The organism is Acetobacter fallax (genome assembly GCF_011516735.1).
Classification (GTDB): domain Bacteria; phylum Pseudomonadota; class Alphaproteobacteria; order Acetobacterales; family Acetobacteraceae; genus Acetobacter; species Acetobacter fallax.
Genome location: NZ_WOSX01000012.1, coordinates 1 through 91159, shown reverse-complemented (window position 1 = coordinate 91159; position 91159 = coordinate 1). Strand labels below are relative to the sequence as shown.

The following is a 91159-nucleotide window of genomic DNA, read 5'->3' as shown; positions in this document are numbered from 1 at the left end:
CCACGTCCGGCTCCGCACCATGACCCTGCCTGATCGGTTCATCGATCATAATTCGCAGTTCGAGCAATATAACGTCGCAGAACTCAACGCCCCGCACATCGTCCATACCGCACTCAACGCAATCGGTGTCAGTGAGGGAATGATGGAAAGCGTTTCTTCGAGAATGGCATCAGGAATAAAATAATGATCAAGACCCGCCGCCCGCTCTCGTCCGCACTATTCGCCAGTGCGGCGCTGGCCCTGTTTACGGTCGCCCTTCCTGCCCCGGCATATGCTCAGGCCACGAATGCCGTGACAGCGCCGGTAGCAGCTCTGGACCAGGCCCTGGATGGGATCCAGCAATCGGGCGCCGGCTCCTTTGAAGCAAGGGCTAAGGCTCTTGGGCCTGTTGTTGATCAGGTTTATGACCTTGAAACAGTGTTGCGCTCCTCTATCGGAGCTGCCCGCTACATGCAGCTTTCAACAGATGACAAGCAGAAACTTCTGCAGGCATTCCGCGAGTATACAGTGGCACGCTATCTCTCCAGCTTTAAAAAGGGCTCCGGAGCGAAATTCACCCTGAGGCCCGAAATCCGTAATTCGCCAACGGGTGGCAACAAGATCGTGACGACTTATATCGGATCAGCCGACAATATGCCCGGTACCGAAATCGATTACATTCTTCATCCGGATGGCGGAACGTGGAAAGTTGTGGACGTACTTCTGCAGGGACATATCAGCCAGGCCGCAGACCAGCGGTCGGATTTCGGCTCAACGCTTTCCTCGGGTGGCGTCAACGGTCTGATCGCTGTACTGAATAAGAAAGTTAAAATTTTCTCCGAGGACTAAGACCTCATGCACCGGCCGTCCCGTTCTACGCTTTGCTTTTCGTCTCGCACAGGACGGAGAACGTGACGGCCATGGCTGCATGTCGAATCTGATGCTTCCTTTTTTTCCGTTCTCAGCGCTGATCTGCAGTGCGATCGGTGTCGCTGGCTGCGTTCAGGCTGCACTTGGGACGCTTCTTGTTGCGCGATTCTGTGCCCGGCAGAGGAAATCTCAGCCGACGCAGGGGCTGCCTCCGGTTACAATTCTCAAGCCGCTCCATGGTGATGAACCCTTACTGGAAGAGGCGCTTGAGAGCTTCTGCACTCTGAGCTATCCGGAATTTCAGATTGTTTTCGGTGTTCAGCGAGCCAATGATCCGGCCATAGCAATCGTTGAAAGATTGCGGCACCGTCATCCGGCGGTTGAAATGACTCTGGTCGTCAATGGCGCCATGCATGGAGAAAACCGTAAGGTCAGCAATCTGATCAATATGCTTCCACATGCGAAACATGAAATTCTTGTCGTTTCCGATTCCGATATCCATGTTGGTCCGGATTATCTCCGTCAGGTAGTCATTAGCCTCAGGAAGCCCGGAACCGGCCTGGTGACGACGCTGTATGCTGGCCTCCCTGCCACAAACAGTCTTCCTCGCCTGTTATCCGCCTGTCAGATCAATCATAACTTCCTGCCAGGTGTACTGCTGTCCCGTTACCTTGGACGGCAGGACTGCCTGGGCGCGACCATGGCGCTTACAAAGGCCACACTTGAAGAAGTCGGCGGCTTCGAAGCACTTGTTCCACACGTAGCGGATGACGCCGTTCTCGGGCGGCTGGTCCGTGCCCGCGAAGACAATATTGGAATCGCAGGTTGCATGACCTGGACCACGATTGGCGAGAAAACATTCTCCGATCTTCTCAGCCATGAATTGCGCTGGGGACGTACAGTGCGGGCACTTGCCCCCGGCGGATATCTTGCCTCCTCGATTCAGCTCCCTCTTTTCTGGCTTGCGCTTGCCATATTATTCCAGCCTCATGCTGACTGGCCGCTCACGGTTTTTCTTTTCGGGTGGCTCTTCCGGGCGATTTGCGCCTTCGCCATGGATCGCACCGTCGGCCAGCGATCACTGTTTCCTCTTCTTCTCCTGCCTTTCCGTGACTGGCTTTCGGCTGCAATTATGCTGGGAAGCATGACAGGAACCCGTGTGGACTGGCGAGGCCACACTATGCATGTCACACCACACGTAACGCCTCCGGCGTCCACCGCTCCGATTGTGACACCACTTTCTCCCGGTGAACGACGATAGATCGGGTCCGCCAGTCAGCAAGCTCTGCTGCAAATGGGCTGTCTGCTATTGAAACACGGCTATTGCAACGCGATCCTGAGAGCGATACCCGTCTGAAACTTTTTTTTGCTCCGGTTCTGCCTGGTAAGGATTTCACGCCATGATGAAGACCCTGTTTCTGCAGCCGCCCACATTTGATGGCTTCGACGGCGGCGCAGGCTCACGCTACCAGGCGAAACGCGAGATCAAGTCCTTCTGGTATCCGACATGGCTGGCGCAGCCGGCGGCCCTCGTCGAAGGCAGCCGTCTTATCGACGCCCCTCCGGCTGGCCTCACGATGGAGCCCGTGCTCGCAGACGCCAGGAATCGCGACCTCGTCGTGATCCACACCTCAACCCCGTCCTTCGCAAAGGACGTTGAGGTCGCGCAGATGCTCAAAGACGTGAACCCGAATCTGAAGATCGGCTTCGTCGGCGCGAAGGTCGCAGTCCAGCCGGAAGAAAGCCTCCTGAAAGGGGCTCCGGTTGATTTCGTTGCCCGCAACGAATTTGATTTCACGATTAAGGAAATTGCCGAAGGTCGGGATTTCAAGGATGTCGACGGCATATCGTGGCGCAACAGCGAAGGCGTCATTGTCAATAACCGCGACCGCGCCATGATCGAAAACATGGACAGTCTCCCGTTCGTGACGGAAGTTTACAAGCGCGACCTGCGGATCGAAGACTACTTCATCGGCTACCTGATGCACCCGTATATCTCGATCTATACGGGCCGCGGCTGCAAATCGCGCTGCACGTTCTGCCTGTGGCCGCAGACCGTCGGCGGACACCATTACCGCACACGTAGCCCACAGCATGTTGCTGCTGAGATCCGACTTGCACGCCAGTATTTTCCACAGGTCAAAGAATTCTTCTTCGACGATGATACATTCACCGATGACCTGCCTCGCGCCGAGGCTATCGCAAAAGAACTCGGCAAAATGGGAATCACCTGGTCCTGCAACGCCAAAGCCAATGTCCCCCGTGACACTCTTAAAGTCCTGAAGGATAACGGCCTGCGCCTGCTACTTGTCGGCTACGAAAGCGGCAATCAGCAGATTCTGCACAACATCAAAAAAGGCATGCGCGTCGAAGTTGCCCGCGAATTCACGAAAAACTGCCACGAGCTTGGCATTAAAATTCACGGCACCTTTATCGTCGGCCTGCCCGGCGAGACGAAAGAGACGATTCAGGAAACCATCAAATTCGCTACCGAAATCAACCCGCATACCATGCAGGTTTCCCTGGCCGCGCCTTACCCAGGAACGGCGCTGCATAAGCAGGCTCTGGAAAATGGCTGGTTCGATGCAGACCACGCGGAGTTGATCGACGAGAACGGTGTGCAGATGGCTCCGCTGCATTACCCGCATCTGTCGCACACTGAAATCTTCAACAGTGTTGATGAATTCTACAAGAAATTTTACTTCCGCGCGCCTAAGATCGCCTCCATCGTCAGCGAAATGGTCCGCAGCCCCCAGATGATGAAGCGCCGTTTGCGTGAAGGCGTGGAATTCTTTCACTTCCTGCGTGACCGCAACGCGGCATAAGAACCGATTGTCTGGTCTATGAAGCGTGCAATCGTCTCGGCTGATGATTTTGGTCTCTCGGTTGAGGTCAATGAGGCGATCGAAATCGCGCATCGCGACGGGGTTTTGTCCACAGCGAGCCTGATGGTTGCCGGTCCGGCTGTGGACGATGCCATCGAACGGTCAAAGCGGCTTCCTGACCTGCGGGTCGGCCTGCACCTTGTGGTTATAGAAGGACCTGCTGTTTTACCTCCTTCGCAAATACCTCTTCTTGTTTCCGAAGACGGTCAGTTTCCGTCCGATCAGCTGAAACTTGGTATCGAGTATTTTTTTCGCCCTGCTGTCCGGCGGCAGCTCGCGGCGGAAATTGAGGCGCAGCTGAATGCTTTTGCAGCTACCGGACTGACGCTTGATCACGCCAATGCGCATAAGCACATGCATTTGCACCCGACAGTTGGGAAAATGCTGATCGAAACGGGAAAACGTTTCGGGTTGCGGGCGGTTCGCGTGCCGCTGGAACCACCCGAGCCGCTTTACGCAGCGGGGACATATACTGATACGCTCGGCGACGCCGCACTGAGACGCTGGACAGCTGTGCTTCGACACCAGGCTCACGAAGCAGGCATGGTGACAAATGACTGGTGTTTTGGCATAGCATGGAGCGGACATATGACCGCCGGCCGGGTCGCGGCACTTGCCGCTCATCTGCCGGAAGGTGTGTCTGAGATCTATTTTCACCCTGCAACTGCAAAAAACGCTCTGCTGCAACGGCTGATGCCGACATATGAACACGAAGCAGAACTCGCAGCACTTTGCAGCCCGGGTTTTCGAGCCGGATTTAAGCACTCGTCGACAAAGCTTATTGGATGGAATGACGTCCGTTAGTCAGATCGGGCGCCGTCTGGCTGCCATACGCTCATAGGCTGCTGAAAATCGTTCGGCCACATCTGCCTCCACGTTCCACGGCAACGAGACGCGGATTGCATGTCCGGACAGTTCTCCAAACCCCATTGCTTCCAGGACGTGTGACGAAGCAGCCTTGCCGGATGAGCAGGCCGCGCCGGCAGAGACACAAAACCCATCAAGGTCAAGCGCTATAAGCTGCGCTTCGCCTTTCATCCAGGGCAGTATAAGACAGGTGGTATTGGCAAGGCGGGGAGCACTCGTACCACTTAGTATAGCCCCGGACTGAAGTGCGGCCATCTCGATAGCGTCCCGTAACGGGCTCAGATCGCGAGGGCTGGCAAGAGCGGCGTCAAGGGCGGCAGCCATTCCCATGATAGCAGGCAGGGCCGGAGTGCCGCCGCGCCGGCCGCGTTCCTGCCCCCCTCCGGCCAGCATCGGAGAAAGTGGAACAGGCGCCTGATCTGCGAGGAGCAGGGCTCCGGCACCCTTGGGACCACCAAATTTATGACCTGACACAGCGATACTATCGGCACCAAGAGCCAGAATATCGACAGGCACTCTGCCTGCGGCCTGCACCGCATCGACATGCAGCTTAGCCCCGGCTTTCCGGCACAACCGGGAAATTTCCCGGATGGGGTTGATTACCCCGGTCTCGTTATTAGCAAGCATCACACAAACAAGTGTGGCCTGTGATGATGACACAAGCTGCGTTTCCAGGGCTTCGCAGTCAATTATGCCATTCTCAGAGACAGGGATAATGCCAGTCCGGGCGCCTTCTTCAGGTGCACGGCGGACTGCGTCATGTTCGGTTGCCCCTATGAGAATCCGTCGGCCCTGCCCAATTCCCCTTACAGCAAGAACGTTCGCCTCGGTCCCCCCGGAAGTGAACACACAGTTTTCTACTGATCCTCCCATATGCTTCGAGACGGTGCGCCGCGCCTGATCAAGCAATGCCCGGGCTACCCGGCCGGCTTTGTGAGATGAACTCGGATTGCCGGTTGTTCGCATTGCGTCCATGACGGCAGCAAGACTCTCGGGACGGACCGGCTCCGTCGCGTTCGCGTCACAATAAATCATCCTGGCGTCACTGATCCGGATATCAACCACGTGCCTGATCCCGTGAAGATACTGTAATTCAGACGGTTGTACGATTTCTGTGGCAATACCCACGCTCACGCAGCTATATGTGGCTTCAGAGACACGATTCGATGGAAATCGTCAGTGTCTCGCTGACTGCAGGCAACCGGTGCGTCTGCGTCTCGCCTTTGCGACGGGAGAGCATATTAATGACCGGGCACACGGTTGAGTCAATCGACTCCGACGTCGACTTACACCCGACAGATTCGGGTGAATACATGATACGGTGAAATTTTCCTCTTCCGCCGCTCGTTACGTATTTTCCGCGAATACGAAGCAGATGGAGCGATTCACCCTGCGTCTGATGCAATGCACCTTTTCCGTAGGTGCGAAGCGGTTATTTCCATACACTCATACCAATCGGATATAATACGCGTCTCCACTTAGTCCGACAATGCTCCTTTGTGATCAATTTTCACATCGGTCGTCGGCTTCGGTCTCTTCGGAGATATTTTTCGATCCCGGACGGAATGGCAAGGCATTGCTCCCGATCCGGATGACATTTCAAACAGGTGCCCGTCATGCCCAGGGACGGAAGCCAGAAAATGCGGAAGCCTAATGCCAGAGGTTATGTTCGCCGGCCCGGATGGCCGCCTTGAAGGACGCTACCATCACTCAAGCGAGCCCAACGCGCCTCTCGCGCTGGTGCTTCATCCGCATCCGCTGCATGGCGGCACGATGAACAATCGCATCACGTACGCGATGTATCGGTCATTTGAGAAAATGGGTTTCTCGGTGATGCGCTACAATTCGCGTGGCGTCGGACGTTCACAGGGTCGCTATGATGGTGGCATTGGAGAAATTTCCGATGCGGCGGCCGCACTGGACTGGATGCAGGCGGTCAACCCGAATGCCGGGGCTTTGTGGATTGCCGGTTATTCTTTCGGGGCTTTCGTGGGCATGCAGCTTCTGATGCGCCGTCCTGAGATCACCGGCTGGATCAGCGTTGCACCGCCGGCTGCGCATTACGATTTTGGTTTCCTCGCACCCTGCCCCTGTGGCGGTCTGATGATTGCCGGAGGCAAGGACGACCTCGCACCGGAGCCTGCAATCCACAAGCTTGTGGACAAGCTCAACACACAGAAAAACGTGCAGGTCGATTACCGTATCTTCCCCGAGGCAGACCATATTTTCGCCAAACAGGCGGACCAGGTTGTTGAGGCACTGGAAGATCACGTCACAACAAAAATGGTGCGACGCACTATGGCGCTCGCAGCTGACTGAAGCTCTGATCAGGGGCCGGTCCTTTCAGGGGGACCGGCTTTTTTATGTCCTGCGGACCGGCTGGATTGTGATCCCGCCAGAGACCGGGTACGGAACGCCTGTCGTTCCCGGGAATGACAGCGGCAAACCTTTTACACTCCTTATCGCCAGAAATCCGAAACACTGAGCCTCCATGGCATCGCCATCCCAGCCATGACGTTCCGCGGATTCGACAGGCGCATTCAGACGTTCCGCAAGTACCCTCATAAGAACAGGGTTATGACGTCCTCCACCGCAGACTATCCATCGGCCAGGCTTCTCCGGAAGGCTAAGACTGGCAACGGACGCAGCAGTAAAAGCAGTCAGAGTCGCAGCGCCGTCTTCGACGGACAGTCCTGCGAGGGCATCGAGAGCGGCATGAAAATGTTGCCGATCCAGCGATTTGGGAGCAGCTTGTGTAAAAAACGGGTCGTCCAGCAGACCATTCAGGACCGGCACATCGATTACACCGGCTTTAGCCAGCTGTCCGTCAATGTCGCAGGGTATTCCGGTATGACGCAACACCCAGTCATCGATCAGAGCATTTCCCGGTCCGGTATCACAGGCGAGAATGGAACCGGATGCACCGATAAATGTCACGTTGCCGACGCCCCCCAGGTTGAGCAGTGCAACCGGCCGCGCGACATCAGCGGCGAGCGCCACATGATAAACCGGAACCAGCGGTGCACCCTGTCCTCCTGCAGCGACATCGGCGGACCGAAAATCATAGACAACAGGTGTTTCCGTCTTCTCCGCCAGCAACGCCGCGTCGCCAATCTGCCATGTCCTGCCATGAGTCGGATCGTGAAGAATGGTCTGACCGTGAAATCCAATGATATCCAGCCGACTCTCCGGACGCACTACTTCGACTTTTTCTCTCAACGCCTGCACTGCCTCAGCGTGTCGTAGCGTGAGTGCCTGGACTGCATCCAGCAAATCGGGATCGCTGGCGAAGAGCGTCGGCGCGCGATCAAGAAGAGCCCGAAGGCGTTTACGCAACTCCGGGGAATAAGGAAGCGTCAGAGAGGGCCCCTGCCACCCGATACGTTCACCGTCAGTTTCAATCCATGCGGCATCCACGCCATCCAGCGATGTGCCACTCATCAATCCGATAACAGACTGCATCCGGTTCCTCCCCGCCTCTGCTTCATGGTAGAGCATCGCCGTGCCAGACGAACAGGATCTCTCCGTGATGACTCAGCAGACCGACAGCCGGCCAGCCGGTACTTTCCGTAGCGATTTCATGCGCGAAGCAGAAGCAAGAGGCTTCATATTTCAGTGCACTGATGCAGAAGCACTTGATACCGCGATGCTTGCCGGGCCTGTCACGGGCTATATTGGCTTCGATCCCACAGCAGACAGCCTTCACGTTGGCTCAGCAACCCAGATTATGCTTCTGCGGCTTTTGCAGAAACACGGCCACCGTCCCGTGGCTCTGCTTGGCGGCGGCACGGCAAAGATCGGTGATCCGTCCTTTCGTGAAGAAGCCCGCTTGCTGATGAGTGAGGAAACAATTGGCAACAATATCGCCGGGATCGAACGCAGCCTGCGACAGATGATGACGTTTGGAGATGGACCATCAGATGCGATTCTCGCCAATAACGCAGACTGGCTCGACAAGCTGTCCTACATTGAACTTCTGCGTGAAGTCGGCGTGCATTTCTCGATCAACAGAATGCTGGCTTTCGACTCTGTCCGCTCGCGACTGGAACGTGAGCAGGGTCTCACATTTCTTGAGTTTAACTACTCCATTCTCCAGTCATATGATTTCCGTGAACTGAATCGTCGTTATGGTGTCACGCTGCAGATGGGTGGCTCGGATCAGTGGGGCAATATTGTCTCGGGAATCGACCTTGTTCGCCGCACGGACAGCAAGCATGTTTTCGGACTGACGGCCCCTTTGCTTACGACAGCATCCGGCACCAAAATGGGTAAAAGTGCGAAAGGGGCGGTATGGCTGTCCGCTGACAAGCTGCCGGTCTTCGAATACTGGCAGTTCTGGCGTAATACAGAAGATGCCGATGTCGGACGCTTCCTCAAATTGTTCACGGATCTGCCAGTCGAAGAATGTGACCGCCTTGGTGCACTTGAAGGCGCGGAGATCAACGAAGCCAAAAAGACACTGGCGACAGAAGCAACCGCGTTGTGTCATGGCCGTGCAGCGGCGGAGGATGCGGCTGAAACTGCCCGGCGTGTTTTTGAGGCCGGGCAGAGTGCTGCTTCGCTGCCAGCAAAAATCCTGCCTCGTGACATGCTGGAAGCGGGCATCCCGGCTTTTCGGCTCTTTGTTGAGGCGGGGCTGGTTGCCAGCAACGGTGAAGCACGCCGCCTGATCCGGGGCGGTGGCGCACGGGTTAATGACGTACCCGTGGGAGATGAAAGCCAGATTGTTTCAATGGCAGACGCCAGAGAGGGTGCCATTAAGCTCTCATCCGGCCGGAAGCATCATCTGCTTGTGCGACCAGAAAACTGAGAGTGGCTGGTCCGATTTTCATTTATGGAGCGAAAGCTCAGGGGCTCCGCCCCTGAGCTGATAAAGACTGACAATCTGCAAAAACTGAAAAATGAGAGCCCGGAGTGCTACGCTTTCACAGGCTCGGGAATGATTTTGGACGCACCTCACTTCCAGCAGGACTGCCCGAAACTCCGGTCGGAAAGATCCGCTATCAGCCCTGGTAAGAAGCAATTTCGATCAGATTGTGATCCGGGTCGTGACAATAGACGGACGTAATCGGTCCCAACGCTCCAAGACGGGCTACGGGCCCCTGAACAACCCCAACGCCACATTCACGCAAATGCTCAATCACATCTGCGCTTACCACCGCTGTGATAAAGCAAAGATCACTTGAGCCACAGGTCGCAAACTCAGCTGTTTCCCAGCCGTCTTTACCTTCAGGGCGGAGATTCAATTTCTGACCACCGAATTTCAGCGCCGTGCGATTATGGCGCCCATATTCCTCCATCTCCATGCCCAGCACACGCTGGTACCATGACGCAGAGACTTCAACATCACGAACTGTCAGCACCACATGATCGAGCCGATCAACAGTGAAACGCATGAGAGCAGCACCTTCCAGGACCGAGCAAGCACAGGCCCTGTTTACGACCCGTGCCATCATGCGTCTATGGGGCCTTGTACCGGGAGAAAATCAACCCCCCGGACAAGTTTTCCCAAATACAGGTTCAGGTCAGCCCGGCGTAAAAGTCATTCCCTTTGTCATCAATGACAATGAACGCAGGAAAGTCCTCGACCTCAATTTTCCAGACTGCTTCCATACCGAGTTCCGGGTATTCGAGAACCTCGACCTTACGGATGCAGTCTTTGGCAAGACGCGCCGCCGGACCACCGACAGAGCCCAGGTAAAAGCCCCCATAGGTCTGGCAGGCATCTTTCACCGCTTTGGAACGATTCCCTTTTGCCAGCATGACATAGGAACCACCTGCTTTCTGGAACTCGGCAACATAGGAATCCATCCGCCCCGCCGTGGTTGGGCCGAAAGAGCCAGTCGGCATACCGGCGGGAGTTTTAGCGGGTCCTGCGTAGTAGACCGGGTGATCTTTGAGGTACTGAGGCAATCCCTCCCCGCGTTCCAGCCGCTCCCTGAATTTTGCATGAGCGATATCGCGGGCCACCACCATCGTACCTGTCAGCGACAGACGCGTTTTGACAGGATATTTTGACAGTTCGCGCCGGATTTCATCCATCGGACGATTGAGATCGATTTTGATTTCCTCGCCGCCAAGGTGCTCATCCGTTGTCTCGGGGAGGAAACGCGCAGGGTCACGTTCAAGCTGCTCAAGGAACACACCTTCAGCTGAGATATAGGCCTTTGCCTGACGATCGGCGGAGCACGACACGCCAATACCTACCGGAAAAGAAGCGCCATGCCGTGGCAGGCGGATCACCCTCACGTCGTGGCAGAAATATTTCCCGCCAAACTGAGCGCCGATACCGAGTTTTTGGGTGAGTTTCAGGACCTCGGCTTCCAGTTCCCGGTCCCGGAACGCCTGCGCCTGTTCGTTCCCCTGCGTGGGAAGTGAATCATAATAATGCGTAGAAGCCATCTTGACGGTCTTCAGCGTCTGCTCAGCGGACATGCCACCCAGCACGATGGCGAGATGATAAGGCGGACAGGCTGAGGTACCGAGGCTGCGGAGTTTACCTTCCAGCCATTTCAGCAGATTTTCCTTACTGGAAATCAGAGCCCGTGTTTCCTGAAACAGGAATGTCTTGTTCGCGGAGCCGCCGCCCTTGGCGACAAACAGCATATCATACTGTTCAGGATGATAGTCGCCGGGATTGGCTGCGACATCGACCTGCACGGGCAGATTGGTCCCGGTATTTTTTTCTTCAAAAGTCGTAAGGGGCGCCATCTGCGAATAGCGCAGCGCGGTCGTTGTGTAGGTTTTGTAGACGCCTTGTGAGAAGGCTGCCTCGTCATTTCCATCGACCCAGACGCGCTGACCTTTTTTGCCAACCACGATGGCCGTTCCTGTGTCCTGGCACATTGGCAGGGCACCGCCAGCGGCGATGCAGGCATTTTTCAGCAGATCGAGAGCGACGAATTTATCGTTATCTGAAGCTTCGGGATCTTTCAGGATTCTGGCCAGGGAGGCCAGATGAGCAGGACGCAGTAAATGCGCCACATCGTTAAACGCTTCTGCTGCCAGGGCGGCCAGCGTTTCCGGCTCAATATGCAACACCGTCTTCTCGCCAACAGCCGATGTGCTGACCCCACCGACGCTCAGCTTACGATAGGGAGTGTCGTCTGTGCCCAGTTGAAAGAGCGGCGCATACGCGAACTCTCTGATCGCGGGAGCACTCCCGGCAGATTTTGTCTCACGGGCCTTTGACATGGGCTCCTTTGATGCAGGGGCTTTCGGAGCAGCGGTCTCAACAGTCATGTTCTCGGTCTCCCGGACGGACAGTCCGTCTGGCGTGACTTTGCGTCAGCGCGGATTCGGGCCCTTTTTACGAAACGCATCGAGACTCACGACCGCGGCGTCGGACGGCGGGGACTCCTGTTCTGCCTCCTCCTGAGGAGTCGGGACAGGAGTCTCCTCAGCCTCGATTTCCCCGGGCTCATCAGCTGTGCTGAACCGCATGGAAAGCTGAATATGCGGATCAGCGAAACCGGTGACGGCTGCCACCGGAATCGTGAGTATCGAACCGACCCCACCGAAAGAAAGGCCGACCGAGATGAGCTGCCTGGTTCTGTCTACATTCAGATCCCAGAACTGATGCTGCACCACGATCGTCATCTCATGCGGGTACTGTGCGCGGAGGCGGGCCGGAATCTCCACACCAGGCCAGTCGGTGCGGAAAGACAGATAGAAATGATGGCCGCCGGCAAGTCCTTCCACGCTCACATGTTCGAGTGCTCGCAACATAACGTCGCGATAAGCGTCTTCCATCCATGACTCATAAGGAAGGAGACTCTCAGGAAGCTCACCGTCAAATTCGCCACCATCATGATCGTCAGCCATAGCAAAACCCCCGTCTTCTGCCTGCTTTCTAAGACTGGCACCCGGATTTTGTTCAGGCACCACAGCCTCCCCGCTGCATCTTCCGAGAGGGATGCTGCAAAGGAAGAACGAACGCAAGCTGCGTCCGATTGCATTATGTCACAGAAGGGTGAGAATGGGGAAAAGAGTGGGAGGGCTTCTGTTGCCCGGTGCCCTCCCGAACCGCGCTTATCGCTTATGCAGCGACAGCGAGCACCTCAGAGTTATCATTGGCACTTGTGATTTAGCCCGATGACGGTGGTACAATGCCGGGCAAAAGGAAAGGTTTTACCACGCGTGTCGAGCCTGTTTCGTCCCCATATCTCCTGACCGTGAAGTCTGAAGAAAACTGGTGGAGACGCCGGGTACCGCCCCCGGGTCCACAACGCTTATTCTACATTCCGTTTATCGCCATAGCCAAGAGACCGAAGCCCCTCCTGCATTGACACATATAGGTGTTCAGACCGTCTGGCGCAAGAGAGATTGAAGACACGCCAGGAGCAGTGTTCGGGGCTCAGTTACTCCCTTGTCACGTCCGAAGACCAGGCCGGCTCTGATATAATGGAATTCAGGTCACAACGTTATGATTTTATTATGTAATAGCTTCGAAAGGATGCAGATGAAGCATTCTCCTCTCCGGCATGGAATTGCCGTCGCTACGGCTGTTATAATTTTCAGTTCAGTTCACCGGAATGAAGCCGGAGCGACACCTGAAGCCAGCACGCACGCCGGCCGCCCTGCTGCTTCGGGCAGTGCCGCACAGGCAGCAACAAGACTGCGTGATGACGTCGGGGTCACACGTTTCACGGCAGCCGGTTTCCGCCCCGGCACTGTGCGACACATGGTGATGTTTCAGCTCCGTCCTGAGGTTACTGCGGCGGAACGCGAGGAAGTCATTAACGGCTTCCGGGATCTGGCAAAGCTTTCAAAGCGGCCGGATGGCACGCTGGTTGTCCAGTCGCTGGATATCGGGGTTCAGGACAGTGGCGAAGGGACTGATCTGGAACTTGAGCTGGGCTTTCTTGTTACCTTCCGTTCTCAGGGCGACAGGAACTTCTATGTCGGGCGACCAGTCGTGAATGATCCGACATTCTTCGACCCGGCGCACGAGCGCTATAAACAGCGCATCGCGCCCTTTCTGAAACAGGTTGTTGTGTTTGATTTTCCGGTTGAGGCATCTGCTCCGGGAAAGTGACACACGGTCATCCTCCGGCTCTTCTCTTATGCCCGCGTCATCTGGTAGAGGCGGGATCAGGTGGCGCGCCTGGTCCTGATATTCTCCGGGGCTGTCGCTTCGCTTTGTGCCGAATCTGATCGAAAGCCCCGGACCCAGCCATGCCCCTGACAGACGCCCAGAAAGCAGAAATCGAAGCCCATGCGCAGGACTCCGCACCGACGCGACGCCCGACGGTGCCAGCACTCGAAGATATGCTGTTCAGGGCATTTCCGGTTCTGGACCATGGCTTTGTTCGGGTTATCGACTACATGGGTGACGATTCCGCGATCGTGCAGGCCGCCCGCGTCTCTTATGGACGCGGCACGCGCAAGGTGTCTGAAGATGCGGGACTTATCCGGTACCTGATGCGGCATCGTCACTCAACGCCGTTCGAGATGTGCGAAATCAAATTCCATATCAAGCTGCCTATCTTCATTGCACGGCAATGGATTCGGCATCGTACTGCTAATGTAAACGAGTACTCCGCACGCTACTCCATCCTCGACAAAGAGTTTTATCTTCCCGCTCCCGACCATATGGCCATCCAGAGCGCGAGCAATCGTCAGGGCCGGGGAGAAGTGCTGGATCCGGCAACAGCCCATAATGTTCTGAATCTGCTGCGCGATGACGCGGTCCGGACTTACAACACATATGAATCGCTGCTCGACACCGAAAACGGTCCGGGCCTGGCACGTGAACTGGCCCGGATGAACCTGACGCTGAACACCTACACCCAGTGGTACTGGAAGGTGGATCTGCATAATCTCATGCATTTTCTGTCACTGCGGATTGACCCGCATGCACAGTACGAGATTCGGGCCTATGCTGAAACAATGCTTGAGATCCTGCGCGCCTGGGTTCCCGTCACGGCTAAAGCCTTTACGGAATACCGGGTCGGCGCGGTTACCTTCTCTGCCACAATGCTTTCCGTGTTGCGCAAAATGCTCGGAGGTGAAGTTGTGACGCAGGCCGAATCCGGCCTCTCCCGGCGCGAATGGGACGAGTTTCAGGCTACACTTCATGAATGATCAGGACTCAATTTTCAGTGCGGCGCGGGGAAACGCGCCAGTCTCGCCACCACAGAGATTGCCGACCTTTACCCCTTTCGTCGTGCTGGCCGGAATTCTCGTTGTGGTCTGGGCGTTTCTCGCCTTTGTATTGCCAGCTCCGCACCACGATACACCAGCTCGTACCATCATGCAGAAGCTGGTATTCGGCTCATAATTCGGTCATCTCAACAGCAGCGAGACTTAAGAAGCAGTCGCTTAAAACAGGTTTCCGGTAAAAGCTTTCACAGCGGCCGGGGCGGCGGGGGCCATGCGAGCAGAAGGTGGTGATCAGTCGTACGCAACGCCGGATTCACTGCCGGATCACTGGCCATTACCTGCTGCCAGCGCCCGACGAGCCGGGCTGTTTCGCTGCAATGCTGCCAGAGCCGGTCGACACTGACATCCCTTCCGCGTGTTGCACCATCAAGATGAGTCAGTACCGCATGCGGGGTCCACACAACCCGCCAGCCAGCGTTGACAACACGCAGGCACAGATCAATGTCGTTGCACGTGACACGAAATGACGCGTCCAGACCTCCGACACGGTTATAGACGTCTCGCCGGATCAGCAGGCAGGCACCCGTAACTGCGAGCAGATCCCGCTGCCAGGCCAGCTGTCCGAGATAGCCTGGATCTTCGGGTGAAGCGCCGCGCAGGATGTGGGTTACTCCGTCTTCGGACAGGACGACGCCCCCATGTTGCAGGGAGGTATCGGGATAAAGCAGCTTTGCGCCAACGATACCGACATTCGGCCGCATGATCTGCCGCACCATCTCCTCCAGCCACTCCGGATGAAGAATTTCGATATCGTCATTAAGCAGCAGGACAAGATCACTGCGCACCGTTCGAATGGCTTCGTTATTCAGCCGGGACCAGTTAAACGGAAAATCGAAGTGACGGATCGTGACACGCGTATCTGTTTCGAGTTGCCTGAACAGATGCAGCGTCTCTTCACCGATACTGCCGTTATCGACGATGACCACATCCAGTGCGTGATAGTCGGTTTGCTCCAGAAGTCCTGTCACGCATTTACTGAGAAGATCCGGTCTGTCTCGCGTTGGAATAATCACTGAGACGGTTGGGTAACGCGCAGGCAAAGGGTAGAGGACACGCGGCCATAACGGACCAGGATCTGACGTGTCTGATCGATCAGACACACAGGCATTCAGTTTTGCTTCAGTCAGACGGAGATCTGGCCGGTGATGAGCCAGATGTGATGCAGCAATGTAGTGCTCAGGAGGATGCTGGACGGCAGCGCTGGCTCGTTTTGCCATAAAGGATAGATCATCGGGTCCGCGCCTCCGATGAAACAGAAGATCCGCAAGATGCTGTATCCGTTCTGACGTCAGTCCCTCCGCAATGGTGAGTTTCAATGCGTAATGAGACATGCTCCCTGAGACGGCCTGCTGGCCGCTTTTGCCGGCATGACGTGTTGCCGCAGCGAAGCCGCCGATCTCTTCGATCCTTTTGCGGGAAAAAACGGCAAGCTGACCTACCGTGTCACCAGCGAGCAGTTGATCGTCACTCCATCCAGGCTTGAGTCTTGCATCGCGATACCAGCCGCCCTCCCCCATCACGTCTTCGTCTGTGTAAAGAAGAGCCGTGTCAGGCGCTGCTGCGAGCGCACGAGCTATACGGAACAATGCGTCCTGTGCCAGTTCGTCGCCAGGATTCAGGAATGCCACGTAAGGTTCCCGGCTCGCCGCATATACCGTTGCCTGCAAGCTTTCTCCTTTCCCCACCTTACAGAAATGGATCTTCTGCGATGTCTCGTTATACCGATCCATGATCTGCATAACCTGAGATGATAAATCAGTACCAGCTATATAGGCTGACCAGCCATCATAGCTCTGCTCCGTGAGTGACCGGATCGTCTCTTCAAGAAGATCCGGGCGCACACAGGATACTTCGATCAGCAACGCAATCCCCGGCCAGTCAGCCTGACCTGAGATGCCACATGGAAGTGCGACCTGACGTTCCGCCCTGGAAAATATGTCATACCAGCGAGCCCAGAGCCCGTAGGCGAGATTATCATCAGGTGATGCGCCGGCGGGATAAAACATATCGAACGGATCGAAATCCCGGAGCAGATCAGCTGCCAGTATCAGCGCCGCTGCCCGGTCCCGGGTCGTCTTGAGAGCAGCGTACTCCACACTTGTCGGCCCGCGACCCGTGGCATTGTAAACCATCGCATGAAGAAACGTGTCGGAGCACCCTGTGCCGGCGCCATGTAATTTCCGAAACTCTGGCAGAGCGATAACAGCATCTGCCACAGCGTTCCGAATAAACGATCGCCCGAAAGATTCGCCCGAAAGTCTCTGACTCAGCGCCTTGAAGCGGTTCAGTTCGACAGAATCCGGAGACCTTCCCAATCCCGTCCGAAAAATTCGCAGAATGAAGATCATATCCATGACGGGAAGCGAACTCATTCGGCGACCTGTTTTATGAGACATCAGGATGTCGTTCCATCACGCGAAACCAGCAGACACACAAAACCATCCGACCAGATTTCGTTGGTACCGATGCCCCGAAAGCCGCATGCACGCAACTTTCAGGGTAAACTGCCGGGTTGACGGAGAGGAATTCCTGGTGGTGGATGCTCTGACGTCTGGCTCCCTCGCCATACCCCCCAATGACCATCCGCAACAGGACTCAATGGCGCGTTCTTCTTCAACTACCATGCCGACCTATACGATATGGGTCGATGTCGATGATCTGTTCCACTATGCTCTCACAAATCCGCGGCCCAGCGGGATTCAGAGACTTGTCTACGAAATCCTGAGGGTTATTGAAGGACGTGCTGCCCTGCGCGCCGATGCGCCGCAGATCCGGTTCGTCCGCCAGGGCGTTGATGATTCGCCGCTTTCAGAAGTGACATTCGCCGAGATCTCCGCCCTTTTCGGAAAGTTATCCGGGACGCACCAGACACCGGCCCGATCGTCGCGAACAGCGTCGTCCAGACACGAAACGTTACCCCGCACATCGGGACGGCTGCGCCACACCATCAATGCGGCACGGCAATTTATAACATCCCATCTGGAGTCCTGCAGCGAATCTGAGCGCTCTGCGATACAGCGACTGCGGCACAGTACAATCCGCAAACTTGAGAGCATGCCAGTCGATATTTCCGGTCCCCTGCTTGCCGCTGGTGTCTCGCAGATTCGCGTCCTGCGATTATTGCGCCGTTACTGGAGAGAGCGCAGGACAGCCCCCTTACAGAAAGAATACCTGGCACAGGCGAAAACGAAAACAGATCTGCCTGTTCGGACCTTCCTGCCTGACGAGTCCCCCCTAGCCGGGACAGATTTTTTACCACGTGATATTTTTCTCATATTGGGAGCAGCGTGGTCCGACCCGCATTTTGGCGAACGTCTCCGTGTCATCCGTGAACGTCACGGTCTGCGCCCGGTCGTACTGCTGTATGATCTGATTCCGGCGCGCCGACCGGAGTGGTGCGCGCATTCTCTGGTCAGGGATTTTCGTCACTGGCTCGACACCACGCTTCCGCAATGCAGTCATATGCTGGCTATCAGCAAAGCGACAGCGCAGGATGTCGTCCGTTACGCCGGTGAGGAAGGCCTGCATCTGTCCGGACCTGTCCGGGCCATCCCGCTCGGAACCGGCTTCGGTCTTGCTTCAGAAGAAACACCCTCTCAGGCCGATCAATCTATGCCGCCTCCGGGCCTGCCCAGACCAGGAACCTACGTCTTATTTGTCTCGACGTTGGAAGCGCGCAAAAATCACGCTCTGCTGTTCCGTGTCTGGCGGCGTCTGATCCGTGATCTCGGGCGTGAGAATGTGCCGACGCTGATTTTTGCCGGACGTGTTGGCTGGCTTGTTGCGGATCTGATGCAGCAGTTAGACAACACTGACTGGCTTGATGGCAAAATCCGGCTTCTTCGGGATCCGACAGATACTGAACTGCACCAGCTCTACCGTGGCTGCCTGTTCACTGTCTTCCCGTCTCTGTTTGAAGGCTGGGGCCTTCCGGTCACGGAGAGTCTCATGCTCGGACGACCTTGCGTCGCCTCAGATACGACCTCCGTGCCGGAAGCAGGAGGCGTCTTTGCCCGTTATTTCAGTCCTGAAAGCACCACCGATGCGACAGCCGTGATTCGTGAAATCATCACGTCCCCTGATGCGCTGGCAGCCTGGCGTCAGAAAGTTGAAACGGAGTTCCCGCGTGTGCCGTGGGCGGCTTCTGCAGACGCTATTCTGGACGCGTGCGCTGAAGCCCATGCGCCACGACATGGCCTGACCAGAGCGGCTGGCGGAGAGTTTGTATCATGAGCCGGACGCTCTGGATCGATATCAGCGATCTGCTGCACTATCTCGCGCATCACAACCGTCCAAGTGGTATCCAGCGCGTTGTGTTCGAACTGGGACGCGCGCTCGTCACGCTGGCTCCATCACAGGTGCGCTTCGTACAACGCACAGGTGGCCCGAGCGACTTCGAAACTGTGGACTGGTCTTATCTTCAGGCTCTATTCACGACTGTTACGAGTGTTTCATCAGGTCCGCGACAGGCTATATCTGAGTCTGCCCCGGCCTCGAAAAAGCAGATCGACACATTCATTCAGCCTCCCGAGACGGAAACAACGCTTCCGGCCGCGTTGCGAACACAGATAAACGTGCTGCGTCAGCTCGCGACTATGCCGCGCGAGATCATTCGTTACGGGCTTCAGAGAGCAGAAATTCAGCGTTCAGCACGCATCCGGCGTCAGACGATGGCTGCAAAAGCGAACAGACCTGTCATGCCGGACCGACGTATCAGGCTCGCTGATGCTGCAAAAGCGGGCGATGTTTTCTTCGTGCCAGGTTCACCATGGCATCACGCTGATTACGTCCGGACAGTGCGCTGGCTGCGTGATGACCTGCGAATAGCTTTCGGCCTCCTGATCCATGACCTTATTCCCGTGCGTCATCCGGAATGGTGTGACAGGGGCGTCATCACAACCTTTACACAATGGCATCGTTCGATTCTGCCGCTTGCGGATCATGTTTTTGTCACCAGCCGGTCCGTCGTCAGCGATGTCGAAGCCTATGCCGCGGAAGAGGGGATCGTCTTCGATAACCCCGTTACGCCTGTCGGCATGGGCTCTACATTCGGAGTTGGCACATCCGCAATCACTGAAGAAGCAACATACGCTCTCTCAGATGAAGGAGGCATCGTCAGCACACTTCCTGCAGCCGGAAACTATGTGCTGTTTGTCTCTACGATAGAGGCACGGAAAAACCACAGTCTGCTATTCCGCGTCTGGCGCCGTCTTCTTGAAGAACGTCCGGCTGACCAGGTGCCGACGCTGGTTTTCGCCGGGCGGGCAGGCTGGCTTGTATCTGATCTCATGCAGCAATTAGAAAATGCTGACTGGCTCGGCGGAAAAATCAGGATGATTTCCAATCCTACAGACGGCGAACTTGCGGCGCTTTATCGTGGTTGCCTTTTCACGCTGTTTCCCTCTCTGTTTGAGGGCTGGGGACTTCCTGTAACGGAAAGCCTTGCTTTCGGTCGTCCGTGTATCGCGTCAAATGCTACATCTATTCCGGAAGCAGGAGGCGCACTCGCGAAATATTTTGACCCGGAAGATCTGGACGATGCATTACGCGTCATCGGCGCTACGATTGATGATCCGAAAGGTCTGGATGAGTGGCAAAAAAGGGTGGCCGCTGAATACAAACCGGCGTCCTGGGAGGAACCAGGCAGACGTATTCTGACTGGATATGATCTGTAAGAATGGCTTTCAGAGTGCCTCTCCCGGGAGCAGACCGCTTTGATGGAATCCTGCTCTGGCTTCGCGACTGGTGCCTTCCCGATTAGTCAGCTTCGCGGGGCCGTCCTGTCGCGAGACTCTTTTCCCCGCCCGGCACCGAAAATCGGTACAGCCAGAAGTGAGCAAGGTAAGGTGACCTGCTAAACTCTATGAAGAAAATCATGGATAATCTCCATCATATTCGCAGCTCGCGTCATCATGGGCGACAGGTAAAATCAGTTCCAGGCACCCTCAGCTATCCAGCGCGGCAGATGCCGTCGCAAAGCCAGGCGCAAGCGGCAGTAGCGGCGCGAGCGTTGACTGCCAGGCGTGATACAAATCCGCCTTACCTGCGTAAACGACTTCCGAACTACGGTTATTCTGATCAAGTTCCTGGCGCCAGCCACCAAGTTCACGATCGATCATATACATATCGACATAATCCCAGAGCGTACGATACCATTTTTCGTAGCGGACATTGCCCGTACGCTTAAGCAGGGCAGCCGCAGCCGTCAGCGCCTCCGCCTGACACCAGTGTGGTCTCACATGCACAACCGGGTTCAATGAAAAATCGACAGTGTAAAGAACACCTGGCGCACCATCCCGCTCCCATCCGGCACGCATCCCCATTTCGAAAAGCCCGACCGAATCTTCAAAGAGCCATGATGGTGCTTCACCCTCATTACGCAGGAAAGCGGCCTCAAGCTTGAGCAGGAGATGAGACCATTCAAGAAAATGACCTGGGGTCATCCCGTACGGTCGCAGGTCATCTGTCGGTTTATCTTTATTAAAGTCGCGTAGCAGTATCCAGTTACGATCAAAGTGCTCCGGAACTGCATAGTCCATCGCTTTTGCGTAAGTGTGCATAAAACGTTCAGTGATACGGAGAGCCCTTTGACGCCACACCGGATTTCCGGTGACATCAGCTACCGCCATGCACGCTTCGACGGAGTGCATATTGGCATTTGCGCCACGATAATTCTCTTCATCGGACCAGTCCCGTGCAAAGCTTTCACGGAAAACGCCTTCTTCCTCACTCCAGAAGCGCCTTTCCCAGACAGAGAGCGCTTCATCGAGTAATTGCTGTGCACCCTCGACACGCGCCACAACCGCTGACGACGCAGCAAGAGAAATAAAAGCATGGAGGTAGGCCTGCTTGCGCCCGTCGTTGCTTTTCCCAGGGGCGGTGAACCATCCACCATACTCGGCATCGCGCAATGGACCGAGGAGAGAGGTGACTCCATGTCTGGCCAGGGGCAAACATCCCGGAAAGCCACGGTTGCCCGCGACGGCGTACACATGCGTCATCCGGGCGGTCAGGATTGTATCGACATCGCTACCCGGCGTCGGATGACCGCGATTGTCCAGCGCCACAAACCCTTTTTCCATACGAGAAGGTTTAGAGAAGTCCAGCAGGCGCACACCTTGTTCGTGCAGCCATTTGCGATGAGAGCTGGCACGGATCCAGCTTGACCGTGGCAACATCAGCGAAGGAAGCGGCTCAGCCATTGATGATCATGCCGCCATTTACATGGATGGTCTGACCGGTAACGTAAGACGCGTCCTCGCTTGCCAGATAGACATAAGCGGGACCGAGTTCGCAGGGATCACCGCAACGGCCCATCGGGGTATTCTTGCCGAGATCAGCGACGGCCTTCGGGCTAACCGGCCCCCAGCTTGCGGGCTGCAAAGGGGTCCAGACTGGCCCCGGGGCCACAGCATTGACCCTGATGCCTTTTTCAACGAGCTGAAGCGCCAGGGCCCGGGTAAAGCCCATTTCTGCACCTTTAGTCGTCGTGTACGCCACAAGTTCCTTATTGCCGGCAAACGCATTGATTGATGAAGTATTGATGATCGCGCTGCCCCTGCCAAGATGTGGCAGAGCGGCCCGCGTCAGATAGAAATAGCCGTTGATATTGGTGTCCATGTGACGCTGCCATTCTGCGTCAGAAATCTTCGTGAGATCATCACTGACATACTGGATGCCAGCGTTATTCACGAGAGTATCGAGACCACCAAAAGCTTTTACAGTCTGCCTGACGGCATCATCGCAAACGCTGCTCAAAGCGACATCGCCAGCAATGGCCAGGCCTTTCCGACCTTCAGCTTCGATCAGGCGAATAGTTTCCTGTGCGTCATCATGTTCCTCAAGATAGAGGATGGCCACATCAGCCCCTTCACGAGCAAAATGCAGCGCCGCTGACCGGCCGATGCCACTGTCTCCGCCACTGATCAGTGCCTTACGCCCGGCGAGTTTACTGCTGCCACGATAACCCGGTCGGATGTGTTCCGCAGGAGGGTTCAACAGCGCTTCAATACCCGGCTGGTGATCCTGAGACTGTGGTGGGATATGTGCTGGCATCGGTTTCTCCCGGAGTTATCGGCGCCAGACGATACCTTGTCCGCAATCTGTCCGGCGCCGTGTTACTTCAGAACGAACACCGGAAAACACCGATTGTTCCCCATCTCCTGGATCAAAGCAGACCGGCGATATCAGAAACCCATATCTTTCCATGGATTAGCGAGAGGGCGCGCTCCGTAATGTGAAATGACTTCTGAAGCGGCGACCGAAGCGAGACGACCGCATTCCTCCAGTGTCCGCCCGGAGGTCAGCCCGGCCAGGAAGCCGGCTGCGTAGGCATCACCCGCGCCTGTCGTATCAACGACCTGTGTCGGCACAGGGGTTACCGCGATGCGTTCACTGCCCCGGATAATAACACTCCCTTTCTCCGAACGCGTCAGCGCTGCGAATTTCGTGTCTTCAGCTACGTGCCGTGCCGCTGTTTCGAAATTCTCGGTCTGGTAGAGAGCACAGATCTCGTTTTCATTGGCGAACAGGATGTCGATATGGCCACGGACGAGATCGAGAAATGCTTCGCGATGGCGACCGACGCAGAACGGATCGGACAAGCTGAGAGCCACCTGGCGGCCGGCGGCATGCGCCAGCGAAGCGGCTCGTCGGAATGCTTCCTGCGCATGAGGCGGATCGAAAAGATACCCTTCAAGATAGACAATCGATGAAGCAGCAATAACATCCGGCAGCACATCATCCGGCGTGAATTCCGTGCAGGCTCCAAGATAGGTATTCATTGTGCGCTGTCCATCAGGCGTCACAAGCACAATGCAGCAGGCCGTTGCCAGATTGGCATTCACTCGTCCATCCAGGGGACTTGATGGAAAGATGATCCCGCAATCGCGAATATCCTGGGCAAAAGCCTGTCCGGCATTGTCGCCTGCGACTTTACCAAGATAAGCAACCCGCGCTCCGAACTGTGCCGCGACAGCACAGGTGTTAGCCGCAGATCCTCCGCCGGTCTCCCCCTCGACCTGTACCTGTCCGCGCAAAGCTTTCGCCCGACCAGCATCAACCAGTGTCATACTGCCTGGCACCATGCCCTGTTTTACCAGAAAGCCGGGTTCGACCTTTGCCAGGATATCAGTGATCGCATTACCGATCCCGCAGAGGTCGTAGAGGGTGTTCATCGCATTTTCCTGCCCGTAAAACTCATCTTCCCTCTATCCGTTATCGCTGTGCCACGTCCATGCCACAATGATGTGGACATAGAACTCATTATGGTAACGGATCCGAAAGAATCCCTCGCTGAAATGCACACGATCTCTTGCCGCGCCGGTTACGATGCGTATAACCGTGCTTTAAATCCGGTGGCCGCGAAGACGTGCGCCCAGCTCCGAAGCACCTCCTGTACTCCGGAGCCCTACCAAACCCGGTCGCAACGCGCGGCCAGACAGAGTGACGGGGTTTTTCTTGCTGTTCAAGAGACACAAACCTGACGCCTCCAGGACCGCGCAGAACGGTCGGCCTGTTTCTGCGCCTGGTGCGACATCAGCGCCCAAGCCGACCGGCCCGGCGCCAGCGCAGAAGCCCGCCGTTCCGGCAGGTGGGCATGGAGCAATTTTTCCAGCCGGCAATCTGCCCGCAGGATCCGCCGCAAAACAACCCGGCACAACTGACACCTCCTCATCTGCAAAGGATTCCACAACGATGGGTCGCGCTCCTTTCCCTGCCACTCCTGGCACTCCTGGCACGCCAGGTGGCCCGACTCCTCCCAGCGCCGCGCAGGGCGTTTCGCCAGGTCAGCGTCCGTCAATGATGAACCGGGGCGATGACCGCCGCACACTCGTTGTCGGACGTGGCATCAGCGTGCAGGGCTCCGTTCAGGATGCCGAGCGGCTTGTTGTGGAAGGCACAGTGGAGTCCAGCATGATCAACGCCAAGGAGCTGTCTGTTGCACCAGGCGGACTTTTCCGTGGTGGTGTGGAGGTCGAGGACGCGGAGATTGCCGGTACGGTTGATGGCACTCTTACAGTGCGTGGCAGCCTGCTGGTTGCATCGACAGGTCGCCTTCTGGGTAAGGCGACCTGCAAGCGCCTTCGCGTCGAGGACGGTGGCCAGATCAGCGGCCAGCTGGAAATGCTGACTGATGCGGCAAAAGATGCGCCAGCCCCGGAAGCAGGAAACGCTGCCTGATTTTGAGATTACCGGGAAAGCTGCACACTTTCCCGGCCTGACAGGCAGAACAGAAAAGCATCTGGCCTTTGTTCTTTCCCGAGGCAACGATGCAGGCTCGGGTGCAGTCAGGTATTCCGGTGTAAGAAAAAGGGGATGGCGTTTTAAACGCCATCCCCTTTTTAATGTCGACAATTTACTAAACCGCTGACGGTTCAGGCCACGTTATCCCGGCGATCACGAAGCTTCACGTAAGCCAGTGCCGCGTGCTCCGCACAATACGGTTTACCGGGAAGCGGAGTTGCCCCGCAAAAATGAAATTCAGGCGTCCCTGGATCGCCCAGTGGCCAGCAACAACTCGGACCACGCCGACGCGGTTCCAGACCACTTGAAATGCTACGGAATGCAGAGCGGGAAGCGGCTGGTTTATTTACTGGCGCCGTTTTGGTGCTCCGCTGATCGTCACTGGTCGCCACAGGTTTTGGCCGCAGCGCAGGAGCGGGTTTTTCCTCGTGCGCTATTGTTCCGGGAACTACAGCGACCTCAGTATGTGATGAGGCTTCGACGACGGATTCCGTCTTTGCAACTTTCTCCACAACCATCACAGGCGCATCAGTTACGACAACAACACCAGCACTTCCGGTTTCCACAACATCAGGCGCCCTGATATCTGTGGTCTTAGCGATCCGGGGTGAGGCATCGACTTCAGGCTGAGCCGGCGCACCGGCTTTTGCCACGCGTTGTGGCGCCACCTTACCCTCTTCGGATGTACCTGCGTCTGAGGTGGTTTTTGCCGCAGACGCTTTTGCGGCACCCTGCCGTCTTATTGGAGACGGTCGTGCCGGAAGGCTCAGACGATGCGCCTTACCGACAACAGCATTCTTAGTAATGCCAATCTGCCGTCCGATCTCAGCCGTCGACAATCCCTCCTGCCATAATGCCTTCAGGCGGGCTATTGTCTCGTCTGTCCACTCCATAAAACGGGCCTCCCAGCAGCGGAATGGTCCATGCCCTTCCGAATTCATCGCTACAGATAGGGACTTCTTTCGCGAGTCTCAAGAAAGCCTGGCCAGAAAAGTGGGGACAAACGCGGGATAACCCTCTGGATAACGCCGGGAAAACCTGTCAACAAAAAATACAGGTTTTAGTCACCAGTGCGAATAAGCCGCACACGACCGCCCTCTACACCCAGCGACAATTTCCCTTCGTACAGGGCAAGAGCCTCTGAACCAAAGACCTCGCGCCTCCAGCCTGTCAGGAGAGGCCCCTGCGGATCCGGCAGGAGAGCGAATGCATCAAGATCGTCAGATGATGCGACGAGTTTCGGAGCAACATCGTTCTTCTCACATTGATGCGTCAGAAGCACTTTCAACAGCGCAACCAGAGCTTGCGGTGGCCGGGGGCCGTCATGACCCTTTCCTCGTGCCGGCCGGGGAAGTTCGGATTCAGGGAGCTCACATGCAGCGGCTACGGACGCCAGGAGACCGGCTCCCATTCGGCCCTCAGCGAACCCGCGGGCAACACCACGCACGCGGGCCAGAGCTTCCGCTGTCCTTGGCACGGTCGCGGCAATTTCGAGAAGGCTTTCGTCTTTGAGCATGCGCTGACGAGGAACGTTGGCCGTCTGAGCTTCAGTTTCACGCCAGGCAGTGATCTGTTTCAGTATCCCCAGCATACGACGGTTACCGGTTCTTGCTTTTAACTTCTCCCACTGTTTCAGTGGGTCTGCGGTCAGCCCCGAAGGGTCAGCAAGAGCTTCCTGCTCTGCTGCCACCCAGCTCGTGCGCTTCTCCTTTTCAAGCTGCTCCACAAGCGCCTGATATACGATACGAAGATGCGTTACGTCCGCAGCGGCATAAGTCAGCTGAGCAGCGGAAAGGGGTCTTACCGACCAGTCAGTAAAACGGTGACTTTTATCAATTGATGCGCCGGTCAGTGCGCCGACAAGATTATCGTAACCGACCTGGTCACCATATCCGGCAACCATGGCTGCAATCTGCGTATCAAAGATTGGCACTGGCACCCGACCGAAAAGATACAGAAAAATCTCGAGATCCTGGCGCGCAGCATGAAAGACCTTTATGGTCGTTTCATCATCAAATAATGTCGCAAGTGGTGCAAGATCGAGCCCAGGTGCCAGCGGGTCGATCAGCACGACCTCTTCTGCCCCGGCAATCTGCACGAGGCAAAGCTCCGGCCAGTATGTTCGCTCTCGCATAAACTCTGTATCCACAGCCACGAATGGCTCTGAACGGAGGCGATCTGTGGTCTCGGCAAGATCATCGGTTTCGGTGACGAGACGCGGTTCTGGAAAGCTGTGTTTTTGGGGCCTTGGCATAGTTCTCACATACACAGCGAAACCGAAAAGCGGAAGCTCTCCCCGCTTGACGTCCGACATACCTCAATGACAGATGCGCACACCAATGCACGGAACATATCCATGACACAGCATGATGATGGCACGGCTGCTCTGACGCAGCTTGGTCGCGCAACCACTATGCCTGCCTCGCCGGAAGAGGCACACCTTGAGCGTGTTCCGGCGCCTCACAAAGGCCGCTTCTATGTCGTTCGGTTTACGGCACCCGAATTTACATCTCTTTGCCCGGTAACCGGACAGCCGGATTTTGCTCATCTGGTGATCGACTATATTCCCCGTGACTGGATCGTAGAGAGCAAATCACTGAAGCTGTATCTTACCAGCTTTCGTAATCATGGTGCTTTCCATGAGGACTGCTCTGTGACGATCGCCGAGACACTCGTCACGCTCCTGGACCCGGAATGGCTGCGGATCGGGGCTTACTGGTATCCACGCGGAGGCATGCCGATTGACGTTTTCTGGCAGACAGGGGCGCCTCCGGAGGGGGTCTGGATTCCGTCTCAGGATGTACCCGGATATCGCGGACGCGGCTGAGATTGTGAAGCTACACCGAGTTTCCGAGTGACATGAAAATAACTGCGTTGCCTGACACCCATCCGGATTCACGCAACAAAAAACCGGGCAAGCTTGCAGGCTAACCCGGTTTTTCGATTGATATTAGTCCGAATGAGGCGAGCTTAGTTGCCTGCACCCGCATCAATCTCAGCACGAACTGACTGGATCTTCGACATAAGACCCTCCAGCCGCGCGACATCGGATTTATCTGCGGCATCCCATGCTTCAGTCAATGCTTCGAGACGGGCGGTTGCTGCATCAATAGAGATTTGTGTCACCGGAACAGCTTCGTCCGCGAGAATCGTGCAACGGGTCGGAGTCATGTCGGCAAACCCGCCGCCTACAAAATACTGGTCCGTCACTGTGTCACCATCGTAAAGGGACACAGTTCCACCCCGGAGCAAAAGCATCATAGGCGCGTGCTCGGGCATGGCGGCAATATCACCTTCCTCACCTGGCATCACGACCATGTCTACGTCGCGGGACACCAGAACCTTCTCGGGGCTGATGATTTCGACCTTAATCGGCATTCTAACGGTCCCTTCCGACGTCGGCTAAATTACGCCGATTCTTTCATCTTCTCTGCCTTCGCGACAGCTTCCTCGATCGAGCCGACCATGTAGAACGCACCTTCCGGCAGATCATCATACTCACCGGCAACGATGGCCTTGAAGGAGCGAACCGTGTCTTCGAGAGAAACCAGCTTACCCGGCGCACCCGTGAAAACCTCGGCAACATGGAACGGCTGAGACAGGAAGCGCTGGATACGACGGGCGCGCGCCACAAGCTGCTTGTCGTCTTCTGACAGCTCATCCATCCCGAGAATGGCGATGATATCCTGCAGAGACTTATATGTCTGGAGGATACGTTGCACATCGCGTGCCACTTTGTAATGTTCTTCGCCAACGATCTTCGGATCAAGCGAACGCGACGTTGAGTCCAGTGGGTCGACTGCCGGGTAGATACCCATTTCCGCGATCGAACGGTTGAGAACTGTCGTCGCATCAAGATGGGCGAAAGTCGCGGCAGGTGCCGGATCGGTGAGATCGTCAGCAGGGACATAGACGGCCTGCACGGACGTGATCGAGCCCTTCTTCGTCGAGGTGATGCGCTCCTGAAGAGCCCCCATCTCGGTAGCAAGAGTCGGCTGATAGCCCACGGCAGACGGGATACGTCCGAGAAGCGCTGACACTTCCGAGCCAGCCTGCGTGAAGCGGAAGATATTGTCGACGAAGAACAGGACGTCCTGCCCTTCTTCATCGCGGAAATACTCGGCCTGCGTCAGACCGGACAGCGCTACACGGGCACGGGCTCCCGGGGGCTCGTTCATCTGACCGAACACCAGGGCCACTTTGGAACCCTCGGTCGAGCCGTCTTCGGCGACCTTAATCACACCGGCATCCTGCATTTCGTAATACAGGTCATTACCTTCGCGCGTACGTTCGCCAACTCCGGCGAAAACAGACACACCACCGTGCGCTTTAGCGATGTTGTTGATCAGTTCCTGAATGATAACAGTCTTACCGACACCGGCACCACCGAACAGTCCGATCTTTCCACCCTTCAGGTATGGGCACAGCAGGTCGACGACCTTAATGCCGGTAACAAGGATTTCGGATGCGGCGGCCTGTTCCTCGAAGGAAGGAGCTTCCCGATGGATCGGCGCACGACGCGCCGTGCGGATCGGGCCTTTCTCGTCGATGGCATCACCGATCACATTCATGATGCGGCCGAGAACCTCGGGACCAACGGGGACAGAAATCTGCGCACCGGTATCGACGACTTCCTCGCCGCGAACGAGACCGTCGGTCGTGTCCATGGCAATGCAGCGCACTTCGTGCTCACCGATTTCCTGTGCAACTTCAAGCACAAGAGTGGAATTGCCGAGTTTCACGTGCAACGCACCGAGAATTTTCGGAAGTGTGCCTTCAAACTGCACGTCAACGACGGCGCCCCGGATCTGGGTGATCCGGCCAACGTTGTTCGAGGAACCCGAGGCTGAAGTCTGGGCCGGGGTCTGGGTGATGGTATCCGACATGGGATCAGCTCCTGCGGGCAAAACGGTCTGGACGGGTCGGGAACGGGACGAAAGCGGGATTAAACCGCCTGCGCACCCGAGATGATCTCGATAAGGTCATTGGTAATTTTGGCCTGACGGGTCCGGTTATATTTCTGCGTCAACCGGTCGATTGCCTTGCCGGCGTTTCGGGTTGCGTTATCCATAGCGGTCATACGCGCACCCTGCTCGCCAGCAGCCGATTCAAGCAGCGCCGCATAAATCTGCACCTGCAGATTTCTCGGCAACAACCGTTCAAGCAGAGTTTGCTCATCCGGCTCAAATTCATACTGCGCGGCGTTCGGATCAGATGCTGCTTCCGCAGCATCAAGTCCCAGCGGGATCAGCTGCAACGGCGTCGGCACCTGCGACATGACATTCTGGAAACGGTTATAGACTACCGTACAGACATCAAATTCGCCGTTTTCAAGCAGTTTCGTGATCTTCGCACCAAGATCACTGGCAGCCGAGAATGGAACTCCCCTGCCACCGACACCGATCACGTGATCTACGATAAGACCGGCATAATCACGGGACAAAAAGTCGAAGCCTTTACGACCGACCGGAAGCAGTTTGACGGTTTTACCCTCGGCCTGCAGCCTGCGGATCGTCAGCCGCGTCGTACGGTTGATGTTCGAATTGAAGCCGCCCGCGAGACCGCGATCGCTGGTGATTGGAATAAGAAGATGGACACGGTCTTCACCGCTTCCGGCCAGCAGCTTCGGCGCACCATCCTCACCCGACATCGCACCGGCCAGCTCACCCAGCATACGACGCATTGCTACGGCATACGGGCGGGCAGATTCAGCGTGCAGCTGAGCGCGACGGAGTTTTGCCGCCGCGACCATTTTCATCGCGCTTGTAATCTTCCGCGTCGATTTGACGCTTCCGATGCTGGCGCGGAGTTCCTTCAGGGAGGCCATGAACGATACTCGCGATCAGACGACGAAACGGCGATTGAAGTCAGTCAGGAATTCACCGATTCTGGTTTCAAGATCCTTGGTGATCTGCCGCTCTGTCCGCAGCCCCTGAATGAGATCCTTCGCGGGACCACGCAGCTCACCAAGCAATTTGTTTTCCCACGGGACAACCTGATCAACGGCAATACCGTCGATGTAACCACGGGTGCCGGCAAACAGGACAATCACCTGCTCTTCAACTGCCAGAGGCGAGGATTCGGGCTGTTTGAGCAGTTCGACAAGACGCGCCCCACGAGCCAGCTGTTTCTGCGTCGCCGGATCGAGATCCGAGGCAAACTGCGAGAAGGCAGCCATTTCACGGTACTGGGCCAGTTCGAGTTTAATTTTACCGGCAACCTGTTTCATCGATTTGATCTGCGCGGCCGATCCGACGCGGGACACGGAACCACCGACGTTCACGGCAGGACGGATGCCACGGTAAAACAGATCGGTCTCAAGGAAGATCTGACCATCGGTGATGGAGATGACGTTAGTCGGGATGTAAGCCGCGACGTCACCTGCCTGGGTCTCAATAACAGGCAGGGCTGTCAGTGAGCCGGCGCCGTTCTTGTCGGACATCTTCGCTGCGCGTTCCAGCAGGCGGGAATGCAGATAGAAAACGTCACCCGGATACGCCTCGCGTGCCGGCGGACGACGCAGCAACAGAGACATCTGGCGATAAGCCACAGCCTGCTTCGACAGGTCATCGTAGCAGATCAGGGCATGCATGCCGTTGTCACGGAAATATTCACCCATTGAACAGGCGGAATACGGCGCGAGATACTGCATCGGAGCCGGATCGGAAGCCGTTGCGGCGACGACTATGGAGTAAGCCATCGCACCACGCTCTTCGAGTGTGCGCACCAACTGGGCAACAGTGGACCGCTTCTGCCCGATGGCGACATAGATGCAGTACAGCGACTTCTTGTCGTCACCGAGCGCATTCACATCTTTCTGGGCAAGAATGGTATCGAGCAGAATGGCGGTCTTACCAGTCTGACGGTCACCGATCACCAGCTCACGCTGACCGCGGCCGACAGGAACCAGCGCGTCAATCGCCTTAATGCCGGTCTGCATCGGCTCACTGACCGACTGGCGCGGCATAATGCCTGGCGCCTTGATTTCGGCCGGTTTGAGCGTGACGTCTGTGAGCGGACCCTTGCCGTCGATCGGGTTACCGAGACCATCGACGACGCGACCGAGAAGACCCTTACCAACAGGAACCTCAACGACCGCACCGGAGCGGTTTACGGTATCACCTTCACGGATTTCCGTGTCGGAACCGAAGATAACGATACCGACGTTATCGTTTTCGAGGTTCAGCGCCATGCCTTTCTGGCCGGCGGCCGGGAAATCGACAAGCTCACCGGCCATGACGTTCTGAAGGCCATAGACACGGGCAATACCGTCTCCGACCGACAGGACCGTACCGGTCTCGGCAATTTCAGATGCCGTATCGAACGAAGCGATCTGCTGCTTGAGGATATCCGAAATCTCGGCGGGACGAATTTCCATCACGCGGCTCCCTTCATGGCATAATGCAGGCGGACAAGGCGGGACTGCAGGCTGCTGTCAAACAGGCGCGGACCAACGCGAACCACGAGACCACCGAGGATCTCCGGGTCTACGCGCTCCTGAAGATTGACACGCGAATAGCCTGCTTCGGCGAGCTTACCCTGTAGCTGAGCACGCTGCGCCGTGGTCAGCGCTTCAGCGCTGACCACTTCAGCGGTCATTTCACCACGCCGGGCAGCAGCCACGGCGGCAAAAGCCGCGAGAATTTCACGTAGACGGGACAGACGACGATTATCTGCAATCACGCCGACAAAGCTGGTAACGGTTTGCCCGAAGCCCTGCTGCGTCAGAATAGCGAGAATGGCTTTCCGGGAGTCCCTGATATCGAGCCGGGCATCACCAAGCACGAACCGCAGTTCCTGACTTTCATCGATCAGACGCGCAAGAGCATCAGTCTCAGACAAAACGTCATCAAGCTGCTGGCGATCGGCGGCAAGCTCGTACAGCGCAGTCGCATATCGCCCCGCAAGACCGCCGGCCCCAACAGGGGATTGAGGTGCGGAACGGGTACTCGTTACGGCAGTGGCCACGTTTGGCTCTTCCCCTTCTGCGTTCCCCAGGCGCGCCAGCAGACGTGATGCCGGGGTGGGCTATACCGGACCCGAGCACACGCCCGGTCGCAATTTGTTATTGGCGCGGCCTCTAGCATGGAGACCCGGACCACGCAACAGAGCAGACCCGGGCTTTTTGGGACATACCCGTCAGATTCTGTCCGGCGAGAAACATCCGGCGAGAAACTCTGCCGCACAGGATTTCACATTCGGGCATCCGGCAAAACTTTGTCAGAAAAGCCGGATGCAACACGGGCCGCAGATTCCTGAGCACGGCGACCTGTCGCGATAACGCCACACATGCTCACGGCGACTCCGAGAAAGACAGACATCCAGAACACGGGATGAACTGTGGCGAGAAAATCGTCAGTGAAATTATGCACGCCGGCATGGCCATTCCGCACGCTTCCGGCCACCGCGACACCGAGTGAAGCGCCGATCTGCCTGCTGGTCGAAGCAATGGCCGCCGCCAGCCCTGCCCGCTTGCGGGGCATGCCGGAAACGGCAGCATTGGTGATTGGCGCGTTGCACAGGCCGAATCCGGCCCCTACCAGCAGATAGGCGAGGGTCAGTTGCCACTCTGGCATACCCGCGGTGAGACCCGTCATCAGGAGAGATCCCAGCGCCAGCCCGATTCCGGACAGCATAAGCGGCAGCCGTGCGCCGCGGGCAGCGACAAGCCGGCCGGACAGCGGAGCCGCGACCATGACGGCGATGGCCAGCGGCATCAGTCTCAGACCTGCCTGGCGAGGCAGCAGCCCCCTGACGTCCTGCAGATAAATGGTGTTGAGAAACAGGAGCGAGGAAAAGATGGCAAAACACAGCACAGCCAGAACGGTTGCGAGCGCAAAGGGGATCGAACGGAAAAGCCGCAGATCGAGCATTGGATTCGCACGGAAGAGTTCAACAAGGATAAATCCTCCCGCCGCGACGAAAGAGAGCGCGAGCAGACTCACCGTCCAGGCACCGCCCCATCCGGCATCCGGCCCTTCAATAAGGGCCGCCACAAGACAGGCGGAGGCCGCGCCTGCCAGGAACTGAGCCGGAAAATCGAGCGGCGGCCTGACTGATGCCCGCGATTCGGGAACGAAGCGCAGCGTCATAATCAGAGCGACAAGACCGATCGGCAGATTGATCCAGAAGACAAAGCGCCACCCGATCCAGTCACTTACAAATCCGCCGACTATTGGACCGAGTGCAAGAGCAGCTCCCGACATCATACCCCAGATTCCGATTGCACGGGCTCGTTCGCGAGGGTCGAGGAAGGTATTGGCGATAATCGACAAAGCGACCGGATTCATCATGGCGCCACCCACGCCCTGAAAGACGCGCGCCAAGATCATCTGAGTTGTGGATGTGGCGAATCCGCAAAATGCAGAACCAAGACAGAACGTCACGACACCGGTGAGGAACACGCGCCGACGCCCGATACGATCCGCAACTGAACCCGCCAGCATGAGAAAGGCCGCCACCACCAGAGTATAGGCGTCCACGATCCACTGCAGACCGGAGATACCGGCACCGAATGCGTGACGAATCGAAGGCAGGACGACGTTGACGATCGTCACGTCCATCGTCACGAGCAGGAGACTGAGGCAGCAGGATGCGAGAATGAGCCAGCGTCGATCACGCGTTACGAGGCCATTCATGATGTCAGCCGTTCCGGTCGGGGCGAACCGGACCAGCGGCTTTTTTATGAGGAGTCACCTCTGAACCGGCGTCAGAGACAAACCACTACGGACCGCGACCCGCTTACAGCCAGAAAAATCAGGAGAGAAACTGGAGCGGGCGAAGGGAATCGAACCCTCCTAAGAAGCTTGGAAGGCTACTGCATTACCACTATGCTACGCCCGCGTCCCGGTCGGCTTATACTACATCTCACGCAAATGAGGCAAGCCATCGGGTTCGTGAAAAAATACGGCCTGTTTACTATGCCGAAAATGCCGGAAAACGTTGACTCGCAGGGTTACATGGGATCAGGCGGAAGCAAAGTTTGCGCCTCCCCCTCTTGACTTTGGACGTGCAACATATTCTTTTCCGCGGCCTGCGCCCGGTTCGCGCGGTGAACAGATGAAGCGGCTTTCGCTGCTTCAGATGGTCTCCGCAGGGCGGTTCTGCAGGGGTGTAGCTCAATTGGCTAGAGCGCCGGTCTCCAAAACCGGAGGTTGTGGGTTCGAGACCCTCCACCCCTGCCAAACCCGCCTGGTCAGACATCCGGTGGGAAGCATCTCCCTTCGGTCTGATCCCCGCTTCGGGTGAGAGTGTAGCAACCGGACCGGCAGTCGCTGGCTTCGGACGAATCAGGCTGATAGCACATGCGGGTGATGAACCGGACGTGCCAAGGCTGCGTGAGAAGGGTTGTAAGTGTCTGTCAGTCCGGTGAAATTTCTGCGTGACGTGGAGGCTGAAGCGCGGCGCGTTACCTGGCCGTCCCGGAGAGCGACGCTGGTGACGACAGGCGCGGTGCTCGCGATGGCTACGCTCGCTTCTATTTTCTTTTTCGTCGTCGACCAGGTTATCGGCCTCGGCGTTCGTGAACTTTTCGGACTGGGAGGTTAGAAGACCGGCATGGCCAAGCGTTGGTACGTCGTGCACGTCTATTCGGGTTTCGAGAAGAAGATCGCGAGCCACATCATGGAGCAGGCGGCCCAGAAAGGGCTTGCCGATCACATTGATCAGGTGCTCGTCCCGTCTGAGGACGTTGTTGAAGTTCGTCGTGGTCAGAAGATCAGCTCCGAGCGGAAGTTCTTTCCTGGCTATGTGCTGGTCAAGATGGATCTGACGGATGAGAGCTGGCATCTGGTCAAGGACACACCAAAAGTAACTGGCTTTCTTGGCTCGAAGACGCGACCAAGCCCGATCCCTGAGGCTGAAGCTGAACGGATCATGAAGCAGGCTCAGGAAGGCGTCGAACGTCCGCGTTCGTCTGTTACTTTCGAAGTCGGTGAGCAGGTTCGTGTGGCTGATGGTCCGTTCACATCGTTCAATGGTGTGGTGGAAGAGGTTGACGAAGATAAAAATCGCCTCAAGGTCAGTGTTTCGATCTTTGGCCGCTCGACCCCGGTGGATCTGGAATACAGCCAGGTCGAGAAGCTCTGACGCTGTCGATCCGTTCCTGACGGCACGCACTGGCATGCCGGAAGAGAGGCTGACTTAAAAAAACCCGCCCCGATCGTGCTGATCCGGGCGGGTTTTTTATGATGGCGACGGAATGGCGGTCTGTTGCAGATCACCATTCCATGAAGACATCAGATGAGGGACTGCGACTTGCTCAGGACGGCATTGCACAGCTTCTTGCGAACACCTTCCTTCAGCGATGCCAGCGAAAGCTGATTACCGTTGCCAACCTGAAGGAGACCCTGCTGACCGGCGGTGTAAGACGTGTCGCTTGTGACATTCGACTTGCCGGTAAGTGAGTTCAGTGTGGAAGTGGCTGTTGAACCGCTGACGATGTTGTTCTGGACGCAGTAGCTCAGAATACCGGTTACGTTACCGGTGCTGGCGGAAGACAGCGAGGGCAGGCCCACAGAGCCCAGAAGCCCGGACGTGCCTGATGTGGTCGTTCCGCCAAGTCCTGTCTGTCCAAGCGCGCCCTGGAGCGCGCCCTGTTCCGCGCCCTTCGCGAGACCGCCAAACGACTGGGCATGTGCGACTGACGCGCCGGTCAGTGCCAGGCCGCCGGCAAGTGCGAGGGCGCAAAAACGACGAACGATCATGGGAATCCCCTTTTTAACTGACTGATCCGGCGGAGTTGCCTCCGGCCTGATCTCCGCGCTCCTATGAGCGCGCAATACGGCAGGAAGGCGGCATCAATCAGCCACTTTTGCCACGGCCGACCGGGCTTTCGTGACATATGGCAACACAGATGCCCTCACTCCTGACCCGCAATCGGGTGCCATGCTCTTCCGTCTCGTGCAAGAAGTTCGTCCGCACCGCCGGGTCCCGCTGACCCGGCTTCATACAATTCCGGTGCGGTTTTCCCCTCACGCCAGCCAGCGAGAACAGGTTCAACGGCTGACCACGCTGTTTCGATATTATCGGCACGCTGGAACAGCGTCGCATCCCCGCAAAGGCAGTCGTAAAGCAGGGTTTCGTAACCGACATTTGGTTCACGGACGAAGAAATCAGGATAGCGAAATCGTGACTGCACATCGACGAGCCGCATTTCGGGGCCGGGCTTTTTGGCGCCGAAGCAGATCGTCACGCCCTGAACGGGCTGGACATTCAGAATCACGCGGTTGGGCGGAGGAGAATGAGCGTGAGCAGAGGGAAACAGCGTGAGGGGCGGAACACGGAATTCGACCACGATTTCGGCCAGCCGGTTTGACATGGCTTTGCCGGTCCGGATGTAGAACGGGACGCCGGCCCATCGCCAGTTCTGCACTTCCAGCTTCATTGCGACGTAGGTTTCCGTGTCGCTGTCGGCCGCGACGCCGGGACTGTCCCGATAGGCAGTAACCGGTTTGCCTTTAACGGTTCCTGCTGCGTACTGACCGCGCACCACATCTTCCGGCTTAATCGGCAGGATCGACTCAAACAGGGTCTGTTTTGAGGTTCTGACTTTCTCCGGCGCGAAACTGGCGGGAGGCTCCATGGCGATCATGGCCAGGAGCTGGAACAGGTGATTGGGCACCATATCCCGCAAAGCGCCCGTCGCTTCGTAAAAAGCGGCGCGGGATTCGACCGTAACCGTCTCTGCCGCCGTGATCTGGATGTTGTCGATGTAATCACGGTGCCAGATCGGTTCGAAGATCACGTTGCCGAACCGCATGGCGAGGATATTCTGGACGGTTTCCTTGCCCAGGAAGTGATCGACGCGGAAGATCTGCTCTTCTTTCAGGACCGCGAGAATATGGCTGTTGAGATCTTTCGCGGATTGCAGATCCGTCCCGAAGGGTTTTTCGATCACGACGCGGCGGAACATGCCGTCAGGTTCTTCAGTCAGCCCGGCTTTTCCCAGCGCTTCGATGGCCGGGGCGAAAAAGCGGGCCGGGACAGCGAGATAGAAAACGACATTTCCGTCAATGTCACTGCCGATATCGCGCAGCGCAGCCGGATCGGTGAAATCCGCGCGAACGTAACTCAGGCGCTCTGCGAGCCAGGTCCATACGGTTTCATCGATCTTCGGGGTGTAGAATTCAGCGGTGGGGTCCTTTGTGAAGTTCTCCATCATCCCGGTGAGACCGGCACGCCATCCATCGGTGGTGTCTTCCGCGCGGTCGATGCCGATGACCCTGAAACGATCGGGCAGCAGGCCTGAAACCTTCAGATCATAAAGAGCCGGAACCAGCAGGCGTTTTGTCAGATCTCCATGTGCTCCGAAGATCACGAGTGTGCAGTCGGGCGCGGATCTGACGCCGGAGGGGGCGACCGGCTGATCAGTCTGAGCGAAGGTTGAAATTCTCGCACGGGGCATCAGGTACCCTTCCTTCATCGTCGACGGGTGTCCGGCCGGCTGTGAGCAAAGGAGCGCGGACGATCGGGGCGCCCGGATAAACCTTTCACGCTCCCCCGTCTTGCTCTAGGTGTCACGTCGCCATTCTGCGTGGAACGTGGAGAGATAGGGGAACAGGGATGGGTTATCGGGTAGCGGTCGTCGGCGCGACGGGAGCGGTCGGACGTGAGATACTTAAGACGCTCCACGAACGGGAGTTCCCTGTTGACGAGATCGTGGCTCTGGCCTCGCCGCGTTCGACGGGTCGCGAGGTGTCGTTTGGCGACCGGACGCTGAAGGTCGCGAACCTGGAGACATTCGATTTCACTGGCTGGGATGTTGGCCTGTTTTCACCGGGAGGCGCGGTTTCGGCTGTTCACGCGCCCCGTGCGGCCAAGGCCGACTGCATGGTGATCGACAACACGTCACATTTCCGTATGGACCCGGATGTTCCTCTGGTTGTGCCTGAGGTGAACCCGGATGACGTCAAGAAGGCGAAACGGCGGATCATTGCGAATCCGAACTGCTCGACGATTCAGATGGTTGTGGCCCTGAAGCCGCTGCACGATCTGTTCACGATTAAACGTGTCGTTGTGTCCACCTACCAGGCGGTTGCCGGCGCGGGGAAGGACGGCATGGACGAGCTGTTTTCGCAGACCAAGGGCAGTTTTGTCGGTGATCCGCCGACGATCGAGCAGTTTCAGAAACAGATCGCCTTCAACTGTATTCCGCAGATTGACCGCTTCATGGATGATGGTTTCACGAAAGAAGAGTGGAAGATGGCCGTGGAGACACGGAAGATTCTCGACCCTGAGATTGCCGTGCTTGCGACCTGCGTGCGTGTGCCGGTCTTTGTGGGGCATTCTGAATCTGTTTCTGTTGAATTTGAGGAGCCTGTGGATCTGGAGCGCGCGCGCGAGGCGCTGCGTGAGGGAGAAGGCGTAGTACTGGTCGATCAGCGCCACGACGGGGGGTATGTCACGCCCATTGAATGCGTCGGGGAAGATGCGACCTATGTTTCGCGTCTGCGCATTGACCCGACGGTTCCGAACGGACTCGCTTTCTGGTGCGTCTCGGACAACCTGCGGAAGGGTGCGGCGCTGAACGCTGTGCAGATCGCGGAACTCACGATTGCGTTTGATATGCTGGGCAAGAGGCGCTGATCCCTTTTCGGTGATCGACGGGCAGAGCAGAACCGGTATGCACCGGCAGTCTGCTCTGCCGTTTTTCGCTCCGGCGTTCTCTCTGAATAGATAGCAGGGGTTTTATACGATTCGGTGGCTATGAGGCTGCCTCCGGGGGTAATCCGCGGACCCGGCGACCGGCTTGCGGGCGCAGACAACTGCGGAAATTATCAAATAAAACGTGAGCCTACCTCTCGGTCTCGTGTTTCTCTGTCGAATTGACCCTCGCACCCCTGCGGCGTAGGACCGATTCCTGACTGGCGCCGGCTTCTTGCGGCGTTTTTTCTACACAGAGACGGCGAGGCGACGATGCAGGATGTCCGGGAAGCGCTCTATGTCGGGAGCCGAAGTGACGGCACATTAATCCGACGACCCATGTCACCGCATCTTCAGGTTTATAAGATGCGCCTGTCGATGTTTCTTTCGATATCGAACCGTATTACCGGCGTGGCGGCAACCGCAGGATCGGCACTGGGAGTTGCCTGGCTTGCGGCTCTGGCAAAGGGGCCGAAATCCTTTGCTTCGGCACGCAGGATAACAGCTCATCCACTCGGGCAGCTTATTCTCGCCGGGTGGATCTTCTCTCTGGTCTGGCACACTGTTGGCGGTCTGCGTCACTTTATCTGGGATGCCGGCCAGCGTGACGACAAGAAATCCGTGAACGAAGACGGTCCGGTTGCTGTCGGCGTGATTGCCGGTGTCGGCGTGACGCTGGCCGTGGCTCTGCTGGGCGTCTCCTGCTGTCGTGCACACGGTCGTGCGAAGTTGAGGAAGGCCTCCTGAGATGAATGCACCGGTTTCACCGCGTCACGATGTGATGCGTTCCCAGCTCGGCCGCGCACGCGGTCTTGGCTCGGGTCACTCAGGCACTGGCCACTGGATTGCGGAGCGGGTGTCGGCGGCGACGCTGCTGCCGCTCTCCGGCTGGTTTGTCGTGCAGATGTTCCGCCTGGGCGGTGCCGACTATGAGGACGTCGCGAAATGGGGTGGCAAACCTCTGAACGCGACGATGCTCTCGGCTCTCGTCATCTCGAGCTTTTACCATGCTGAAGTCGGCCTTCAGGTAATTGTGGATGACTATGTGCATGGCAAGGCTCACGTCCCGGCCAAATTTGGGGTGCGGTTTGTTACCGGCCTGCTCGGGCTTCTGGGTGTGGTCGCCGTGCTGAAGCTTGCGCTCGGCAGGCCGGCTTCGAAAGCCTGATTGCTATTCCTCCGGCTCCGGCATGGCCCGCGGGCGATGCCGGAGCCGTTTTTCGCTGAAGTATGACAGGTCGCAAGACAACGGGAGCGCCGTCAAAATGAATGCTATTTCCTCTCCATCTCGGGGAGCCTACCGCATCGTCGATCACGCCTATGACGTGGTGGTTGTCGGCGCTGGTGGCTCGGGTCTCCGCGCTACACTCGGTATGGGTGCCGCTGGTTTGTCCACGGCCTGTATCACCAAGGTCTTCCCCACACGCAGTCACACCGTGGCCGCTCAGGGTGGCATTGGAGCCTCGCTGGGCAACATGGCTGAAGATAACTGGCGCTGGCACATGTACGACACCGTAAAGGGGTCGGACTGGCTGGGTGACCAGGATGCCATTGAATATATGTGCCGCGAGGCGGTGCCTTCCGTTTACGAGCTTGAGCACTTTGGTGTGCCATTCTCCCGCACGGAAGACGGCAAGATCTATCAGCGCCCGTTCGGCGGCCATATGAGCGACTTCGGCAAGGCGCCGGTGCCGCGTGCCTGTGCTGCCGCTGACCGCACGGGCCATGCGATTCTGCACACGCTGTATCAGCAGTGCCTGAAGCACAACGTCGAGTTTTTCGTTGAGTATTTCGCGCTTGACCTGATCATGGACGAGAGCGGCGAATGTCGTGGTGTCATGGCCTGGTGTCAGGATGATGGTACGATCCACCGCTTCAATGCGAAGATGGTTGTGCTGGCGACGGGTGGCTATGGCCGCGCCTACCAGTCCTGCACCTCGGCACATACCTGCACCGGCGACGGTGGTGGCATGGCGATGCGGGCCGGGATTCCGACGCAGGATATGGAATTCGTACAGTTCCATCCGACCGGCATTTATCCGGCGGGCTGTCTGCTGACAGAAGGCTGCCGTGGTGAGGGTGGTTATCTGACCAACTCCGAGGGCGAGCGCTTCATGGAGCGTTATGCGCCGACGGCTAAGGATCTGGCATCCCGTGACGTTGTGTCACGCGCCATGACCGTTGAGATGCGGGAAGGGCGGGGCTGTGGTCCGAAGAAGGACCACATGATGATGCATCTGGAGCATCTGGGCTCTGACCTGCTTCATGAGCGTCTGCCGGGCATCATCGAGACCTCGCGTGTGTTCGCGGGTATTGATGTGACGAAGGAGCCGGTGCCGGTTCTGCCGACGGTGCATTACAACATGGGCGGCATTCCGACGAACATTCACGGTGAGGTTGTCCGTCCGACGGAAGACAATGTGGATGCTGTCGTTCCGGGTCTGATGGCTGTTGGCGAAGCGGCGTGCGTGTCGGTTCATGGTGCGAACCGTCTGGGCACGAATTCGCTGCTGGATCTGATCGTGTTCGGTCGTGCTGCTGCAAGACGCGCGGCTGAAATTGTTAAACCGACCGATTTTGCGAAGCCGCTGCCGGCTGGTGCGGGTGAGCAGGCTCTGGATCGTCTTGACCGGGTTCGCAATGCGAAAGGAGGCACGCGGGTTTCCGAACTGCGTGACCGTTTGCAGCGCGATATGCAGATGCATGCTGCGGTGTTCCGCACCGAAGAGAGCCTGAAGGAAGGCTGTGACAAGATCCGCGAGATCTGGACGGCGAAGGGCGACATGTCGGTGGCCGACCGGTCGCTGATCTGGAACAGCGATCTGATGGAAGCGCTGGAGTTCGATAATCTCCTCGCTAACGCGACTGTCACGCTTGAGAGCGGCCTGGTTCGTCATGAGAGCCGTGGTGCTCATGCCCGTGATGATTTCCCGGATCGCGATGACAAGGACTGGATGAAGCACAGTGTGTCCTGGCTGGACGACAAGGGCGGCACGAAGCTGAGTTATCGCCCTGTGCACATGAAGACGCTGACTGACGACGTTCAGGTCTTCCCGCCGAAGAAGCGTGTTTACTGATCTGCCGTGATGAACGGACGAATTAAGGGAGGCTAAGATGGTCGAACTGAGACTTCCGCGGAACAGCACGGTGGGTAAGGGACAGTTTTTCCCTGCGCCGGCCGGTGCGAAGACTGTGCGGACTTTCAAAATCTATCGCTGGACGCCGGATGATGACAAAAATCCGGTGATGGATGCTTATGAGGTCGATCTGGATGCGATCGGTCCGATGGTTCTGGATGCGTTGATTCACATCAAGAACGACATTGATCCGACGCTGACGTTCCGCCGGTCCTGTCGCGAGGGTATCTGCGGCTCCTGCGCGATGAACATTGATGGCGAAAACACGCTGGCGTGTCTGAAGCCGATCAAAAGCATGGAGGGGGACATCATGATCAATCCCCTTCCCCACATGCCGATTGTCAAGGATCTGGTTTCCAATCTTGACGGGGCCTATGCGCAGCTTCGCGCTATTGACCCGTGGATCCAGGCTGACAGCCCGCCGCCGCCGGACGGGGAGCGTCGTCAGTCCATTGAGGAGCGGGCGAAGCTGGATGGCATGTGGGAGTGCATTCTGTGCTTCTGCTGCACGACATCCTGCCCGTCTTACTGGTGGAATGGCGACCGGTATCTTGGTCCGGCTGTTCTGCTGGCGGCTTATCGCTGGATTGCGGATAGCCGTGACGAGCATACGGGCGACCGGCTTGATTCACTTGAAGATACCTTCAAGCTTTATGCCTGCCGTACGATCATGAACTGCACGCAGACCTGTCCGAAGGGTCTGAACCCGGCGAAGGCGATCGGACGGATCAAGGAGCTTCAGGTCGAACGGAAGCTCTGAGCGGAGTTTTGATTCTGAGGTTTCGGGCGCCGGGAGGGAAACCTTCCGGCGCTTTTTTTTGTGTCTGGTGTCATGGGTCTTCTTTCTGTCCGGGCCGCAGCAGACGTGTCTCCGGTTTGTGGGGCGAGGGGTTTTTCTTTTTGCAGGGGTATTGGTTTGTTTTGGGGACGGGATGGCTGAGAGGGGTGATTCCGTAAGGTTATGGACATTTTTGGTTCGGGATCGGAATGGCTGCGGGGACGGGTTGCAAGTGGGTTGTGCGTTTTAGCGGACGTTATTGAGAGGATTTTTTCTTTGACAGCCGTCTGTGTGGACAGGGTGGGATTCCTGGCTCAGTCGGAGGCACTGTGCCCGGGCACGCGCTCCGGCGAAGATGAGCCGATGCCGGACCATCGGCGTCGTCGGGTGTTTCGGCAACAGAGGGCTTGCGGGTCTGCGTGGTTCAGACACGGGACCAGCCAGCGTTGAGGCGGACACACAGGAAGAGAGTGCCGGGGGGGCTCTGCCCAGACCACGCCAAAGGTCGCAGACCTTTGGAAAGGCTCTGTTGTCGTTAAGTGTTGATCAGTGATTTTTCAAAGGGTTAGAAAAAGATCGGGCTCTGCCCGAACCCGGAAGGGGTCGCGGACCCCTTCACCCCAATCTGTTGATAAATAAGCATATTTCCAAAGGTCTGTGACCTTTGGTGGGTTCCAGGGCAAAGCCCTGAGAAGGTGCCTGCACCTAATGACAACAGAGCTTTTGGAAACCAGCTTATCCGGAGGGTCTGGCCCTTCACCTGTGTGAGACTGGCCGGTGCAGGACCGGGAGGAGCAAGACGGGCAGGGCTCTGCCCTGGAACCCGGCAAAGGCTCGCCTTTGCAAACCGTTTTATGATCAGCAGGCTGGGGTGCAGGGGCCTGCGGTCCCTGCCGGGTCCGGGCTGAGCCCGGCTTCTTTATGACGGTCAATCTTTTATATGGGTTGGTATTAAGCCCCCCGGAATCCCGCTCAAAGGCTTCCCGGTCACAGTTGCGGCGGTAATCCCATCCATTCGTGACTGCTCTGCGTTTTATTCATCTGCGAGAGCATGGCACAACAGCACAACGTAGCGCCTGCGACCCAAAAAAAGCAGAATACGCCACCAGACTGCCCATAACGTTATATTCCGACATCAGAACAAATGGCAGGTTCACGTGAAATTATCACAGTTCAAAGTTCTGACATTCGATTGCTACGGCACGCTGATCGACTGGGAGAGCGGTATCATTAACGCACTTCGTCCCCTGACGGATCGCGTGAGTCGCCCTCTGTCGCGGGACGAGATTCTGCAGGCCCACGCGCGCTATGAATCACGTCAGCAAAAATGGACGCCGGGACGTCCATACCCTGCGATTCTTGCCAGTGTTTATCGGCGTCTGGCTGAAGAATGGGGAGTGGCATGCGGGGTTTCGGAGGCAGAGAATTACGGGGCGTCTGTGCCATCATGGCCCGCGTTTCCGGACTCTGCTGAAGCGCTGGCCTATTTGAAGCAGCATTTCAAACTCGTTATTCTCTCGAATGTGGATTTCCGGTCTTTTTCCGGCAGCAATACACGATTGCAGGTAGAATTCGACGGTATTTATACTGCGGAAGACATTGGTTCTTATAAGCCATCTCCGCGTAATTTCGAATACATGCTGGAGTATCTGGCGGATCTTGGGCTGGAGAAGGATGATATCCTTCATACTGCCGAGAGCCTTTTTCATGATCATACGCCTGCCAATGCGTTTGGTCTTGCATCCTGCTGGATTTATCGCCGTCATGCCCAGCAGGGTTTCGGCGCGACGATGGATCCGGGGGCGATGCCGCGTATTGATTTTCAGTTCACGTCGATGGCGGAACTTGCCGAGGCGCATAAACGGGAATGTGCTGAGGGTCTCTGATCTTTCGTCAGTTATGCCAGACTACGAAGACGCTGATCTCTCCGGGATCCGTCGATGCCCGGTCCCGGCGGGGAACAGCAACCTGAACCCCGACCTGTTTTTATAAGCTGGTTTGCAAAGGCGAGTCTTTGCCGGTTTCCAGGGCGGAGCCTGCCAGTCTCACACAGGCCAGACTGCCAGACCTTCCGGTCTGATCTCTGAACTGTCTGTCCGCCGGTCTGGTTTTTCGTGGTCCGTTTTCAGGTGTTACATCCGTTATCCGGGAGTTTGGCCTGTGCGATCTGTCTGTATTACGATATTTGTTCTTACCTGTTCTTTCGCTGTTTCTGCTCAGGCCGCAGTGGCCGATGCTCCGGCGATGCGCCTGGATGCACGGGAACAGATTCCTCCCTCGCTGATCGGAGCGTGGAAGCTCTCGGCAGGGGAGTCACGCTTTCCGGAAGGGAAAGCGCCACGCATGCAGTATCGCATTTTCGACTATACGGAGCAGGGTATGCTTCTTGTCGATTATCTGACGATGACAGCGAACGGCACTCTGACGTCCGGCAACTGGACATCTGCCTTCGACGGCAGTTTCCGGCCTGAATATATGCGGCCTTACGGCGCGACACCGTTTGCGATGGTGCGGCTTGTGAAGGCAGACGATCACACGATGGATCTCGTTGCGATGAAGAACGGAGTGGTGTTTGAGACCGGGCGCCTCGTGATTGCGCCGGACGGGAAGACGCTGACTTTTACTTACCAGGCGGGTGGAAAAACCAGTGTTGCAGTCTATCATCCGTGGGATCTGATCCATTGAGCGGCGGGGCTTCAGACCGCAGGCACTCTGTGCTGAGCGGAGAGGATCGCGACCTTGGCATGGGGCGATCGATAAAGCGGCGCGATTTCATCCAGGGCATTGCCGCGGGGGGCGCGGCCCTGGCGATGGCACCAGGGGCATGGGCTCAGGAAACTTCTTCTCCGGAGCGGGATGTTTCCGGTAATTATCCGCCGCTGCGTACCGGGATGCGCGGGATGCATCCGGGGGCGTTTGAGGCGGCTCATGCCCTGCGGGACGGGGCAACTCAGCCGGTAGCGGTCAGCACGGGCGAGACTTACGACCTCGTCGTGGTTGGAGCGGGTCTGAGCGGGCTTTCCGCAGCGTGGTATTATCGGCAGGCGGCCGGGCCATCGGCGCGGATTCTGATCCTCGACAATCACGATGATTTTGGCGGCCATGCGAAACGCAACGAGTTTGTCTTTAACGGTCGCAAGCTGGTAGCGACAGGCGGCTCGGCCTATATGGTGGCGCCCCGGAGCTGGACGCGCGATGCGATCGGGCTGATTGATGCTCTTGGGATAGACTGGCGCGGAGGAAAACAGAGGAGCGGCGGCGCGGCGAAGGCGGCTGGTCTTCGTCCCGGAGTTTTCTTCAATGAGGCAGTCTATGGCCGGGATATGCTGGTTCGGGACGGCGATCTGATGAAGCCGACACATGAGTTTCTCGCGCGGACTCCCCTTCCCGCTTCGCTGCAATCAGAGATTTTCCGGCTGGCTCACGGAACGACCGATTATCTGGCCGGCCTGACGGCGGATGAGAAAATCGCGCGGCTCAGATCCATCAGCTACCGGACCTACCTGCTGGATGTTGCGAAATTTTCTCCGGAGATTCTGCCCTTCACGCAGGGGGTCTGGTGCCTTGGAAATGACATCGCCAGTGCCTGGCTTGCTTTTTTCCGTGGCAAGCCAGGTTTTGCGGGGCTTGGTCTGTCCGTACCGCGGGGCTCTCCTGAAAGTCCGGAAGAAGAGGCTGAAGATGTGGTTCTTCCGGCTGGCAATTCAGACATCGCGCGGCTGATTGTCCGCTCGCTGATTCCCGAAGCACTGACTGCCGGATCCTGGGAGAGTGTGGAGGGGTCGCGGGTCAATTATGGGACGCTCGACAGGACAGGGTCTCCGACGCGTATCCGGCTCAGCAGTATTGTTGTGAATGCGCGGCATGTGGGGCCGAAACCACATCAGTTCGAGCCGGACGGCCGTGAAGTCGTGGTTTCCTATATGCATGGAGGGAAATGCTGCTCAGTCAGGGCGCAGAATGTCGTGATGGCGGGGATGAACAACATGATCCCTTATATCTGCCCAGACATACCGGGCGCTCAGGCGACAGCCCTGCATATGGCGGTGCGGGCCTGTAACCAGGCGACGAATGTGCTGTTTCGGAACTGGGAGGCCTTTGCGAAACTGAAGACCGGCGGCATGATCTGTCCGAATGCGTTCTATGGCAGAATACTGCCTGAGTTACACCCTGCTGCCGGCTCGGTACCGGGGGTGGACGATCCGTCGCAGCCGGTGGTCGTGTCGTTTGCGACGGCTGCGAATTCCGGGATTGCGGCCAATCCGACGATGATGAGTGAGTTGTTGCATGGCGCAATGCCTTCTCCCGGCACACCGATGGACGATCAGTTCCGGGCGATCCGGGCGGGCCTGTTGCAGGCTCCCTTCTCGCAATTTGAACGGGCGGTGAGGAAGCAGGCGGCGGGGGCGCTTGCGGGAGGCGGTTTTGATCCGGCGCGTGATATTCTGGCGATAACGGTCAATCGCTGGCCGCATGGGTTTGCGACGGGGCGGAATGTGCTGTTTGATCGGACGGGTCCGGACGATGTGTCGCCGACGATTATTGCGAAGCAGAAATTCGGGCGGATTGCGATTGCGAATTCGGATTCTTCGGGGGTCGGGATCGCACAGACGGCGATTGATGAGGGATGCCGGGCGGTGCGGGATCTTCAGCCCCGTGTCTATGGCTATTACGAAACGGTGTGAGGGCGTGGTCTGTTTCGCTGAACGGGAGGAAAGGTTACCAGAGGCTGTGGACCTGTGGTCCCTGCCGGGTTCGGGCAGAACCTTGCCAGCCGCACACATCAAAAGCCATCACCTCTGGTGTTACTATGTGGTACCTGACTCTTTCTTCCGAAGAGGGCACGTATTTTATTTCTTGTGACTGAACCTGAAACAGGTGGAGTTTATGTCGGAACAGATTCCTTTTGACACGTTTCTTGCGGTGGATGTGCGGGTTGGCACAATCCTGCGCGTTGAGGCTTTCCCCGAGGCACGCAAGCCGGCGTGGAAGCTGGAGATTGATCTCGGTCCTGAGATCGGCGTTAAAAAATCCAGTGCACAGATAACGGATTTGTATACTCAGGCGGATCTGACGGGATGCCAGGTTGCGTGCGTTGTCAATCTTGGATCCCGGCGGATTGGTCCGTTCATGTCGGAGGTTCTGACGCTTGGTTTCCCTGATGCTGAAGGGCGTGTCGTGCTGGTGAAGCCGGACAAGGTGGTGCCGAACGGAAGCCGGCTGTTCTGAGTCTGTCCGGCGGTGTGTGCTGGCATCTTCTCAGGGCTTTGGCCTGGAACCCGCCAAAGGTCCCGGACCTTTGGAAACCATTTTATTATTAATCAGTCGGGGTGCAGGGGCCTCCGGTCCCTGCCGGGTCCGGGCAGAGCCCGGATTCCGCCAGCTTTTTGAAAAATCACTGATCAGAACTTAACACCAACAGCACCTTTCCAAAGGTCTTTGCCCTTTGCCGGGTTTCAGGGCTGAGACCCTGACAATCTATACGGATCAAAGCTCAACCCCGCTGATATGAGAGGTTGATGCCATCACCCCCGCTTCGACAGACGATGACCGAGCCGGTTCAGGGGCCGTTCAACCCATTGAAAGAGCAGATGACTGAGCGGAAGAGCGATCAGGAGGGTCAGCGCGAGAACGAGACCTTCCCTGGTATAGACAGAGACGTTGGGAAGCAGAGGCGAGAGGATGCGTCCGGCGAGAGCGATGATGAGGAAGTGGACGAGGTAGAGGCTGAAGGAGATATCGCCTAGCCAGAGAAGTGGACGGGCCGTGAGGGCGGCGGTGATTTTTGAAGGTCTGGCGAGACCGAAGATCAGAAAAGCCGCGCAAATGCTTTCGGGGATCACGAGTTTTGGAGAGTTGAAGAATTCGCCCAGAGTTTCGGGGGAGGTAAGGAGTGTTGTGGGCAGGGAGAGGCCGATGGCGGCCAGGACGATACCGCCTCCGGTGAGGCGGATGGTGCTGGTTTGCCAGGCGCGGCAGGCAGTGATGCCGGCGATGAAGCTGAAACTGTAAAGCAGGGGCAGACCTTTTCCGCCGGCGGGAGCGAAGGCGGAGAGTGCCAGGGTTGCGAGGGCTATGGGGAGGAAGAAGCGGCCATCCTTGCGGCTGCATAGCCAGATGAAAGGGATGAACAGGGCGGCGATGAGCTCGACCATGACGGTCCAGCCCTGGGGGACGAGCACGCTGGAAAGGGACAGGAGGCATTTCAGCAGCGTTGATGCCGGGAGGGGCATGTTGTGGGGGAGGATGCCGGCCATGAACGGATCACTGGTGGCGATGGGCCAGGCGGAGACGGGCAGACGGGTGTAGAGGGCGCTGAGGAGGGTGGCGACCATCAGGGCGGGGAGGATGCGGAAGACGCGGCGGACCCAGAAGGCGGGGATGGTGCGGGGTTCGAAGGGGCGGTTGTCGAGGGAGTAGGTGAGGACGAAGCCGCTGAGGACGAAAAAGAGGGTGACAGCGGCGGGAGAGTTAAAGAGGAAGAAGACCGCGACGGTGAGGCCGTGTCCGGGGAGCGGATAGCAGGCGAGGACGTGGCGGATGACGACAGTGAGGGAAGCGAGACCGCGGACGGCCTGAAAGGCTTCGAAGCGGTAAGGCGTGGCGCCCTGCCGCGAGGCGTTGAAAGTGGCTCGCGATGGCGTCATCTGATCCCCCTGTTTGTCCGGGGGTGAGCTTTAACGGAAGGGTGAGGGGAAGCAAGAGCGGAGTCCCCTGCCCTGCCGGGCGTGGAAAGGTTCTGTTTTCGTCCGGCGTTGCACCTTCTCAGGGCTTTGCCCTGGACCCACCAAAGGTCGCAGACCTTTGGAAACCATTTTATTATTAATCAATCGGGGTGCAGGGGCCTGCGGTCCCTGCCGGGTTCGGGCAGAGCCCGGATTCTGACAACGCTTTGAAAAATCACAGATCAACACGTAACGACAACAGAGTTTTTCCAAAGGTCCGCCACCTCTGACGGGTTTCAGAGCAAAGCCTGAGAAATTACCTGCACATCACAACGACAGACCCTGTGGAAAGTAATAACGCGTTCTGATTTATGAGCGCAGGCCGGGTATTTGCCGTTTCCGTCAGGATGGCATCCGGGCGAACCGGAAGTGATCTGTGCTGACTTTCCGGCGTTACCGGGGCTTTGCGGCCCCGGTGGTATTGCAAGTTTACTTTGTATGCAGGTCGATCCAGCTGTTGCTGACATCCACGGACATGGTGGCGGATTTATAGGCTTCCCTGGGGGCGAAAAAGATATTGTCGACGTAGGTTTGCGGGTTGCGGTCATAGAGCGGGAACCAGCTTGACTGGACCTGGACCATGATTTTATGGCCTGGCAGGAAGGTATGGTTCGAGAATGGCAGGGCCATTTTGTAGAGCTGAGGCGTGTTGGCCGGGATGGCTTCGGGGTGCTCAAAGCTCTTGCGGTAGCGACCGCGCAGGATATCCGCGCTGACCATGAGCTGGTAGCCCCCCATTTCCGGCTGGCTGGAGACCTGATCGGGGTAGACATCGATCAGCTTGACCACGAAGTCGGCATCGGTGCCGGTTGTGGAGGCTGTGAGGTGGACCTGGGGCTGTCCCTGGATTGTGAGGGGTTTCGCCAGGGTTTCTGACGTGAAGGTCAGCACATCGGGGCGTGAGGCGACATCGCGCTGGTCTGTGACCAGCCAGTAGCCCCATGGCGAGCTTTTTACGCCTTTTGTCAGGACCGGGCGGGGGATGTAGGGGACCGGGTGATCCGGATCGGAGACATACTGCGCTGTTCCGGCGTCTGGGCCTGGCGCGCTGAAGCCGAGGCCGTGACCCGGTTCGAGATGCAGGGTTTTGCAGCCGGAGGCGCAGTCCTGGGCGGGAAGTTTACTGGCTGTTTCCCAGATGTTTTCGCCGGTGCGGAACGCGCTGACCCGGGCCGGGAGCGGCACGGTGCTGTCTTTCAGATAGTGCGCGAGGAATGGCGCAAGGATCTTTTTACGGAAGTAATAACCGGTATCGGACCGGAATTTTATGTCGCCGAGCACACTGGCTTCCACCCTTTCGCCGCCATGATTCCAGGGACCCATGGCGATGTAAAGGTTCGCTGCTGAGGCAGGCTGTTTTTCCAGTGTGTAGTATGTTGCGATGTCGCCATAGATATCTTCCTGATCCCACAGGCTGTGCACGAGCAGGGTCGGGACTTTCAGGCCTTCTCTGGCGAGAAGTTTGTCCATCGCCTGATTCTGCCACCAGGAATCGTAAGCCGGATGTGTGGTGATCTGGCGGAAGAAGCCGATCTGATCCATGCCGCGCGATTTACCGAGAGCCCCGGCGGAGACAGCGTTCAGATAGAGATCGTAGGCGTCGTACTGATTGCTCCACCATTTTTCGTCATTTTTGGGTGTGGCGTCCTGGGTGTAGATGTAGGGCAGGTTTTCCTCACGGAAGGCTCCGTTATGGAACCAGTCGTCGCCCATCCAGCCGTCGATCATGGGGTTCATCGGCACGGAGACTTTGAGAGCCGGGTGCGGATGGAACAGGGCGGTGACGGCGGTGAAACCGTCGTACGAGATGCCGAGGATGCCGACTTTGCCGTTGCTTTCAGGTGTGTTGTGGACCAGCCATTCGATGGTGTCCCAGGTGTCGGTGGCGTGGTCGACCTGGGTGCTGTTCAGGGGACCGCGCATCGGCCGGTTCATGACGTAACGGCCTTCTGACTTATATTTTCCGCGGACGTCCTGGATGACGCGGATATAGCCGCCGTCGGCGATGACGTCGGTCATGCTGTCATAACCTTCCAGCACGGAACTCATGTCGCCGCTGGAAGCATAAGACGTCATACGGTCGGCGCTGTAGGGTGTGCGCGTCATCAGGATCGGGGCGTTGTGCGCGCCTTTGGGGATGAGGATGACGGTGTGCAGTTTCGCGCCGTCCCGCATGGGGATCATGACGTCTTTACGGACATAGCCGAAACTGGCGTTCTGTACCTGAAAGTGTTCGGGCATGTCGGGATCGATGCTGCCGGCGGGAGTGTTCTGCGCGAGGGCCTGACTGGAAAACGTGGCGAGACAAGCTGACAGAAGCAGAAGTTTTTTCATTATCACTCTCTGAAAACGGACGGAGCTGTGGCCAGGCACGATGACCCGGCCGATCAGGCGGACTCAGAATTCGGCTGAGACTGTGCCGTAATACTCGCGCGGAGCCCCGACGAACAGGTTGGCGTTGTCGTCACCGTTTACGGACGCAGCACCATAGACGCCGCTGATATAGTTCTTGTTGAACAGGTTGGTGACACCAAACGAGGTGTGGATGTTCTGGGCGAATCCGACTTTTCCGAAATTATAGGAAAGGGTCGTGCTGGCCAGCCAGTAGGCCGGAATCTTCTCGTCGTTCATATACGTCATCGGACGCGAACCGATATAGTTGACGTTGAAGTTGAACATGGCGCGACGCCAGGTGTAGTTCAGGTTCGCCTTGTACATAAACTTCGGGTAGTAGACCTGATGTTTTCCGTGAATATCATAGCTCGCTCCGCTGTAGTTGATTGAGTGACTCAGATATTCGGCATCGTTCCAGCTGAAGCTGTTTGTGATTTCCAGCCCTTCCACCGGACGGATTGTACCCTGCACGTCCGCGCCGTTCATACTTTCGCGACCGACATTCATGAAAGCGCTGTAGGCGTTGCTGGTCGACCCTTCGGTGATGGCGGCGAGACGATTGTAATAATCGGTGTGATAGAAATCCACACTGCCGGAGAATATTTGGGAATCATAGCGGTATCCCACTACATAGTTCCATGTCCGTTCCGGGCGAAGTTTGGATTTACTGGCATTGAACACGTCCTGCGCTGTCTGCCCTGCGACATCCTTACCGAGACCGCCCCAGGCCTGTCCGCTGGAGGCCTGCGATGAGTAGTCATAGGCACGCATATTTTCTGCGATATCCCAGTAAAATTCATGGTGTTTCAGGAAATGATAATCGAATTCGAAGTGAGGCAGGAAGGCGGCGGAGGCTGTCAGTGTGCCGTTGGCGGCATGGCGGTAATAAGCATTCCAGCCTTCTGCGATCAGTTCGTCTGTGTAATCGGCTTTCGTTCCGCCATGTGTTGTCTGGGTCAGCGACTTGAAGCCGCCCAGCAATGTCATACCGGGCATGATGGTCCAGCGATCCTGTAGAAAGAACTGGAAGGTGTTTGTGTTGAAAGAATCGGCGTACCAGTTATGGGCCTGGGACTGTTTGAAATCCGAAAGCCAGTTATGGGCATCGTTCGGGTAATCTTCGTAAAGCCTGGAATCGTAGATGTAGCGGTTATTCTCGTACCACAGGCCGGTCTCGATATGGTTGTTGTGTGGTGCGTCGATCCCGAATTTCTGGGTGAAACCCATACGGCGTGTATTGGAAGAGGCCATCGACAGGGCCATCGGGACGCCGGAGACAGTGCCGTCCGGGTTGAGCGAGACCGTTCCGTAACTCGGCGAGGTCACGAAGTTATTGGTCCCGCCGTAACGGGCGCTCATGACGTTACTGAACGCAATTGTGTCAGAGGTGACGTTTTTCAACAGATCAAAATGTCCTGTGACGGACGACACATAGCTGCGCTGGAGCTGTGAGGCATCCCAGGCGTAATCGCCGATCTCATCGTTGGACAGGGTTCCCTGGTAACCTGCCGGAACCTGATCGGTATACTGGGCGTAATAGGCCCAGAGTTTGGCTTTTTCATAATCGGGTTTCAGATAGGTCGTATCACGTCCCATCTTCTCCCACATATTTTTAGTCAGGCTCAGGTAGTTGCCCTGAGTGAAGTTTCCGTAGCCGAAGAAGGCTGTGATTTTACCGTGGTCGCCCACAGGCTGCACCACTTTAGCATCTGCCTGAATTTCACTCTGGTAGCCCTGACCTTTCCAGAGATTAGTGTCTGTACGGGCAAATGATGCGTAGAATTTCGTGCCTGTCGGGTTCAGGATTCCGCTGTCCACGCGGGCATAGGTTCTGAAGGCATTGTAGCTTCCGAAGGTCTGGCTGACCTTGCCACCGGCCTTATCTTTCGGATCGGAAGACACGTAGGACATGGCGCCGCCGAGGGCCTGGGCGGAGAAGGTATCGAGGGCGCCCGCGCCCTGGGACACGGTCATACCGGCGAGGTCATCCTGGATGACAGCCTGGGTGATGGACACACCGTTCGTGTTGAGGAAGCCCTGCGTGCCCAGAGGCATGCCGTCCAGGGTCGCACCGAGCTGTGTCTGGTTGAAGCCGCGAAGATAAAATGTATTGGCATAAGTATCGAGGCCGAATGCGTCGGTCGAGGCGAAGTTTGCGCCTGGCGTGGTTTGCGCCAGGATCTGCATCGGGTTGGTGCCTTCGACGAACTGGTCCATTGTCTTACGCGTGATGGCGACCTGAGCACCGTGGCTGCGGACGCGATGCGAGCTGACAGTGACGGCTTCCATGTCGCTGCTTGTCAGAGATGTCCTGCGTGCTGCCGGTGCTGTGGCGCGAGGCTTACTGCTGGCTTTCGCGGCGGTCTTCCGGGAGAAATGGGATGTTTTTAACGTCTCTTCTGCATGAGCAGAGGCAGCGATCAGCGCACAGCCGGTGATTGCTGTGCAGAAAAAAAGCCGGGATCTGTTAAAGAAATATCGTGCCTGAGACGGCGAATGGGTCATCATTACCTCTGTCTTGTAAAATCTGGCAGTCGCATTTCCGGAATGAGCGTTGAGTGGTTCTCTGCAGACCCAACAGAGCCTCTGCTTCTCCCGACCGGATCCCGGCCCTTATTAATGCCACTGCAATCAATGCGTAAACGTAATAATCAGAAGTCACAAGCCTTCTGTCAATGAAAGAACACCACGCACTCCATAACCTGAGGTTAACTGGCGGTTATGGAGTGCGTCATTCAGTTTCGGCTGAGACCAGAGGTTGTGAAGATTGACCTGCAGATGAGAATATCCGGGCAGAGCCCTGCCAGTCCTGCACCGGCCAGTCTCTTATCAGGCCAAAGGCCAGACCCTCTGGTATGAGCGGCTCAGCGGTATGTTTCTGAACGCCCTCAAAAGGTTGTAACAATGGTTTCGAATGCGAAGGCAGAATTGTCAGACGGGCGACGATTGACGTAGCGGGCGGCGGATGGGACACATCGGCCGCCCTTTCTTGTTTTGGGAGTTTGCGGGTGTTTCAGGGAAGTCTCGCGACAGCGAGGGGCCGCAGGCGGGCCTGGGTGGACAGTCTGTTTGTGGATCACGCGATTTTTCGGCTGGTCTGGACGAATTTCCACACGGTCGTGCCTGGCAAGGTTTATCGCTGCAATCATCCGACGCCGCGGCGGCTGGCCTGGGCAGCCCGGCGGCTTGGGCTGAAGACACTGGTGAATTTACGCGGGCATCGGAAGTGCGGGTCGGATGCATTGTCGCGGGAGGCGGCGAAACGCGTGGGGCTGGCGCATGTGGACATGGCGTTTGAGAGCCGCGGAGCACCGCATCGGGACCGGATTTTGCGGTTTGCCTCGCTGTATCGGTCGATTGCGTTTCCGATGCTGATGCATTGCAAGTCCGGGGCAGATCGGGCGGGGCTGGCGTCAGGGCTGGTGGTGCTGTTTGAAGGCGGCACGGCAGATGAGGCGCTGGCGCAACTCTCCTGGCAGTATGGGCATTTCAATCACTCGCGGACGGGCGTTCTGGATGCGTTTTTCATGCGCTACCGGAGTGAGGCAGAGGGGCGCATCCCGTTTCTGGAGTGGGTGGAGCATCATTATGACGAAGTGGCGCTGAAGCAGGATTTTGTAGCAGGGAAGTTGGCATCTTTTGTGAACGACCAGGTGTTACGTCGGGAGTGAAGCGGGAAGACGGCGGACGGCGCCGCGCCTTCCCGCAGGGATTTCAGTCCGGTTCAGCAAGATCGTAGTAATTCTGATCAATTGCGAAGTAGCGCGAATAGGCCGGGTCTTGCTGATAGAACCGTGAGTCCGCCCATCGGGTGTGCATATGCTGAGACTCTTCAAACAGACGGACTTTCTTCTCCGGGCTCTCATCCCCGCCTCGCGAAAAGCTCTCGTAATGGACAGCCTTGAAATTGTTACACTGAATAATACGCCAGCCTGCTTCCCGCAGCTTCAGACAGAGATCAACATCGTTATATGCGACCTTGAGATTGACCTCGTCGAACCCACCGACTTCCCGGAAAGCATCTGCCCGCACCAGCACGGCCGCAGCTGTTACGGCCGTTACTTCATGACTGACAAGCGCTCGTCCCATATAACCGTATTCATCAGCGGACAGGCCATGGTGAACGTGGGTTGCAACGGTATCCGGGTGAACGACAACACCCGCATGCTGCACTCTGCCGCTGGGATAAACGAACTTTCCGCCTACGGCACCGATATCATCGGCTGAAAGTGCCTCTGCCACGGCGATCGCAAGCCAGTTTTCATCCTCGACGAACAGATCATTATTCATAAAGACGAAGAATTCAGCGCTATTTTCGATCGTTGCCAGATTATTCAGACGTGAATAGTTAAACTGTTCTTTAACAGAAAGAACACGCACGCGATCGTCACGACTGATTTCACGGCAGAATTCGAGAGTCTTCTCTTCATTCGACCAGTTATCGACAAGAACAATGTCGAATGACTCGTATTTCGTGCGTTCAAGGAGGCGCGTTACGCACTCCTTTGTTGTTTCGACCTGGTCTTTGAAAGGAATAATAATGGAAACGCGCGGAGAGCTCTGGAGCGACCACACAACATTATACAATGTGACCCCGTTAATCGCGCTGACGGTCGCTTTATGCCCGACACGCTTCAGGTGATCGGCAACACATTGCACGCCGGCATTGGTGGCGTATTCTTTATTGGCCAGTGTTGTCGCTGTCGAATTGTCTGTTTTACGCCAGTGATAAAGAATTTCCGGGACATGCAGAAAACGTTCGCGTGGCACGACTTCCGTCAGACGCAGCAGGAAATCATGGTCCTGAGCGCCGTCGTACTGCGCACGCAGATCTCCGACAAGCCTTACCGCTTCAGCCCGAACCATGGTGAGATGGCAGATGTAATTGCAGCCAAGCAGGTAACGGTAATCAAAATCCGGCTTAAAATGAGGTTCCTGCAGGTATCCGGTGGCATCGATCTTATCTTCGTCAGAATAGATCACCTCTGCATCTGTGCCCTGTGCGGCCTGCAGCATCGCCTCAATAGCCACGTCGACCAGAAGATCATCATGGTCGAAGAACAGAATCCAGTCGCCCTTCGCCGCTTTGATACCGGCGTTTGTCGCTCCTGAAATGCCCGCGTTTTTTTTGAGTCTGATGAGAGTGATGCGTGGGTCTTTACGGCTGTATTCCGCCAGACGTGCGGCGACTTCAAGCGATTTTCCGCCGTCGTCGACCACGATGAGTTCCCAGTTGGTCCATGTCTGGGCGACGACCGAATCAACGGCGGCCATGAAATCTGTGATATCCGGTTTGTATGTGGGACAGATCACGCTGACCAGCGGTTGCTGATCCGGGGATGGCTCTCCGCTTTCATGTCTGAATTCAGCGACCCGTGCCCGTAACTTCGGAAAGTATAGTCTGGCCCAGCTATCGTAATTATCGATGTCATATTTCCGGCCAGGCAGAAGATCTGCGATCCTGCCGCGCAGAGATATAATTTCCCGATACAGATGCTCGACTGTATCACCCAGATTGCGGAGCTGTCCTTCCAGCTGATGCCCGACAAGCGCGGTCGTAACCGGACTGCCATGAACGTCGATATCAGCTTCAGTGATAACGACGCGAATGTTGTGCACGCCACTGCTGCGGAGCGACTGAGGAAGCGGGACGCAGAAACCGCAATTCGGATCCCCGCCCACGGCTTTCATGACATCGCCACGAAACCGTTTCGCATGAATCCGGGAAAACGGCACACCGTCAATAAAAATCGATATTTCGCGATGACCGGTTCTCTCACCGCTGACCGGGTTTACCCTCTGGACCCAGCCATTCAGTGCCCCGTTTTTAAAGCCATCGAAAAATGACTCGTATACATAACGGGGTTTCAGGACGACGGACATATCTTCTTCGTGAACTGCCCCGTCATGCTGCGCCAGTGAAGGCACGACGGAACGATCAGGAAAACGCAGACCAAGTCTGTGCTCTTTTCCGTCAACAACAGAATTCGGAAGCTCAAAGGCAAAACCCAGTTTTGACGTCATGATGCCGAGAGTGGCCTGAACGTCCGGACGGGGCTGTTCACAAACAGCGATACCGACTTCCTGCCCGTCAACCAGCACATGCAGTTTTACAGGCTCGCGGGGGGCTGCAAGATCGCAGGCCCATCCTGTCATCTGCACCCCTTCGAGACTGTCGAAGTAGCCTGTAAACCGGGCGAGACGCCGTGTGTTTTGCTTTAAAGTGCTCATTCAAATCCTCATTGTCGAATCAGCCCCATATAAAAATACGGATCGCACTGAATAATTTTTACCTCAGCCCGCGGCGCATGAATTTTCACCGCAAAGATAAAGACCGGAAACAGGTTTTCATCATAATATTCCAGGGCAGACCATGAACGAATTTGCCCGCTTCACATCATTCAGAAAATATTTAATGACACCAATCGACTCCGGCTTCTGCTTTCAACCGGCACAACGGGGACAGCAGATAACAAAATATCTGAAGACCGCTCACCGGCCATTACGTCAGTCAGGCCGGGTCCGATGATAGGCCTGAACAGTAAACATCCAGAAAACGATGCATGGCGCGCCGCGCTTTAAACGCATCAAGCCCCAGGCTGATGAGGCTGCCGACCTGACCCGGCGCGTGCAGCAGCGAGCGCAGCAGCGGGCCGGTTTTCACGCCTCCGTCGGGCGATAAGGCGATACCGGCTGCCGGTGGCAGGCTGCGGGAAGCGGGATCGCATATGACACGCAGGACGGCGAAGGAGCGGCCATTTTTTCGGGCGGCCTGCGCGACGAAGCCGCTTTCCATATCCAGCGCACAGCAACCGGTTTCATGAGCCAGGGCCTGTTTTCTGTCGGCTTCCAGAACAACGGAATCGCTGTGGAGGAGTGCTCCGGCGGTTACGTTACCCGGTGAGGCCCCGAGGCGGCGACGCAGGGCCGGATCGCAGGCGAACAACGTCTGGTCCACCATGACGACATCCGGAATGACGATGGCCCCCGGTGCCAGGGCCGGGTCCAGACCGGCGGCGAGGCCGAATGACACCAGGTTTTTCACCCCGCAGGCCACGAGGCGCCCGGCCCCGCGTTCGGCGCCTTTGCTGGTTGCCCCGCTGATCGCAACCGGCGCTCCGGGCCAGAACTGGCGGAGCAGGTCCGCCTCGGCTCTGAGACCGACGAGAAAACCGATATCCTGCTGTTCACGGCTGGTCATTGTCAGACTTTCAGAAGCCGAAGGCTACGTGGCGCGTATTGCTGCTTTCCAGATTGCGATAGCGCGCCAGCGCCATAAGAGGGAAAAACAGCCTGTAGCCGTGATAACGAAGGTAGAAGACTTTCGGGAAGCCAACGGCGTTGTATGGCTGCTCCTGCCATTCGCCGTCTTCGTCCTGGTGGGTGGCCAGCCAGGCGATGCCGCGCGCGGTCGCCGGATCATCGCGCCGACCGACCGCCATGAGCCCCAGAACTGCCCAGGCGGTCTGCGATGGCAGGCTTTCTTTGTAAATGCCGCGCGGCCCGTTTTCGTAGCTTTCGCAACCTTCGCCCCAGCCGCCATCCGGGCGCTGAACCGAACGAAGCCATTCTACCGCGCGCACAACCATCGGGTCATCATGGGAAACGCCGGCCGCGTTCAGCGCACAGAGCGCCGACCAGGTTCCGTAAATATAATTGGTGCCCCAGCGACCAAACCAGGATCCGTCTTTTTCCTGTTCGTCGCGGATGAACTGAATGCCGCGCTCAATGACCGGTCTGTCCTCATTATGTCCGAGCTGAGCCAGAAACGAGATACAGCGGGCCGCGACGTCGACCGTGGGAGGATCAAGCAGAGCACCGTGATCGGCGAACGGGATGTAGTTGAGCAGATCCTTGTTGTTATCAACATCGAAGGCGCCCCAGCCTCCGTTTGTGCTCTGCATGCCGATGATCCAGGCGCGCGCGCGTTCGAGCGCCTCATCGTTTGCCGGGTCGTTCTGGCGATGCAGCAGCATCCCGACCACCGCTGTATCGTCCACGTCCGGATAATAATCGTTACGGTACTGGAATGCCCAGCCGCCAGGTTCAAGGTCGGGGCGGTTGATGGCCCAGTCGCCTTTCACGTCGAGAATCTGTCGGTCGCGCAGCCATTCCACCGCCTTGTTCAGCCCGGCTTTCGTGGCCTCCGGCGCGATGCCATCCTTTCCACTGGCAGTTTCAATCATGGCGTGTCCGGCGAGCCCGGTATCCCAGATTGGTGACACGCAGGGCTGGCAGTAGACCTCGTCGCCCTGCCCGACCAGCAGCGCGCGGACCGCCTCCCATGCGGTGACGGCTCTGGGGTCGCTGTCGGGCACGCCAAGGGCGCGGTACATCATCACGGTATTGGCCATCGCGGGATAGATCGCGCCGAGGCCGTCGATGCCGTTGAGTCTCGGTTCGATAAATTTCACGGCCGCGTCGATCGCGCGGCGATGCGTTGAAGCCGGAATCAGTTTTGTGGTGGGACGGAGGACCTGATCAAGCACTTTGAAGGCCCGGCCCCAGACTGAACGGTAGGGACCGCGGATCCAGTCCTTCACCTGATCCGGGGCGGTGACGAACAGTTCCTGTACGTGAATGCCGCGCGGATTGATCGCGACGGGTTTCAGGGCGGCGAGAACGAGGAGGGGCGCGATGACGGTGCGCGACCAGTACGACATATTCCAGACGGAGAAAAATGCCGAACGGGGCAGCAGCATCAGTTCAACCGGCATGACCGGCGTGGCGTCCCATGGCACTTCCCCGAACAGGGCAAGCTGGAAACGTGTGAAGACATTGCTGCGCTCCGCCCCGCCGTGATCGAGGACGGCCTGGCGCGCGCGCCGCATATGCGGCGCATCGATATCGTCGCCCAGGCATTTCAGTGCGAAATATGTTTTCACTGTGGCTGACAGATCGAATTTACCATCGTGATAGAGTGGCCAGCCGCCGTGATCACCCTGGATACGCCGAAGATAGACGCCGATTTTGCTCTCAAGCCCGGGGTCGATCCGGTCGAGAAAATGTTCCAGCAGGACATACTCGGCAGGGATAGTTGCGTCTGCCTCAAGTTCGAATACCCAGTGACCGTCGTCTTTCTGACGTCTGGACAGTGCTGCGTGAGCCTGCCCGATCACGTGATCCAGCTGATTCGGATCAAGCCCGGAAGCGGCAGCGGTGGCGGAATCCGTTACATCCAGCATGATCTGCAGTCTTTCCTCCGGTATTTTTACGCCGCGGCTGAACCGACGGCTCCAGTTGTTTCACCATAAGGCCCGCGCAATCCGAGGACGCGCACGGCTTCAACACCTGATCGCACAGCACCGTCGATCGTGGCTGGCAATTGTGTTGCCGTCCAGTCTCCGGCCAGTGCGAGATTGGCGAATGGCGTGCGGGCGCCGGGTCTGCGGCGCAACTGTTCCGGTGTTGCCACGAAAGTTGCCCGCTTTTCCCAGACCAGGCGCTGTGCCGCCGGCATTTCAGGTAATGGCGCGGCCAGCATCGTGTCCAGAGCCCGCTTCACCTCGCCCCAGATAGCAGCCATGAGTTCGTCCGGATCACGCGCGGCATAACGGTTGGCAGCACTGACCGTGACGGAAACCACATCGCCTTTCAGGAAAATCCATTCTGTCAGCGCACCGATCACGCCCATGAAGCGGGCTTCACCAAACGAACCCAGTGCCTGCGGTGGCGTCTCCAGACGGAAATGCGCGTTCAGGATGCCTTCGAAGGCATCCGGCGCCTTAAAGTCAGGAAGAGCGGTCTGTAACAACGATGCCGCGACCGGCGCGGTGACGGCGAGGATAACGACGTCATCCTGACCGATGTCGATCGTCTCATCGGGGAAGCACAGACTGGTCACGCGGTCACCGGAGGTTCTGATCTCTGTCACGCGGCGGCTGGTCCGCACATCGGCTTTCAGCACGGAAAGATGCGACAGGGCCGGATCGACGAGACTCTCCGAAAGCCCGGTTTTCGGGAAGCGCGGCAGGCAGGCGCGGCCACCTTTCGCCAGTGATTCCCGGATGACATGGCCCAGCAGGGCGGCGCTTGCTTCGTCACTCAGCGTGTTCAGGGCGGCGATGGAAAACGGGTCGAGCAGGCGACGCGAGAACGGTCCGGGAAGCAGGCATTCCGCCACTGTCTGTTCCGGGCCGGCATCCATCAGCCGTTTCAGGCTGATGAGTTCACCCAGTCTCATTCCGGGAACCCTGCGGCGCGGACTCAGCACCCATAGCGGGATGCGACCGGGCGAGAGATCGAGTGTCCAGCGACCGCCTTCGGCCAGATCGACGAATGGAAAGATCGGGCGCTCCGGACCGGTGATCGTATCGAGCGCGCCGGTCAGGCCGAGATAGCGGAACACGGACTGATTGGCCGTCAGCAGCAGGTGATTGCCATTATCGATGCGGCAGCCGAGTTTCCGGTCTTCATAGGAGCGCGCCCGGCCACCGCATGCCGGGCCGGCTTCATGCACGATCACATGCTGGCCGCTTCCAGCCACTTCGACGGCGGCTGACAGGCCGGCGAGACCGCCGCCGACAATGTGGATACGACGCGCCATGATATCAGGCCGCGAAAGCCTGAAGAACTCCGGCGGCCTTGCGAATCTTCGAGACGGGTGACGGCGTCAGCACGTGATCCCAGCCGCGTCGTTCCAGAGCGTTCAGAATCGCCAGATAACTTCCGCCCATCATGCGGGCCGGAACCATGGCGCGGCGGTCACATTTTTTCATTGCGGCAAAGGCATTCCGAAAATGATCATGGGCTCTTGCGGCCATGATGCGCAGGACGCCGGCAAGACCGGGGGCCGTCAGAACACGCTGCGGGTCCGCCGGGACGTCAAACCGTGCCAGGAGATCACGCGGCAGATAGAGCCGGCCAAGTCTGGCGTCGGCTGCGACATCGCGCAGGATGTTAGTCAGTTGCAGCGCGCGACCCAGATGATACGCGACGCGGACGGCGTGCTCCGAACTGTCGCCGAAAACATGGACGGACAGGCGACCGACGGCTGACGCCACCCGGTCACAGTAAAGATCGAGCGTTTCTTCGTCGGGGGCGACCATCGGGCTGCCGGCATCCATCGTCATGCCGTCGATGACAGCGTCAAAATCCGCCTGCTTCAGGGCAAAGAAGAGGATTGCCGCATGAAGGACGCGATCGAGGGCATCATGGGTTTCGTTATTGTAAAGCCGTGCAATGCGTTCATGCCAGGCTTCCAGCTGCGTGATCCGTTCCTGAAGCCGCGCCGCGCCGGTCAGTGAAGACGGCGTGTCACCATCGGCGATATCGTCGACGATGCGGCAGAAGGCATAAATCGCGTACATGCCGTATCGGCGATAGGGCGGCAGCACGCGCATGCCCGCCGCGAATGACGTTCCGGACTGGCGCACGATCGCCTCGACACGGGCCAGATCAGCCGGATCGCAGCCAAGCGGCGTCGGCTCATCATGCGTTCTGATCGTGTCTTTCATGGCATTTTCTCCTGCGCGGCCGGCACCGGCCCTGCAAAGGTCATTGTCTCAGGCTTTCCATGCCCGGAAAGCGGACAGAGCCGCACGGGCAAAATCCGTTTTCCGCAGAGCAACACGCTCCGCCAGCGGATCACCTGTCCGCAGATGCGCCGCCAGCAGGTGCGCCAGCCGGATCACGGCTCCGCAATACATGCGCATCCGTGGAACCCGAACTCTCTGCACGAGAAATACTGACCGGGCATTAAGCCGGTCCACTTCATCGAGCAGAGTATTGAATACATCACGGAGCGCCGGCGCCGTCCGCGATTCAAGAAGTGCATCTGTTCCAAGCCCGTGGCGGGCGAGCAGATCAAGCGGCACATAGCAGCGATTCAGGCGCCGGAGGTCGGACTGACAGTCCTGCAAATGGTTCAGGATCTGCAATGAGGTGCAGAGCGCGTCCGAAGCGGGGAAGGTTGCTTCGCTTTCGCCATGCAGACCGAGAAGGAAGCGGCCAACCGGATTCGCCGAGTAACGGCAGTAGCGATCGAGTTCGCTCTGTGTCTGATAGCGCGGCGTGACTGCGTCTTCCCGGAATGCCACCAGAAGATCCGTCGCGACTTCAAACGGAAGGCCGGTTCGCAGCAGGCTGATCCGCAGCCGCGCTGCGGAGAGGGCGTCTTTCCGGTCCGGTGCGCTGGCGTGTCCGCGAATGATCGCTTCCATCGCGTCAAGCCGTGCGATTTTTTCTTCCGGTGTCAGTGTCTCGCTGTCGGCAACATCGTCACTGAAGCGGGCGAAGTCATAATAAGCGTGAATGTGTTCTCTGACGCTTTTTCGGAAAAGCAGGGACCCGACAGGAAAATTCTCATCTGTTTCGCCCTTTCCGGACGAGACGTCCGGTGCCAGCCAGGGATCGATTCCGGCGACAACACGTCCTGTCCGGGCAGCGGCAGTCCCGGAGGCAGGCTCATTCAGGCCTGCAGAAGGAGAGTACGATAGCATGGCGGGCTGCTTTACACGGTCCCGTGGCAGATGCCTACACCATCGCGGCGCGAAGCACACAGATCCGCGTTGCGATGATGCTCTGACACATCAGTCGTGACCGGCTTCTGTATAGGCTCTGTTTTTCCACTGAACTCCGCGTCCCCTGTGATGGTTGACGGCGGAACTGACGGTCGCGGCTGTATAGAATACGGCGACGACGGGCAGCAGGATGGCCCACAGGGGCGACATCCTGAACCGACGCAGGGTTGGTATGTATGATCCCATTGAAATCAGACAGACCGCGAGGCCGATCCGACGTGGCAGCCCTTTACTGAAGAGCGCGAAAAAAACCGGGGCGATCCAGACGAGGGCCATGCCGAGGACGGTTCCGAGCAGCAGCAGGGGAGAATAATGCAGTTGCACGTAGGCCGTACGGGCGATCATCTTCCAGATGTCGCGGGGGTGCGGATAAGGACGAATCGACCGTGCCAGACAGGAATGACCGAGATAGATCCGGCCTCCGGTCCGCTTGACGTGAGCAGCCAGCGTGCAGTCGTCGATCAGGGCGCTTTTTAACGCCTCGATGCCGCCGATGCGGGTCAGGGCGTCCCGGCGGATGAGAATCGTTCCGCCTGCGGCGCCGGCAGTCCGACTCGCCGGATCGTTGACGCGCGCGAAGGGGTAAAGAAGGGCGAAAAAGAATACGAAGGCGGGCACCAGCGCTTTCTCGGCGGCGCTGGTGCAGTTCAGCTCGACCATCTCCGACACCATGTCGAGTTTTTCCCGTTCCGCTTTTTCGACAAGCGTCGAGACATGCCCGGGATCGTGCTCGATATCGGCATCGGTCAGGAGAATGTAGCCCTGATCTTCGGGGCTGTCTTCGCGGACCCGGAGAACCCCCTGCTGCACGGCCCAGAGCTTGCCGCTCCAGCCTGACGGACGGCGCTGACCGTCAAGGACAGTCAGGCGGGCGTCCGGATCGGGCAGGCCCTGTGCCAGCGCCCCGGTTCCGTCCGTGCTTCCGTCATCCGTAAGAACGACGCGAAAAGCGCCCGCGTAATCCTGTGCGAGCAGGGACGCGGTGCATCTTCTGATCGATTCAGCCTCGTCCCGTGCGGGGACCACGACGCTGACCGGGGGCAGAGGGGCTTTTGCCCTGGCGCGCCGGAGGATCGGGCCGGCCTGCCAGAACCGTCCGTGGAAAAAAATGAGGAAGAGCCAGATGAGCGCGGCAAGCGCGGCGCAGAAACCCGCCATTACCCTGTTCTCTTATCGAAGCATTCCGACTTCACGGAACCAGTCAATCGCATCTTTCACCGCCTCCCGCGCTGGTCTGGGGTGGTAGCCGAGTTCGCGAATGGCCTTATCCGAAGAGAAAAACATTTTCTTTTTCGACATGGCCAGCATTTCACGGGTGACGCGGGGTTCGATTCCGAAACGACGCGACAGCCACTCCGATGCGACAGCGACCGGCCAGATGACTTCCTGAGGCAGACTGATCCGCGGGGGCTTCACTCCGGCGATTTCAGCCACCATCCGGAAAAGATCGCCAAGCAGATAGTTCTGTCCGCCAAGAATATAGACTTCGCCGATTCGACCGCGTTCGAGGGCCAGGGCGTGGCCTTCCGCGACATCATCGACATGCACGATATTGACGCCGGTATCGACGTAAGCCGGCATCCGTCCGGCGGCGCAGTCGAGGATCATCTGTCCGGTCGGTGTCGGCTTGATATCCCGTGGACCGACGGGTGTTGACGGATTGACGATGACGGCCGGAAGGCCTTTCTCCTGCGTCAGGCGCAGGACCTCCTGCTCGGCGCGGTATTTCGATTTCTTGTAGATCCCGATGACCGAGTGCTCGTGGACGGGGGTCTCTTCATCCGACACCGTGCCATCCCCGATCAGCCCGAGTGCTGCGACGGACGAGCAGTAGACGATGCGTTCCACGCCGGCGGCCTGCGCGGCGAGCATCAGAAGTCGGGTGCCTTCGACGTTGGCCGCCATCATGGGCGCCGGGTCGGGCACCCACAGTCTGTAATCCGCCGCAACGTGGAAGACATAGCGACATCCGGCGACGGCGCGGGCGAATGTTGCCGGGTGCGAGAGATCGCCTTCGACGAGTTCGGCCGGGATATCGGCAATATTCCGGCGATCGCTTCCCTCACGGACCATCAGCCGGAGATTATGGCCGCGGGAGAGGAGCGTACGCGCGACGGCCGACCCCACAAAACCGGTGGCACCTGTGACGAGTGTCGGCGCAGTCATGCAACAGAGTCCTTCAGCATCCGGTAACACAGAGGCTCATTGCTTATCCCGATGAGGCCGCGAAAGGCCAGAGCGGGTAGCGAAACAAAACCGCATTCCTGTCAGGCGTCAGGCTGGCCATCCTGTAACTGACTGGCGCGAAAAGATGGTGTGGTGTATGGCGAGGCCCTGTTTTCTTCTGTGGAAGCCTGTTTTTACTGCCGGTCTGTGTTCTCAGACAGTCAGGACGCGGCCTGGAACGGAAGCAGCGTGAATGAGCGCAATGTGGATTTTTCCGGAGATCGCATGCCATCCGGATATGTGACCCGTCGGGGTCAGACATAGATTTGAAGATTGCATCGCACCCGGTATATCGCGTTGCCCTGATCTGAGTGGGCTATAACCAGTGGACATCATTGCGCCTTGAAGAAGCTCACCATTCTGCTCACCCTTCTCGGGCTGGCGGTCATCACAGCCGCGACAGCCTGGAGTGGCTTCGGCTCGGTTGCTGATGCCGTGATGCGCATTGGCGCGGGCGGTTTCATTATCACTGTTCTGGCCCAGGTGGGCGTGGATCTGGTGCTGGGCGCGGCCTGGCACGCGGCCTTTCCCGCGATGAGTTTCCTCCATCTCTTCAAAGCCAGACTGGTGCGCGATTCCGCGGCGACCTGCCTGCCCTTCTCACAGCTTGGCGGGATCGTTCTTGGCATTCGCGCGACGTGCCGGCACCACGGCGTGCATGGCAATGACGAGGGTCCGGTTGAGTGGCCGGAAGCGGCATGCGCCAATGTGGTGGACATCACGACCGAGGTTCTCGGGCAGATCGTGTTCATCCTGCTTTCCGTCACTCTTCTGGCAATCGGCGCGGGCTCTAACCCGCTGGTCAAACCGGTGATTATTGGCGCGCTTCTGCTCGCCATCGGCATTGCGGGCTTCATCTGGACCCAGCAGAGAGGCGGCACTGCGGTCAAACGCACGGTGCGTTTTCTCGGGCAGCACATCGCGGGTCAGTGGCAGGCGACGATGCTGGACGGGGCCAGCACGCTTCAGACCCTTATGGACGACGCGTGGTCGCATCCGGGCCGTATTTCGGCATCGGCGGCCATCCATTTCGCAGGGTGGGTGAGCAGTGCCGGACTGCTCTGGCTGACTGTTCTTCTGCTCGGCAGCCATCTTAGTTTTCTCGATGCCATCGCCATTGAGGGTGTGACCTGCGGGCTTCTGTCGGCATCGTTTCTGGTGCCGGCGGGGCTTGGTGTTCTCGAGGGCGCTTACATGGCCCTGGCCCATTCCTTCGGATTGCCGTCATCCGTGGGGCTTGCACTCGCGCTGCTGCGGCGTGGTCGCGAGTTCTCTATCGGGATTCCGGTTCTGCTGTTGTGGCAGGCGTCAGAAATGCGCAGCCTGCGCGCCCGCACCAATGCTGCTTCCGATGCTGTAACGGACCAGCCGAATCCTGTCAGGGTGGAGGAAGCGCCGCATGGATGACCGTATTGCCTCTTCCGCCAATCCGCTTTTCGATACGCTTGTGGTGATCGGGCCCGGGCTGATTGGCGCATCGGTTCTGCACCGGGCCCGTCGTGATGGTACGCTGGCCCGGCGGCTGATTGCGGTTGACGTCAATCCTGTCTTTCGGGACCGGGTGCGGGAACTCGGCATTGCCGATGAAGTGACCGGAGATGCCGCTTCCGCGGTTGCGGACGCTGACTGTGTCATGCTTTGCGTGCCGGTCGGTGCCATGGGCGAGGTTGCGGCAACGGTCGTCCCGGCCATGCGTTCCGGCGCGATTCTCACTGATACCGGTTCAACGAAGGTTGCTGTGATTGAAGCGATTAAACCATCGCTTCGGCCGGATATTTCATACGTTCCTGCCCATCCGATGGCGGGAACCGAATTTTCCGGTCCTGACGCCGGGTTTGCGACTTTGTTCGATGACCGGTGGTGTCTGCTGACGCCTCTTCAGGATGTGAGCTCCGACAGCGCTGTCGAAGCCGTCGAAACGCTCTGGCAACGGTGCGGCGCGCGCACCAGGACCATGGCCCCGGAGCATCATGACCGGGTCTGCGCCATCGTGAGTCATCTGCCGCATCTTCTGGCCTTCACGATCTGCGGGACGGCGGACGATCTCGCGGATCAGACGCGCTCGGAAGTGCTTGACTTCGCAGCCAGTGGCTTTCGTGATTTCACGCGCATTGCGGCGTCTGACCCGATCATGTGGCGGGACATTTTCCTGTCCAACCGTGAAGCGATTCTGGAAATGCTGGCCCGCTTCATGGAGGACGCTCAGGCGATGGCCCGTGCGATCCGGTGGGATGATTCCGATTATATCGTCGATCGGATCGAACGCGGTCGCCAGATTCGTCGCAGTCTGATCGGGAACCATCAGGCCTGACTGTTGACCGGTGCGGGGCTGGCAGGGTTCTGCCCTGCAGTCCGGCAAAGGTTCTGTCAGCGTTACGTGTTGATCAGTGATTTTTCAATGGACTGGCAGAAGACCGGGCTCTGCCCGAACCCGGCAGGGACCGCAGGCCCCTGCACCCAGATTGATTAATAATAAAATGTGGTTTCCAAAGGTCTGTGACCTTTGGTGGGTTCCAGGGCAAAGCCCTGGGAGGGAGCAGGCACTTAAAGATAACAGAGGCTTTGCAGGCCATTTATTATAAGGGGCTTTTGAAACAGCCTTTTAACAAATCGGGGTGCAAGGGGCCTGTGGCCTCTGCCGGGTCCGGGCGACCTGATCCCGAAATCAGTCTTCACAGCTCAGGGTATTATTTCATTTCCGCCAGAGTTCTGTGGCGGCGGAACAGACGCGTGACGCAGGAAGACAGAGACGCAAAGACGTCCGGGGCGACCCGGCGTATCACGAGCAGCAGCAAGGCAGATGCGATGATCGGTGTCGGGCACACTGCGATTAAGAGGCCGCAGAACCTGGCTCCGAAAAGATAGGTATAGGCAAGGAAGAGAATGAATTTCTCTCCGGGCAGCCATTCTGTCTTCAGAGCCCGCGCCAGCACCCAGGCCATCGGGAAGGCCAGACATCCCAGATCGTAATCGAGAAGAAACGGGGTACAGAATGGAAGAGCTCCGATCATGAGCATCATTTCAGGGGCGCACGGACCGGCCCCGGACTGATCCGCTTTTTTCCGGTTCAGGTGAAAACACAGCCATCCGACGCATGAAAGAACCAGCACGGTTGTTGTGATCTGAATCGTGTATGCCAGCGATATGCTGCCATGCAGGAGCCGGACAGATGTAAACACGCTCTGCATTTTCCAGAAGGGAACATGCCCCATTTCGAATGTCTGCCGCGCTGAGCGGCTCATCCGGAAGAAACCTGTCCAGGCGACTGTCCCGAATACCATCCATGAGGCAGCGATCAGAGTCATGCCTGAAACGATGCCTCCGGCAATCACCCGCCACTGACGCGCGCAAAGCAGAACAACGGGCGCTGCCAGGAGAATCTGTGGCTTGATGACCAGGCACCCCAGGCATAATCCCGCCAGAAACGGGCGTTGACGCATCAGGACTGCGCCCCAGCCGAGCAGAGCTGCTGTCAGAATGCCATTCTGACCGTTGGTAAAATTAATGACAAAACCGGGAAATGCGAGAATGGGGATCGTCGCCCATGGCTGAGGAAGAATACGCCTGAGCGCGCGGACAAATGCGACGCCGGCAGATGCCAGCCAGAAGGACGCGGCCAGAGCAGATGGCAGAAGAGCCATCGGAACGCATGTCAGCAGAAATGTCGGAGGGTAGAAAAACGCGAAATTTCCAAAAGTTTGTCCGGGAAAGGCGGCCAGTTCGGCGAGGTGATGTTTTGAGGCGTCATAAACCTCTGCCATGTGCCCGGTCAGCACCTGATGCGACGCGGCCCAGAAGCTGACGAAATCTCCGAAGACCGGCACGGCATCCGGTTTGGCATTCCAGTACGGCTGCAACAGCATCAGCACGAAAGTTGCCCAGCCAAACAGGCCAAAGATCTCGCAATAGGCACGCGCACGGCCGGGTGTAAGCCAGTCAGCGCGCATGAACGCCGCTTTCATGAACTGCCGGACTACGTGCATTCCTCATCCCGTCTGTCTGAACGGGCGCAACCTTCGGTCCTGGCGGTTAATATTGCCTTTCTGCTTATGAATGACGTGACTTCGTTCATGTGACAGGCATGGTGTGACAGCGTATGCTGAAACTCCACGCAGACGATGCCGGACATCACTGGAAGTAAGAGGCCTCAGGGAGTACGCATTATGGCCACAGCCTCAGTTCACCCGGATTATGCAGCCCTCCGGTCCGCTCCGGTTGCCACCGATCCTTTTCCTTATGTTGTCGTGCCTGATTTTATTCGCCCGGATGATCTGAAGGCTCTGCATGTGTCGATGCCGGAGATCACGTCCGGGGGGTCATTTCCACCCGGTGCTCTGACACTTTCGCCTCTCGTGAAAAATCTGATCGCACAGATGGAGGGGCCGGAATTACGGGCTCTGATCGCGGAAAAATTTGATCTGGATCTGCATGATGCTCCGGCGATGCTGACCCTGCGCGGTCGCACCCGTGAAAAGGACGGGCGTATCCATCGTGATTCGACGGCAAAACGCGTGACTGTTCTGCTGTATCTCAATCCCCCTGGTGCGGCGTTTGGACGGCAGGAGGGGTGTCTGAGGCTTCTGCGCGGACCGGATGACGTGGAGAATTATGCTGTGGAAGTGCCACCGATCAACGGCACGCTGCTGGTGTTCCCGAACTGCGCGACGAGCTGGCATGGTCATCGGCGCTATGTCGGCCCGCGTTATACAATTCAGCTCAATTATATGGAGACAGGCAGCAAGGCCCGTTCCGAAATGCGCCGGCACAAATTATCCGCGCTTGCGAAGAGGCTGCCTTTCGCGGCCTGATCGTGGCCCGACCGGGTGGAGAATGTCCCGCAGGGGGCATGTATTTTTGAGGATTTTATCCCGGCACCCGGCAAAAATCACAGATCTTTGGAAAAGCCTTCTCAGCGTTACGTGCTGATCTGTGATTTTTCAGAGAATTAGCAGAAGACCGGGCTCTGCCCGAACCCGAAAGGGGTCGCAGACCCCTTTCCCCCGGTTTATTTATAATAAGATGGTTTCCAAAGGTCTGTGACCTTTGGTGGGTTTCAGGGCAAAGCCCTGAGAAAGGGCCGGCCGCTGACAGAGCCATTTAACTGTGACGGTCGTGAATATCGGCGTCCGGAAATTCTGCTCTGGAACGCGTGTCGGATCGCAGGCAGAGGGCGGCCTCTTATGCACCGTCCATGTTTTCCACGTCATCCTGCGGCGCGGAGGGGTCAGTCTCAACCGGCTTCCGGAGCAGGACAAAACCGGTCACCAGGAGGATAACGCCCAGTAAAAGGGGCGTGCGACGCAGGGACCAGATCAGCCATGAATCGCCGTCTCCGGGATTATAGATCAGCCCCCATCCGGAAATAATGACGAGTGTGAACCCGAAAAACAGACTCGCAAGAATGATTACGAGGCGGCGCATATAGTTCGGTTCGCCAGACGACATAAGGCTCCTCGATTTCAGTCCATGTCGGAGAGAACGCCTCGCCCGCCTGATCGTTTACTGTTTGAGCGCGCGTGCCCAGATATTCTGCGTTTCAAGCGAGACCGGCAGCGCCGAACTTGTCAGCGGGACGCCACGCCAGCCGGCGCCGATTGCGGTGTACAGATTGACGGCATCACGCAGACGTTCGAGCCTCGAAAGAGCTTCCGCGTTCTGTGCGTTCAGTGTCGTCCGCTCGGTGGTCAGAACGTCCAGGAATCCGATCAGGCCGGCGGCGTAGAGCTTGCGGGCCCGCTCGCTGGCGAGCGAACTGTCTTCGGCCGCTTTATGCAACTGCTCCTGGTATTCGATGTCATCATGCCATGCGGCCATGGCATCCTCGACCTCCCTGAAACCGGTCAGCACGGTCTGACGATAATTCAGTCTGGCGGCTTCCGCTTCGGCCTGGGCCGCGCGAACGGCTGAGGTGTATTTGCCGCCGTGGATCAGTGGCAGGCTTGCCATCATCAGGAATTGCCAGCTCATCGCGTTGGCCTGGAAGAGCTGATACATCGCCGAGGCATTCGGGTTGAAGTTCAGCGGAATCACGAAGTGTGGATAAAGATCCGACACGGCGACGCCGATCTGAGCCGTCGCCACAGCGTAATTACGCTCAGCCATCCGGATGTCAGGCCTGTTCGCGATCACGATTGACGGCATTGTGGCAGGGAATGCCGGCACAACAGGCAGAGGCTTTACGATTTTCAGCTCTTCTTCGAGCGTGCCGGGCATTTCACCGACCAGCACCGAGATCGCGTGGGCGACCTGGGAGACGCGGGTCTTGAGCGGCTCACGCGCGGCGATCTGCGCATCGAGTTCGGCCTGTGCCTGCGCGATCTGCAGGGTGTTACCCAGACCTTCCGCATAGAGCCGGTTTGTCAGATCGAGGCTGTCCTGGGCGACGCGGATATTGTTGGTCGCGATCTGGATCTGAAGCTGCGTCACGCGCAGCAGCATGTAATCATTCGCGAGTTCGGACAGCAGCGTCATCAGCAGGGCGCGGCGGCCTTCGACGGAGGCTTCAACCGCGTGTTCCTGGGCTTCGACGCTGCGCCGGATACGCCCGAAGACATCGATTTCCCAGGTTGCCGACATACCGTATGTCAGCATGGAGGCTTCGGGACGGTTTGCAGGATTGCCGGGACGAAGCGGCCAGTTATCGATGTTCAGAGAATAACGGACGTCGCCGCCACCTGCATTGGCATCGACCTGCGGATACCAGGCTGAAGCCGCTTTGTCCCGCATAGCCCGCTCCGACAGAATTCTCTGTCCGGCGATCTGCAGATCGTAGTTCCCTTTAATCGCTGCCTCGACGAGCTTTGTCAGAACGGGGTCATTAAAACTCGACCACCACTCCGTCATTTCCTTGTCGGTATGGGCGATTTCCTCGGGTGTTGCCGGGTGTTCCTCGGCTGTTTCGGTGAAGCCCGGGGGCAGCTTCATCCGGTCAGGCTGGAAATTCGGTCCGACCGAGCATCCGGCCAGAAGAGAGCCTGCCGAGAGAAAGAGGACGGCCCGCCGGCGCATTCCGGCAAGACGCGCACGCCATGCCGGAGAGACCGGGGCCACAGGCATGCCGCCGGACTCTGAGCGGTCCGGGCAAATCCCTGCATTCGACGAATTTTCAGCAACCATTGCTCTGTGCATCATCGCGTCCGCTGGCTCACAAGTGGTCCTGCAGCCATGTGGTCAGCTTACCCCGGCGGCTTCTCGACTCAGGGCCAACACTGATCGTTGCCGTCATGCCGGCAGCCAGAGTCACCCCTTCAGGCACATTCTCCAGATGGATACGAACAGGGATACGCTGTGCAAGACGGACCCAGGTGAAGATCGGATTGACGTCCTGCAGGCCGAGCCTGTCCGGATTTCCGTTCGTGTCGTTGATACCGCGGGCAATCGAGATGACGTGGCCAGGGATAATCTGTTTGTAGCCCATCAGTTTCACGCGGGCGGCGTCTCCGACATGGACGCCCCACATCTTCGTTTCCTCGAAGTAACCATAAACCCAGTATGAATCTGAATCGATGACTGCCAGACGGGCCTGTCCGGCTGTAGCATAATCACCGACACGCAGGTTCAGGTTCGTGATGTAGCCGTTCACCGGCGAATAGAGCACCGAGCGCTGAAGGTTCAGCTTTGCGACATCAAGCGCAGCGCGCGCGGCATCGACGGCCGCGATTTGCGTTGCGACACTTGAATTGAAGACTTCCTGTTCTTCAGCCGAGACGATGCCGGACAGCCCCATGCGGCGCTTCGCGTCATTCTGCTTGAGCTTCAGATCTTCAAGCGCGCCATCAAGCCTGGCCTGTGCTTCACGGATCGCCAGGCGGAACCGGACGGGATCGAGCACGTAGAGCGGATCGCCTTTATGGACGAACTGGTTGTCGACGACGGGGACCTGAACAACGGTGCCTGGAACTTCAGGCGCCACATCCACGACATACACACGAACGCGACCGTCACGCGTCCAGGGTGCGATCATGTATGTGTTCCACAGGGTGATCCCGAGGACGACAGCCAGCGCGACGACAGCCAGGGTCAAAATCACGCGGATCAGAGTGCGGAGCAGCGGCATTGCGGTGACTCAAAAACCTTCAAGCGGAAGAAACAGCTCAGACATAAAGAATGAGAAGACAGAGAATACAGGTGTAAAGCGCAACCTCGAAAAGAGCGAAGTGCCAGAACCAGCGCATGACCCCGCTCCACCAGAGCAGAAACCGCACGAATATCGTCACAGGCAGCGCGGCGAGCGCGTAGACCACAATCGGCGCCATGAACACGCCGAACAGATTAAACTCGGTCAGCATGAGGCAGCTCTCGGGTCAGGTCGTCTCGGGCGTGGCATGGTCAACAGGCGCAGATCCGTATGAGCGCGGGGATGATCCGCGCCTTGCTGCATCGGGCCTTCCTTATGAAAGAAACCCGGCACGGCGTCGATAAGCTGTGCAGCCTGTACGAGACAGGCTGCCATGCGTCTGGCGGTGCCCATAACTGCCACATTCTCATCCGGGCGCATGTCTTCAGTGCCGGAAATGTCACCGTCCTCGCCCATCCAGGCCCCGGAAACTGCCGCCGGACGGACCAGGTGCTGTCCCTCCTCACGGCGGACGGGCGCAGATGACGGCGACTGAGCCAGACCGGGCCTGATCGCCACGGCGGATGCACGCAGGCGTTCAGCTGTGGCCAATGGGTCACGCCTCAGGTCACGCAATGACTCCAGCGCGTGCATGACGGCCTTCTCCTGCTGCGGAGTCGCGTCTCCATCGCGCAGTAAGGTTCGCAGGCGCATGACGACGCGCCCGAGGGCGACGGCGGCGAGGGCTGCATCTGTTACGTGAAACACGCGCTCACTTGTATCGACAAAAGCCAGACGCTGGCTCAGGCGCAGCACCCGTTGCATCTGCAGATATTCCCAGCCGGGCCAGCTGACTTCTTTTCGCAGAGGGAGGGCAGCGAATTTCTGGACGGACCGGCAGAGTGCGGTGACGAGCCGGGAGACATCCAGGCGCTGATCGGCAGGAAGGATCACCCGGAAGACGAGCGCCAGCAGGGCGGCGGCGATCAGAAACGCGAACCATCCGTTGAACAGCGCGATGTCATCGTATCGAACGGGATTCTGTACCCGAGCCATCACGTTGAAAAACACGGCGTAGCCAAATCCGCGCAGGGCGTATTTCGGATGGAACTGAATCCATATTCCTGGCAGCAGGCAAAGGACCAGGGATGCCCAGAGCAGAGGGAATCCATCGGTCCTGGGCAGAAGAAACGTCTGGAAAACATAGCAGGCCGGAACAGCGAGTGCGGTTCCCGATGCCAGAAGAACGGCGCCGCGTGTTGCCGATGGCGCGGTGGCCAGCAGACATGACGCTGCGATGAGATAAACCAGCATGTTTGGTGCGGATGACCAGTGCAGGACGTACCACATCAGGCAGCCGATCAGCGTCACGAGCATGCCACGTGCTCCGTTACGCAGAGCAGCCGGCCATTCGAACAGGGGCATGAGCCTGACCCCCCGCTCACGCCAGGCGACGTCGGAGAGGTTATCTACGGCGAGGCCAAGCTGAACCACGATGTCGCGTTCGGTATCGATAGCCGCAAGGCCGGAAAGATCCGGTGTTTCCTGCGCCAGCTTTTCGATCTTCAGGATTGCGGTGCTGATCCTCGCGCGAATCGGGGCGGGATCAGCATGGAGCAGTGTTTCGGCTGGCATATCGGCCAGTTCCCGCATCAGGGTTCCCGAGATCGAGCGGGCGCGGATCACGCGCGATGCGTCACCTGAGGGGAGTTGCTGCCATGCGGCATGATGCGTGCTCAGCAATCCGAGCAGCCGCGACACGCCCTGGTGGAGGGCCGCTGATCGGCGGCTGACCTCATAATCTACGGAAGACGCATATTCGATGGCTTCCGTCACAGCAGCGGCCTGGGCGAGAAGGCGGGCACGTGCGCCATAAGCGGTCGCATCCATTTCACGGAACGCGCCCTCCTGGCCGGCTTCATCGGAGCGGGGCGCCCCGGCGTCCCGTTCTGTGGGTGACAGTGACGCAAACTGGGACAGGACATCCCGAAGCAGCAGTTCAATACGTGTCGCGGCTGTATTGGGGCTCTTCATCGATGTGATCTGAAAGACGACGGCTGTACTGATAATGCCGACAACAACGACCGAGAGCCGTGACATGGCGCTGAGAAAGATCAGGTCAGGATCGTCGAAAGCGCTCACCGCTATGATGATGATCGTGTAGCCGGACAGCACGGCGGCGTACGCCCGGTAGAAGCGAAGCAGCGTGGCGACGCAGCAGGCGGCTCCGACCAGGGAAGCGAGCCCGGCAAAAAAGAGCACAGGTTGCTGCGGGAACACGGCCATCAGAGTGATGCCGAATGTTGTGCCGATAAGAGTGCCGATAATACGCCAGATGCTTTTCGACATCAGCGCGCCGGGGGTCGGATTGGCGACGATGAGCACGGTCGTCACTGCCGAAATCGGCTGTTCGAGCATCAGGAAGCCGGCGAGCCAGAGCGCCAGACCAACCGAAAGCGCGACGCGCACGGCGTAAAGAACGGTCGGCCGAAGGCGGGACCATTCGTAACGCCACTCTCTGAGAAGGATCTCTCCCCATGTCAGCACGTGCCGGATCGGGCGCGGTGCGGCGGGCTCGGGGATTGTCGCCGAACTGCTCATGGCGTCCGATTCGATGACACTGATCGCACAGGTCTGGCATCCGGGTGAATTCGGTCTGTTTCCCGTCCCTCCTGAAGGACGGACCAGACCTGATCAAAAACAGCAAGGCTTTGATTCAGGGCCTCTTCTGACACATCGGAAAGCAATCGTTCGCCAACACTGTCCGCGGCCCGGAGAACCCGGTCTGCCATGACCGTTCCGGCTGGCGTGAGAGTAATCAGTTTGGACCGGCGATCATCCGGATCCACGTCGCGGGATACGAGCCGCTGTTTTTCCAGCACATCAAGGACACGCACCAGAGACGGCGCTTCGACAGACAGCGCCCGGGCGAGGTCCGTTTGCCTTACCGGGGAGGGCAGTGACCGGAGATAGTAGAGCGGCCGCCATGTCGCGTCGGTGAGATTGAACTGCCGCAGATCATGGTCGATCTCGCGCCGCCAGAGGGTTGCCAGACGTGCGAGGCGGTGTCCGAATCTGCGTCTGCGTCCGGTGAGATCGCGTGCGGTTTCGTCGGATTCTGTTGCGGAAAGGGGCATGCGGAGACTGTTTCAGGACCCGTATAAGAAGGACGCTAACAGTTCGTATGCTTATTATTATGGCCAGACAAGATATTCCTGTCGGATCTGCGCATCACATTTGTAAGGACGCGTCAGGTAATCACAAAAAAGCGGGCCAGAAGCCCGCCTGGTTTCAGGTGCCGTTTTATACCAGAAGCCGTGAAGATTGACCTGTGGGAAGGGGTATCCGGGCTCGGCCCGGATCTGGCAGAGACCACAGGCCACTGCACCCCGGTTTGCTGATCATAAAACGGTTTGCAAAATCTCTGTTGTCATTAAGTGCTGGCACCTTCCCAGGGCTTTGCCCTTGAACCCACCAAAGGTCACAGACCTTTGGAAACCATTTTATCGGGGTGCAGGGACCTGCGGTCCCTGCCGGGTTCGGGCAGAGCCCGGTCTTTTGCTAACCCTTTGAAAAATCACAGATCAACACATAACAACAACAGAGCCTTTAGGAACCGGCCTGTTGATCAACTGGTTGGGGTGAAGGGGTCTGCGACCCCTTCCGGGTGCGGGACCCTGCCGGCCCTTACGCCTGTCAGTCTCTCCCAGGTCAGAGGTCAGAACCCGCTGACACTGGAGGATCAGGTGCGACGACGGCGGGAAACGATATTCCACATCTTGCGGCCTGCAAAACGCCCGACAGGACCTGTTACGGTCGTGGCCACAGCGGCGATGGAAGCAGCCTGTCTCAGTTCATTATAGTGACGGTCCCGGCTCATTCTGGCCTCGACTTCGGCTGGCAGAAGATAGGAATGGCGACCGAAGAAGACGAAGGCCAGAGCCAGGAAGATATCAAGTCCGAAGACCGCGGCCGGGGCTCCGACAGGCCCGAAACCAAATTTAAACAGGAAGATGGCCCAGAGCAGAGCGTGTCCGGTAATCAGGGAGAAGAATCCGAGAATGGCGGCGGCTACCAGGAACGCGGCCTGTCGGCCCAGGCGCATTGCCTTCTGCTGAAGGAGCTCCACTTCCGCCGCTGCGGCGGCTTTGCCTGCTTCGAAGATGCGCATAAGTCCCGGGCCACCCTGCTTCAAGACCGGCATCGAAGATGAGCCGGCTTCTGTTTCCGAATCACCTCTTCTGAAGTGCCCGAAGCAGATTTTCGCACTCTGTCCACAACTGGACACAGTGCTGTCTCTTAGCCCCGGACACCCCGGAGAGGGATGTCTCGGGGCGGGACCTTACCGCGACATCCGGCCCAGGACAAACCCGACGACGGCGGAGATTCCGATGGAAAGCAGCGGTTTTGCGCTCACTTTTGTCTCAACACTCTTCTTCTGGTGCTCAGCAATGTCGCGGGCATTCGTAACGGCGGAGTTCGCGGCGTCAGAAAGAGTCGGGACGACATGATGATTCAGAAACTGCTCCAGCTGGTTTTTGAGTGAATCCAGCTCTTCACGTGCGGTCGTCGCTGCCTCGCTGACAGTCTGCTCAGCATTTTTCTTAATTTTTTCAGCGGACATGTGTCCCTGCTCCTCACAATGCGGTCAGTCCGCCAGCGGGCACCGGTTTTTCCGGGAGTCTGCCGACGGAACTGTTGCGATCTTAACGCGCTTTTGTATCTGTGGTTCCATGCTGCTCATGATGACCCAGCATGCATCCTTAGCGGGGCAGCGCTCTCCGGCACCGGCGACGACAGCTTCTCTTTCTCTCGTCGCGGCGGTGCTGTCGCGCGGTCGGTTCCCGCTGACCTTTTCGCTGGAGGACGGAGAGTGTCTGGCTCTGTTCAGTCTTTCCGAGACCGGCGACGAACGTGGCGTTGTCGCCGATACTCTCGCGGGACATCACCCATTCGTGTCGGGCCGGATGACTGTTGCCGGGCAGGACGTCACGCACCGGCCTGCCGGGACGCGGGGCATTGCCGTCGTGAGCCGCCGGGAAGTGCTGTTTGATCATCTCACTGTCAGGGAAAATGTTGCGTTTCCACTGCGCGTGAAGGGTATTCCGGCGTCTGAGCTCAGGCGTCTCACGGACGAGCGGCTGGCTCTTCTGGGTCTCGATAGCATAGCAAACACCCGTCCTCCCGGGCTTTCAGATGGACAGCGCCTCAGAGCGGCTCTGGCGCGCGCGCTGGCTACTGAGCCGGGTGTCGTCATTCTGGATGATATTTTTTCCGGGCTTGATGCGGAAACGCGTCGTGACATTCATCTGCGGCTGATCAGGCTACGGCGCGCACGCGCTCTGAGCCTGCTGCTGATCACGCGGGACAGAGCCGACGCGCTGGCGGCGGCGCGTCGGATCGGCGTTATGGCAGATGGTGTCCTGCTTCAGCTTGGTGATGCCGCCACCCTTATTGAGCGTCCGGCATCACCGCGAGTCGCTTCGGCCATGGGTGATGCAAATGTTCTGATCGGACTGGCTATCTCCGTTGATGATGACATTGCCCATGTTCGGCTTGCCTGTGGAGGAGAGATGGAAGCGATGGCCGATCCGTCTCTGACAGAGGGGGATCTGGTCGAACTTTGTGTGCGTCCCAACCAGATTGCCCCTCTTTTCCAGCGAAGACAGGCGGCAACTCAGGAGGAGTCGGAAGGGTGTCTGCCGGCCACTCTTCTGGATGTAATTCATCTCGGAGATCTCATCGTTCTGCGTTTCAGGCTTGCGGACGGGACAGAGCTGACGGTTCACCGGCCACCCGGCACCATGGCGCCGGGCGTCTCGCCTGGCAGCACTGCGCTCCTTGCCTGGAGAGCGGGAAATGCACTGGCCTTTCCGTCTGGCGGGAAACAGGGTTAATCTTGGAGATTATTTTTAGTTCAGGCCCAACCTTGCAGCGCGCGATCCAGCACGTCCCCTCACGCTACGATACTGCGGCCAGCCGTCCGCGCATCGCTCTTCGCTGCCTTCTGAGTGCCGTTCTGGCAGTTGCGGCCGGGCTGGCCAGTCTCAGAGCCGAAGCGCATCCGGTGCGGGTCCGACCTCCCGCGATTGTTGTGGGCGTTCCGCCCGGCACGCTGAGCACCGTCTTAAACGACGTGCTCTGGCGTCCGTTCATCCGTAATACGCACCAGCGCGTGACCGCCGTGATCTGGGACGGGACCTTATCGACCCTGCGACAGAAGCCGGGAGCAGCGCGGCACAACTGGTCTCTGCTTCTGGTCGAAGACGAGGTTGCTCAGGCCGGGTGCCGGGATGGTGTGTTCCTGGCGTCGGAAGCGGTCGCGTCTGCCGCACAGGATTCCACGGCCTGTTATAGTGCCGGTCCTTCGCTTGATTTTGCGCTCGCCTGGGACACATCACGTTTCCACGGCACGCCGAACTGGGCTGATTTCTGGGATGTTGCGCGTCATCCTGGAAAACGCGGGCTTCGTGCTGATCCGCGCAGTACGCTGGAGGTCGCTCTGCTTTCGGACGGCGTGCCGCCGGATGCCGTCTATCGGGTTCTGAGCACGCCGGAAGGTCTTGATCATGCTTTCCGGCGCCTGAATCAGCTTCGCCCCTATATCGTCTGGTGGACCACGTCGACCGAGGCGATACGCATTCTCACCACCGGCGCTGCGCTGATGGGGATGGCGGCGACGGTGGATGTTCTCGCCACAAACGCAGCATCCCCGAATCCGGGATTCGGTCTTCTGCCTTCTCCGCTGTTTCGTGTGAATTATGACTGGGTCATTCCGTCAGATACGGCCCGTGGCATCGCCGCTGCCCGCGGGTTGCGAACATGGGCTACCGCACCTGAACAGAAAAATGCCCTGACGCTGCGCCTGTCGGGCACGCAGGACGGAGAGATGGCTCAGATCATCAGGACGGGGCCGGGTATTCCGCATTTTCTGCCGCCGCTCCCGCTTAATAATGCCTTCTGGCACGATCATCTGCCTGCCATTGAGGAGCGATTCCGCCAGTGGATGTCCGAACATTGATGTGCCGGTCAGTCACCTGATGTCTGACTTTCTGTCAGAACCCGGCCTGCTGATCCTTCATGCGTCAGTGACCTTTGTATCGGCGGTGGTTCCTGCTCTCATCACGCTGGTTCTGCCCCGCAGGCAAGGCTGGCTTACTGCCTCTGTCGCGCTCTGGATTCCGGCGATCATGATCGCGTTCTGGTTGCCCTCTCTGCTGAGCGCGCCGGATGCTCCTGCGGGGGAGCCGCTTATGATTCTGGTTTCGGTTGTGCAGGGAATTCTGATCAGTCCGACGCTGAGTCTGCCCTTGCTGACGGCTTTATCAAAAGCTCACCCCAACCTTTCCCGAACGGCAGAGGGTCTCGGTGCGAACGGCCTGCAGCGTATTGTTCATCTCTGGCTTCCCTTACTCCGCTACCGGTTGATTTTCGGAGTCGGATCAGGCGCGTTGCTTGCCTGTCTGATGGCCCGTGTTGTGATTCTGCATGCGCATCATGCGGCATGAGAGACGTCAGGGAACTGTAGCGATATCCGGGTAGTCCGGGTTCTGCATGAGTTTGCGCAAGTGATGCGTCTGATGTCCGTGGCATTCTGTCAAAAGTCTGTTTCCGCGGAGCGCTCATCACGTTTATCATGGATGGCATGACAAATACGCTGCCCTTCTGGGAAACAAAATCCCTTGATGAGATGTCGACCGCCGAGTGGGAATCGCTCTGTGACGGCTGTGGGCGCTGCTGCCTTCACAAGCTGCGCGATGAAGACGATGACAGTCTTTATTATACCAATGTCGCCTGCCGGCTTCTCGATACGACGACCTGTCGCTGCAAGGATTATCCGGGCCGGCACCGCAAGGTGCAGGATTGCGTGACGCTGACGCCCACGATGGTTCGGACCATCGACTGGCTGCCCCCTACCTGTGCTTACAGGCTTCTCTCCGAGGATGAATCGCTCCCCGCCTGGCATCCCCTGATTTCCGGGACGGCTGAGAGTGTGATGGAGGCGGGCGTATCGGCTTCCGGGCGGTGCATCAGCGAACGGGAAGCGGGCTCGCTTGAGGAGTATATCGTCACGTGGCCGGCGAAGACTCCGACAGTATCGGTCGCTGAAGCGCGTCCGGCCCGGTCACAGGTCAGAATCCGGCGAAACGGCGGGCAATGATACCACCTTCCGGTTCGTCTTCCGTCCGACCGGCACAGAGCCTTCCGTGCTCCATCGCCATGCCGGACGGTCCGGTTCCGGTTGAATGGCGGCGATCCACCCGCGCGCGTCGGGTTTCTCTGCGTGTCAGTCCCCGGACACGCGGCGTTATCGTCACCCTGCCCGCGTCCGCGACGACGGAAGCCGGGCTGAGGCTTCTCCGGACACATACAGGGTGGATCGAGAAGCAGTTGCAGCGCAGGGCGCACACGCCGCGTTTTGAGGCTGGTGGCCGAGTTCCCATTGATGGCGCCGACCACGTTATTTGCCACACGCCTCATGGAACAGGTGGCGCGTGGCTTGAACAGTCTGAAATTCATGTGAGTGGTGACGCGGCTTTTATTCCGCGTCGTGTCACTGATTTTCTGCGCCGGCTGGCGACCCGAAAGCTCGCAGACCGGATGACTGCGCTTGGTGCGAGGACGGGGCTCATGCCCGCGCAGGTGGCCATTCGCGACACGACGAGCCGGTGGGGAAGCTGCACTGCCAGAGGCCGTGTCATGCTCTCCTGGCGCCTCGTCATGACGCCGGTTTTTGTTCAGGACTACGTCATTCTTCATGAGCTGGCCCATCTGCGGCATCTGAATCACAGTGCTGCATTCTGGGCACTGGTCGATCTGCTTACTCCGCGCCGTCATGAGGCTGAACGCTGGCTCAAACTGCATGGCGCCGCTCTGCTGCATGCTGGCGCCGGGCACTCTGTCGATTAAAAACCGGTCTTTTCGCTTATTCCCGCCTTGCCTTGTTGGGTTATGCCAGATACCCCGGCTGTCTCCGGCGAGCTTGGCGGAATGGTAGACGCACGAGACTTAAAATCTCGAGTTCTCAGGGACGTGCGGGTTCGAGTCCCGCAGCTCGCACCACTATAAAGCATTGATAACATTGGGTTTTTCAGGTTATCTACAACCTGAGACCCGTGTTTTGCTACACAGGTCTGCTACACACGGACCGCAACATGCTCATCCGTAGAGCCTCTGGGTACTCTTTCAGACAACGCGTTCCTGATGGGATTCGCAATTTCATCGGAAAAAATGAGATTTGGGTATCTCTCGATACCAATGACAAACCCATTGCAAAAAATCGTGCTTATGCGATTTGTGGATTGACAAATAAATTATTTTCAAGGCTGAAACTTGTGGAACGTGAACTCGCTCAAAGTGCCAATGATACAATCAGGGATATCATTGATGAGCGGTTCAAGCCTCTGTTCGATACCATCATATCAACATACGAAGCAGAGCTATCAAACCTGAAATCACAGTATCAGGTCATGAACGCCGAGCATCTGTTGGAGCGGCTTGAGCAGGATGATGCTTTTCTAAAATTTGCAGGAGATGCAAATGCCGAGGTTAGTAAAATTCATCAGTTGATGAAGGATATCCCTGACCTCGATATCAGGAAAAAAATGTCCGACATCTTGGGGCATTTCAATAATATCGAATCATGGACAAAGCCCAAAGAACCGCAGAAATCCCCTCTATTCTCTGAAGCATCCGAAGCCTTTATCCTTGCCAGTTCAAAGGATTGGAAAGACTCAGACTTCCGAGCTTATCGCAGTTCCATAAAGCGTTTTCTCGAATGCTGTGGAGATAAGGAAATCCGTCTCTATGGTGGTCAGGATGCTGGACACTTCAAAGAGTTAATGGAACAGCTTCCAGAGAACTATGGACGTAATACCCGAGATACAAGAACTGTTGTTCAGCTTGTTAAAGAAGCCAATAAGAAAAAATTAAAGCGGGTATCGGGTAAGTCTATTAAAAATCATTTTTCAAAGATGTCATCTATCTGGAGATATTATCTTCTCCGTGATTTGGTTGATAAGAATATTTTTATCGGCTGGAACTTCGACACAAAACAAAAAGTCAAACGTGTGAGATGGTCTGATGAATATCTTGAAAAACTCATTAACGCATCATTCGATATCTCAACGACGATATCAAAAGAGACATATGCCTATATCGTTGGTGTTGGCTCATATACTGGTATGAGATTAGAAGAAATCTGCCGGATACGTGTTGAAGATATTCAGGATATCCGAGGTATCCCCTGCATTATCATCCAAGAGCATCAGGGAACCAAAAAGGAACCTTGGACAGCGTGGAACCCGAAGAGTGAAGCTGGTGCCAGAGTTGTTCCTATAGCTCAAAAACTTATTGATGCTGGCTTCATGGAATTCGTTGAAAAATCTAGAAGGATGAAAAGCCCATACATCTTCTCCGAACTAAAATTTTCAGGAAAAGACAAAAAACGCTCGGGTTTAATTCAGCGGAATTTCTCAACCCATAAAAGCAGGTTGGGTATTCCTGCGACTACGGTTTTCCATTCCTTCCGTCATTATGCCTCAACAAAGCTCAGAAACATTCATGAGCATGGCGAAGGTGGATTGAGAGAAGTTTGGATTGATAATTTCCTTGGTCATGAAGGAAATAATAAGTCAGTCGGTAATACGGTTTATCTCGATGAAGTAGATGTTGAGAACCTTAAACGAGTGGCTGATGCTGTGGTATATCCTGAGTTCTGGAATATCAAAAAACTCATGGAAACGGACTAGAAACAATCATGAAAAAACTCATTTTTCTCATTCCATTATCCTTTTTGCTTTCATATCAAAACTTACATGCAGAGGAAAAGGCGTCAATTTATGGCGTTGGCGCTGTGAATTGTGGAAAATATTTAAAGCTCATAGAAAACAATAATTATTTAATAGCGTTTTCAATATGGAAATCAGGTTATTTTAGCGCTTTAAACTCTGTACGAACTGGTTTAGGTGAGCCTGCTGTAAATCTAAACGACAAACGATTATCACCTGATGCACAAGACACATTGATAAAATTCATATGCCAACAATCAAGACCAGATAATATATTCTCGGGTGTTGCCGCCAGCGTCTATGGACATATGGCAAAACAACAAGGTATCGATGTTTGGGACGTAATTGGTGTACATACCAAATAAAAAAGGGATAGATTTCTCTATCCCTTAACAATCTCTGCTATAATGATAATCACGACAAAACCAAACAACAGTAGAGTATGTTGTTATTATAATAGCATAATCTCCCGACGTTTTGTAACCCTTTTGTCAAAAGGAGAGCATGGACTATGATAATTTAGAGCAACATATATATGAAAACGATATCGCAATATATGATATCATTACCGCTCTTCACCCATTTTACAGATATAAACTTTATCAGTTAGTCGCAGAAAAGAGCGGTTTATCAACAGATAATGATGCTAATGAACTGGCTCTTAATGTCGTTCGTATGCTCTCAATCATGAAAAAATCTGTTGTTGATAGCTTTGAACTGACATCATTTTCTTATGCAGAATTACAATCTCATCAGCGAATCACAGGAACAAAATTAGCAAGGAAAGCAGACAAAGCACGCATTAACATGCGTAGAGTTCTTGGCTTGTCTATTGAAGATGATGAAGTTCAGCAAGACTTTAATCTAAACAAAAGAACCCGTTATGAATCAATAAAAATTATGGGTCGCAGTGTTCAGGATTCCATTAATGCAAAAAAGAAAAACAACAGGTCAAGAGACTGGATGATATCTCAATGTCTCAATAGTTCAATGCAATTGGCAGGAATGACACGAGACAATGACCCAACAATGAGCGGTTCATTCTTATCAGGAACATTACCTAGAAAATATCGTGGTTTATCTTTTGAACAATGCAATGAAGAAATTAACAACAGACTCAATAATATAAAGAAATATGCTGATAGGAAGGGCATTATATGGACTGGTGTATATGTTATAGAACTTCACAAAGACGAAACTCCACACATACACATAATCTACTATGTAGATGAATCTCAACGGTTAGAATTGTTAGACATTATCTTTAAGTTTTTCTGGAATGAAAATCCTGATAATCCAGAAGTAGACCAGAGAATACCAGACTTTGAGGGCGTTCTCGGCTATATCTTTAAAGACTATGGTAAACCTAATACACGTCATGGATTTATAGGATTAAGAAGAGATATTAGAACAATATGGAATAATCTATATATTAAAAACTTCGGTGATAAATCATTATCTTATTTATCATCAAATAGACTTTTTCATATTAGAAAAATGATGGATAAAAAATCTATCAATGATAAAATTGAGGGCATTCATGGATATATATTATTTTCTCTAAAAGGATTTAAATCTGATTATCTCAACTCAATAGGTAAGAATGATGAGCCTATAAAGTATGTTGGTTTATCAAGAAAAATCAGAGAAATGAGAACATATATTAATGTTTTCATTGATACAAATCTGGCTCGCAATTTCTATAAAAATACTCGCGTAAGATGTTATGTTTTATATTTTGGTTATAGTTATTTATATATAAATACCAAGATAGTATTAGATGGATTTTTCAGATTTGAAATTATTGAAAGTAGAGGTCAACCCCCTCCAAAATGGAAGGGATTGGATTATTTTTTTATCCTTAGCAAAAACATAATATCATAAATCAGAACATATTGGAGAAATGTATCGAGATATGAGAAAATTATGAAATCCCCACATCTCAACATAATTAAATATGATACCTCGGCAACCTGCTCCACCACCAATGATGAAGCAGGATAAATATTGTAAAATTTACCGAGGATTCTTCATGACAATATATAATATTTCTTCTTCTTCTCCGTCTAGAATCGCTATCCATTTTTCTATCTTATCGTCATATTTTATTTTGTGACTTATTCCCAATTCATTAATATCTTTCAATATTTTATTTCCGTCTTTCAAAGTTGCTGGAATTTTTGTGAAATCGATATCGCTAGAATCGACTATTAACTCAGAAGTCATCAATGTTCTCCTTAGCAGGTCCACGGGATGCAATCCCTGGCGAGTTATCCCTGAAGTTTAGAATAAACTTCATAAGCGATTGTATCGCTGGGGATATGCCTCGCTATAAGTGATATTTGCAAATATATGCTACAATAACAATCATGGAGATTCATAACCATGATGGAGAAAATGATACATATCCGAGTATCGGATAAAGAACATAAAGATATTCATGATTTTGCTAAACGTAAAAAAATTAAGGTCTCGGGATTTGCTCGGGCTGTCCTGTTAAATGAAAAAGCTGGTGGCTCACTTATTTCAGATGAATTGCTACTATTACGTAGAGAGTTATCCGCTATCGGAAACAATCTCAACCAAATCGCAAAACGTTCGAATAGCGGTGAATCTGTTGAGATATCTGGAATACTGAAAACAATCTCGGATACGCAAAATAATATTAATAAGAAGCTCAGACTATTCAGATGATAGTAGAATCAAACCCTATGTCATCTGATTCATCCGCTAAAGAAATATTTTCATATATATCTGAAAATAGTAAAAATGAAGATGTACAGCTATTGGGTGGCTCATTGCAGGATGTCGAGAATGCTTTAGTCGATGCGGAGCAATTCAATAGAAAAAATGGAATAAGACACTTTCAAATATCATCAAAAGAATCATTAACCGATGAACAATTCAAAGAGATGATTGAAAGAGTGAAAGCGGAATTTCATATCTCAGATGACGATATAGTTTTCTCCGCTATCCATACTTTCAAACGCTCTGACCCTAACGCTGACCCAAGACATGCACATCTCGGTGTGAGGTTAGTTAATCCTGAAAATGGTAAAGTTAAATCGTTCGATAACCTTTATCAGCGTCAGGAAAAAATCAGCCGTATGGCCGAAGTCGATTATGGCTTTCAGCTTGTTAAAGGTGCCCATAATCGTGCTGTCTGGCATCATGTCCCAGAGGAATACAAAGACAAAATAGCACCACTCTGCGAAGGAGACAGACCACAGAATTCTATGTCCGAAGGAACAATCAAGAAACTTACACGATTGGGAAAGGATACCTATGAAATCAAACAGGATATTAAAAATCTCTTTGCCGAAAGTCAGACATACAGTGAGTTTAAAGAGAAAATTGAAGACAAAGGCTGGACCATAACCAACGGAACAAAAAAGCCTGATATGCTCGTCATGAACGACGAAAACGGGATATTCCTCGGTTCAGTAAACAGACTTACAGGTATTAAAAAAAAAGACCTTGATGCCCTCATAGCTTCGCCAGATTCTCCAATAGATTCCTTTATAGCGAGGCATATCCCCAGCGATACAATCGCCATGGATAACTCGCCAGGGATTGCATCCCGTGGACCTGCTTTGGAGACCTCAGAGAAGCCTCAGGAAGTCGATAAAGATGCTTCAAGCACTACCGACCAAAGCAAAGCCCAGAAGCCTTCTGACGTGGATATCACCAGTATCATCGCTTCTGTTGATTCAGAAAAATCTGTTGCTACTGACGATATGAGTATTGAAGAAAAACAAGCTGTTAGCTTCTTCAACAAACAAGAATCTGAAAAAGATGAACTGACTAAAATGCAGTTATCCGCACAAAAAAAATTGGCTGAATCAATGCAAACGCTTGTTATACATGATTATAATTTTTACGAGATATGGGGGAACTGGTCTAAATATGTGAATAACGAAATCAATAGACAAACTGATATTATTAATCAAGAACATCCGCGATTAAAACATCTCGATGATAAACAAGTCAGAAGCTTCTTATATAAAAATTTCAAATCAGAGTTATCAGATTTTAAAGAAAGACGAAATCATCTGATTACGTTGAGAAAAGAGATTCGAGAGCATGATAAAAAATCCAATTCAATAACTGGCCTGTATCACGGATATCAAAAAAATAAAAAATCGGCTCAAGAAGAGGAGCAGATGGAACAGCTTAAATTATTGGCTCAGTTCATTATTGATTCCATGCTTCATAAAATGGGATTCCTGAAAAACAAGCCTGATAAAAATCACTATCTCACCGAGGCACAGCGAGAAGCAGTTCTCGCGAAATACAAACGCAATGAATATGCAAAATTGCTGGTACAACATGATGACCAATCAAAAGCTATTAATTCATTATCGACCATGAAGGTCTATCACCGAGATGGTGTTTTGAATGATTTCAAAAATAGACCAGAAGTCGAGATAGCAAGGGAAATGTTAAGAAAATTAGAGAAGGTTAAAAATATCGAACTCTCAAAACTTAATCCCGATGAATATGAACAGTTTGAATCTCATATTAAAGATTTAGACGTTGATTCAGTCAATAAACTTATGACTGAGCATTCAATGAGAACACTAAGAGAAGAACGGGAAAAAGACAAAACCAACGCTATAGGTAACATTCATGAAAATGATATCGAGCAGGAAAACCCTTCTGAAATAGAGAAAAATATCTATCGTAAGAAAATGAAAAAATCAGGCCAGTCTTTCAATAGATAAAATTTTATTTTGTTATTTATCTCTCAGGATTCCTTGTTTCTTTTAGAGCCTGAATCAGAAAGCGGTTTGATTGATTTTTCGCAGAACTCTGCGGATATGGGCAATCATCAACCATGCGCAGGATGACGAGATTGTTGTCTCGACATCCTTCGTGA

Annotated in this window: 79 protein-coding genes, 3 tRNA genes, 1 other RNA gene and 1 pseudogene; 41 read left to right on the top strand and 43 right to left on the bottom strand. The window is 56.4% G+C overall.

Annotation, left to right across the window (positions count from 1 at the left end):
- The 5 genes from GOB85_RS08455 to hpnK all read left to right on the top strand — a co-directional run.
- Positions 1–184, top strand: a 184-nt coding sequence (locus tag GOB85_RS08455) for a hypothetical protein (protein WP_173577043.1), incomplete at its 5' end; no start/stop codon positions are given.
- On the top strand, positions 184–828 hold the full coding sequence (locus GOB85_RS08450; protein WP_173577044.1) for an ABC transporter substrate-binding protein: 645 nt from the start codon (positions 184–186) through the stop codon (positions 826–828). The genes GOB85_RS08455 and GOB85_RS08450, both read left to right, overlap by 1 nt.
- 79 nt (positions 829–907) lie before the next feature.
- Positions 908–2110 carry a bacteriohopanetetrol glucosamine biosynthesis glycosyltransferase HpnI gene (hpnI, locus tag GOB85_RS08445; protein ID WP_408737058.1) on the top strand — a complete coding sequence of 401 codons (1203 nt, stop codon included), beginning with the start codon at positions 908–910 and terminating at the stop codon, positions 2108–2110.
- A 139-nt stretch (positions 2111–2249) separates the two neighbouring features.
- A complete protein-coding gene (gene hpnJ, locus GOB85_RS08440) occupies positions 2250–3674 on the top strand; it encodes a hopanoid biosynthesis associated radical SAM protein HpnJ (protein WP_173577045.1) in 1425 nt (474 codons plus the stop codon).
- Positions 3675–3692: 18 nt separating this feature from the next.
- Positions 3693–4538 (top strand): hopanoid biosynthesis-associated protein HpnK, encoded by an 846-nt coding sequence (hpnK, locus tag GOB85_RS08435; RefSeq protein WP_173577046.1) that lies wholly within the window; start codon positions 3693–3695, stop codon positions 4536–4538.
- Here the strand turns inward: hpnK and GOB85_RS08430 are convergent, their stop codons facing one another.
- Positions 4539–5636 carry a cysteine desulfurase family protein gene (locus GOB85_RS08430; RefSeq protein WP_173577117.1) on the bottom strand — a complete coding sequence of 366 codons (1098 nt, stop codon included), beginning with the start codon at positions 5634–5636 and terminating at the stop codon, positions 4539–4541.
- Between the two features lie 618 nt (positions 5637–6254).
- Between GOB85_RS08430 and GOB85_RS08425 the strand changes: the two genes are divergently transcribed.
- Complete coding sequence (locus GOB85_RS08425; RefSeq protein WP_173577047.1) at positions 6255–6920, top strand: alpha/beta hydrolase; 666 nt, start codon at positions 6255–6257, stop codon at positions 6918–6920.
- Between the two features lie 42 nt (positions 6921–6962).
- Here the strand turns inward: GOB85_RS08425 and GOB85_RS08420 are convergent, their stop codons facing one another.
- On the bottom strand, positions 6963–8063 hold the full coding sequence (locus tag GOB85_RS08420) for an anhydro-N-acetylmuramic acid kinase (protein WP_173577048.1): 1101 nt from the start codon (positions 8061–8063) through the stop codon (positions 6963–6965).
- Between the two features lie 67 nt (positions 8064–8130).
- Here GOB85_RS08420 and tyrS point away from each other — a divergent pair, with 67 nt between their 5' ends.
- Entirely contained in the window at positions 8131–9411 is a 1281-nt protein-coding gene (gene tyrS, locus GOB85_RS08415; protein ID WP_173577049.1) for a tyrosine--tRNA ligase, read from the top strand.
- A 193-nt stretch (positions 9412–9604) separates the two neighbouring features.
- Here tyrS and GOB85_RS08410 read toward each other — a convergent pair whose 3' ends face one another.
- From GOB85_RS08410 to ssrA, 4 genes are all read right to left on the bottom strand, one after another.
- A complete protein-coding gene (locus tag GOB85_RS08410) occupies positions 9605–9997 on the bottom strand; it encodes a VOC family protein (RefSeq protein WP_173577050.1) in 393 nt (130 codons plus the stop codon).
- A gap of 124 nt (positions 9998–10121) precedes the next feature.
- Positions 10122–11795, bottom strand: coding sequence for a fumarate hydratase (locus GOB85_RS08405; RefSeq protein WP_173577051.1), 1674 nt, complete (start codon positions 11793–11795; stop codon positions 10122–10124).
- A 93-nt stretch (positions 11796–11888) separates the two neighbouring features.
- Complete coding sequence (locus GOB85_RS08400; protein ID WP_173577052.1) at positions 11889–12425, bottom strand: SspB family protein; 537 nt, start codon at positions 12423–12425, stop codon at positions 11889–11891.
- Positions 12426–12590: 165 nt separating this feature from the next.
- Positions 12591–12924: a transfer-messenger RNA gene (gene ssrA / locus GOB85_RS08395) on the bottom strand.
- 138 nt (positions 12925–13062) lie between these two features.
- Here ssrA and GOB85_RS08390 point away from each other — a divergent pair.
- From GOB85_RS08390 to GOB85_RS08380, 3 genes are all read left to right on the top strand, one after another.
- Positions 13063–13638, top strand: coding sequence for a Dabb family protein (locus GOB85_RS08390; RefSeq protein WP_173577053.1), 576 nt, complete (start codon positions 13063–13065; stop codon positions 13636–13638).
- Between the two features lie 140 nt (positions 13639–13778).
- The gene (thyX, locus tag GOB85_RS08385; protein ID WP_173577054.1) at positions 13779–14687 is read left to right on the top strand and encodes an FAD-dependent thymidylate synthase; all 909 of its coding nucleotides are present in this window, start codon (positions 13779–13781) and stop codon (positions 14685–14687) included.
- Complete coding sequence (locus GOB85_RS08380) at positions 14680–14883, top strand: hypothetical protein (RefSeq protein WP_173577055.1); 204 nt, start codon at positions 14680–14682, stop codon at positions 14881–14883. The genes thyX and GOB85_RS08380 overlap by 8 nt, the downstream gene beginning before the upstream one ends.
- A 67-nt stretch (positions 14884–14950) precedes the next feature.
- Here GOB85_RS08380 and GOB85_RS08375 read toward each other — a convergent pair whose 3' ends face one another.
- Positions 14951–17137 carry a glycosyltransferase family 2 protein gene (locus GOB85_RS08375; protein WP_173577056.1) on the bottom strand — a complete coding sequence of 729 codons (2187 nt, stop codon included), beginning with the start codon at positions 17135–17137 and terminating at the stop codon, positions 14951–14953.
- 160 nt (positions 17138–17297) lie between these two features.
- Here GOB85_RS08375 and GOB85_RS08370 point away from each other — a divergent pair, with 160 nt between their 5' ends.
- The gene (locus tag GOB85_RS08370; RefSeq protein WP_338421679.1) at positions 17298–18998 is read left to right on the top strand and encodes a glycosyltransferase family 4 protein; all 1701 of its coding nucleotides are present in this window, start codon (positions 17298–17300) and stop codon (positions 18996–18998) included.
- Entirely contained in the window at positions 18995–20440 is a 1446-nt protein-coding gene (locus GOB85_RS08365) for a glycosyltransferase family 4 protein (protein ID WP_173577057.1), read from the top strand. Before GOB85_RS08370 ends, GOB85_RS08365 begins: the two co-directional genes overlap by 4 nt.
- A gap of 270 nt (positions 20441–20710) precedes the next feature.
- Here GOB85_RS08365 and GOB85_RS08360 read toward each other — a convergent pair whose 3' ends face one another.
- The 3 genes from GOB85_RS08360 to GOB85_RS08350 all read right to left on the bottom strand — a co-directional run bounded on the left by GOB85_RS08360 (position 20711) and on the right by GOB85_RS08350 (position 23941).
- Positions 20711–21967: an AGE family epimerase/isomerase gene (locus GOB85_RS08360; protein ID WP_173577058.1), complete on the bottom strand. Its 1257-nt coding sequence runs from the start codon at positions 21965–21967 to the stop codon at positions 20711–20713.
- The gene (locus GOB85_RS08355; RefSeq protein WP_173577059.1) at positions 21960–22820 is read right to left on the bottom strand and encodes an SDR family oxidoreductase; all 861 of its coding nucleotides are present in this window, start codon (positions 22818–22820) and stop codon (positions 21960–21962) included. Before GOB85_RS08355 ends, GOB85_RS08360 begins: the two co-directional genes overlap by 8 nt.
- Positions 22821–22951: 131 nt before the next feature.
- Positions 22952–23941, bottom strand: a complete 990-nt coding sequence (locus GOB85_RS08350) for an adenosine kinase (RefSeq protein ID WP_173577060.1) — start codon at positions 23939–23941, stop codon at positions 22952–22954.
- Between the two features lie 286 nt (positions 23942–24227).
- Between GOB85_RS08350 and GOB85_RS08345 the strand changes: the two genes are divergently transcribed.
- Positions 24228–24947 carry a bactofilin family protein gene (locus tag GOB85_RS08345; RefSeq protein ID WP_242011378.1) on the top strand — a complete coding sequence of 240 codons (720 nt, stop codon included), beginning with the start codon at positions 24228–24230 and terminating at the stop codon, positions 24945–24947.
- Between the two features lie 194 nt (positions 24948–25141).
- Here GOB85_RS08345 and GOB85_RS08340 read toward each other — a convergent pair whose 3' ends face one another.
- Together GOB85_RS08340 and rnd are read right to left on the bottom strand one after the other, a co-directional pair.
- Positions 25142–25903, bottom strand: a complete 762-nt coding sequence (locus GOB85_RS08340; protein ID WP_173577062.1) for a GcrA family cell cycle regulator — start codon at positions 25901–25903, stop codon at positions 25142–25144.
- 167 nt (positions 25904–26070) lie between these two features.
- Positions 26071–27264, bottom strand: a complete 1194-nt coding sequence (rnd, locus tag GOB85_RS08335; protein WP_173577063.1) for a ribonuclease D — start codon at positions 27262–27264, stop codon at positions 26071–26073.
- A 102-nt stretch (positions 27265–27366) separates the two neighbouring features.
- Here rnd and queF point away from each other — a divergent pair, with 102 nt between their 5' ends.
- Positions 27367–27837 carry a preQ(1) synthase gene (gene queF / locus GOB85_RS08330; RefSeq protein ID WP_173577064.1) on the top strand — a complete coding sequence of 157 codons (471 nt, stop codon included), beginning with the start codon at positions 27367–27369 and terminating at the stop codon, positions 27835–27837.
- Between the two features lie 143 nt (positions 27838–27980).
- On the opposite strand, the gene atpC is transcribed toward queF, so the two are convergent.
- The 7 genes from atpC to GOB85_RS08295 form a co-directional block, all read right to left on the bottom strand.
- A complete protein-coding gene (gene atpC / locus GOB85_RS08325) occupies positions 27981–28388 on the bottom strand; it encodes an ATP synthase F1 subunit epsilon (protein WP_173577065.1) in 408 nt (135 codons plus the stop codon).
- Between the two features lie 29 nt (positions 28389–28417).
- Positions 28418–29896: a F0F1 ATP synthase subunit beta gene (atpD, locus tag GOB85_RS08320; protein ID WP_173577066.1), complete on the bottom strand. Its 1479-nt coding sequence runs from the start codon at positions 29894–29896 to the stop codon at positions 28418–28420.
- A 59-nt stretch (positions 29897–29955) separates the two neighbouring features.
- The gene (locus tag GOB85_RS08315) at positions 29956–30837 is read right to left on the bottom strand and encodes a F0F1 ATP synthase subunit gamma (RefSeq protein ID WP_173577067.1); all 882 of its coding nucleotides are present in this window, start codon (positions 30835–30837) and stop codon (positions 29956–29958) included.
- A gap of 15 nt (positions 30838–30852) precedes the next feature.
- The gene (atpA, locus tag GOB85_RS08310) at positions 30853–32388 is read right to left on the bottom strand and encodes a F0F1 ATP synthase subunit alpha (protein WP_173577068.1); all 1536 of its coding nucleotides are present in this window, start codon (positions 32386–32388) and stop codon (positions 30853–30855) included.
- Entirely contained in the window at positions 32388–33008 is a 621-nt protein-coding gene (locus GOB85_RS08305; protein ID WP_194298722.1) for a F0F1 ATP synthase subunit delta, read from the bottom strand. The genes atpA and GOB85_RS08305 overlap by 1 nt, the downstream gene beginning before the upstream one ends.
- Before the next feature lie 194 nt (positions 33009–33202).
- Positions 33203–34648, bottom strand: a complete 1446-nt coding sequence (locus GOB85_RS08300; RefSeq protein ID WP_173577070.1) for a DHA2 family efflux MFS transporter permease subunit — start codon at positions 34646–34648, stop codon at positions 33203–33205.
- Positions 34649–34779: 131 nt separating this feature from the next.
- A tRNA-Gly gene (locus GOB85_RS08295) sits at positions 34780–34853 on the bottom strand.
- Between the two features lie 264 nt (positions 34854–35117).
- Here GOB85_RS08295 and GOB85_RS08290 point away from each other — a divergent pair.
- The 3 genes from GOB85_RS08290 (at position 35118) to nusG (ending at position 36098) form a co-directional block, all read left to right on the top strand.
- Positions 35118–35194 (top strand) — tRNA-Trp (locus GOB85_RS08290).
- Positions 35195–35363: 169 nt separating this feature from the next.
- The gene (gene secE, locus GOB85_RS08285) at positions 35364–35558 is read left to right on the top strand and encodes a preprotein translocase subunit SecE (protein ID WP_173577071.1); all 195 of its coding nucleotides are present in this window, start codon (positions 35364–35366) and stop codon (positions 35556–35558) included.
- Between the two features lie 9 nt (positions 35559–35567).
- Positions 35568–36098, top strand: coding sequence for a transcription termination/antitermination protein NusG (gene nusG, locus GOB85_RS08280; RefSeq protein WP_173577072.1), 531 nt, complete (start codon positions 35568–35570; stop codon positions 36096–36098).
- Between the two features lie 149 nt (positions 36099–36247).
- On the opposite strand, the gene GOB85_RS08275 is transcribed toward nusG, so the two are convergent.
- Positions 36248–36715, bottom strand: coding sequence for a DUF2501 domain-containing protein (locus tag GOB85_RS08275; protein WP_173577073.1), 468 nt, complete (start codon positions 36713–36715; stop codon positions 36248–36250).
- A 155-nt stretch (positions 36716–36870) separates the two neighbouring features.
- Positions 36871–38415 carry a glucose-6-phosphate dehydrogenase gene (zwf, locus tag GOB85_RS08270; RefSeq protein WP_173577074.1) on the bottom strand — a complete coding sequence of 515 codons (1545 nt, stop codon included), beginning with the start codon at positions 38413–38415 and terminating at the stop codon, positions 36871–36873.
- Positions 38416–38573: 158 nt separating this feature from the next.
- Here zwf and GOB85_RS08265 point away from each other — a divergent pair, with 158 nt between their 5' ends.
- From GOB85_RS08265 to GOB85_RS08225, 9 genes are all read left to right on the top strand, one after another.
- Positions 38574–39596 (top strand): aspartate-semialdehyde dehydrogenase, encoded by a 1023-nt coding sequence (locus GOB85_RS08265; RefSeq protein WP_173577075.1) that lies wholly within the window; start codon positions 38574–38576, stop codon positions 39594–39596.
- Positions 39597–39926: 330 nt separating this feature from the next.
- Positions 39927–40400: a succinate dehydrogenase, cytochrome b556 subunit gene (gene sdhC, locus GOB85_RS08260; RefSeq protein WP_173577076.1), complete on the top strand. Its 474-nt coding sequence runs from the start codon at positions 39927–39929 to the stop codon at positions 40398–40400.
- Between the two features lies 1 nt (position 40401).
- The gene (gene sdhD / locus GOB85_RS08255; protein ID WP_173577077.1) at positions 40402–40821 is read left to right on the top strand and encodes a succinate dehydrogenase, hydrophobic membrane anchor protein; all 420 of its coding nucleotides are present in this window, start codon (positions 40402–40404) and stop codon (positions 40819–40821) included.
- Positions 40822–40918: 97 nt separating this feature from the next.
- Positions 40919–42730, top strand: a complete 1812-nt coding sequence (sdhA, locus tag GOB85_RS08250) for a succinate dehydrogenase flavoprotein subunit (protein ID WP_173577078.1) — start codon at positions 40919–40921, stop codon at positions 42728–42730.
- Between the two features lie 37 nt (positions 42731–42767).
- Entirely contained in the window at positions 42768–43550 is a 783-nt protein-coding gene (locus tag GOB85_RS08245) for a succinate dehydrogenase iron-sulfur subunit (RefSeq protein ID WP_173577079.1), read from the top strand.
- A gap of 1175 nt (positions 43551–44725) precedes the next feature.
- Positions 44726–45454: a haloacid dehalogenase type II gene (locus GOB85_RS08240; RefSeq protein WP_173577080.1), complete on the top strand. Its 729-nt coding sequence runs from the start codon at positions 44726–44728 to the stop codon at positions 45452–45454.
- Between the two features lie 274 nt (positions 45455–45728).
- Positions 45729–46253 (top strand): hypothetical protein, encoded by a 525-nt coding sequence (locus tag GOB85_RS08235; RefSeq protein WP_173577081.1) that lies wholly within the window; start codon positions 45729–45731, stop codon positions 46251–46253.
- A gap of 59 nt (positions 46254–46312) precedes the next feature.
- Positions 46313–48253: an NAD(P)-binding protein gene (locus GOB85_RS08230; protein ID WP_173577082.1), complete on the top strand. Its 1941-nt coding sequence runs from the start codon at positions 46313–46315 to the stop codon at positions 48251–48253.
- A 202-nt stretch (positions 48254–48455) separates the two neighbouring features.
- Positions 48456–48797 (top strand): tRNA-binding protein, encoded by a 342-nt coding sequence (locus tag GOB85_RS08225; protein ID WP_173577083.1) that lies wholly within the window; start codon positions 48456–48458, stop codon positions 48795–48797.
- A gap of 296 nt (positions 48798–49093) precedes the next feature.
- Here GOB85_RS08225 and GOB85_RS08220 read toward each other — a convergent pair whose 3' ends face one another.
- The 3 genes from GOB85_RS08220 to GOB85_RS08210 form a co-directional block, all read right to left on the bottom strand.
- Complete coding sequence (locus GOB85_RS08220; RefSeq protein ID WP_173577084.1) at positions 49094–50215, bottom strand: acyltransferase family protein; 1122 nt, start codon at positions 50213–50215, stop codon at positions 49094–49096.
- A 507-nt stretch (positions 50216–50722) separates the two neighbouring features.
- Positions 50723–52627 (bottom strand): CocE/NonD family hydrolase, encoded by a 1905-nt coding sequence (locus GOB85_RS08215; protein WP_173577085.1) that lies wholly within the window; start codon positions 52625–52627, stop codon positions 50723–50725.
- 63 nt (positions 52628–52690) lie between these two features.
- Positions 52691–55195: a TonB-dependent receptor domain-containing protein gene (locus tag GOB85_RS08210; RefSeq protein ID WP_408737057.1), complete on the bottom strand. Its 2505-nt coding sequence runs from the start codon at positions 55193–55195 to the stop codon at positions 52691–52693.
- A 500-nt stretch (positions 55196–55695) separates the two neighbouring features.
- On the opposite strand from GOB85_RS08210, the gene GOB85_RS08205 reads away from it, so the two are divergent.
- Positions 55696–56358, top strand: coding sequence for a fused DSP-PTPase phosphatase/NAD kinase-like protein (locus tag GOB85_RS08205; protein ID WP_173577086.1), 663 nt, complete (start codon positions 55696–55698; stop codon positions 56356–56358).
- Positions 56359–56401: 43 nt separating this feature from the next.
- Here the strand turns inward: GOB85_RS08205 and GOB85_RS08200 are convergent, their stop codons facing one another.
- The 8 genes from GOB85_RS08200 to hpnA form a co-directional block, all read right to left on the bottom strand.
- Complete coding sequence (locus GOB85_RS08200; RefSeq protein ID WP_173577087.1) at positions 56402–58918, bottom strand: glycosyltransferase family 2 protein; 2517 nt, start codon at positions 58916–58918, stop codon at positions 56402–56404.
- Between the two features lie 280 nt (positions 58919–59198).
- Positions 59199–59888 (bottom strand): phosphorylase family protein, encoded by a 690-nt coding sequence (locus GOB85_RS08195; protein WP_173577088.1) that lies wholly within the window; start codon positions 59886–59888, stop codon positions 59199–59201.
- Positions 59889–59898: 10 nt separating this feature from the next.
- The gene (gene shc / locus GOB85_RS08190; RefSeq protein ID WP_173577089.1) at positions 59899–61872 is read right to left on the bottom strand and encodes a squalene--hopene cyclase; all 1974 of its coding nucleotides are present in this window, start codon (positions 61870–61872) and stop codon (positions 59899–59901) included.
- Between the two features lie 26 nt (positions 61873–61898).
- Positions 61899–63233 (bottom strand): hydroxysqualene dehydroxylase HpnE, encoded by a 1335-nt coding sequence (gene hpnE, locus GOB85_RS08185; protein WP_173577090.1) that lies wholly within the window; start codon positions 63231–63233, stop codon positions 61899–61901.
- Between the two features lie 4 nt (positions 63234–63237).
- Entirely contained in the window at positions 63238–64143 is a 906-nt protein-coding gene (gene hpnD, locus GOB85_RS08180) for a presqualene diphosphate synthase HpnD (RefSeq protein WP_173577091.1), read from the bottom strand.
- A 48-nt stretch (positions 64144–64191) separates the two neighbouring features.
- The gene (hpnC, locus tag GOB85_RS08175; RefSeq protein WP_173577092.1) at positions 64192–65127 is read right to left on the bottom strand and encodes a squalene synthase HpnC; all 936 of its coding nucleotides are present in this window, start codon (positions 65125–65127) and stop codon (positions 64192–64194) included.
- 90 nt (positions 65128–65217) lie between these two features.
- Positions 65218–66366 (bottom strand): glycosyltransferase, encoded by a 1149-nt coding sequence (locus tag GOB85_RS08170; RefSeq protein ID WP_173577093.1) that lies wholly within the window; start codon positions 66364–66366, stop codon positions 65218–65220.
- A 12-nt stretch (positions 66367–66378) separates the two neighbouring features.
- On the bottom strand, positions 66379–67374 hold the full coding sequence (gene hpnA / locus GOB85_RS08165; protein ID WP_173577094.1) for a hopanoid-associated sugar epimerase: 996 nt from the start codon (positions 67372–67374) through the stop codon (positions 66379–66381).
- A 402-nt stretch (positions 67375–67776) separates the two neighbouring features.
- Between hpnA and GOB85_RS08160 the strand changes: the two genes are divergently transcribed.
- Both GOB85_RS08160 and GOB85_RS08155 read left to right on the top strand, forming a co-directional pair.
- The gene (locus GOB85_RS08160; RefSeq protein ID WP_173577095.1) at positions 67777–68841 is read left to right on the top strand and encodes a lysylphosphatidylglycerol synthase domain-containing protein; all 1065 of its coding nucleotides are present in this window, start codon (positions 67777–67779) and stop codon (positions 68839–68841) included.
- Complete coding sequence (locus GOB85_RS08155; RefSeq protein ID WP_173577096.1) at positions 68834–69745, top strand: prephenate dehydrogenase/arogenate dehydrogenase family protein; 912 nt, start codon at positions 68834–68836, stop codon at positions 69743–69745. The genes GOB85_RS08160 and GOB85_RS08155 overlap by 8 nt, the downstream gene beginning before the upstream one ends.
- 376 nt (positions 69746–70121) lie before the next feature.
- Here the strand turns inward: GOB85_RS08155 and GOB85_RS08150 are convergent, their stop codons facing one another.
- On the bottom strand, positions 70122–71417 hold the full coding sequence (locus GOB85_RS08150; protein WP_173577097.1) for a glycosyltransferase family 87 protein: 1296 nt from the start codon (positions 71415–71417) through the stop codon (positions 70122–70124).
- Positions 71418–71597: 180 nt separating this feature from the next.
- Between GOB85_RS08150 and GOB85_RS08145 the strand changes: the two genes are divergently transcribed.
- Positions 71598–72242: a 2OG-Fe(II) oxygenase family protein gene (locus tag GOB85_RS08145; RefSeq protein ID WP_173577098.1), complete on the top strand. Its 645-nt coding sequence runs from the start codon at positions 71598–71600 to the stop codon at positions 72240–72242.
- 370 nt (positions 72243–72612) lie between these two features.
- On the opposite strand, the gene GOB85_RS08140 is transcribed toward GOB85_RS08145, so the two are convergent.
- From GOB85_RS08140 to GOB85_RS08105, 8 genes are all read right to left on the bottom strand, one after another.
- Positions 72613–72879, bottom strand: a complete 267-nt coding sequence (locus tag GOB85_RS08140) for a hypothetical protein (RefSeq protein WP_173577099.1) — start codon at positions 72877–72879, stop codon at positions 72613–72615.
- 54 nt (positions 72880–72933) lie between these two features.
- The gene (locus tag GOB85_RS08135) at positions 72934–74442 is read right to left on the bottom strand and encodes an efflux transporter outer membrane subunit (RefSeq protein ID WP_408737059.1); all 1509 of its coding nucleotides are present in this window, start codon (positions 74440–74442) and stop codon (positions 72934–72936) included.
- Between the two features lie 136 nt (positions 74443–74578).
- A complete protein-coding gene (locus GOB85_RS08130; RefSeq protein ID WP_173577101.1) occupies positions 74579–75490 on the bottom strand; it encodes a biotin/lipoyl-binding protein in 912 nt (303 codons plus the stop codon).
- 37 nt (positions 75491–75527) lie between these two features.
- Positions 75528–75722, bottom strand: a complete 195-nt coding sequence (locus tag GOB85_RS08125; protein ID WP_173577102.1) for a DUF1656 domain-containing protein — start codon at positions 75720–75722, stop codon at positions 75528–75530.
- Positions 75716–78091, bottom strand: coding sequence for an FUSC family protein (locus GOB85_RS08120; RefSeq protein WP_173577103.1), 2376 nt, complete (start codon positions 78089–78091; stop codon positions 75716–75718). Before GOB85_RS08120 ends, GOB85_RS08125 begins: the two co-directional genes overlap by 7 nt.
- Entirely contained in the window at positions 78088–78627 is a 540-nt protein-coding gene (locus tag GOB85_RS08115) for a MarR family winged helix-turn-helix transcriptional regulator (RefSeq protein ID WP_173577104.1), read from the bottom strand. Before GOB85_RS08115 ends, GOB85_RS08120 begins: the two co-directional genes overlap by 4 nt.
- A gap of 605 nt (positions 78628–79232) precedes the next feature.
- A complete protein-coding gene (locus GOB85_RS08110) occupies positions 79233–79694 on the bottom strand; it encodes a hypothetical protein (RefSeq protein ID WP_242011374.1) in 462 nt (153 codons plus the stop codon).
- Positions 79695–79832: 138 nt separating this feature from the next.
- On the bottom strand, positions 79833–80114 hold the full coding sequence (locus GOB85_RS08105; protein WP_173577105.1) for a DUF883 family protein: 282 nt from the start codon (positions 80112–80114) through the stop codon (positions 79833–79835).
- Positions 80115–80232: 118 nt separating this feature from the next.
- Here GOB85_RS08105 and GOB85_RS19595 point away from each other — a divergent pair, with 118 nt between their 5' ends.
- From GOB85_RS19595 to GOB85_RS08060, 9 genes are all read left to right on the top strand, one after another.
- The gene (locus GOB85_RS19595) at positions 80233–81387 is read left to right on the top strand and encodes an ATP-binding cassette domain-containing protein (RefSeq protein WP_277875883.1); all 1155 of its coding nucleotides are present in this window, start codon (positions 80233–80235) and stop codon (positions 81385–81387) included.
- A gap of 2 nt (positions 81388–81389) precedes the next feature.
- The gene (locus tag GOB85_RS08095) at positions 81390–82511 is read left to right on the top strand and encodes an extracellular solute-binding protein (protein WP_242011373.1); all 1122 of its coding nucleotides are present in this window, start codon (positions 81390–81392) and stop codon (positions 82509–82511) included.
- 19 nt (positions 82512–82530) lie between these two features.
- Complete coding sequence (locus GOB85_RS08090) at positions 82531–82998, top strand: hypothetical protein (protein WP_173577107.1); 468 nt, start codon at positions 82531–82533, stop codon at positions 82996–82998.
- A 137-nt stretch (positions 82999–83135) separates the two neighbouring features.
- Complete coding sequence (locus GOB85_RS08085) at positions 83136–83651, top strand: YcgN family cysteine cluster protein (protein WP_173577108.1); 516 nt, start codon at positions 83136–83138, stop codon at positions 83649–83651.
- Positions 83648–84400 carry a M48 family metallopeptidase gene (locus GOB85_RS08080; RefSeq protein WP_173577109.1) on the top strand — a complete coding sequence of 251 codons (753 nt, stop codon included), beginning with the start codon at positions 83648–83650 and terminating at the stop codon, positions 84398–84400. The genes GOB85_RS08085 and GOB85_RS08080 overlap by 4 nt, the downstream gene beginning before the upstream one ends.
- A 67-nt stretch (positions 84401–84467) precedes the next feature.
- Positions 84468–84553, top strand: a tRNA-Leu gene (locus tag GOB85_RS08075).
- Positions 84554–84645: 92 nt separating this feature from the next.
- A complete protein-coding gene (locus GOB85_RS08070; RefSeq protein WP_173577110.1) occupies positions 84646–86241 on the top strand; it encodes a DUF6538 domain-containing protein in 1596 nt (531 codons plus the stop codon).
- A gap of 8 nt (positions 86242–86249) precedes the next feature.
- Complete coding sequence (locus GOB85_RS08065; RefSeq protein WP_173577111.1) at positions 86250–86645, top strand: hypothetical protein; 396 nt, start codon at positions 86250–86252, stop codon at positions 86643–86645.
- A 139-nt stretch (positions 86646–86784) separates the two neighbouring features.
- Positions 86785–88164, top strand: a complete 1380-nt coding sequence (locus tag GOB85_RS08060; protein ID WP_173577112.1) for a hypothetical protein — start codon at positions 86785–86787, stop codon at positions 88162–88164.
- A 132-nt stretch (positions 88165–88296) separates the two neighbouring features.
- Here GOB85_RS08060 and GOB85_RS08055 read toward each other — a convergent pair whose 3' ends face one another.
- The gene (locus tag GOB85_RS08055) at positions 88297–88506 is read right to left on the bottom strand and encodes a hypothetical protein (RefSeq protein ID WP_173577113.1); all 210 of its coding nucleotides are present in this window, start codon (positions 88504–88506) and stop codon (positions 88297–88299) included.
- A gap of 159 nt (positions 88507–88665) precedes the next feature.
- On the opposite strand from GOB85_RS08055, the gene GOB85_RS08050 reads away from it, so the two are divergent.
- Entirely contained in the window at positions 88666–88974 is a 309-nt protein-coding gene (locus GOB85_RS08050) for a plasmid mobilization protein (protein ID WP_173577114.1), read from the top strand.
- A complete protein-coding gene (locus GOB85_RS08045; protein ID WP_173577115.1) occupies positions 88971–91004 on the top strand; it encodes a hypothetical protein in 2034 nt (677 codons plus the stop codon). The genes GOB85_RS08050 and GOB85_RS08045 overlap by 4 nt, the downstream gene beginning before the upstream one ends.
- 54 nt (positions 91005–91058) lie before the next feature.
- Here the strand turns inward: GOB85_RS08045 and GOB85_RS08040 are convergent.
- Positions 91059–91159, bottom strand: a pseudogene (locus tag GOB85_RS08040) (IS5/IS1182 family transposase); the annotation flags it as partial.

Bases quoted from the DNA above. Each gene is read 5' to 3' on its own strand.
- hpnK (WP_173577046.1), top strand. From the start codon at position 3,693: ATGAAGCGTGCAATCGTCTCGGCTGATGATTTTGGTCTCTCGGTTGAG.
- GOB85_RS08405 (WP_173577051.1), bottom strand. From the start codon at position 11,795: ATGTCAAAGGCCCGTGAGACAAAATCTGCCGGGAGTGCTCCCGCGATC.
- GOB85_RS08050 (WP_173577114.1), top strand. From the start codon at position 88,666: ATGATGGAGAAAATGATACATATCCGAGTATCGGATAAAGAACATAAA.
- GOB85_RS08210 (WP_408737057.1), bottom strand. From the start codon at position 55,195: ATGATGACCCATTCGCCGTCTCAGGCACGATATTTCTTTAACAGATCC.
- GOB85_RS08150 (WP_173577097.1), bottom strand. From the start codon at position 71,417: ATGCACGTAGTCCGGCAGTTCATGAAAGCGGCGTTCATGCGCGCTGAC.
- sdhD (WP_173577077.1), top strand. From the start codon at position 40,402: ATGAATGCACCGGTTTCACCGCGTCACGATGTGATGCGTTCCCAGCTC.
- GOB85_RS08410 (WP_173577050.1), bottom strand. From the start codon at position 9,997: ATGCGTTTCACTGTTGATCGGCTCGATCATGTGGTGCTGACAGTTCGT.
- GOB85_RS08090 (WP_173577107.1), top strand. From the start codon at position 82,531: ATGTCTGACTTTCTGTCAGAACCCGGCCTGCTGATCCTTCATGCGTCA.
- GOB85_RS08365 (WP_173577057.1), top strand. From the start codon at position 18,995: ATGAGCCGGACGCTCTGGATCGATATCAGCGATCTGCTGCACTATCTC.
- sdhA (WP_173577078.1), top strand. From the start codon at position 40,919: ATGAATGCTATTTCCTCTCCATCTCGGGGAGCCTACCGCATCGTCGAT.
- GOB85_RS08265 (WP_173577075.1), top strand. From the start codon at position 38,574: ATGGGTTATCGGGTAGCGGTCGTCGGCGCGACGGGAGCGGTCGGACGT.
- atpD (WP_173577066.1), bottom strand. From the start codon at position 29,896: ATGTCGGATACCATCACCCAGACCCCGGCCCAGACTTCAGCCTCGGGT.
- GOB85_RS08070 (WP_173577110.1), top strand. From the start codon at position 84,646: ATGCTCATCCGTAGAGCCTCTGGGTACTCTTTCAGACAACGCGTTCCT.
- tyrS (WP_173577049.1), top strand. From the start codon at position 8,131: ATGACTCAGCAGACCGACAGCCGGCCAGCCGGTACTTTCCGTAGCGAT.
- GOB85_RS08300 (WP_173577070.1), bottom strand. From the start codon at position 34,648: ATGAATGGCCTCGTAACGCGTGATCGACGCTGGCTCATTCTCGCATCC.
- GOB85_RS08115 (WP_173577104.1), bottom strand. From the start codon at position 78,627: ATGCCCCTTTCCGCAACAGAATCCGACGAAACCGCACGCGATCTCACC.
- GOB85_RS08340 (WP_173577062.1), bottom strand. From the start codon at position 25,903: ATGGAGTGGACAGACGAGACAATAGCCCGCCTGAAGGCATTATGGCAG.
- GOB85_RS08315 (WP_173577067.1), bottom strand. From the start codon at position 30,837: ATGGCCTCCCTGAAGGAACTCCGCGCCAGCATCGGAAGCGTCAAATCG.
- rnd (WP_173577063.1), bottom strand. From the start codon at position 27,264: ATGCCAAGGCCCCAAAAACACAGCTTTCCAGAACCGCGTCTCGTCACC.
- GOB85_RS08220 (WP_173577084.1), bottom strand. From the start codon at position 50,215: ATGACGCCATCGCGAGCCACTTTCAACGCCTCGCGGCAGGGCGCCACG.
- GOB85_RS08400 (WP_173577052.1), bottom strand. From the start codon at position 12,425: ATGGCTGACGATCATGATGGTGGCGAATTTGACGGTGAGCTTCCTGAG.
- GOB85_RS08275 (WP_173577073.1), bottom strand. From the start codon at position 36,715: ATGATCGTTCGTCGTTTTTGCGCCCTCGCACTTGCCGGCGGCCTGGCA.
- GOB85_RS08360 (WP_173577058.1), bottom strand. From the start codon at position 21,967: ATGGCTGAGCCGCTTCCTTCGCTGATGTTGCCACGGTCAAGCTGGATC.
- zwf (WP_173577074.1), bottom strand. From the start codon at position 38,415: ATGCCCCGTGCGAGAATTTCAACCTTCGCTCAGACTGATCAGCCGGTC.
- GOB85_RS08420 (WP_173577048.1), bottom strand. From the start codon at position 8,063: ATGCAGTCTGTTATCGGATTGATGAGTGGCACATCGCTGGATGGCGTG.
- GOB85_RS08080 (WP_173577109.1), top strand. From the start codon at position 83,648: ATGATACCACCTTCCGGTTCGTCTTCCGTCCGACCGGCACAGAGCCTT.
- GOB85_RS08085 (WP_173577108.1), top strand. From the start codon at position 83,136: ATGACAAATACGCTGCCCTTCTGGGAAACAAAATCCCTTGATGAGATG.
- GOB85_RS08125 (WP_173577102.1), bottom strand. From the start codon at position 75,722: ATGCTGACCGAGTTTAATCTGTTCGGCGTGTTCATGGCGCCGATTGTG.
- GOB85_RS08425 (WP_173577047.1), top strand. From the start codon at position 6,255: ATGCCAGAGGTTATGTTCGCCGGCCCGGATGGCCGCCTTGAAGGACGC.
- shc (WP_173577089.1), bottom strand. From the start codon at position 61,872: ATGCTGGATGTAACGGATTCCGCCACCGCTGCCGCTTCCGGGCTTGAT.
- GOB85_RS08380 (WP_173577055.1), top strand. From the start codon at position 14,680: ATGAATGATCAGGACTCAATTTTCAGTGCGGCGCGGGGAAACGCGCCA.
- GOB85_RS08215 (WP_173577085.1), bottom strand. From the start codon at position 52,627: ATGAAAAAACTTCTGCTTCTGTCAGCTTGTCTCGCCACGTTTTCCAGT.
- GOB85_RS08105 (WP_173577105.1), bottom strand. From the start codon at position 80,114: ATGTCCGCTGAAAAAATTAAGAAAAATGCTGAGCAGACTGTCAGCGAG.
- GOB85_RS08375 (WP_173577056.1), bottom strand. From the start codon at position 17,137: ATGAGTTCGCTTCCCGTCATGGATATGATCTTCATTCTGCGAATTTTT.
- GOB85_RS08245 (WP_173577079.1), top strand. From the start codon at position 42,768: ATGGTCGAACTGAGACTTCCGCGGAACAGCACGGTGGGTAAGGGACAG.
- GOB85_RS08195 (WP_173577088.1), bottom strand. From the start codon at position 59,888: ATGACCAGCCGTGAACAGCAGGATATCGGTTTTCTCGTCGGTCTCAGA.
- hpnA (WP_173577094.1), bottom strand. From the start codon at position 67,374: ATGACTGCGCCGACACTCGTCACAGGTGCCACCGGTTTTGTGGGGTCG.
- GOB85_RS08230 (WP_173577082.1), top strand. From the start codon at position 46,313: ATGGGGCGATCGATAAAGCGGCGCGATTTCATCCAGGGCATTGCCGCG.
- hpnI (WP_408737058.1), top strand. From the start codon at position 908: ATGTCGAATCTGATGCTTCCTTTTTTTCCGTTCTCAGCGCTGATCTGC.
- GOB85_RS08135 (WP_408737059.1), bottom strand. From the start codon at position 74,442: ATGCGCCGGCGGGCCGTCCTCTTTCTCTCGGCAGGCTCTCTTCTGGCC.
- atpA (WP_173577068.1), bottom strand. From the start codon at position 32,388: ATGGAAATTCGTCCCGCCGAGATTTCGGATATCCTCAAGCAGCAGATC.
- queF (WP_173577064.1), top strand. From the start codon at position 27,367: ATGACACAGCATGATGATGGCACGGCTGCTCTGACGCAGCTTGGTCGC.
- hpnD (WP_173577091.1), bottom strand. From the start codon at position 64,143: ATGAAAGACACGATCAGAACGCATGATGAGCCGACGCCGCTTGGCTGC.
- GOB85_RS08145 (WP_173577098.1), top strand. From the start codon at position 71,598: ATGGCCACAGCCTCAGTTCACCCGGATTATGCAGCCCTCCGGTCCGCT.
- GOB85_RS08355 (WP_173577059.1), bottom strand. From the start codon at position 22,820: ATGCCAGCACATATCCCACCACAGTCTCAGGATCACCAGCCGGGTATT.
- GOB85_RS08430 (WP_173577117.1), bottom strand. From the start codon at position 5,636: ATGATTTATTGTGACGCGAACGCGACGGAGCCGGTCCGTCCCGAGAGT.
- hpnE (WP_173577090.1), bottom strand. From the start codon at position 63,233: ATGGCGCGTCGTATCCACATTGTCGGCGGCGGTCTCGCCGGCCTGTCA.
- GOB85_RS08055 (WP_173577113.1), bottom strand. From the start codon at position 88,506: ATGACTTCTGAGTTAATAGTCGATTCTAGCGATATCGATTTCACAAAA.
- GOB85_RS08130 (WP_173577101.1), bottom strand. From the start codon at position 75,490: ATGCCGCTGCTCCGCACTCTGATCCGCGTGATTTTGACCCTGGCTGTC.
- thyX (WP_173577054.1), top strand. From the start codon at position 13,779: ATGCCCCTGACAGACGCCCAGAAAGCAGAAATCGAAGCCCATGCGCAG.
- GOB85_RS08450 (WP_173577044.1), top strand. From the start codon at position 184: ATGATCAAGACCCGCCGCCCGCTCTCGTCCGCACTATTCGCCAGTGCG.
- GOB85_RS08200 (WP_173577087.1), bottom strand. From the start codon at position 58,918: ATGAGCACTTTAAAGCAAAACACACGGCGTCTCGCCCGGTTTACAGGC.
- GOB85_RS08065 (WP_173577111.1), top strand. From the start codon at position 86,250: ATGAAAAAACTCATTTTTCTCATTCCATTATCCTTTTTGCTTTCATAT.
- GOB85_RS08110 (WP_242011374.1), bottom strand. From the start codon at position 79,694: ATGCCGGTCTTGAAGCAGGGTGGCCCGGGACTTATGCGCATCTTCGAA.
- GOB85_RS08120 (WP_173577103.1), bottom strand. From the start codon at position 78,091: ATGAGCAGTTCGGCGACAATCCCCGAGCCCGCCGCACCGCGCCCGATC.
- atpC (WP_173577065.1), bottom strand. From the start codon at position 28,388: ATGCCGATTAAGGTCGAAATCATCAGCCCCGAGAAGGTTCTGGTGTCC.
- sdhC (WP_173577076.1), top strand. From the start codon at position 39,927: ATGCAGGATGTCCGGGAAGCGCTCTATGTCGGGAGCCGAAGTGACGGC.
- GOB85_RS08350 (WP_173577060.1), bottom strand. From the start codon at position 23,941: ATGAACACCCTCTACGACCTCTGCGGGATCGGTAATGCGATCACTGAT.
- GOB85_RS08155 (WP_173577096.1), top strand. From the start codon at position 68,834: ATGGATGACCGTATTGCCTCTTCCGCCAATCCGCTTTTCGATACGCTT.
- GOB85_RS08225 (WP_173577083.1), top strand. From the start codon at position 48,456: ATGTCGGAACAGATTCCTTTTGACACGTTTCTTGCGGTGGATGTGCGG.
- GOB85_RS08045 (WP_173577115.1), top strand. From the start codon at position 88,971: ATGATAGTAGAATCAAACCCTATGTCATCTGATTCATCCGCTAAAGAA.
- GOB85_RS08060 (WP_173577112.1), top strand. From the start codon at position 86,785: ATGGACTATGATAATTTAGAGCAACATATATATGAAAACGATATCGCA.
- GOB85_RS08140 (WP_173577099.1), bottom strand. From the start codon at position 72,879: ATGTCGTCTGGCGAACCGAACTATATGCGCCGCCTCGTAATCATTCTT.
- GOB85_RS08390 (WP_173577053.1), top strand. From the start codon at position 13,063: ATGAAGCATTCTCCTCTCCGGCATGGAATTGCCGTCGCTACGGCTGTT.
- nusG (WP_173577072.1), top strand. From the start codon at position 35,568: ATGGCCAAGCGTTGGTACGTCGTGCACGTCTATTCGGGTTTCGAGAAG.
- GOB85_RS08170 (WP_173577093.1), bottom strand. From the start codon at position 66,366: ATGGCGGGTTTCTGCGCCGCGCTTGCCGCGCTCATCTGGCTCTTCCTC.
- GOB85_RS19595 (WP_277875883.1), top strand. From the start codon at position 80,233: ATGATGACCCAGCATGCATCCTTAGCGGGGCAGCGCTCTCCGGCACCG.
- hpnJ (WP_173577045.1), top strand. From the start codon at position 2,250: ATGATGAAGACCCTGTTTCTGCAGCCGCCCACATTTGATGGCTTCGAC.
- hpnC (WP_173577092.1), bottom strand. From the start codon at position 65,127: ATGCTATCGTACTCTCCTTCTGCAGGCCTGAATGAGCCTGCCTCCGGG.